This is a genomic window from Gemmatimonadota bacterium (genome assembly GCA_009841265.1).
GTDB lineage: Bacteria > JAAXHH01 > JAAXHH01 > JAAXHH01 > JAAXHH01 > JAAXHH01.
Genome location: VXMB01000009.1, coordinates 1,153,427 through 1,268,769, shown reverse-complemented (window position 1 = coordinate 1,268,769; position 115,343 = coordinate 1,153,427). Strand labels below are relative to the sequence as shown.

General features: G+C 62.8%; 98 protein-coding genes (2 of these 98 running past the window's edge). 79 read left to right on the top strand and 19 right to left on the bottom strand.

Translation table 11 applies throughout. The features are described from left to right. Both F4X08_10365 and F4X08_10360 read left to right on the top strand, forming a co-directional pair. Window positions 1–867, top strand: partial view of a glycosyltransferase gene (locus F4X08_10365; GenBank protein ID MYD26205.1) — the 3' portion only. It extends 9 nt beyond the left edge of the window; only the last 867 of its 876 coding nucleotides appear in the window; its start codon lies beyond the left edge, outside the window; its stop codon occupies window positions 865–867. A 149-nt stretch (window positions 868–1,016) separates the two neighbouring features. Then, window positions 1,017–3,725: a TonB-dependent receptor gene (locus tag F4X08_10360; protein MYD26204.1), complete on the top strand. Its 2,709-nt coding sequence runs from the start codon at window positions 1,017–1,019 to the stop codon at window positions 3,723–3,725. A 10-nt stretch (window positions 3,726–3,735) separates the two neighbouring features. Here F4X08_10360 and F4X08_10355 read toward each other — a convergent pair whose 3' ends face one another. Then, window positions 3,736–4,143, bottom strand: a complete 408-nt coding sequence (locus F4X08_10355; GenBank protein MYD26203.1) for a VOC family protein — start codon at window positions 4,141–4,143, stop codon at window positions 3,736–3,738. 12 nt (window positions 4,144–4,155) lie between these two features. Further along, entirely contained in the window at window positions 4,156–6,258 is a 2,103-nt protein-coding gene (locus F4X08_10350; GenBank protein MYD26202.1) for an RNB domain-containing ribonuclease, read from the bottom strand. Between the two features lie 113 nt (window positions 6,259–6,371). On the opposite strand from F4X08_10350, the gene F4X08_10345 reads away from it, so the two are divergent. Next, complete coding sequence (locus F4X08_10345) at window positions 6,372–7,010, top strand: MBL fold metallo-hydrolase (protein MYD26201.1); 639 nt, start codon at window positions 6,372–6,374, stop codon at window positions 7,008–7,010. Between the two features lie 53 nt (window positions 7,011–7,063). Here F4X08_10345 and F4X08_10340 read toward each other — a convergent pair whose 3' ends face one another. The 3 genes from F4X08_10340 to F4X08_10330 form a co-directional block, all read right to left on the bottom strand. Beyond that, window positions 7,064–8,296, bottom strand: coding sequence for a DegT/DnrJ/EryC1/StrS family aminotransferase (locus F4X08_10340; protein MYD26200.1), 1,233 nt, complete (start codon window positions 8,294–8,296; stop codon window positions 7,064–7,066). A gap of 3 nt (window positions 8,297–8,299) precedes the next feature. Beyond that, the gene (locus F4X08_10335) at window positions 8,300–8,833 is read right to left on the bottom strand and encodes a GNAT family N-acetyltransferase (GenBank protein MYD26199.1); all 534 of its coding nucleotides are present in this window, start codon (window positions 8,831–8,833) and stop codon (window positions 8,300–8,302) included. A 65-nt stretch (window positions 8,834–8,898) separates the two neighbouring features. Next, window positions 8,899–10,341, bottom strand: a complete 1,443-nt coding sequence (locus F4X08_10330; GenBank protein ID MYD26198.1) for an adenosylhomocysteinase — start codon at window positions 10,339–10,341, stop codon at window positions 8,899–8,901. A gap of 342 nt (window positions 10,342–10,683) precedes the next feature. On the opposite strand from F4X08_10330, the gene F4X08_10325 reads away from it, so the two are divergent. Together F4X08_10325 and F4X08_10320 are read left to right on the top strand one after the other, a co-directional pair. After that, window positions 10,684–10,950 (top strand): hypothetical protein, encoded by a 267-nt coding sequence (locus F4X08_10325; protein ID MYD26197.1) that lies wholly within the window; start codon window positions 10,684–10,686, stop codon window positions 10,948–10,950. 58 nt (window positions 10,951–11,008) lie between these two features. Then, window positions 11,009–12,364 (top strand): divalent metal cation transporter, encoded by a 1,356-nt coding sequence (locus F4X08_10320; protein MYD26196.1) that lies wholly within the window; start codon window positions 11,009–11,011, stop codon window positions 12,362–12,364. Between the two features lie 68 nt (window positions 12,365–12,432). On the opposite strand, the gene F4X08_10315 is transcribed toward F4X08_10320, so the two are convergent. Continuing rightward, window positions 12,433–16,365 (bottom strand): hypothetical protein, encoded by a 3,933-nt coding sequence (locus tag F4X08_10315; GenBank protein MYD26195.1) that lies wholly within the window; start codon window positions 16,363–16,365, stop codon window positions 12,433–12,435. A 131-nt stretch (window positions 16,366–16,496) separates the two neighbouring features. On the opposite strand from F4X08_10315, the gene F4X08_10310 reads away from it, so the two are divergent. Then, window positions 16,497–17,084, top strand: a complete 588-nt coding sequence (locus F4X08_10310; protein MYD26194.1) for a carbonic anhydrase — start codon at window positions 16,497–16,499, stop codon at window positions 17,082–17,084. Between the two features lie 65 nt (window positions 17,085–17,149). Here the strand turns inward: F4X08_10310 and F4X08_10305 are convergent, their stop codons facing one another. From F4X08_10305 to hisH, 3 genes are read right to left on the bottom strand one after another with little or no spacing between them, the layout of a single operon-like run. Next, window positions 17,150–18,847: a D-aminoacylase gene (locus tag F4X08_10305; protein ID MYD26193.1), complete on the bottom strand. Its 1,698-nt coding sequence runs from the start codon at window positions 18,845–18,847 to the stop codon at window positions 17,150–17,152. 16 nt (window positions 18,848–18,863) lie between these two features. Next, on the bottom strand, window positions 18,864–19,640 hold the full coding sequence (hisF, locus tag F4X08_10300; protein ID MYD26192.1) for an imidazole glycerol phosphate synthase subunit HisF: 777 nt from the start codon (window positions 19,638–19,640) through the stop codon (window positions 18,864–18,866). Further along, complete coding sequence (gene hisH / locus F4X08_10295; protein ID MYD26191.1) at window positions 19,634–20,254, bottom strand: imidazole glycerol phosphate synthase subunit HisH; 621 nt, start codon at window positions 20,252–20,254, stop codon at window positions 19,634–19,636. Before hisH ends, hisF begins: the two co-directional genes overlap by 7 nt. Window positions 20,255–20,550: 296 nt before the next feature. Between hisH and F4X08_10290 the strand changes: the two genes are divergently transcribed. The 6 genes from F4X08_10290 (at window position 20,551) to F4X08_10265 (ending at window position 28,002) form a co-directional block, all read left to right on the top strand. Beyond that, complete coding sequence (locus tag F4X08_10290) at window positions 20,551–21,813, top strand: aminopeptidase P family protein (GenBank protein ID MYD26190.1); 1,263 nt, start codon at window positions 20,551–20,553, stop codon at window positions 21,811–21,813. Window positions 21,814–21,841: 28 nt separating this feature from the next. After that, window positions 21,842–22,870 (top strand): hypothetical protein, encoded by a 1,029-nt coding sequence (locus F4X08_10285; GenBank protein ID MYD26189.1) that lies wholly within the window; start codon window positions 21,842–21,844, stop codon window positions 22,868–22,870. 69 nt (window positions 22,871–22,939) lie between these two features. Next, entirely contained in the window at window positions 22,940–24,130 is a 1,191-nt protein-coding gene (locus tag F4X08_10280) for a hypothetical protein (protein ID MYD26188.1), read from the top strand. A 185-nt stretch (window positions 24,131–24,315) separates the two neighbouring features. Continuing rightward, the gene (locus tag F4X08_10275; GenBank protein ID MYD26187.1) at window positions 24,316–25,302 is read left to right on the top strand and encodes a Gfo/Idh/MocA family oxidoreductase; all 987 of its coding nucleotides are present in this window, start codon (window positions 24,316–24,318) and stop codon (window positions 25,300–25,302) included. Window positions 25,303–25,346: 44 nt separating this feature from the next. Beyond that, window positions 25,347–26,324, top strand: a complete 978-nt coding sequence (locus F4X08_10270) for an aldo/keto reductase (protein MYD26186.1) — start codon at window positions 25,347–25,349, stop codon at window positions 26,322–26,324. 16 nt (window positions 26,325–26,340) lie between these two features. Next, window positions 26,341–28,002 carry a peptide ABC transporter substrate-binding protein gene (locus F4X08_10265; protein MYD26185.1) on the top strand — a complete coding sequence of 554 codons (1,662 nt, stop codon included), beginning with the start codon at window positions 26,341–26,343 and terminating at the stop codon, window positions 28,000–28,002. A 48-nt stretch (window positions 28,003–28,050) separates the two neighbouring features. On the opposite strand, the gene aroA is transcribed toward F4X08_10265, so the two are convergent. From aroA to F4X08_10250, 3 genes are read right to left on the bottom strand one after another with little or no spacing between them, the layout of a single operon-like run. Continuing rightward, window positions 28,051–29,340: a 3-phosphoshikimate 1-carboxyvinyltransferase gene (aroA, locus tag F4X08_10260; GenBank protein ID MYD26184.1), complete on the bottom strand. Its 1,290-nt coding sequence runs from the start codon at window positions 29,338–29,340 to the stop codon at window positions 28,051–28,053. A 21-nt stretch (window positions 29,341–29,361) separates the two neighbouring features. Further along, window positions 29,362–30,126 carry a phytanoyl-CoA dioxygenase family protein gene (locus tag F4X08_10255; GenBank protein MYD26183.1) on the bottom strand — a complete coding sequence of 255 codons (765 nt, stop codon included), beginning with the start codon at window positions 30,124–30,126 and terminating at the stop codon, window positions 29,362–29,364. Window positions 30,127–30,138: 12 nt separating this feature from the next. Further along, window positions 30,139–30,738, bottom strand: a complete 600-nt coding sequence (locus F4X08_10250) for a lipase (GenBank protein ID MYD26182.1) — start codon at window positions 30,736–30,738, stop codon at window positions 30,139–30,141. Between the two features lie 317 nt (window positions 30,739–31,055). Here F4X08_10250 and F4X08_10245 point away from each other — a divergent pair, with 317 nt between their 5' ends. After that, on the top strand, window positions 31,056–32,063 hold the full coding sequence (locus tag F4X08_10245) for an NAD(P)-dependent alcohol dehydrogenase (GenBank protein ID MYD26181.1): 1,008 nt from the start codon (window positions 31,056–31,058) through the stop codon (window positions 32,061–32,063). Between the two features lie 16 nt (window positions 32,064–32,079). Here F4X08_10245 and selD read toward each other — a convergent pair whose 3' ends face one another. Continuing rightward, on the bottom strand, window positions 32,080–34,539 hold the full coding sequence (gene selD / locus F4X08_10240) for a selenide, water dikinase SelD (GenBank protein ID MYD26180.1): 2,460 nt from the start codon (window positions 34,537–34,539) through the stop codon (window positions 32,080–32,082). A 166-nt stretch (window positions 34,540–34,705) separates the two neighbouring features. Between selD and F4X08_10235 the strand changes: the two genes are divergently transcribed. The 9 genes from F4X08_10235 to F4X08_10195 all read left to right on the top strand — a co-directional run bounded on the left by F4X08_10235 (window position 34,706) and on the right by F4X08_10195 (window position 46,191). Continuing rightward, window positions 34,706–35,239 (top strand): hypothetical protein, encoded by a 534-nt coding sequence (locus tag F4X08_10235; protein ID MYD26179.1) that lies wholly within the window; start codon window positions 34,706–34,708, stop codon window positions 35,237–35,239. A gap of 237 nt (window positions 35,240–35,476) precedes the next feature. Beyond that, the gene (locus tag F4X08_10230) at window positions 35,477–36,211 is read left to right on the top strand and encodes an RraA family protein (GenBank protein ID MYD26178.1); all 735 of its coding nucleotides are present in this window, start codon (window positions 35,477–35,479) and stop codon (window positions 36,209–36,211) included. Beyond that, the gene (locus tag F4X08_10225; GenBank protein MYD26177.1) at window positions 36,211–37,692 is read left to right on the top strand and encodes a sulfatase; all 1,482 of its coding nucleotides are present in this window, start codon (window positions 36,211–36,213) and stop codon (window positions 37,690–37,692) included. The genes F4X08_10230 and F4X08_10225 overlap by 1 nt, the downstream gene beginning before the upstream one ends. 41 nt (window positions 37,693–37,733) lie before the next feature. Then, entirely contained in the window at window positions 37,734–39,530 is a 1,797-nt protein-coding gene (locus tag F4X08_10220) for a peptide ABC transporter substrate-binding protein (protein ID MYD26176.1), read from the top strand. Between the two features lie 14 nt (window positions 39,531–39,544). After that, window positions 39,545–40,402 (top strand): phytanoyl-CoA dioxygenase family protein, encoded by an 858-nt coding sequence (locus F4X08_10215; protein ID MYD26175.1) that lies wholly within the window; start codon window positions 39,545–39,547, stop codon window positions 40,400–40,402. A gap of 8 nt (window positions 40,403–40,410) precedes the next feature. Next, window positions 40,411–41,760, top strand: a complete 1,350-nt coding sequence (locus F4X08_10210) for a sulfatase-like hydrolase/transferase (protein MYD26174.1) — start codon at window positions 40,411–40,413, stop codon at window positions 41,758–41,760. Window positions 41,761–41,867: 107 nt separating this feature from the next. Continuing rightward, complete coding sequence (locus F4X08_10205) at window positions 41,868–43,283, top strand: hypothetical protein (protein ID MYD26173.1); 1,416 nt, start codon at window positions 41,868–41,870, stop codon at window positions 43,281–43,283. Beyond that, the gene (locus tag F4X08_10200) at window positions 43,280–44,848 is read left to right on the top strand and encodes a sulfatase-like hydrolase/transferase (GenBank protein MYD26172.1); all 1,569 of its coding nucleotides are present in this window, start codon (window positions 43,280–43,282) and stop codon (window positions 44,846–44,848) included. Before F4X08_10205 ends, F4X08_10200 begins: the two co-directional genes overlap by 4 nt. A 38-nt stretch (window positions 44,849–44,886) precedes the next feature. Further along, window positions 44,887–46,191 (top strand): anaerobic sulfatase maturase, encoded by a 1,305-nt coding sequence (locus F4X08_10195; GenBank protein MYD26171.1) that lies wholly within the window; start codon window positions 44,887–44,889, stop codon window positions 46,189–46,191. 38 nt (window positions 46,192–46,229) lie between these two features. On the opposite strand, the gene F4X08_10190 is transcribed toward F4X08_10195, so the two are convergent. Further along, window positions 46,230–46,883 (bottom strand): GPP34 family phosphoprotein, encoded by a 654-nt coding sequence (locus tag F4X08_10190; GenBank protein ID MYD26170.1) that lies wholly within the window; start codon window positions 46,881–46,883, stop codon window positions 46,230–46,232. Window positions 46,884–47,067: 184 nt separating this feature from the next. Further along, complete coding sequence (locus F4X08_10185; protein MYD26169.1) at window positions 47,068–49,476, bottom strand: TonB-dependent receptor; 2,409 nt, start codon at window positions 49,474–49,476, stop codon at window positions 47,068–47,070. A 281-nt stretch (window positions 49,477–49,757) separates the two neighbouring features. Between F4X08_10185 and F4X08_10180 the strand changes: the two genes are divergently transcribed. Further along, window positions 49,758–50,708 (top strand): hypothetical protein, encoded by a 951-nt coding sequence (locus F4X08_10180; GenBank protein MYD26168.1) that lies wholly within the window; start codon window positions 49,758–49,760, stop codon window positions 50,706–50,708. A gap of 164 nt (window positions 50,709–50,872) precedes the next feature. Here F4X08_10180 and F4X08_10175 read toward each other — a convergent pair whose 3' ends face one another. Further along, a complete protein-coding gene (locus F4X08_10175; GenBank protein ID MYD26167.1) occupies window positions 50,873–51,073 on the bottom strand; it encodes a cold shock domain-containing protein in 201 nt (66 codons plus the stop codon). A 256-nt stretch (window positions 51,074–51,329) separates the two neighbouring features. Then, a complete protein-coding gene (locus F4X08_10170; GenBank protein ID MYD26166.1) occupies window positions 51,330–53,051 on the bottom strand; it encodes a M1 family peptidase in 1,722 nt (573 codons plus the stop codon). Between the two features lie 38 nt (window positions 53,052–53,089). Here F4X08_10170 and F4X08_10165 point away from each other — a divergent pair, with 38 nt between their 5' ends. Beyond that, window positions 53,090–53,875 carry a phytanoyl-CoA dioxygenase family protein gene (locus F4X08_10165; GenBank protein ID MYD26165.1) on the top strand — a complete coding sequence of 262 codons (786 nt, stop codon included), beginning with the start codon at window positions 53,090–53,092 and terminating at the stop codon, window positions 53,873–53,875. Window positions 53,876–53,879: 4 nt separating this feature from the next. On the opposite strand, the gene mtnP is transcribed toward F4X08_10165, so the two are convergent. Continuing rightward, on the bottom strand, window positions 53,880–54,743 hold the full coding sequence (mtnP, locus tag F4X08_10160; GenBank protein ID MYD26164.1) for an S-methyl-5'-thioadenosine phosphorylase: 864 nt from the start codon (window positions 54,741–54,743) through the stop codon (window positions 53,880–53,882). 233 nt (window positions 54,744–54,976) lie between these two features. Here mtnP and F4X08_10155 point away from each other — a divergent pair, with 233 nt between their 5' ends. The 33 genes from F4X08_10155 to F4X08_09995 all read left to right on the top strand — a co-directional run bounded on the left by F4X08_10155 (window position 54,977) and on the right by F4X08_09995 (window position 88,865). Next, a complete protein-coding gene (locus F4X08_10155; protein MYD26163.1) occupies window positions 54,977–55,327 on the top strand; it encodes an NADH-quinone oxidoreductase subunit A in 351 nt (116 codons plus the stop codon). Further along, window positions 55,318–55,788, top strand: coding sequence for an NADH-quinone oxidoreductase subunit B (locus F4X08_10150; protein ID MYD26162.1), 471 nt, complete (start codon window positions 55,318–55,320; stop codon window positions 55,786–55,788). The genes F4X08_10155 and F4X08_10150 overlap by 10 nt, the downstream gene beginning before the upstream one ends. Then, window positions 55,788–56,429, top strand: a complete 642-nt coding sequence (pyrE, locus tag F4X08_10145) for an orotate phosphoribosyltransferase (GenBank protein MYD26161.1) — start codon at window positions 55,788–55,790, stop codon at window positions 56,427–56,429. The genes F4X08_10150 and pyrE overlap by 1 nt, the downstream gene beginning before the upstream one ends. After that, entirely contained in the window at window positions 56,430–56,978 is a 549-nt protein-coding gene (locus F4X08_10140; GenBank protein MYD26160.1) for an NADH-quinone oxidoreductase subunit C, read from the top strand. It begins immediately after the preceding gene. A gap of 193 nt (window positions 56,979–57,171) precedes the next feature. Beyond that, the gene (gene nuoD / locus F4X08_10135; GenBank protein MYD26159.1) at window positions 57,172–58,347 is read left to right on the top strand and encodes an NADH dehydrogenase (quinone) subunit D; all 1,176 of its coding nucleotides are present in this window, start codon (window positions 57,172–57,174) and stop codon (window positions 58,345–58,347) included. Window position 58,348: 1 nt separating this feature from the next. Next, window positions 58,349–58,840, top strand: coding sequence for an NAD(P)H-dependent oxidoreductase subunit E (locus F4X08_10130; GenBank protein MYD26158.1), 492 nt, complete (start codon window positions 58,349–58,351; stop codon window positions 58,838–58,840). A gap of 4 nt (window positions 58,841–58,844) precedes the next feature. Beyond that, window positions 58,845–60,221 (top strand): NADH-quinone oxidoreductase subunit NuoF, encoded by a 1,377-nt coding sequence (gene nuoF / locus F4X08_10125; GenBank protein MYD26157.1) that lies wholly within the window; start codon window positions 58,845–58,847, stop codon window positions 60,219–60,221. Next, complete coding sequence (locus F4X08_10120) at window positions 60,208–61,839, top strand: molybdopterin-dependent oxidoreductase (protein MYD26156.1); 1,632 nt, start codon at window positions 60,208–60,210, stop codon at window positions 61,837–61,839. Before nuoF ends, F4X08_10120 begins: the two co-directional genes overlap by 14 nt. Before the next feature lie 10 nt (window positions 61,840–61,849). Further along, a complete protein-coding gene (gene nuoH, locus F4X08_10115) occupies window positions 61,850–62,902 on the top strand; it encodes an NADH-quinone oxidoreductase subunit NuoH (GenBank protein MYD26155.1) in 1,053 nt (350 codons plus the stop codon). 16 nt (window positions 62,903–62,918) lie between these two features. After that, a complete protein-coding gene (locus F4X08_10110; GenBank protein ID MYD26154.1) occupies window positions 62,919–63,488 on the top strand; it encodes an NADH-quinone oxidoreductase subunit I in 570 nt (189 codons plus the stop codon). Window positions 63,489–63,528: 40 nt separating this feature from the next. Next, a complete protein-coding gene (locus F4X08_10105; GenBank protein ID MYD26153.1) occupies window positions 63,529–64,044 on the top strand; it encodes an NADH-quinone oxidoreductase subunit J in 516 nt (171 codons plus the stop codon). A gap of 30 nt (window positions 64,045–64,074) precedes the next feature. Continuing rightward, on the top strand, window positions 64,075–64,377 hold the full coding sequence (nuoK, locus tag F4X08_10100) for an NADH-quinone oxidoreductase subunit NuoK (GenBank protein ID MYD26152.1): 303 nt from the start codon (window positions 64,075–64,077) through the stop codon (window positions 64,375–64,377). A gap of 39 nt (window positions 64,378–64,416) precedes the next feature. Continuing rightward, window positions 64,417–66,342 carry an NADH-quinone oxidoreductase subunit L gene (nuoL, locus tag F4X08_10095; protein ID MYD26151.1) on the top strand — a complete coding sequence of 642 codons (1,926 nt, stop codon included), beginning with the start codon at window positions 64,417–64,419 and terminating at the stop codon, window positions 66,340–66,342. A 38-nt stretch (window positions 66,343–66,380) separates the two neighbouring features. Continuing rightward, window positions 66,381–67,982, top strand: coding sequence for an NADH-quinone oxidoreductase subunit M (locus tag F4X08_10090; GenBank protein MYD26150.1), 1,602 nt, complete (start codon window positions 66,381–66,383; stop codon window positions 67,980–67,982). Then, the gene (locus F4X08_10085; GenBank protein MYD26149.1) at window positions 67,979–69,445 is read left to right on the top strand and encodes an NADH-quinone oxidoreductase subunit N; all 1,467 of its coding nucleotides are present in this window, start codon (window positions 67,979–67,981) and stop codon (window positions 69,443–69,445) included. Before F4X08_10090 ends, F4X08_10085 begins: the two co-directional genes overlap by 4 nt. Before the next feature lie 78 nt (window positions 69,446–69,523). Further along, a complete protein-coding gene (locus F4X08_10080) occupies window positions 69,524–70,543 on the top strand; it encodes a polyprenyl synthetase family protein (GenBank protein ID MYD26148.1) in 1,020 nt (339 codons plus the stop codon). Window positions 70,544–70,550: 7 nt separating this feature from the next. After that, window positions 70,551–71,426, top strand: coding sequence for a glycosyltransferase family 2 protein (locus tag F4X08_10075; protein MYD26147.1), 876 nt, complete (start codon window positions 70,551–70,553; stop codon window positions 71,424–71,426). Window positions 71,427–71,432: 6 nt separating this feature from the next. After that, on the top strand, window positions 71,433–72,419 hold the full coding sequence (locus F4X08_10070) for a radical SAM protein (GenBank protein MYD26146.1): 987 nt from the start codon (window positions 71,433–71,435) through the stop codon (window positions 72,417–72,419). A gap of 94 nt (window positions 72,420–72,513) precedes the next feature. Next, window positions 72,514–73,659 (top strand): glycosyltransferase family 4 protein, encoded by a 1,146-nt coding sequence (locus F4X08_10065; GenBank protein ID MYD26145.1) that lies wholly within the window; start codon window positions 72,514–72,516, stop codon window positions 73,657–73,659. Between the two features lie 18 nt (window positions 73,660–73,677). Next, a complete protein-coding gene (locus F4X08_10060; GenBank protein ID MYD26144.1) occupies window positions 73,678–75,603 on the top strand; it encodes an ATP-binding cassette domain-containing protein in 1,926 nt (641 codons plus the stop codon). A gap of 10 nt (window positions 75,604–75,613) precedes the next feature. Then, window positions 75,614–76,759: a glycosyltransferase family 9 protein gene (locus F4X08_10055; protein ID MYD26143.1), complete on the top strand. Its 1,146-nt coding sequence runs from the start codon at window positions 75,614–75,616 to the stop codon at window positions 76,757–76,759. 26 nt (window positions 76,760–76,785) lie between these two features. Further along, window positions 76,786–77,361: a class I SAM-dependent methyltransferase gene (locus tag F4X08_10050; GenBank protein ID MYD26142.1), complete on the top strand. Its 576-nt coding sequence runs from the start codon at window positions 76,786–76,788 to the stop codon at window positions 77,359–77,361. Window positions 77,362–77,389: 28 nt separating this feature from the next. Further along, window positions 77,390–77,701: a DUF4212 domain-containing protein gene (locus F4X08_10045; GenBank protein MYD26141.1), complete on the top strand. Its 312-nt coding sequence runs from the start codon at window positions 77,390–77,392 to the stop codon at window positions 77,699–77,701. 9 nt (window positions 77,702–77,710) lie between these two features. Then, window positions 77,711–79,564, top strand: coding sequence for a cation acetate symporter (locus F4X08_10040; protein ID MYD26140.1), 1,854 nt, complete (start codon window positions 77,711–77,713; stop codon window positions 79,562–79,564). A gap of 18 nt (window positions 79,565–79,582) precedes the next feature. Next, window positions 79,583–80,368, top strand: a complete 786-nt coding sequence (locus tag F4X08_10035; protein MYD26139.1) for a glycosyltransferase family 2 protein — start codon at window positions 79,583–79,585, stop codon at window positions 80,366–80,368. Window positions 80,369–80,393: 25 nt separating this feature from the next. Then, a complete protein-coding gene (locus tag F4X08_10030) occupies window positions 80,394–81,182 on the top strand; it encodes a glycosyltransferase family 2 protein (protein MYD26138.1) in 789 nt (262 codons plus the stop codon). Window positions 81,183–81,202: 20 nt separating this feature from the next. Then, window positions 81,203–82,156: a glycosyltransferase gene (locus F4X08_10025; protein MYD26137.1), complete on the top strand. Its 954-nt coding sequence runs from the start codon at window positions 81,203–81,205 to the stop codon at window positions 82,154–82,156. 7 nt (window positions 82,157–82,163) lie between these two features. Then, window positions 82,164–83,273 carry a glycosyltransferase family 9 protein gene (locus F4X08_10020; protein MYD26136.1) on the top strand — a complete coding sequence of 370 codons (1,110 nt, stop codon included), beginning with the start codon at window positions 82,164–82,166 and terminating at the stop codon, window positions 83,271–83,273. Window positions 83,274–83,277: 4 nt separating this feature from the next. Then, window positions 83,278–84,327 carry a glycosyltransferase family 9 protein gene (locus tag F4X08_10015; protein MYD26135.1) on the top strand — a complete coding sequence of 350 codons (1,050 nt, stop codon included), beginning with the start codon at window positions 83,278–83,280 and terminating at the stop codon, window positions 84,325–84,327. Between the two features lie 85 nt (window positions 84,328–84,412). Continuing rightward, window positions 84,413–85,948 (top strand): Rne/Rng family ribonuclease, encoded by a 1,536-nt coding sequence (locus F4X08_10010; protein ID MYD26134.1) that lies wholly within the window; start codon window positions 84,413–84,415, stop codon window positions 85,946–85,948. Between the two features lie 38 nt (window positions 85,949–85,986). Continuing rightward, window positions 85,987–86,313, top strand: a complete 327-nt coding sequence (gene rplU / locus F4X08_10005; GenBank protein ID MYD26133.1) for a 50S ribosomal protein L21 — start codon at window positions 85,987–85,989, stop codon at window positions 86,311–86,313. A gap of 19 nt (window positions 86,314–86,332) precedes the next feature. Next, window positions 86,333–86,587, top strand: a complete 255-nt coding sequence (locus F4X08_10000; GenBank protein ID MYD26132.1) for a 50S ribosomal protein L27 — start codon at window positions 86,333–86,335, stop codon at window positions 86,585–86,587. 4 nt (window positions 86,588–86,591) lie between these two features. Next, window positions 86,592–88,865: a hypothetical protein gene (locus F4X08_09995; GenBank protein ID MYD26131.1), complete on the top strand. Its 2,274-nt coding sequence runs from the start codon at window positions 86,592–86,594 to the stop codon at window positions 88,863–88,865. Window positions 88,866–88,869: 4 nt separating this feature from the next. Here the strand turns inward: F4X08_09995 and F4X08_09990 are convergent, their stop codons facing one another. Next, a complete protein-coding gene (locus tag F4X08_09990) occupies window positions 88,870–90,699 on the bottom strand; it encodes a hypothetical protein (protein ID MYD26130.1) in 1,830 nt (609 codons plus the stop codon). Between the two features lie 249 nt (window positions 90,700–90,948). Here F4X08_09990 and rpmE point away from each other — a divergent pair, with 249 nt between their 5' ends. The 22 genes from rpmE to mrdA all read left to right on the top strand — a co-directional run. After that, on the top strand, window positions 90,949–91,152 hold the full coding sequence (gene rpmE / locus F4X08_09985) for a 50S ribosomal protein L31 (GenBank protein ID MYD26129.1): 204 nt from the start codon (window positions 90,949–90,951) through the stop codon (window positions 91,150–91,152). A 95-nt stretch (window positions 91,153–91,247) separates the two neighbouring features. Then, window positions 91,248–92,330, top strand: coding sequence for a peptide chain release factor 1 (gene prfA / locus F4X08_09980; GenBank protein ID MYD26128.1), 1,083 nt, complete (start codon window positions 91,248–91,250; stop codon window positions 92,328–92,330). 22 nt (window positions 92,331–92,352) lie between these two features. After that, window positions 92,353–93,285, top strand: coding sequence for a peptide chain release factor N(5)-glutamine methyltransferase (gene prmC / locus F4X08_09975; protein MYD26127.1), 933 nt, complete (start codon window positions 92,353–92,355; stop codon window positions 93,283–93,285). A gap of 29 nt (window positions 93,286–93,314) precedes the next feature. Continuing rightward, entirely contained in the window at window positions 93,315–94,133 is an 819-nt protein-coding gene (proC, locus tag F4X08_09970) for a pyrroline-5-carboxylate reductase (GenBank protein ID MYD26126.1), read from the top strand. A gap of 432 nt (window positions 94,134–94,565) precedes the next feature. Then, on the top strand, window positions 94,566–95,006 hold the full coding sequence (gene mraZ / locus F4X08_09965) for a division/cell wall cluster transcriptional repressor MraZ (protein ID MYD26125.1): 441 nt from the start codon (window positions 94,566–94,568) through the stop codon (window positions 95,004–95,006). A gap of 13 nt (window positions 95,007–95,019) precedes the next feature. After that, complete coding sequence (gene rsmH, locus F4X08_09960) at window positions 95,020–96,009, top strand: 16S rRNA (cytosine(1402)-N(4))-methyltransferase RsmH (protein MYD26124.1); 990 nt, start codon at window positions 95,020–95,022, stop codon at window positions 96,007–96,009. Between the two features lie 35 nt (window positions 96,010–96,044). Next, window positions 96,045–96,467, top strand: a complete 423-nt coding sequence (locus F4X08_09955; GenBank protein ID MYD26123.1) for a hypothetical protein — start codon at window positions 96,045–96,047, stop codon at window positions 96,465–96,467. A 12-nt stretch (window positions 96,468–96,479) separates the two neighbouring features. Next, complete coding sequence (locus F4X08_09950) at window positions 96,480–98,558, top strand: transpeptidase family protein (protein ID MYD26122.1); 2,079 nt, start codon at window positions 96,480–96,482, stop codon at window positions 98,556–98,558. After that, the gene (locus tag F4X08_09945) at window positions 98,515–100,143 is read left to right on the top strand and encodes a UDP-N-acetylmuramoyl-L-alanyl-D-glutamate--2,6-diaminopimelate ligase (protein MYD26121.1); all 1,629 of its coding nucleotides are present in this window, start codon (window positions 98,515–98,517) and stop codon (window positions 100,141–100,143) included. The genes F4X08_09950 and F4X08_09945 overlap by 44 nt, the downstream gene beginning before the upstream one ends. Further along, a complete protein-coding gene (locus F4X08_09940; GenBank protein ID MYD26120.1) occupies window positions 100,136–101,557 on the top strand; it encodes a UDP-N-acetylmuramoyl-tripeptide--D-alanyl-D-alanine ligase in 1,422 nt (473 codons plus the stop codon). The genes F4X08_09945 and F4X08_09940 overlap by 8 nt, the downstream gene beginning before the upstream one ends. Window positions 101,558–101,564: 7 nt before the next feature. After that, window positions 101,565–102,704, top strand: coding sequence for a putative lipid II flippase FtsW (ftsW, locus tag F4X08_09935; GenBank protein ID MYD26119.1), 1,140 nt, complete (start codon window positions 101,565–101,567; stop codon window positions 102,702–102,704). After that, a complete protein-coding gene (locus tag F4X08_09930; GenBank protein MYD26118.1) occupies window positions 102,697–104,169 on the top strand; it encodes a UDP-N-acetylmuramate--L-alanine ligase in 1,473 nt (490 codons plus the stop codon). The genes ftsW and F4X08_09930 overlap by 8 nt, the downstream gene beginning before the upstream one ends. Further along, window positions 104,156–105,082, top strand: coding sequence for a UDP-N-acetylmuramate dehydrogenase (gene murB, locus F4X08_09925; GenBank protein ID MYD26117.1), 927 nt, complete (start codon window positions 104,156–104,158; stop codon window positions 105,080–105,082). Before F4X08_09930 ends, murB begins: the two co-directional genes overlap by 14 nt. Next, entirely contained in the window at window positions 105,079–105,921 is an 843-nt protein-coding gene (locus F4X08_09920; protein ID MYD26116.1) for an FtsQ-type POTRA domain-containing protein, read from the top strand. Before murB ends, F4X08_09920 begins: the two co-directional genes overlap by 4 nt. A gap of 18 nt (window positions 105,922–105,939) precedes the next feature. Beyond that, on the top strand, window positions 105,940–107,160 hold the full coding sequence (gene ftsA / locus F4X08_09915) for a cell division protein FtsA (GenBank protein MYD26115.1): 1,221 nt from the start codon (window positions 105,940–105,942) through the stop codon (window positions 107,158–107,160). A 77-nt stretch (window positions 107,161–107,237) separates the two neighbouring features. Further along, on the top strand, window positions 107,238–108,410 hold the full coding sequence (ftsZ, locus tag F4X08_09910) for a cell division protein FtsZ (protein MYD26114.1): 1,173 nt from the start codon (window positions 107,238–107,240) through the stop codon (window positions 108,408–108,410). 238 nt (window positions 108,411–108,648) lie between these two features. Then, window positions 108,649–111,348 carry a valine--tRNA ligase gene (locus F4X08_09905; GenBank protein MYD26113.1) on the top strand — a complete coding sequence of 900 codons (2,700 nt, stop codon included), beginning with the start codon at window positions 108,649–108,651 and terminating at the stop codon, window positions 111,346–111,348. Next, window positions 111,345–112,202, top strand: coding sequence for a PHP domain-containing protein (locus F4X08_09900; GenBank protein MYD26112.1), 858 nt, complete (start codon window positions 111,345–111,347; stop codon window positions 112,200–112,202). The genes F4X08_09905 and F4X08_09900 overlap by 4 nt, the downstream gene beginning before the upstream one ends. A 60-nt stretch (window positions 112,203–112,262) precedes the next feature. Then, the gene (locus F4X08_09895; protein MYD26111.1) at window positions 112,263–113,297 is read left to right on the top strand and encodes a rod shape-determining protein; all 1,035 of its coding nucleotides are present in this window, start codon (window positions 112,263–112,265) and stop codon (window positions 113,295–113,297) included. Between the two features lies 1 nt (window position 113,298). Further along, complete coding sequence (mreC, locus tag F4X08_09890) at window positions 113,299–114,114, top strand: rod shape-determining protein MreC (protein ID MYD26110.1); 816 nt, start codon at window positions 113,299–113,301, stop codon at window positions 114,112–114,114. A gap of 40 nt (window positions 114,115–114,154) precedes the next feature. After that, entirely contained in the window at window positions 114,155–114,655 is a 501-nt protein-coding gene (mreD, locus tag F4X08_09885; GenBank protein MYD26109.1) for a rod shape-determining protein MreD, read from the top strand. Continuing rightward, window positions 114,630–115,343: the 5' portion of a penicillin-binding protein 2 gene (mrdA, locus tag F4X08_09880; protein ID MYD26108.1), read on the top strand. The gene runs 1,107 nt beyond the window's last position; the window shows 714 of its 1,821 coding nt (coding positions 1–714); its start codon is at window positions 114,630–114,632; the stop codon falls past the right edge of the window. The genes mreD and mrdA overlap by 26 nt, the downstream gene beginning before the upstream one ends.

Genomic DNA, 115,343 nt, shown 5'->3' with positions numbered 1-115,343 from the left:
ACAATCCTTCCCGTCTCCGTCGTGATTCCCACCTACAACCGGGAAGACCGGCTGCCGTCGGCGATCCGGTCCGTCCTGGAACAGACCGCGCCACCAGCCGAGATCATCGTGGTCGACGACGGTTCGACGGACGGTACCCCCGCCCTCGTCCGCACTTTTCCCGGCGTGCGGTTCCGTCGCCAGGAAAACCAGGGGGTGAGCGCGGCCAGAAATCACGGCATCAGCGCGGCGAAACACGATTGGATCGCCTTGCTCGATTCCGACGACGAATGGCTTCCCCGCAAGTTGGAAAGACAGTGGAGCGCGCTTGAACGGGATCCGCGGTTCAGGTTCTGCCACACCGATGAGATCTGGATCCGCAAGGGCAGGCGGGTCAATCCCATGAAGAAACACGCCAAGCACGGCGGTCACATCTTCCATCATTGTCTGCCCCTGTGCGTCATCTCCCCTTCTTCCGCGCTGATACATCGTGATCTGTTCGAGCGCTTCGGCATGTTCGACCCGGAGCTGCCGGTCTGCGAAGACTACGATCTGTGGCTGCGGATCTGCGCGCGGGAACCCGTGCTCTACGTGGACGAACCCCTGCTGCTGAAGTACGGCGGCCACGAGGACCAGTTGTCGCGCGCGTACTGGGGCATGGACCGTTTCCGCATACGCGCGCTGGAGAAGCTGATTCAAAGCGGCGCGGTGGAAGGCGAGGCCCTGACCGCCGCCCTGGATACCCTGTACCTGAAAATCGACATATACGCCGCCGGCGCGGAAAAGCGGAGAAGGTTCGAGGAGGCCGATCGCTACCGGGACAAGAAACGGCGTTACGCGGTCACCCTGGCCAGCCTGGCCGGCTACGCTGGGTCAGCGGGCGACTGAGCCTATGCAAAGGGCTGCTGAACCTGTGCAAATCCTTTCACATCGTTCCGAAAGGGATTTCCGGTTCACGCCCGCATTCCGCGCAGAATCCCCGCTTCCTGGGCGTTTTTATCCCGGAATTCCACGATTTTGAACGTTTCCGGCAGAAAATGAACGCCCTGTACGCCCGTCGGCATATTATTTGCGACCTGTCAATAACGGATGATTGTATCGAACTCGAGAGAAACTGGATGTCTATGAAGCGCATCGCTTTGCTGATCATTCTTTTGTGCGGACTCGTCCCGGGTTCCGCCCTGGCCGTCACCTCCGGCAAGATCACGGGGTTTGTACGGGACGCGGCTACCGGTGATCCGCTGGCCGGCGTCACGGTACGCGTAGAGGGTACCGAATCACGGGCCGTTTCCGGCTTGAACGGGGAGTATTTCATCCTCAACGTCCCCGTAGGCGCGTACCGGCTTGAAGTACAGATGATCGGCTACCTGCCCGTCCGCACCCAGGTGCTTACCGTCAACAGCGACCGCACCACGAGGATCGACTTCGAGCTGGAAACGACCATGCTCGACCTGGCAGAACCCGTTACCATCACCGCGCGGAGGACGTCCGTCCGGTCGGACCTGACCGCTTCGAGTGAATTGATCGTCCCCCGGGAAATCGAGTCCTTGCCCGTAACGGACCTGTCGGACCTGATCTTTCTCCAGAACGGGGTGGTCCGCGACGCCGAGGGCGGTCTGCACGTGCGGGGCGGCCGGGCGAACGAGATCTCCTACTACGTGGACGGCGCCACCCTGGAGGATCCCCTGCTGGGCGGCATGGGTACGCATATACCCCTGGCTTCGGTCGAGGAACTGGTCGTCAACCGGGGCGGCTTCAACGCGCAGTACGGGGAGGCCATGTCGGGTGTCGTCAATATCGTGACCCGTGAGGGAAGCGGTCCCCTGTCGGGTACCTTCAGGGTCGCGACGACGCTGCAGTCCCAGTACGACCTGGAAGCGGGGAGTTACGACGAAACCGCGGCGGGACGGGGAGGGCGCCTGGAGGGGACGCTCAGTGGCGCGCTGCCCTGGTTCGGGAACCGTGGCGGCTATTTCCTTTCAGGCCAGGTCCTGAGCGACGGGCACCATATCCCCCACAACAGCCGTTCGCTGGCCACGGTGGCGGGAAACCTGGTGTTCAAGCCCTATCCCCTCATGAAGCTGAAGATCAGCGGTCACTACTTCCGCCAGCGCCATTTCCAGTATGACCATCGCAATCAGAACGGGCTTTCCTACGATTTCAATCCGGACGGACTTCCGGAAAGACAGGCCGGCAGCCAGGCGCTCAACCTGTCGGTCAGCCAGAACATCAGTCCGCGACTCTTCTATACCGCACGGTTTTACAGATATGCCACCAACAGCATCCTGTTTCCCACCATGCTGGCGGACAGATACTGGTCGGAGTGGCCGGGCTATTCGGTGGACGATCATGGTCAATACAACGGATCGATCTACGAGTCCACCCAGTTGCCGTCCGATCGATACGAGGGACTGCCGTTCACGGAAGGCAACGACTTCTTCCCGCTGTACCGGGACGCCCGGGCAACCTATTACGGCGTAAGGGCGGACCTGAGCGGGCAGGCTACCTACTGGAACCAGGTCCGGGCGGGCGTCGAAGCGCAGTGGTACCGGCTGGACTGGAACGAGCGGTCGTTCCTGCAGGCCGTACCGCAGGGGCAGCGATACATCGTCAATCCCGTGGAAGGCGCCCTGTACTTTCAGAACAGGGTGGAGTTGAGCCGGTTGATCGTGGACGCCGGGCTCCGGATGGATTACCTGGACACGAGCCAGCGGTTTTTCGTCGATCTACCGTCGGGCCAGGCCGCGCAACGGGACAACTCGACCAAGTTACGGCTTAGCCCGCGTCTGGGCGTTTCCCATTCCTTCACGCCGCGTAGCCTGCTCCGGTTCAATTACGGATACTTCTACCAGCCGCCGGAGTTCCGGCATGCCTATACGAACCTGCGGCGCGACTTCAGCGGCGAATCCCCGCGCCTGGGGAATCCCGACCTGGCCCCCCAGAAGACCGTGGCCTATGAGTTCGGCCTCGAGCATATGCTGTCCGGGGACGTCCGCGTCGGGTTCACGGCATCCTACAAGACCATCTCCAACCTGACGTCGACGGCGCAGGTCCAGTATCCCGGCGGGATGTATTACATCTTCAACAACGCGGACTTCGGTTCCGTGCGCAGCGTGGAACTGATCGTGAAACGGGACGTGACGCGCATGGTTTCCGGGTCCTTCAACTACACCTACTCCATCGCCCGGGGAAGCGCGTCCACGCCCCAGGAGCACGCGGAGCAGGCCAGGCCGACCGGCTCCGCCGATCCCGCGGAGAGAGGCTATTTCCCGCTCGCCTTCGACCAGCGTCATACCATGAAAGCCGTGGTGAACGTGCTCGCGCCCGAAACCGTGCAGAAGCGCATACTGGGCGTACCGCTGAGGGGATGGGGGATGTCCCTGGTCGGTTATTTCGGCAGCGGCCTGCCCTACACGCCGACCAACGCCCTGCGCGAACGGACGGAAATCGAGCGGAACCAGGCGCGCCTGCCGGCCTTCGCCAACCTCGACTTGCGCCTGAGGAAGCGCTTCAGGGCCGGCCGGCTCGCCTACACGGTGTTCTCGGAAGTCCGGAACGTGTTCGACCGCCGGAACGTCGTCAGCGTTTACGCCAACACGGGCCGTCCGGGGGACGATGGATATACCCTGGAGTCGTTTACGGGCCGGTCGAATGAGTTTGTCCGGCTGCGGCGCCTTTTGAGCCTGGATCCCCAGCAGTACGCCCCGCCCCGGGAAATCCGGTTCGGTTTCGAAATCGGTTTCTGAAGTCTCGGCCTCAGAGCGGCTTCGCCCGTTGCACCAGTTGCAGCGGCGCGCCTTCCGGATCGCGGAAGAAGAGCAGGATGTTCTGCCCGGCCCGGACCGGCGGACCTTCCAGCTTAACCCCCTTCGATTCCAGCACGGAAACAGCTTCGTCCATGTCATCCACGTTGAAGGCGATATGCACGTGGGCGGTCCGGATGTCGGCGAGTTGCGTGTCATCTCCTTCGGGCATGGAAATGATCTCGATGAAACAGGTGCCGGCGGGATCGCGAACGAAGTAGAAATTCGCGTCGTTCCCCGGGTTGTTGAACTTGAGCGCGATTTCGAAGCCCAGCACGTCGCAGTACCATTTCGCCGCGGCGTCCGTGTCCCGGTAGGCCACGGCTACATGCTCCAGTGAACGTATCTTTACCAAGGAAATGCTCCTTCCTGTTCAGGATTGATCTGTAATCTGCCGCAATCTCAGCGTTCCCGACCACGGGTCGATTGCGACGGGACTCAACATGATTTCTTCACCCGGTGAAGGCCTGCCCTCCACCTTGACCGCCATCCTCGTTCCGAAATCCGGAAATTCGACCAGGATGTTCCGTTCCCGCGTCTCGAGGACGATCGCCCTGATGTGGACGTCTTTCTGTTGCTCTAGGTGCTTGAGCAACCAGTACCATTCCCGCCTGGCCTGGATCTTGTTAAGTATCCTGCTGCGTTCGAGGGCGGACAGTTCATCCATCATTTCATCGGCGTCGTAGGCCGGGGGGCCTTCCGCCAGGGCCGTCCGCAACTGCCGCTGAAGGACCAGGTCGGCGTACCGCCGGATCGGCGACGTGATCTGGCAGTAGGTGTCTACGCCCAGCGTGGCGTGCGGACGGGACTTCAGGCTGAGTTCGAGAGGCTTCATTCTTCTCAGTACCAGGAAGCGCCAGACTGCGTCGTGCTCGGCCTGCTCCAGGTCGCCCAGGTCGGTCTCGGCCTGGGTACGGTAGATCGCGGGTATGTCGCGGCCGGCCAGGTACGCCGCGGCGGTCCGGTTGGCGAGGATCATCAGTTCCGACACGATGTGTTCGGACCTTGTGGAAGTGTCCCGAAGCACGATCCGGATACGCTTCTCGCCGTCCACCTTGATCGAGACTACGCTGCGTTCCAGGTCGACCGCGCCCTGGTCGATGCGACGCTGGTAGAAGACGTCCACCGCCTGGTTCAGGATCTGCAGCACTTCGGCGTAGGGTTGCTCGATCGTACCCAGCAGCCGGTTGGCTTCGTCGTAGGACAGCCTCGCCCGGTTGACGATCAGGGACGGCATGATCAGGGAGTCCAGCAGCTCGAAGTCCGAAGACAGCGTGAAGAAGAAACTGATGGCACAGCGCCGTTCGCCCTCGAGCAACGCACAGTGGTCCTGGGAGAGGTTGGCGGGCAGCATGGGTATGTGCCGGTCCGGCAGGTAGACGGACGACATCCTTTCCCGCGCCGCGAGGTCCAGGACCGAATCCCGGGGCACGAGGTCCGCCACGTCGGTGATATGCACGCCGATCCGGTAGCCGTCCTCGGTCCGTTCCGCGGAGAGAGCGTCGTCTATATCCTGGGTGGATGCATCGTCAATCGACAGGATCGGCAACCCGGTCAGGTCTTCCCGGCCGGATTCGGAGGATCGGCAGGCCGCGGCGTATTCGAGGACCTCGTCGGAAAACTCGGTCGGAATCTCGTAACGCAGCAGATCGAGATTTTCGTCTTCGTCCCAGAACCCCTTTCGTACCATGACTTCGAAAACCGATCGCTGCGGATCGCCGCCGGCCAGGGTGGGCATTTCCTTCAGCAGGCTGCGCACCTGGTCGATCGCGGCATATTCGTCGCCCTGAATGACGTAATCCCGGAGGTGGGACAACCAGCGCTTCTGGCGGTTCGTCAGGGACTGAAGGTCCTGTTGCGTTTCGTCCGCGAGCCAGCGGTCGAACCCTTCCCGCTCAGTGCTCACGGCGCGCTGGCGGGCCTCTTTGTCCAGGATGCTTCTGACCTGGTCGGTCGTGCGGGACGTGAAGCCGTTGTCCCGTTCGCAGAAGTACAGGCACTGGCGGCTCAGGTGCAGCTGCATGGCCGCCCGCTGCTCGGGCGAACCGGGTTCGCCCCAGTACAATTCACCGATGTCTTCCGAAGTGAATACGGTGGGATCGTCCTTGAGGATGTCCCAGACCTCTTCAAGGTCTAAGGAAAGGGCCTGGTCCTCGATTTCCCGCCGGACGGCCAGCATTTCCGGAAGGTCGCGGACCCGGATATCGGTATACCGCACGATGGGGTCCGTGGAGATGTCCATGACCCGGTTAGCGGAGGTCGCCACCTTGAGTTTCTTCCTGGAAACCGCCTGGAGCATACCGATCTGAATGTCCCCGCGATGACGGAAGATGATCAGGTCGCCGATATGCACGGAGTGCTCTTTCCTTTCGGATTCAAGCCGTTTGAACACGCGTGTTTTCATACATTTATCCTGTGCCCGGGCCGGGTCGAAGTCAAGCGAATTCACGGCCGGCGGGTAACCGGTTGACTTCATCCCGCCGATGGGATATCATGCGGGAGGCCGAGTTGCAACGGCTCGGGGCGCAGGCGATTTATAACGGACAGTGGCGATAATCGAGGGACATGGTCGATTCGAAAGGGACGAGGATGATATTCGAACAGATCGAGAACGGGGGCGACCGGAACTTCGGTTACCTGGTGGCCGACGAGAAAACCCGGAAGGCGGCGGCGGTCGACCCCTCCTACCGGCCCGAATACTACATACACCGCGCGGGCGAGCTGGACGTGGAGCTGGCCTGCATCATCTGCACGCATTCCCACCATGACCACGTGAACGGCAACGACCACCTGATCGAGGAACTGGGCCTCGACGTGGTGATGTACCGGGACGCGGAGTATTTCTACGATATCGAAGTCACGGATGGGGAGATCTTCAGGCTGGGTGAACTAGAGCTGGCCGTGATCCACACCCCCGGCCACTGCGAGGACGGCATGTGCCTCCTAACGGAAGACAAGCTGATTACCGGGGACACGCTCTTCGTGGGCAAGGTGGGAGGCACGGCCACCGAAGAAGAAGCGCGGAAGGAATACGACAGCCTGCGGCGCCTGATGGAACTGGACGACGAAATTGGGGTCTACCCGGGTCATGACTTCGGTGTAAAGCCTACTTCGACCATCGGTTACGAACGAAACCACAATCCGTTCATCCTGCAGCCCACCTTCGCGGATTTCCTGCATCTCAAGGAAAACTGGCTCGCCTACAAGGTGCAGCACAACATCCCGTAGATCACCGCGAGATCCGATCATCGCTCGATCCGGGTCGCCCCGTGAGATCCGGATCAACGCACCTGTTCCAGCGCCGATGCGACCTTTCGCACCGCGCCGGCCACGTCGTCGATATCCCCGTCGGTATATTGTTCGTTGAAGGAGAGCATCACGAGTTGTCCGAGCAATTCGCGGGTCCTCGGACACAGTTCGTCCGCATGCTCGAAGGTGCGGTCCGTGTACGGGCTGTAGAAGGGGAAACGAGAGTCTCCGTAGGTCCGGTGGTCCGCGAGCGCCGCCGAACACTGGAAAATCGGATCGCCGATGTACCCGGCGCTCGCCCCGATTCCTTCGGCGTTCAACGCCCTGGCAAAAGTCTCATTCGAATACCCGGTGACCCGCATCGGGTAGGACCAGTAACTGTGCGTTGCGCCCGGTGTTACCGGCGCCGGCACGATGCCGTCGAGATGCTGGATCCCCTCTGACAGCCGGCCTCCAAGCCGGTTCCTCGATGCAACGACCCGGTCGACTTTTTCCAGCTGGGCCAGTCCCACCGCGGAATGAAGTTCCGTGATTCGGAAATTCATGCCCAGCGGTCCGTACATGCGCGATCCCGCCCGATCCCGGTCGTAGTGCTTGTCCGCGAAGCTCCGCATGCACCGGCTCAGGGCGTCGTCGTCCGTGATGGTCATGCCGCCGTCCCCGGTGGTCATGTGCTTCGACTGCTGGAAACTGAAGCAGCCGATGTCCCCGAAGGTGCCCAGCAGCCGTCCCCGGTAACGCGTCAGGTGAGCCTGGCAGCAGTCCTCGATGAGCGTGATCCCCTTGCGGCGCGAGATCTCCGCCAGGGCCTCCATCCGGCAGGCGTTGCCGAAGAGGTGTATGGCGATGATCGCCCGCGTCCGGGGGGTGATGAGCCGTTCGACGTCCTCAGGGTCCACGGTAAGCGTCTCCGGATCCGTGTCCGCGAAGACCGGCACGGCGTTCTGGTACAGGATCGGGATGATCGTACCCAGGTCGGTGATCGCGCTCGTGATGATCTCGTCCCCGGGTTCCGGGTTTACCGCGCCGATGGCGACATGCAGGGCTGCGGTCCCCGACGTGGATCCGGTGGCGTGCTTCGCACCGTAGGTTTCGGCGAAACGGCTTTCGAACAGCGGAGTGAGTTCGCCGCCCCACCGAAAGAGGTTCTGGGACCGCAGCGCCTTCGTGACGAGTCGTACTTCTTCGTCACCGAACGGCGTCCGGGCGGGAAAGGGGCGGGACTCCGTATCCCGGTAGGGCGATCCGCCGTGGAGGGCTAACATGGGCTAAAGATCCACCCGGTACCGGCACTTCCACTTCGTGTCCCACCGGTAGAGCGGATCGCTCGGGGGAATCGGGACGGTCTCCACCAGCGTGGAACCGATGATCTCGCAGGTCCTTCTGGACGCTGCGTTCTCCGGATTGCAGGTGATCCAGAGCGGGTTGATCCCGTGTGCCAGGGCGAGCGGCAGGATGAGCAGGCAGCTGCGGGCCGCCAGCCGCCGGCCTCGATAGGGCGGGTCCACGGAGTATCCGATATGGCCGGCGTACTTTTCGATGTGCTCCGTGTTGCCTATGCGCAAGGTCAGCCTTCCCATCACGGTGGCCGGGTGGTCCGGTTTGTCCGGGCTGTCCGCACGCACCATGTCGAAGATGTACTCGGGAACGATGCCGCGCCGCGCGTCGCCCTGCAGCGTCCCGTGGAGCCGCAACCGCAGATCCCCGTCCACAAGCACGCCCGGGTTGCGAAATTGAAACGGGACGTCCTCGACCTTGAATCGATTCCTGAGAGTGGCAAAAAACAAACTGAAGTTTTTCATCGAGAACGGTGGACATCCCCCGCGACTTCACGGGGAAGGCTGATGGTCCACGCCCCCCTTGCCCGTCAGTATCGGTAATGTTCGGGTTTGTAGGGGCCTTCGATGGGGACGCCGATGTAATCCGCCTGGTTCCGGGACAACCGGGTCAGCTTCACGCCCAGTTTCTGCAGGTGCAGCCTGGCCACCTCCTCGTCCAGGTGTTTCGGCAAGGTCGTCACGCCGGTTTCGTGTTCGTTGAGCCGCAGCTCGATCTGCGCAATCACCTGGTTGGTGAAGGAACTGGACATGACAAAGGAAGGGTGACCCGTGGCGCATCCCAGGTTCACCAGTCTCCCCTCCGCGAGCAGGAAAACGGCGCGGCCGTCGGGGAATACATACTTGTCCACCTGGGGCTTGATGGCCTGCTTCACGATACCCGGAAATTCGTTCAGCGCGTCCACCTGGATTTCGTTGTCGAAGTGCCCGATGTTGCAGACGATGGCCTGGTCCTGCATGTGCTCCATGTGTTCGACGCGGATGATGTCCCGGTTCCCCGTAGTCGTAACGAAGATCTGGCCCTGGTCCAGCACGTCCTCGATGGTGGTCACCTCGTAGCCTTCCATGGCGGCCTGAAGCGCGCAGATGGGATCGATCTCCGTGATCACCACGCGCGCGCCGAATCCCCGCATCGACTGGGCGCATCCCTTGCCCACGTCGCCGTATCCGCAGACGACGACCGTCTTCCCGGCGACCATGACGTCCAGGGCGCGCTTGAGACCGTCCGCGAGCGATTCACGGCAGCCGTAGAGATTGTCGAACTTGGACTTGGTCACCGAATCGTTGACGTTGATGGCCGGGAACAGGAGCTTGCCATCCTCCATCATCTGGTACAGCCTGTGGACGCCCGTGGTCGTCTCTTCGGAGACGCCGCGTATGTTCGCGCTCATATCGTGCCAGAATCGCGGGTTGCGGTCCAACTGCCGCCGGAGTATTTCGTTAATGATCTGCAGTTCCCGGTTGTCCGTGGGTTCATCCAGGATGGAGGGGTCGTCCTCCGCCTCCACGCCGCGGTGTATGAGGAGCGTGGCATCGCCGCCGTCGTCAACGATCTGCGTGGGGCCGGTCTCGCCTTCGAAGGTCAGTGCCTGCAGCGTGCAGGCCCAGTATTCCTCCAGGCTTTCTCCTTTCCACGCGAAGACGGGAACGCCGTCGTCCGCGATGGCGGCCGCCGCGTGGTCCTGGGTCGAGAAGATGTTGCAGGAAGCCCACCGAATCTCGGCGCCGAGGGACCTGAGTGTCTGGATGAGCACGGCGGTCTGGATCGTCATGTGTAGGGAACCCATGATCCGCGTGTCCCGCAACGGCTGTTCGCGGGCGTATTTCTCGCGGACGGCCATCAGCCCGGGCATCTCCTGTTCGGCGATGGCGATTTCACGGTGTCCCAGTTCCGCCTCAGACAGGTCGGCCACCTTGTAAGGCAGGCCGGAATAGTCGGGCAATTCGATGGTGGTCGGCAATTCCTGCGCCATGTATGTACTCCTTGGATTCCGTTAAAGGGCTGCGGTCGTAAAAACTCGTTCTGAAAATCGCACATATTATACGAGATAATCGCCTTGAACGCAACAACCACATTGACCGCTGCCGGCCGGTTCCGGCGTTCGTCCAGGACGGCCCGTTCCGGCCCGCACCGTGGCCGGTCCGGCCTTACTGGCAATCGGCGTCGCCTGAGAAATCGCTTGATCGCGCTTCCCGCGCGTCTTATAGTCTGTCCCGACCACAACATTCAGACACGCGGGACGCCAAAGGACAATCGACGCGGCGGCACAGGGCATCGGACGCGGCGGCACAAGGCATCGGACGCGGAGGGAAGCATGATCGACCAGGATTTGCTGGACATACTGGCCTGCCCGGAAACCAAGGAAGAGGTCCGTCTCGCATCCGATTCAGAAGTCGCAACCATCAATGAGATGATCAAGGCGGGCAATCTCGTCAACCGGGGAGGCGAGAAGGTGACGGAGCCCATCGACGGCGGGTTGATACGGGCCGACGGCAAATACCTCTATCCCATCCGGGAAGAGATCCCCATCATGCTGATCGACGAAGCGATTCCCCTTTCCACCGAGGCGGACGCATCCTGAACGGCACCGCGCGGCGCCGAACCGCCAGTCTCATCTAACACCCCGCACAGGCATCCGCATGTCCCGTGAATACGACCCTTACGCGCTGCTCCCCGAACATGTGAGAAAACCGCCCACCGACCGCTGGTCGACGATCCGCCAGTTGGGGCCGGGCCTGCTGTTGACCGGTTCCATCGTGGGATCCGGCGAACTCATCGCCACTACGCGGCTCGGCGCCGAGGTCGGATTCGTGGTGCTCTGGCTCATTCTCCTGAGCTGTGCCGTCAAGGTGCCGGTGCAGAGCGAACTCGGCCGCCATGCCATCGCCACGGGCCAGACCACTTTCGTCGCATTCAACAAAGTGCCGGGACCGCGCCTGCGGGTTTCATGGCTCGTGTGGGGAAGCCTGTTCCTCCTGCTCTGGAGCACGATGCAGGTCGGGGGCATTTTCGGTACGATGAGCCTGTCGCTGGACCTGATCTTTCCGGTTTTCGGAAACACGTCCTGGCTGATCATACTCACCCTGGTCGGCATGGGGCTCGGTCTCGTCGGCCAGTACATGACGCTGGAACGTATTACCACCATCCTGGTCGCTCTCTTTACCTTCACCACGCTGGCCAGCGCGCTGCTCTTGTTCTGGACTCCTTATGCCGTATCGCCCGGCGTGATCCTGGACGGACTGCGTTTCGCCCTGCCGTCGGACGGGGCCGTTACGGCCTTCGCCGTCTTCGGCATCACCGGCGTCGGCGCTTCCGAACTCCTGCTCTACCCGTACTGGTGCGTGGAAAAGGGATATGCCCGGTCGGCCGGGCCCCGGGACGACAGTCCGGACTGGCGGGCGCGCGCCCTGGGATGGATCGGCGTGATGAAGAAGGACGTGTGGCTGTGCATGGTTATCTACACGCTGGCCACGCTCGCCTTCTTCTTTCTCGGTGCGGCCGTGCTCCACGCCCAGGGGATGGTGCCCGAGGGATTCGGCACCGTGCAGATCCTCTCCGGGATGTACACCGAGACGCTGGGCAACTGGGCGTTCTACCTGTTCGGCGTAGGCGCCTTCGTGGTCCTCTTTTCGACCTATTTCGTCACCATCGTGGGACAATCGCGCATGCTGGCGGACGCCCTTTCGGTGCTCGGCCTGGTGACCTATGCGCGACCGAACGACCGGCAGCGCGTCGTGCGTATCATCGGCGTCCTGCTGCCCCTGGTGTACCTCGTCCTCTACGTCCTGTGGTCCGCGCCGGTCACCATGGTGATCATTGGCGCGCTGATGCAGACGATCCTCTTGCCGGCCATCGGGTGGGCGGCGCTGTACTTCAGCCGGACGACGGCGAAGGAAGCGGGCGTTCCCCCGTCTCGCCTCCTGATGGTGGCGCTGACGGCCGCCACGCTGATCATGGCGGCTTTCGCGATCTATGCGGTGTGGGTAAGGTTCTAGGCCGGGCGCCTGTCAGTCCAGGCCGGAATCCTGATCGCGGGCGTGGCCCGTGCGGGAGCGTGGCCCGATCAATCCAGACCCGATTCCCGGTCGCGTGAACGGCTGTCGGGGTCCCGCGATCCGGGCGGTCCGTAGCCACCTCCGCCGGCGGACAGGGCGATGATGCGGTCTCCGGGGAGAATGGGCACTTCGGTTTCCTTCGATTTCAGCATCCGCTCTTTGCCGTTGGACATCACCTTGTACCGGTGCGGCAGACCCGGCGCACCGCCAAAGAGCCCGAAGGGCGGGTTGACGACGCCGTCGCCCGCCATGTTCAGTTTCGCCGGCTCGTCCCCCTCGTAGACCATTTCGAACACGGCGCCCAGTCCGCCCCGCCACGTGCCGTCGCCGCCCGAGCCCGGCCGCAGGTCGTTCCGTACGATCTTGAAGGGGAAGCGTTCCTCGGTGATCTCCACGCTGGGGCTGCGGATCGCCCCGGCCACGTTGACTTCGCCCACGCAGGACCAGCCGTCGTACCCCCGGGAGGCGCCCCCACCGCCCCGCCCGAAGAAGAAATGCCATATGAACCGGTTCCCCGTGCGCGGATTGCGTCCGGTAATCGCGAATCGAAGCCTCCGGGAGAACCCGGCGTTCACGGCATCCGGCGCTACCGGGGCCAGCGCCTTGAAGACGGCCTCGACGATCTCCTCCCCGCAGTGGTTGGTGCTCATGCACACCGGCGCCGGCGGGTTCGGATTCACGATCAGGCCCCTGGGCGCGATGACCTTCACCGGCCGCATGGATCCCTCGTTCTTGGGTACGTCGGACGGCGCCATGTACATGATGGCGACGTGGGCCAGCGAGCGCGTGTTGGCATAGGCGCTGTTGATGAACCCGGTGACCTGGGGACTCGATTCGCTCAGATCAATGATCATTTGGTCGTCCTGGACGGTGACCTTTGCCCGGATGGGGATCGACTCGGCGTCGAACCCGTCGTCGTCCAGCAGTGTCTCCCCGAAGTATACGCCGTCCTTCCAGCCGCCGATGAGTTGCCGGATCCGCCGTTCCGCGCTGTCCAGGATGGCTTCGACGGACGCCATCAGGCCATCGGCGCCGTAATCATCGAGCAGCGCCTGCAGCCGGCGCGCGGCGATCTGTACCGATCCGATCTGGGCGTGCAGGTCGCCGGTGAAGTTCTCCGCGTGGCGCACGTTGACTGCCAGCATGTGCAGCAGGTCCTCTCTGGGCCGGCCCGCTTCATAGAGCCGCACGGGCGGAATGCGAAGGCCTTCGTGGTACAATTCGCTGGCCGAGGGGTTGTAGCCGCCGTGGGTTCCTCCGCCGATGTCGCTGTGATGGGCCCGGTTTACGGCGAAGAAGCGCAGGTCCCCGTCGCGGAACACGGGGTAGATCGCCGTGATGTCCGGCAGATGGCTGCCGCCGAAATAGGGGTCGTTCAGAATGAACAGGTCACCCTCATTGATGTCGTCGCCGAAGTATTCGCGCACTGCTTCGACCGACGGCGGCAGTGCGCTGATATGCACCGGAATGCCTTCGCCCTGCGCCACGAGTTGCCCCGTTGCGTCGAGGATCGTGGTGGAGAAGTCCCGGCTGGAGTTCAGGATCTGCGACATGGACGTGCGGATCATGACATCCGCCATCTCGCGGGCGATCGATTCCAGGCGGTGGGCGACGACCGAATGAGTGATCGGATCCGATCTGGCCAAGTCCGCGTCGGGCGTGTCGGGCGCTTCCGGAGCGTCCAGCGCATCCAGCGCATCCGACGAATCCGACACTAGCGCATCCGACGCTTCACGCGCGTCGAGCGCCGCCGGCGAAACGGCCAGGACCATCCCGCCGTAGGGATCGACTTCGAGGCGGTCGCCTTCCTCGACGAGCACGGTGGTGAAATCGGACTCGACGATGGCCGGTCCATCGATCGCGGTGCCGGGCGCGAGGTCGTCCGCCGCGTAGACGTCGGCTTCGGTCCAGGTTCCGGTATAGACCCGCCGCGTGCCCTTTCGGGTGTTCCCGGTCCCGTCGATCCGTTCCTTAACGGGCAGGTCGACAGACGGCAGTTTCCCGGTTACCGTGGCGCGCAGCGTGACCAGGCGGATCTCCTGGTCGAGCTGATGGTAGGAATACAGGGTCTGGTACCGTTCGTGAAAGAGCGAAGCCCACGCACGTCGTATCGCACCGTCGTCCATCGCAAGGTCCGGGACGGTCACGTTCACCTCGTAGATCTGGTCCAGGTAGCGCATGTCCGCCGTGAACCGGGTGGCGATGTCCTCGTCCGCCAGTCCCTGGTTCCTGAGCCGGGCGATGCCCTGGCCGGCCATCCGGTCCGTCAGGCGTCTTACTTTGTCGAGATCGACCACGTCCAGGCTGTCCGTGAATGACTGGGCGAAGTCGTACCGGAGGTCGGACGCGAGCATGCCGTAGGCCGACAGCACTGGGGCTGCCGAGGGCAGGTAGACTTTGCCGATACCCGTCTTCCGGGCGACCTGACCCACGTGTAAACCGGCCGCTCCGCCGAAGGCCAGCAGGGAATAATGCCGGGGATCTCCACCCCGGCGCACGGTCAATAGTCGGATGCCTTCGGCCATGGCCGTGGTCACCACGTCGAGGATGCCGAGGGCCGCGTCCACCGTGGACAGCCCGAGTGGTTCGGCAACGGAGTGCTGTACCGCCCGTTCAGACAGATCGGGAAACAGGGGGTTCCGTCCGCCCAGGAAATTCCCGGGATCGAGGTAGCCCAGGACCAGGTTCGCGTCCGTAACCGTGGGCTGATCGCCGCCCCGGCCGTAACAGGCCGGACCGGGATCGGCCCCGGCGCTCTGGGGTCCGACGTGCAGGGTTCCTCCGTCGTCCACCCGCGCGATGCTCCCGCCGCCCGCGCCCAGCGTATGGAGATCGATCATCGGCACGGCGATCTTCCATCCCCCTTCGTAGTGTTCCCCGGAGACCTGGGGATCGCCGGCTTCGATCACCGAGATATCCGTGCTCGTTCCGCCCATGTCGAATCCGATGAGATCGCCTTCGCCGATCAGTCGGCCGTAGGCGACGGCCCCGCTGACCCCTCCGGCCGGTCCGGAGAGTATAGCCTGCACGGCCTGCCTCGCCGCGACGTCCAGCGGCGTTACCCCTCCGTTGGATGTCATCGTGAGGATGTCGCTCGCGAGACCCAAACCGGACGCTTCCTCCTTCATGCGTTCGAGATACCTGGCGTAGACCGGACCCACGTAGGCGTTCACGGCCGTGGTACTCAGGCGGTCGTATTCCTTGATCTGGGGCAGGATCTCGGAGGAGAGCGAGAGGTACAGTTCCGGGTGCCGCTGCCGGATACGTTCGCCGATGAGCCGTTCGTGCATCGGGTTCAGGTAGGAGAAAACCAGGCAGACGGCGACGGATTCCACGCCGGCCCGCGCGAGTTCATCCAGTATCCCGTCCAGCGCCTCATTATCCACAGGCGCTTCGACGGTACCGTCGGAGCGGATTCGTTCCGCCAACGTATGCCGCAGGGGCCGCGGAACCAGGGGCTCGACAGGGGTCATCCTCAGATTGTACCGGTCTTCTTTCAGCCCTTCCCGGAGCGCCAGCAGGTCCCGGAAACCCTCGGTGGTGATCAGTCCGACCCGGGCGCCCTTGCGCTCCAGGAGCGTGTTGGTCGCGACGGTGGTGCCGTGAATGAACAGCCGGGTCCGGGACATCAGTTCGGCCGCGGAGAGGCCGTGGGATTCGGCGATGTCGCCGAGTCCGTTCATCACCGCATTGGACGGCGCCTGGGGCGTCGACGCCGTCTTGAAGTAGCGCGGCGCGGAATCGCCTTCCACCACGACAAAATCCGTAAACGTCCCGCCGACGTCGATGCCTATGGAGAAGGGTGGTTTCGAGGCGTCCGGTGAATCGGCGTCCGGTGAATCGGCGTCCGGTCTCGTGTCGTCGGGACTCGCGGCGTCGCTGGCGTGTTCGTTCATTTCGAATCTCCGGACCGGTCCGTGTTGACGCAACATGATCGGCATACTATACTGTGCTATACCATTTCAAGCGCTAAGCACGGTCTAAGGAGGTCCTGGCTACGATGGCGAGGACCACTTTTCATACGAAACCGGAAAACGCACTTTCTCCTACCAGGAATCCCACGGCCAAGTCCATGAATCCGGCCCGCATTTTCGAACAGAACGAGCACTGGATCAAAAGAAGGCTGGGTTCCGATCCCGGCTATCTCGACCGGCTGTCGCGGCCGCAGCAGCCGGGTATTCTCTACATCGGATGCGCGGACAGCCGGGTGATGCCCGAAGCCTTCATGGGCGCCGGACCGGGTGAGGTCTTCGTCCACCGCAACGTGGGCAACCTGGTCGCCCCCGGGGACCCGAACACGGGTTCCGCCGTCATCTACGGGGTCGAGCATCTCAAAGTCGGACATGTCGTGGTGTGCGGCCACTACGACTGCGGCGCAGTAAAGGCGGTGCTGCAGTCGGAAGACCTCGGCTCGCTCGAGCCCTGGCTTGAGAACCTGAGAGCGGTTTCCCGGCGCCATCAGTCGGAACTGGAAGCCCTCCCCGATGCGACGGACCGCTGCGACCGCCTGGTCGAACACAGCGTCCGCGCGCAGTGCGCGAACATCCTTGAGTTTCCCGAAGTGCAGGCGTCGATCCGCGAGACCGGCCTGCAGGTGCATGGCTGGGTCTTCGACCTGCGTAGCGGCAGGATCGTGGACCTGAACGTAGATCGCGGATGATGCCGTTTTCTTCGGACACCGATTAAGCCGAACGAATGGCGGACGGGCATCCCCGCCGCAGGCACTCAGACCGATCCCGCCTGCTTCCGCAATACCTTGCCCGGCAGCGCGCCGGTGTGTTCCCCACCATCAATGACAACCGCGCCGTTTACCAGGACGCTTTCGATGCCCTGCGCGTACTGATGGGGGTTCATGAAGTCGGCCCGGTCGATGACCGTGTCCGGATCGAACACCACGAGATCGGCGACCAGGCCTACGTCGATCCTGCCACGGTCGGCGAGTCCCAACCGCTGGGCCGGCTGTCCGGTCATCTTGTGCACGGCGGTGGGCAGGTCGAACAGTCCCTCATCGCGGCAGTACTTGCCGAGCACCCTGGGAAAAGTCCCGTAGTACCGGGGATGGGGCGTGGTTTCGCTCAACGGGCCGGAGACGGCTGCGGCCCCGCCGTCCGAGGCGACCATGACCAGCGGATGGGTCAGTACGGAAGTGATCTCCTCCTCGCTCATGCCGAACCCGACCATGCCCACGCTCCCGTTCTCCGCGATGAGCAGTTCCCGCACGAACTCGAAGGGATCCTGACCGCTTCGCGCGACGATCTCCGATACCCGCCGGCCCACGTAGTCCTGGTTTTCCGCCCTGCCGACCGAGGTGATCATGACGGCGCTCCAGTCCCCCAGCATGTCGACCTTGTCGACGGCCGCCCGTCTCATGGCGGGCAGGACGTCCGGTGACTGGAGTCGGTTGACGAACGCCTCGGCGCCGCCCGCGCGGAAGCGGGTCGGAAACAGGTTCTGCAGCGTCGTGGCGTAGGCGATGTAGGGATACCTGTCGAGGGTGATGTCCATCCCCTCGCCGATCGCCTGTTCAATCATGTCGAAGCATACCGCGACCTTGTCACGGTTCCGCCTGCCCGAAGCCTTGAAGTGGGCGATCTGGAGCGCGATCTCGGCTTTCCGCGCGGTGCTGATCGCTTCGCGCACGGCTTCCACGAGGAAATCGTCCTCGTTGCGCATGTGGGTCGCGTAGAATCTGCTGTAGCCCGCCGCCACCCGGCCGAGTTCGGAAATCTCATCCTCATCGGCAAAACTGCCGGGCGTGTATTCGAGTCCGGACGAAAGGCCCCAGGCCCCTTCCGACATGGCCTGGTCCACGAGGTCCTTCATCGCATCGACCTGGCGCGCGCTGGCCGGCACGTTCTCGTACCCCACGACGTATCCGCGTATGGTGCCCTGGCCCGCGAGCGAGATGAAATTGAGACCGATGCCCTGCTGTTCGAGGGTATTGAAAAGCCCCGTGAAATCCGTCCATCCTATGTCCACGCCGTAACGCCGTCCATAGCCGTCCTGCATCGACCTGAGCCGCGCGTCCGTCAGCGGGGCCAGCGAAGAACCGTCCTGGCCGGCCACCTCCGTGGTCACGCCCTGCCGGATCTTGCTTTCGGCCCTGGGATCGACCAGGAGCGATAGGTCAGTGTGGGAATGGATATCGATGAATCCAGGGCAGACGATCTTGCCGGTGGCGTCTATCGTATTCCTGCTGGAACCCTGGACCGGACCGATCTGGACGATCCGGTCTCCCTCGATGGCTATATCGGCGACCACGGGTGCTGCGCCCGTCCCGTCGATGACCTGTCCCCCTCGGATGATCACGTCGTAACGCTGGGCGATCGCACAGCCGTCCAGTATCGTGGACAGGCCGCCGACGGCCGCGCCGGCGCCCGCCAGGCTTGTTCTCCTGAGAAAGTTGCGTCTGGACCAATCCATGATTGCGCTCTTTTCGTTAGTTGGTCATCCGGATCTTCAGACCCTGATCGTGAAGATGCTGCTTAATGGAATCCACCGTATAGTGGCCGTAGTGCAGCATGGAGGCCACCAGGGCCGCGTCGGCCCCGCCTTCCGTAAGGGCGTCGTACAGGTGTTCCGGCCGGCCGCCGCCGCCCGAGGCGATGACCGGGATGCCCACGTTGTCAGCGATCATCCGCGTGAGTTTCAACTCGTAGCCTTCGAGCGTGCCGTCCGCGTCGATGGAATTGACGACGATCTCGCCGGCGCCGAGGACCTCGCCGCGGCGCGCCCATTCGAGGGCGTCCATGCCGGTGACGCGCCGGCCTCCGTGGGTCACAATCTCGTAGCCGGACGGCAGGGATCCGGAACCGGCCGCCCTGATGTCCATGGACAGCACCACGGCCTGGACCCCGAAGGCGTCGGCCGCCTCGGAGATGACCCCGGGATTGCCGACGGCCGCCGTATTCAGATTGACCTTTTCCGCGCCGGCTTCCAGTACCTTTCGGCAGTCTTCGACCGACCGGAGTCCGCCGCCCACCGAGAAGGGGATGAACACCTGCCGGGCAACCTCCTCCACCACGTCGAGCATGATGGCGCGCTGGTCGCTGGATGCCGTGATGTCGTAGAAGACGAGTTCGTCCAGGCCGGCTTCGTAGTACCGCCGCGCCGCGGAGACCGGATCGCCGATGTCCTTCGTGTTGACGAACCGGACGCTTTTGACCAGCCGGCCGTCGCGCACGTCCAGGCAGGAAATGAGCCGCTTGCTCAGCATGGATTCCCGTCCCAGCGCGCGAATTCGCCCAGCATCTTCAAGCCCACGGGACCGCTTTTCTCCACGTGAAACTGGGCCGCCACGATATTGCGCCGGCCGATGACGGCCGCGAACTCCACGCCGTACCGGCTCCTCGCCAGCACGTCCCGCTCATCGTCGGGAGCGGGGTAGAAGGAATGTACGAAATAGACTTCGTCGCCCGGCCTAACGTGACGGAGCACGGGGTGCGCGCGGTCGACCCTTAGTGCGTTCCACCCCATGTGCGGTACCTTCAGGGCGTCGTCGTCCGGCCGGAACCTGAGGCACCGGCCGCCGATCAGGTCCAGGCACGGCAGATCGGTTTCCTCGGAACCCGACAGCAGGATCTGGCAGCCCACGCAGATCCCCAGGATTGGCGTCCCCCGATCGGCGGCCGATATGAGCGCTTCGTCGAGCCCCCGTTTACGCAGCGTCTCGAGGGCGGAATGGGCATGCCCCACCCCGGGAAAGACGATACGCTCCGCCCGGACCAGTTCCTCTGAATCCGACGTGATGACCGAAGCCACGCCCAGGTGATCCAGCGCTCTTTTCACCGAGGTCTGATTCCCGGCGTCGTAGTCAACGATGTGAATCATTAAATGTGGATCATTTGAACGTACATTCTACGGGGTGGTCAGGTGGGACGGAATACGATCCTGGCGCATGTTGGCCGCATGTCCCTAGTAATCCGATTGCGCCTGTTTTGTCAAGGGAAAGATAGCTTTGCGGGCACGCCGGGGACGGCCCTGGAAGAGGATTCGGTCGTTGACATCGCCGGGTGGCGTTTCTATACTGGCTTGGTGCTTTTTCACAACGCCGCCGCCGCGCCTGACCGAAGGCGCAAACGGCGGATCCATCGCACCGAAATCCATCCTGCGGAATCGAGACCAAGATGCTCTTCAATGCCACGCGGGCCAGGGCATACATGCGGGATCGCGGACTCGACGGACTGATCGCGACTTCGCCCGTGAATATCACCTATTTCACGGACTACTTCATCTGGATCGACGGGCTCATGAAGTCGTACATGGTCCGGCCCGGCGCATCGGCGGATCTGTCGCAGGGGTACGCCCTGTTTCCCCTCGAGGGCGATCCCGCGCTGGCGGTGACCGGCGCGATGCTGGCCGTCAACGGCGTAGACCTGTGGGTGAAGGACCTGCGGATCAGCGGCGATTCCGGGCTCGACTGGTCCCTACCGCCGAGGCCGTTGTCCGACCGGATGGACCGTATTTACCACCTCCTGCAGGGCACACCGGACTACACTACGACCACCAAGGCCCTCGTAGGAGCTCTGAGCGACCGGGGACTTGCCACGGGCACGCTGGGCGTGGAGACCGACGGCCTGACCGCCGACCGGTACCGGCAGCTGAAGGAAGCCCTTCCCGATGCCCGGCTGCTGGACTGCTCCAACCTCATCCGGCTGATTCGCATGGTCAAGACCCGGGACGAGATCGACCGGCTCACACGGGCGGCCGAGATCAGCGAAACGGCGGCCATGACGGCCATGGAGCAGGCGAGGCCGGGAGACAACGTGCAGGAAGTCGTCCACCGGTTCAGGGCGGAACTGGGTGCCCGGGGGGCGGATCTGGACCACTTCGCCTTCGGGGTCCACGGACTCGGCATCGCGACGGAGCCGGACTTCATCCTCGGCGAGTCCGACGTGGAATACGTGGATTGGGGATGCCGGTACCGGTCCTGCTATTCGGATACCGGGACCACCTTTGCCATGCGGCCGCTGTCGGTCGACATGCAGGCCCGGTTCGACACGCTCCGCGCGTCCATGGACGCCGGCCTGGCCGCGATTCGGCCCGGTGTTAAATCCTCGACGGTACAGGCGGCCATGCAGGAGGTCGTCGACGAAGCGGGTTTTGCCATGTACCCCCATGGCCACGGGGTCGGCATGGAAGTGCGGGACTATCCCGTCCTGTCGCTGGACACCGGCCTGAGGATCTCGGACGACTGCGTAGACGTCCCTTCCGATCTGCCCATCGAAGAAGACATGGTGCTCAACGTGGAAGCGCCGCTGAGCCTGGCCGGGGTCGGATCCCTGCACCTGGAACAGTCTGTCGTCGTGACGGCAAGCGGATCACGTCCTCTCACGGAGCAGCGGCGGGACGGACCGGTGTTTCCCCTGGACGCGTCGGGGCAGGAGTAGGGCGGAACAGAATCGGCGGCAATCTCCCATGAAAATCACTAAAATCTCGTTGCATCAGCCCGCGGGCCTGCTTCGACTGGTGACCGGCGAAGGGATCGAAGGTCACTGTTCCGGGATCACCGCCTCGGGTATCGACGTTGATCTCGTAGCGCCCATCCTGGTGGGATCGAACCCCCTTGACCGTGAACGGACCTGGCGGGCCATGCAGGAACCGGACAAAGGATTGCCGCCAGCTCTTCGCGCCGGGATCGACGTCGCCCTCTGGGACCTCTCCGCGAAGATCGCCGGACGGCAGCTCTTCCGACACCTGGGCGGGTTCAGGGACCAGGTTCCGGTCTGCTGGGTTGGCACCGGAGGAGACACGTCACGCGCTGCGGGTATCTCCGGACCAGAGATCGTCACGGAAGCGAAAGACGCGCAGCGGGCCGGGTTCAAAGCCTACCGATTCGGCGTGATGACGGATGAAAACGCCCTCGTCCACCTGGTGCGCGAGGTGCGTGCGGCCGTGGGACCGGATTTCCCACTGATCCTCGACGGCCGGGCCCGGTGCGTGATCGACGAGGCCATGCGGATCGGCCGAGTGCTTGACGAGGCGGACTATTTTTACTTCGACCGCCCCCGTCCCCGAAACGATCACTCCGGCGGTAAGCAGGTGGCCGGCGAGATCGATACGCCGACCAGCGCGGTAGTGTGCAGTCCCATCGAGGCGTCCCAGGTCATGACGGTCCAGTCCGCCGACCATATCCGAACCAGCGTGCAAAGCGCCGGCGGGATCACGGATGTGGTGAAATCGGCCCGTTGCGCCGAAGCGTTCGGAGCGTACTGTCACCTTGAGGGTGCCGGGATCAGCGACGGCTTCGCCCATATCCATCTCGCAGGCGCACTCAGGAATATGCCTTTTCTCGAAATGACGGGTCATGAGGTCGCGCCGTCGTTCGTCCGGAACCCGGTGCAGATCGAAGACGGCTTCGTCCATCTGCCCGATCTTCCGGGCCTCGGCATGGAAATCGATTTGGATGCGGCCGGGGATATGATCACGGAACTGATCGAAGCCTGAAACGGTATGGCCAGCCGGTAATCTGTGCTTCCGTCCGAAAAAACCCGGCCACCAGAACAGGGAAATCCCATGCAGATCCGGGACGTCAAATGCTACGTGCTGAAGGATGAACCCGAAATCCGACGGGAGAGCAGTGCGGACCGGGGCAGCATGGCGCCTGTGCCGCCGGGCATCTCCGGGCTGTTCACCCATGACCAGGGATTCGGCGCCGGCGAACCCGACGGTTACACGTTCACCGGAGAAGGACCGGAACCGAAGTACCGTCTGGTGATCCGCCTCGTGACGGACGGCGATCTGGACGCCTATGCCGACTACGGCACGGGTTTCGACCCCAGGGAACTGGAATGGCAGGGCCGGCAGTTCCTGGCCCGGTACGCCCACATGCTCATCGGCGTGGACGCCTTCTACCGGGAATACGTGTGGCAGCGGTTCTGGATGGCCCAACGCTTCATGTACACGGGAAGAGGCTTGCTGGATACAATCGACCGGATGTTGTGGGACCTGGCGAGCCGGAGCGCTGGCCTGCCGATCTACAAGCTACTCGGCGCATGCCGGGAAAGCGTGCCCGCCTACTGCAACGTGGGCGGCCGCACCATCGACGACCTGGTGGCCCACGCGGTGCAGCGCGTGGAAGGAGAGGGATTTATCGGCTGCAAGGATCATTCCTACCGGGGCGTGAAAGCCAACGGGGAAATGGCCGTCAAGTTGCGCGAGGCCCTCGGCGACGAAATCATGCTCTTTCACGATCCCGTAGAGTCGTACACCTACGAAGAAGCCGTGAAAATCGGGCGCATCATGGAAAAGTGCCGGTACCGGTGGATCGAGGAGCCCCTGCAGGACTACGACATCCTGGGGCTGAAAAAGTTATGCGCCACCCTCGACCTCCCGGTCCTGACCCTGGAGTGGATCGGCGCCATCGGCGGTCAGCCGTACAACACGGCGCCGTACCTGGCCATGCAGGCCGCCGATATCGTCCGGCAACGGGGTATCGGCATTACCGGGCAGATTAAGCAGGCCCAGTTGGCCGAAAGCTTCGGCGTGGAGGTGCACGGCGGGGATCCCCACGTCATCCTGGCCATCGGGAACGACCCCGTCTTCGAAGCCTTCATGGGACTGCAGCCGCGTCCGCCCGAGGAGGAGCTCGACTGCCGGGGCACCCTCGTCGTGGAAGACGGCGCCATGTCCATCGCCTGGAGCGACCGTCCAGCGCCGGAACCGGACTGGGACGAGACGGCGCGGAGCGCGGTTGCGGTTATCTGAAGTTGACAAGCTCAAGCTGTAGATTGAAATTCGGGAAGGCAGGAAGTCGACGAGTACGAAGGACCAAGCCGTATGCGCCGAAATGAGATATGATGATGGAAGCAACGTGAACGATAAAAACAAGCGCCTCATCGGAGTCAGTTTTAGCGGAAGGCCAATCAAACACGTCAAAATGTGGAGCGAACATGTCTGAAACCATACGATGGGGTATTCTTGGAACCGGGAAGATCGCTCACAAGTTCGCCGAAGCGCTCGCGGTGGTGGCGGATGCCGAGCTTTCGGCCGTCGGGTCCCGGGCACAGGGGACGGCAGACGCCTTCGGCGACGAGTTCGATGTGCCCCGGAGACACCCGTCCTACGCGTCCCTGGCGGAAGACCCGGAGATCGACGTGATCTACGTGTCTACCCCCCATCCCATGCACTGCCGGGATACGCTGCTCTGCCTGAACGCGGACAAGCCTGTGCTCTGCGAGAAACCTTTTGCCCTCAACGCATCGGAAGCGGAAGCCATGATCCGGTGCGCGCGGCAGCGGGGGCTTTTCCTCATGGAGGCCATGTGGACGCGGTTCCTGCCGGCCATCGTGCAGGTACGCCAATGGCTCACCGATGGTACCGTCGGCGAAGTGCGCAATATGATGGCCGACTTCGGATTCCGTGCGGAATTCAACCCGGAGGGCCGCCTGCTGAATCCCGAACTGGGCGGGGGCGCCCTCCTGGATATCGGTGTATACATTGTATCTATGGCTTCGATGGTCTACGGGCAACAGCCGGACCGGGTCGCGGCGCTGGCGGACATCGGCGCAACGGGGGTCGATGAGCAGACCACCATGGCCTTCCGTTACGACTCGGGCGCCATGGCCGCGCTGACCTGCGCCGTCCGGACCAGCACGCCCGGCGCCGTGTCCATCCACGGGACGCAGGGGAATATCCGCATTCCGTCTGCATTCTATGACACCTATACCGCAACGCTGAACGCGGACGGCGAGGAACCGGTAACGGTTGAGCCGTCGCGCGTGGAGAACGGATTCAAGTACGAGATCGAGGAAGCGGGACGTTGCCTCCGGGAAGGACTGCTCGAGACTCCGGCGCTCCCGCTGGACGAGACGCTGGCCATCATGAAGACGCTGGACGCCGTCCGGACCGAGATCGGGTTGAAGTACCCGATGGAATGATGGTTCCGGATAACACCGTATTTAGCGAGTTTCAAGGAGCACCCATGGAGTACGGCAACATTGCGAATGTCGACAAGCCCGTATCGCGTCTGGTACAGGGCACCATCATGCTGAGTTTCGCCGAAGAGGAATACAGCTTCGACCTGCTGGACCAGGTGTACGACGCCGGGATAAATACCTTCGACAGCGCCCACCTGTACGGCGGCGGCGAATGCGAACGCGTGCTGGGCCGCTGGATCGAAGACCGGGGCCTGCGCCAGGAAATCGTCATTCTCACCAAGTGCTGCCACATGAATGCCGACCGGGCCCGCGTGACGCCCTATGATATCTCTTCGGACCTCCACGACTCCCTGGCCCGCCTGAATACGGACTACGTGGATCTCTACCTCCTGCATCGCGACGACGTAAGGGTTCCCGTCGCCCCCATCATGGATACGCTCAATCAGTACATCAGCGCGGGCAACCTGGGCGTGATCGGTGGATCCAACTGGACCCATGACCGCATCGAAAGGGCGAACCTGTACGCCGCCACCAGCGGACAACAGCCCTTCACCGTGAGCAGTCCGAATTTCAGCCTGGCCGAACAGGCCGAACCGCCCTGGAGAGGATGTATCAGCATCAGCGGGAAGGACGGAGCCGACGCGCGGTCGTGGTACCTGGAAAACCAGATGCCGCTGTTTACCTGGTCCAGCATCGCCAGCGGGTTCTTCTCCGGTCGGGTGAATCGCGACAATTACGAAACGCTGGCCGAGCAGGGCCTCTTCGACGAAAGTTCCGTTCGGGCTTACTGCACGGACGATAACTTCGACCGGCTGGACCGGGTCGAAGAACTGGCGAACGAAAAGGGCCTGTCCATACCCCAAGTCGCCCTGGCTTACGTACTCAGCCAGCCGCTCAACATCTACACCCTGGTCGGCGCCCGAAACGGCGATGAGATCAGGGCCAACCTGCAGGCGCTTCAAACGAAGCTGACGGCCGAAGAAATGGCGTGGCTGAACCTGGAACGGGCGGCGCGATCCTGACGCGAGGAATACCGCTATGAGACCTGCAGCTTTATTGACCACAGTGCTGGGCCTTGCTGTGCTCGGACTTGCGATATACACCGGAATCCCGGACGCCCAGGTGCGCAACGCCGTCGGCCGAATCATGCCCGCGGACGCGGCGCCGCTCGAGCGGCAAGTCTTCCGCTTTCTGAACGACGAGCCGACCAACCTGGACATCGGCGTGGCCATCTACGAGGTGGGGGGCATCGTCTTCCTCTTCGAGCGCCTCACCATGCTGGATCACAACAACCGCGTGATCCCGGGCGCGGCCTCGAGTTGGACGGCTAACGAGGACCAGACGAAGTGGACCTTCCACATGCGGCCCAGCGCCCGGTGGAGCGACGGCCGGCCGGTCACCGCCCACGACTTCGAATACAGTTACAGGCGCATGCTGGATCCCGCGTCGGGCAGCGGCTACGCCTTCTTCTACTACAACATCAAGGGCGCGCGGGCGTTCAATACCGGGCAGACCGACGATCCGGACGCGGTCGGCGTGTACGCGGTGGACGATATGACCCTCGTGATCGAAACCGACGGGCCCTGTCCGTACCTGCCCATGATCGCCGCATTCTTCACGTCGATCCCGGTCCCCCGCTGGCAGGTCGAGCGGTTCGGCCCCCGCTGGGCGTCGGACGAGAATGTCGTCAGCAATTCGTCCTACAAAGTGGAGAACTGGCGCATCGGCGAGCGCCTTACGATGACTCTCGATCCCTACTATAACGGCCCGATCAAGGGCTATTTGTCCGAGATCCATTCCATGTTCAGGAGCCGGATAAGCACCGGACTGCTTTCCTACGAGAACGACGAGCTGGACCTGGTGCAGATCGACGTGCGCGACCTCAGCCGGATCGAGGGGGACCCGGTGCTGAACGGGCAGTTGCACAAGTACATGGACTTCAACGCGCTCTACTTATTCTTCCGAACGCGCGAAGGCGTATTCAGCGACCACCGGGTGCGAAAGGCCATCAGCCACGCCATCGATCGTGACGCCCTGTGCAACATCGTGCTCCGGGGTACAGCCCTGCCCGCGTACACCATGCTGCCGCCGGGCTTTCCGGGTTACTCGGGCGACGAACTTAAAGACGTCCAGCGGTACGATCCCGATCTGGCGCGCAGTATCCTGGCCGAGGCCGGATATCCGGGCGGCCGGGGCTTTCCTTCCGTGGACATCTGGCTTCGCAACGATCCCAACCGCATCATGGCGGCCGAAGCGATATCGGGCATGCTGTCCAATAACCTGGGCCTCAGGGTGGGCGTGCGGAACATGGAGCCCCGGGTCTACAGCGAGGCCATGGCCCAGTACCGGATCGACCTCAGCCTGATCCCCTTCCAATACGATTTCCCCGATCCCCATAACCTACTCGGCATGGTCTGGCACTCCCAGCCCGTGGGCGCGGGACGCCACGACTGGATGAACGCGGAGTTCGACCGGCTGGTCGACGACGCGGCAAGGGAGACCAACGAGGAACGACGGTTCGAGATGTACAACGAGGCCGAACGGATCCTGGTCGAGGACGTGGGCGGCGTCTTCCTCTACCACGACTACTTCCTGCAGCTCCGCAAACCCTGGCTGGCGGGCTGGAAAAAGGACTCCACGGGCCAGGAACCCTTCTTCATCGACAATTCCACGATTACGGATCTGTATATACGGCGGTAAGGGACCTGAGCGCTGACGGCGGAGATCCAGGGAGAGTATACTGCTGGGCTACCGAATCCGCGCCAGGTCTTCCCAGAAGCGCGGATAGGTCTTCCCCACCACCTCCGGATCGAGGATATTCAGGCTCCCCAGGCGGGTGCCCAGCACGGCGAAACTCATGGCCATGCGGTGGTCGTGGTAGGTTTCGATATCAACATCTTCGGTGGTGTTCAAGGCGCCTGACAGCAGCTCCCCTACCTCGATGAAGTCCGGCCCCGTCTTCACTGCCACGCCGATCTTACGCAACTCCGCCGCGGGGCATTCGATCCGGTCGCACTCCTTGTGCTTCAACGTGCCGATCCCCGTTATCCGGGTCGTACCCGGAATCAACGGTGATAGGGCGATCAGGGTCAGCGCGGCGTCCGGAATATCCCCGCATTCGATTACGCCCTTCATGGGCCGTACGCGGCAACCTTCCGGTCCTTCAATGACCGTCTTTTTCTCGTCCATTTTCACACGGGCGCCCAGGCTTTCGCAGATGGACAGGAAACGGATATCCCCTTGCCGGGATTCGGATCCGAGGTTCTCAATGACCATCTTCCCACCGTGAATCAGGGCGAGCGCCGCGAAATAGGAGCCGGCGGAAGCATCGCCTTCCACCGACCGGGGTCCCGAACGGTACCGCTGTGGAGCGACCCGGAACCTGCGGTAGTTGTCGTTCTCCACGTCTACACCGAACGTCCGCATTTCGTTCAGTGTAATGTCGATGTAAGGCTTGCTGACGAGTTCGCCTTCGACCTGAATCTCAAGGCCGTCGGGCAGTACCGGTGCGATTTGCAGCAGGGCGGAGAAGAACTGGCTGGACACATCGCCTTTCATCCGGACCGAGCGCCTGAACTTATCAGGTCCCCGTATGGTAACAGGGAGGCAACCGCCATTGGTCGACTCGGCTACTCCCCCCATTTGTTGCACGGCATTGAGCAGCGGAGAGTTCGGCCTTTCGTTCAGGCTGCCCCGTCCGGCCAGTCGCGTTTCGTCGGTCCTTAGGGCCGACAGGGCGATCAGGAAACGGGCGGAAGTACCGCTGAGTCCAAGGTTAAGGATTACCGGTCCTTCTGCGAACCGCCCTCCTCTTCCTTCCACGGTCATCCGTCGATAGTCGTCACTCGCCTGGATCTCGATCCCGAGTTCACCCAGGCATTCCACCATTTCCCGGGTGTCGTCGCAGTCGCAGGGCGCGTCGATTTCGGTCGTTCCCTCGGCCAGCGACGCGAGCACCAGGATTCTCAGCGTAATCGACTTGCTTCCTGGCAGTGCGATGTTATGATTTAAGGTATTACGAATCGTATTGATTATCATTGTATTAATACGAATATCAGCCTATACGCATCCTTCATAAGCCCGACCGGACACCAGGTCGTACTCCGGCATGGCGCCGTTTCCGATGTACTTCGAATGGGCGTCCATGTAGGCGACGGTCAGGCCGATGCGCCGGTCATCGCTGGTATTGGCGTCGGTGCGGTGAAGCGCGAGACTGTGATGGAACGAGCAACTTCCAGCCTTCAGCGGAACGGCGACCTCCCGTTCATAGCCGACGCGGGCGTCCTCGACGCGAAAGTCCTCGAGGTGCTTGTGCTCGATTACGCCGGCCTTATGGGAACCGGAAATGAACCGCATGCAACCATTGTTCTCGGTGGCGTCGTTCAGGGCGATCCAGCAGATCACGAGATCGGGCGGATCGATGCTCGTCCAGTAGGCCGAGTCCTGGTGAGGCGGTTTCGCCGAACCCACCCGGGGCGGCTTGCAGAGCGTCTGGTCCACGTAGATCTTGAGATCGGGGCCGATCAGGCTCCGAACCACGCCGAGGATCTTTGGGTGCCGGGCTAGTTCCTTGAAAACCGGATCGTGCTTCGTCAGGTTCCAGATCTTGCGCACGTTGTTGAAACGGACCGGATCGGCCTGCGTGTCACCGAGTTCCACGCGCGGTTCGATCTGTACGTATTCGTCCGGAAAATCGACCCGTTCGTTGCCGATATCTTCAAGCCGCTGGTGCAGCGCTTTGACCTCCAGCGGCGTCAGCAGTTCCTCGTAAGGGAGAAATCCCTGTTCGTTGAACTGGTCGATTTGTGCCTGGGTCAACGACACCGTTTACCTCCTTTAAGGTGCACTGGAAATTTCACTAAACCACCACGCAGGCCAGGCGAGCACCAGTTCCGCCAGCGCGGAGTAACCGCCATCGGCCGGATGAACGCGGTCGCCAAGAACCGCTTCGCTCTGCCAGACACCGCCGGCATGCAGTTCGTGGATCACTTCGAGATAGGGCACGCCGACCCTTCCGGCGATTTCGCCGACGAGCGAGGAAATCTCCACTCTTCGGCTGTGTTCGTCTGCGTCGATCCCGGGTGGCGGTCCGACCATCAACGTGGGAAACAGGGACTGTGCGCGTTGCAGAACCTCCTCGGTATTGCGAATGGTATCGGCGCGGTCCACGCGCGTCTTCCCGTCCACGATCCAGCAGTCGTTCGCGCCGAATCCGAATACCACCCGGCCGTCGTGAGGTATCAGACGCCGGGCCTCCACATCCCGTTCCCAGCGCCGGAGCACGTCGGTGCTCGTATCGCCGCGTATGCCCAGGTTGTAACAGGTGATGGCGTTCTCTTCTGACCTCGACGCGGCACAGGCCCGGCCCGGCCAGCCGAGATAGGCCGGATCGCCAGTACCGTTCACATAGGAATCACCGATAAAGTAAATGCGAATGTCGTTCAATGCTGTTCGGTCCTCTCTGCCTGTCCGGAGTTCGGTCCAATATATCGGACCGCCATTCCATCTGGTCTCATGGGAAACTTCCTCTGCAGGCCGGTTTGTTTTACACGCCGATCGAAGGCGTGTGCGTCGCCTTAAGCATACGAATTCACGGGGTATTTATCAATTGCCATTTTCGCGGTCGCGTGGAAAATTGATTATGGTACGATGTGTTGAAAAGGCCGTCAATTATCGCGATAGGTCAATAATCGCGATAGGTCAACAACCACGATTGAAGGGTATAGTGAAGGAATAGATGAAGGATTGCACCCATGCGCGCATACGTGATTGACCACAACCAGCTTCGCCTGGCCGATCTGGCGGAACCGGAGGAACCCGGACCCGGAGAGGTACTGGTCAGGGTCCGGTCCGTATCGCTCAACTACCGGGACCTCATGGTCGCCCGGGGCCGGTACGGCAAACCATTCGAGGGGTGGTTCGTCGCCGGGTCCGACATGGCGGGCGACGTGTTGAAAACGGGGCCTGGCGTCTCGACGATACGATCGGGCGACCGGGTCGTGAACGCGCCGTTCCTTCGCTGGCCCGCCGGTAGACTTACGCCCGATGGGATGAAGACCCTGGTGGGCGCGGGCGGCGTGGACGGCGTACTGTGCGAGCAAGTGGTGTATCCCGCGGACGCCCTGGTTGCGATGCCGTCCCACTTCTCCTACCACGAAGGCGCGACGTTGCCCATCGCCGGACTGACCGCCTGGGCTTCGGTCGTATCTCAGGGTCGATTGCAGGCCGGGGAATGGGTCCTGCTTCACGGCACCGGCGGGGTATCCGTGTTCGCCGCACAACTCTCGGAACTTACTGGGGCGCAAGCGTTATTGACCACGTCATCCGAAGAGAAAGCCCGCCGGATGAAGGAAGAGTTCGGCGTGCTGGAGACCTTCGACTACCGGGACGAAGGCTGGCCGGACCAGGTACGTATCTTCACCGGCGGCGGCGGGGTCGACCTGATCGTGGACGTGGCGGGCGGTCAGACCTTCGCGAAGTCCCTGAAAGCCTGCGCGCTGCACGCCCGGATATCTCTCGTCGGCATCCTGGACGGATTCGAAACCCGCCTCAACCCCTTCGATATCATCGGCCGGCAAATTCAGATACGAGGGATCTACACTTCCTCCACCGAAGACCTGCGCGATCTGTCAAGAGCCTGCGAAGCGTCGGGACTCAGGCCCTGCATCGACCGCGTGTTTTCCTTCGATGAAGTGCCCGCGGCCTACGACTACCTCGAATCACAACGGCATATCGGCAAGATCGTGTGTGACCTGCCCTGACGGGGCCGCTGAGGGCTCAGCGGATCTTCAGGTGCCGTTTCCGGTCGGTCACCCGTCCGATGCAGGCTGCCTGCACGTAACCGGCGTCCCGTAGTCTCATAACTACCTCGTCGATACGGGAGGGAGGCACGCCGGCCAGCAGACCGCCCGATGTCTGGGGGTCGAAGAGGAGGGCGTCCCGCCTGTCGAATACACCAGGCTCCGCAGTGTCCGCCGTGCCAGGTCGCGACTCCACCTGCCATCTCTTTTGCAAATGTTCCCTGTTGGACGGCGCCAGGGTACTTTCCACACCGGCGGCCACACAATCCGCCGCGCCGGCATAGAGCGGTATACCAGCGATCTCGATCTCCGCGCCCGTGCCGCTGGCCTCGAGCATTTCGACCAGGTGCCCCGCCAGGCCGAAGCCGGTCACGTCGGTGACGGAAGGAATGCCGGCCAGGGCGAGGATCCTCGCCGCCTCCGCGTTGGACCGCAGCATGCCCTCGAAGACTTCGTCGACCCAGCTTCCCCTGGCCTTGAGGTGCATGTCGGCCGCCAGGATGACGCCCGTGCCGACGGGCTTGGCCAGCACGAGTCCGTCGCCTGGACGCATCCCGCCCTTCCTGAATACGGCTTCGCTGTCGATCAGGCCGTTCATGGTTACGCTGACCGCCGTCTCCGTCCCTTCGCTTGTATGCCCGCCGAGGAGGGTGACCCCGAGGCGCCGGGCTTCTTCCGCGATGCCGCCCATGAGCTGTCTCAGGTCGTTCGCCACGAGGGGTTTTTCCGCGTAGGGCAGCGTGACCGCAACCAGTGCGGAATGGGGTTCGGCTCCCATGGCGTACAGATCGGACGCGGCATGGACCAAAGCGATGCGTCCGAAGAGGTGCAGGTCGCCGGTAAAGGCCCGGAAGCCATCCACCGTCTGCACCAGCGACCGGCCGGGAGGGATCTCCAGCAACGCCGCGTCGTCGGCGTCGTGCAGGCCGATTCGCACGTCCTCGCGGTGGAATACTTCTAGTTCGTCGAGCACCCCGGTCAACACGGACGAACCGACCTTGGCACCGCACCCGGCGCAGCGCATGGCCGACACTTCAGGTACTCCGCCGGCTTCTTCACCGACGGGCGGGGTATCGCTGGTGGACGGCGCCTCGCGGGTGGGCGGCGCACCGCCGGACGGGTCCATGGGCGGCAGCAGGGCGGGGTCGAATTTCCGCATCCAGCGCCGATCGATCCAGTTCTTCAGCCGCCACACCCAGTGGCCGTGGAAGGAGGCGTGGCGCCGGCTCGCGACGGCGTTCCGCGTCCCGGTCATGAGCAGCGCGAGCGCGAAACCCTGGGGTCTGTAGGGAACCAGGGATCGGTGCTCGAGCCAGGCATGGATGTTTCGGGCCAGGACCGGTCCCTCCCGGACCGCGTAGACCCCCGATTTGGGCAGGGAACGGGAAGGAAATTCGATACAGTCGCCCGCCGCGAATACGTTGTCGTAACCCATGGCCTGCAGGGTGGGCCGGACGCGGATGAACCCGGCGCCGCTGGTCTCCAGGTTTGTATCCTTCAACAGACCGGGCGGCGCTCCGCCCGTTGCCCAGAGCAGGAAGTCGCAGGGCAGGGACGGATGATCTTCGAAATGGACGCCCGTTTTATCCACGCCCATGACCCGCAGGCCGGTCAGGCAGGCGATCCCCTTTTCTTCGAGGTACCGCCCGATGATCGCAGCGACACGGGGGCGGTGCCCGGTCAGCAAAGTCGTCTGCGAATCCACGAGAGTGATCCGGACGGGCGCGAATCTCGCTCCCCATCTCGAGTGCATGGCGAAGGCCAGTTCCACCCCCGCCGCGCCGCCTCCCGCGATGACGATCCGTAATGGCCCGCCGTCGCTCCGGTGGTTTTCCTCGAACTCGTGAACCCGCTTCAGCAGCAGGCCGAGCGGCCTCGTGGGCACGGCGTGTTCCCGCACCCCCGGGGTGTCCATGCCCCGTGGAATGGAACCGACGTTGATCGAAAGGGCATCGTAGGCAAGGGGTGGTCGGCCGTTGTCGAAGTAAACCTGCTGGAGGTCCGGATCGAGGCCGGCTACCCGGGCCCGGACGAACCGGATGCCCGCCCAGGTGCATAGCGGCCTCAATTCCATTTCCATCTCGTCGGGCCGGTACAGGCCGGCCAGGCAACCGGGCAGCATGCCGGAATAGCAGACGGTGGACTCGTCCGAGATGAGCGTGACGCGGATGCCGCCCAGGGCCTTTTTCATGGCCAGCATGCGGATGACCTGTACGTGTGAATGGCCGCCGCCGACCAGCAAGAGGTCCTTTTTAAAAGGGATGGACTGGTTCATGATGATTTCTACTTTGTATCGACACCGAACCCACGGTCGCATGACATCGCACGCCTGCGAGACCCGTGGAATCCATCGACCGCGAGGGATTGGAATATACATGGCGAGACCGAGCAGCCAAAGACCATAATGAGTCGCGAGATCGTATAGACCAAAGACCATAATGACCTCGACAATTGACCGAAACTGCCCGTTTTTCGGAGTCGATATCGAAACCTGATCGACCTTGACACGCGCAGTAGATTATCCTGACGATGCTGCCTTCCCTTAACACGGTGAACCGCATGCGAGAGATCCTGAGAAACCTGAACTTACAAAAGGAGTATCAATGGCCTTCAACATCAAAAAGCGCGGCAAGCTGACCTACTATTACCACGGCGAAAACCCGGTGCTGTCGGCCCTGGTTACGGAAGCACAGCCGGATGGGGACCTGAAGATCTACTTCGCCGGTCTCACGGGCGGCTATTCCGCCAAGGGTGTGCTGGAGCGGGATGAACTGATCTCGATGGAACCGGACCAGGAGATCCCCCTGGTCTTTCAGAGCTGGGAGAAATGGCTGATTGACGCCGGCCTGTGCAACTCGCTGCAGGAAATCGACTTCATCGAAGTGCACGCCTTCGGGTGCCAGCCCAAGTCGCCGAATCCCCTCGTGGACCCGGTGGGATACGCCGCCGAGCAGGATCGGCTGAAGGAAGCGTACGCCCGGGCGTATAGCAGCTTCTTCAGGGACTACCTGCCGGACAACGGAGTGCCGTGCCGCTTTACGGTCCATCTCGTCGATGTCCCCGACAAGGCCGCGTCATACGAGTTCTACTCAACGGCCCTGTGGCAGCGGTCTCTCCAGACCGGATCGTCCGAATGACGCGTGTGGATCCGGCCGCCGGGCTTATTATGTCATTCGACCGACCGGGGGCCGGCTGCCGGCTGGACAACCGACTGGATACGCAGTCGAACCACCGCGCCCGACGGGACCGATTACCGGCTTGACACCCTGTCGAATCAGGACCATATTCACCGGGTTCATTCCACCGATTTGACGGACCGATTTGACAGTTCGATTTCCTACCTTTCTCCGCACGCACCCCGGAAGGAGCGATGCATGCCCACGCGGTCCCCGCAGGAGACGCTGGAGGCACTGAAACAGTTCGACACCCCTACGATCACCAACGTGGTGGCCACCTATCCCACCCATCCCCTCTGCCTCGGTCTCTACAACCCGTGGGCGGTGAACTGGTATACGGACCAATCCATAAAGTGCATGTATCCCGAACTCGGGCGCACCGTGGGCTACGCCGTCACCTGCGTCTTCGGCCTGCCCGAGCCGGGTTTCAAGAACCTCTCCTTCATCGATGTCATCGACGCCCTGGACGAATCTCCCGGGCCGACGATTCTCGTGATCCGGCAGAATTTCCCCGAGGAGATCGCCGGAAAAGTGGGATTGGCGGGCGGAAACATGACGGCTTCCGCAAAGGCCGTGGGCTGCGTGGGCGTGGTATCCAACGGACCGTCGCGGGACATACACGAGATCCGGCCGATGAAGGTCCAGTACCTGCTCAGCGGCGTTACGCCGGGCCACGGAGACCAGGCCGTGCACGCGGTGAACGTCCCCGTATCCGTGGGCGGCATGGACGTGGCGCCGGGCGAGATCATCCACATGGACGAGAACGGCGCGTGCAAGTTTCCCGCCGACAGGATGGACGCGGTGCTCGAGAACGCCACGGCGCTGGCGGAGGAGGAAGAAGCACGCATCGATGCCTTCGAACGCGCCCGGTCCGCCGACGACATCAAGGCGATCCTGGGCGGACATAGTTACGGCAAGAAAGAAGACGAATAATGAAATGCGTATTTATCGTGCTTGATACCGTTCGCCGGGATTACCTTTCGACCTACGGTAACGACTGGGTGCATACGCCCGCACTGGACCGCCTGGCCGAACGGGGTGTCGTTTTCGACAACCACTGGGTTGGATCGCTGCCCTGCATGCCCGCGCGGCGAGAGTTCATGACCGGGCGGTACAACTTCATCTACCGGGGCTGGGGCCCCATCGAACCCTACGACGATACGCTGCCGGGCGAGTTGCGGAAGCATGACGTCTTCACCCACCTGCTGACCGATCATTACCACTACTTCGAACTCGGGGGCGAGAACTATCACACGGCGTTCAACACCTGGGACTTCTTCCGCGGCCAGGAGAACGACTGGTGGGCGTCCCACGTGGACCGCATGGCGCTGCCCGACCACCTGGGGCAACTCAGCCAGCAGAATTACGGCAACCGCAAACTGCAGCAGCGCGAAGAGGATTTTTCCGGTCCGAAGACCGCGCAGGCGGCCATCGATTGGCTGAAGACGAACCGGGCGTCCGACGACTGGTTCCTGCAGGTCGAGATCTTCGATCCTCACGAACCCTTCTACTGCACCGAGAAATACCGGGCCATGTACGGCGACGACTACGACGGACCGTTCTACGACTGGCCCAGCTACGACGAGGTCCACGAATCCCCTGAGGCGGTCGAACACATCCGGAAGTGCTACGCCGGGCTGCTCACGATGACGGACCACTGGGTGGGCAGGATATTCGACACGCTCGACGACCTGGGACTGTGGGACGACACGCTGGTCGTGTTCACCACGGACCACGGGACCATGCTGGCGGAGCATGACTTCTGGATGAAGAACATCATGCCCCTGTACAACGAGATCGTCCGGATACCGCTGATCGCGAGCCTGCCCGGCAACGAGCGGGCCGGCACGCGCACCGGAGCGCTCACGCAGACCATCGACCTGATGCCGACCTTTCTCGACTATTTCGATACCCCGGCGCCGCCCCACGTCCAGGGTCGGTCCCTGCGAAAGGTGCTGGACGGCGACGGCGTCCGGGAGGACGGGATCTTCGGTTATTTCGGAATGGCCATGAACTTAACGGACGGGAAGTTCGTGTACATGCGCAACCCGGTCAACGAAGACGCGGGACCGCTGTACGCGTACACGGCCATGCCCACGGGCGGTTTGAACCGCTGGTATCCCAGGGAGGTGTACGACCGGGTCGAAACGGGCCGGTACTTCGGCCACACCTACAACCTCCCGTTGTACAAGATCCCCATCGACGGGAAGGTCCCGCGGCACCACCCCGACGAAGCGTCCTACGCGGGGCGGAACCAGCTTTTCGACGTGGTGGAGGACCCCGCGCAGCAGCACCCCATAGAAGATCCGGCGCTGGAAGCCCGGTTCACAGAACGGATCGCCCGGCATCTGCAGGCCTGCGAGGCCATGCCGGAACAGTTCACCCGCCTGGGGATCGATCCGCCCGGCGCATAGGCAGACGTAACCATCCGCCCGAAGCTTAGGATGGAAAGATCATGAAGAAGACGCTAGTCCTGCGACGTTTCCCGGCGACGCTCCTGTTCGCCTTCGCACTGTGGTCAGTGAACTGCGGCGGCCAGCCGGCACCGGACGATGTCGACGATAGCGCTCCCGCGCTGTTCTTCGGCCAGACCGCGGAAATGAAGGAGGCGGCCCACGCCGCGCTGATGGAGCGCCTGCCCGATGACGCCGCGCCCCTCGAGTACCAGGTGTTCCGGTACATGGCCGCGGAACCCAAGAGCATGGACCAGGGCGTCTCGATCTACGTGGCGGGCGGAAGCGAATTCCACTTCGAGCGGCTCGTCATGTTCGGACTGAACGGGGAGCTGATTCCCGGCGCCGCTCAGTCGTGGGAACCCTCCGAGGACGGCAAGACCTGGACCTTTCACCTGCGCCGGGACGGCCGGTGGAGCGATGGCCGGCCCGTCACGGCCCACGATTTCGAATACACCTTCAAGCGGTTTCTCCATCCCAACGCCGGCAACGTCTATGCCTTTCTCTATTACGACATCAAGGGCGCCCGGGCCTACAACCAGCGGGAAACGGACGACGTAGACACCGTGGGCGTCCGGGCCCTGGATGACTACACCCTGGTCATCGAGACGGAGCAGTCCTGCGCCTTCCTGCCCCATATCACCGCCTACCTTACTTCCGCGCCCGTCCCGCCCTGGCAGGTGGAGAAATACGGGGATCAGTGGGCGCTTGCCGGCACCTGCCTGACCAACGGCCCCTTCCAGCTCGAGACGTGGAAAACGGGCCAGTACATGACTTTCGGCCTGAACCCTCATTACACGGGCTCCAATCCCGGACATCTCCGCCAGATCGTCCGCATATTCAACGCCATGGTCGGATCGGCCAGCGCGGCGAACGACATGGGCCTGCTGCCCTATGAAAACGACGAGATCGACGTGATCGACGTCAGTCCCATGGTCTACGGCGGCCTGCGCGACGACCCGGAGTGGAGCGAACCGGCGTGGTCCTACGACCAGTTTACGACGATCTACCTGTTCTTCCGGACGCGTGAGCCCCCTTTCGACAACCTCAAGGTCCGCCAGGCCTTCGCCCACGCCATCGACCAGGTGTCGCTGAACGAGACGATTCTCCAGGGCATGATGATCCCCGCCTACACCATGCTGCCGCTTCATTTCCCCGGCTACGTGGGTGACAAGTACAGGGACCACCAGCGGTTCGACGTGGACCTCGCCCGCCAGCTGCTCGCCGAAGCCGGCTATCCGGACGGCAGGGGTTTCCCGCGGATGGATCTCTGGCTCGCCGACGCCACCCCCGCTTCCGCCATCAGCCAGGCGTCCCAGGCGATCCAGGAGATGCTCAAGGAGAACCTGAATATCCAGATCGATATCCGGAACACGGAAGGCGCGGCGTACCGGTCGGCTATGTACAACTGGGAGTTTCCCATGAGCATAATCGGGTTCAACTACGACTTCCCCGATCCCCACAGCATGCTGGGCATCATCTGGCGTTCACAGCCCAAAGGTTACACGCGCCACGACTGGCTGAATCCGGAATTCGACCGTCTGATCGACGCGGCCGCCGGAGACCTGAACCACGAGGCACGCCTGGCGATGTACGACGAGGCCGAGGGGATACTCGCCTCCGAGGCTGCGGCCGTCTTCCTGTGGCATGTCAAGACCTACCAGTTACGCAAGCCTTGGCTGAAGGGTTTCCGTGAAGACCGGTGGGGCAACTTCCCCAATTACCGGAACGCGAACACGTACTACGACCTTTACATCGGCCAGGAGGCCGTGGACAGCGGCCGGCGCATCGACTACTGAGACGCCCCGGCGATATGCACGCTGAGACCGGAGGATCGATTACTGACATGGATAACAGGCACCAGTACACCGTGATAACCGACGAACAGCGGGACCACTTCGACCAGTACGGCTACCTGGTCATCGAAGACGCCCTTCCTTCCACTGTCGTCGCGGAATTGAACGAAGCCGTCGATGAAGTGTACGACCGGCACCGGAAAGAAGGCACGCTGGGGAAAAACGGCGATCTGAACATTCGAAATTGCATTATTACCCACGACGCCTTCCTGCAACTGCTCGACTGGCCATCGACCGTCCCTCTGGCCTGGGGCGCGCTCAGCTGGAACATCCAGATGATCACCTCCCAGCTCATCGTCCTGCCGTCGGGGGAGGAGCCGTCGGAGGATTCCAAGCGCGGGCACGGCATGCACCGGGACGGCGGCCGGTCCTTCGTCGAAATGCAGGAACCTCATCCCCGCATTCTGCTCAAGATCGCCTACGTGCTGAGCGACCAGACGGACCCCGCCTCCGGCGCTACGGCGCTGGTGCCCGGCAGCAACCGGATCACCGGCGAGCCGCCCAGGGACCCGGCCACGGGCTGGCCCTACGGCGCCATCCAGATGACCCTGCCCGCGGGCAGCGCTTTCATGTTCGAACAGCGTACCTTCCACAGCATCGGGCATAACTGGTGCGGGCACGACCGGCGGACCGTCTTCATGGGGTACGCCTACCGCTGGGTCAAGCCCATGGATTACATCCAGATGCCGAAGTCCCTCGTGGACCGCTGCTCGCCGTTGCAAAAACAGCTTATCGGCGAGGTGGGAGACGCCCTCAGCTACTATCTTCCGGAAGACGAAGACGTGCCCCTGAAGGCTTTCCTCGACGGGAAGTAGGGTCCTTCATGGCCAATGTCCTCCTGCTCATCTCCGACGAGCACAATCCGTTTTATTCCTCGGTCTACGGTCATCCGTACGTTCAGACCCCCGCCATGAACCGGCTGGCGGCGAACGGCGTCACCTACGAGAATGCGTACTGCCCCTCCCCACTGTGCACGCCCAGCAGATCGGCCTTCATGTCGGGGCGAAGGGTCCATGAGATCCAGACCTACTCCAACTGCACGATCGGCGTCGATCCGGATATCCCCACCTACGGCCGGGCGCTGGCGGAACAGGGTGTGCATTCCGTGCACGCAGGCAAGACGCACGTCTACGCGCCGAGCGGCGACCTGGGCTTCCGGGAAACGCTGCGCGCCTCGGAGAAAACGGGCGCCGGGGACCCGGAAATCGGCCGCCGGCCTTTCCGGATTCGACAGGCCGCCGCGGAACGGGCCGCGCAGTTCGGGGTGAAGGAAACGCATCTCAACCTCGATCTTGAACGCGTCGACGCCGCCATTGACTGGCTGACGAATGTCGCGCCTTCGCTGGGAATGCCCTGGACGCTCACGGTAAACATCATCCATCCCCATTTCCCCCACTACACCTCGCAGGAGCTGTGGGATCTCTATCCCCAGGGCGGCGATCTTCCGGTATTTGGGGTCGAAGAGGAAACGGCCGCCCACCCCCGGGCCCTTGAAGTGCGCGAACATTTCCAGACGGACCGGTTCACCGAGGACCAGGTACGGGGCCAGCGGAGGGGTTATCTTGCCTGCGTGACCTTCGTGGACCGGCAACTGGCGCGGCTGGTCGAGGCGCTGCAGGCAGCGGGGCTGTACGATGACACCAATGTGATCTACACGTCCGACCATGGGGAGATGCTCGGAAAGTTCGGAATGTGGTGGAAATGCTCCCTCTACGAAGACGCGAGCCGAGTCCCCTGCATCGCGGCGGGACCCGATTTCCCAACCGGGCTGAGGGCGTCGACGCCCGTGGACCTCCACGACGTCCAGGCGAGCCTCTTCGCGTCTACCGGCGCCGAACGGCCGGCAGACTGGGCGGGTACTCCGCTGCAACACCTGCCCGCGGTTGATGAACAGCGCGCGGTGTTCTCGGAATACCATGGCCACGGGGCGAGGCACAGCGCCTTCATGATCCGCAGGGGCAAGTGGAAATACATCCATCACGTCGGTGCGCCCCACCAGTTGTTCGACCTGGAACACGATCCGGATGAATTGAACAACGTGTACGAAGCCTACCCGGCGGTCGCTGCCGATCTGGATAGGGAACTCCGCACGATCTGCGATCCCGAGGCTGAGGACGACCGGGCGGACCGATTCGTCGAGTCGCAGCTCGAGTCCATGGCGTCAAACGGCTGAATGACGACCGCCGACTGAAGGGCATCCGACATCCGAAAGACGTCCGACGACTGAATGCCGATCGGCGATCCAACCATGACAGATGAATGCCGACCCACCGGTGAAATATGAACGAAAAGCGACTGCTGGGCATCACCGTCCTGGCCGATTTCATCCTGAACGAAGGGGTGGAGGCCGTGCTGGACAACCTGGTGGACCGGGCGGGCGCCACGGCCGTAGCGGTGAATCCCACGGTGACCGCGCCGTCCGAGGAAGGTGTCGGTTCCTTCCAGCCGCCCAGCGACGCCGGCAGCAGTCCACGCCTCTTCGACCGGCCGCTCTGGGGCCGGCGTTCGCTCTGGGTCCGGAGCGCACCGAGCTACCGGCCCCGCCTGTCGTACTATGGCGATGCCCCGTACAAGCCCCGAAAACCCAACGAACTGACGGACGCCCACGGCGACCTGATCGAACGGTTCATCGACGCGGCGCTGGACCGCGGGCTCAAGGTCTATCTGCAACTGAGCGGTGCGACGCCGCCGGGACTGTCGGATGAGGACCGGCCGCGGAGGCCGGACGGGCAACTGCCGGATCGCATGGCCGACACGGGTTGCCTGGCCAGCGAAGCGATCCGGGCTTACATCGATGCCTACGTGCGGGACCTGCTCGAACAGTATCCCCGCGTAACCGGCTTTCGGCCGGACTGGCCCGAATACCCCTGTTACAAGCTGGACGAGGCGTTCCAGGATTTCAATCCCCAGGTGGCGCGATGGGCCTCGGAAAACCAGTTCGACTACGAGGTTATCCATCGGGACGTACTTGCGGCCTACGACTACCTGCACGGACGGCTCGAAAACCGGGACCTGCTCGACTTCAGCGGACCCGGCCGGGGTGCGTCGACGTTGCCCGCCATCTTCCGGTCCTTCCCCGGATTCGTGGAGTGGCTGCGCCTTAAATCCGCCCTGTCAGGCGACCTGTTGCTGCACTGGAGGTCCGTAATCACGACGCACGGCGGTCCGGAAATGGAGCTTTCGGCCAACGCCTTCATGACGCCCCTCACCCTGTGGACCGGTTTCGATTTCCGCGTGGCGCCGGAGACCTGCGACGCCGTTTCCCCCAAGCTGTATACCATGCACTGGTCGGTGATGGTGGAGTTCTGGGGAAAGGTGCTGCTGGAACACAATCCCGGTCTGGACGAACGGCTCCTGGTGCGCGCGCTCGCCCATCTCTTCGACCTCGGAGACGAAATCACGGCCACCCGGATCGACGATTACGGGTATCCCGGTCCCGACGAGCCCCATCCGATCCCCGATAACGCCCAGCGGCGGCGGATCAAGCAGGTCTGCGCAGAGGTGAACGGGCGCGCGCTCGTCACGCCGCTCATGCATGGTTACGGTCCCCACCACGATTTCGTCCGGCGTTTCCGGGTGGTGGCGGAGAGTCCGGCCGACGGCGTGTGGATCAACCGGTACGGGTACCTGAGCGACGAGAAGCTGGACGCGGTTGGCCGCATCTGGCGGCAGGCCCGTCAGGAGGAAATCCGATGACCCGTCCCAACATACTCTTCATCATGACGGACCAGCAGCGTTTCGATACGATCGCCGCACTGGGTAACGAGCGTATTTACACCCCCAACATGGACCGCCTCGTACGGCGCGGCGTGTCGTTTACCCAGGGCTACTCGACCTGTCCCGTGTGCGTGGCGGCGCGGACGACCATCCGAACGGGATGCGATCCGCCCACGACCCGCGTATTCAGCAACGGCCGGTCCGCGCCCGTGCCCGGCCAGGCCGATACGCTCGAGGGCCGGTGCGGGGACTATCTCGCCCGTACCCTATCGGCCGCGGGCTACCGGACCTTCGGCGTGGGGAAGTTCCACACCTTCCCGTGGAACGAGGACGTGGGTTATGCGTCCCAGCTCCACAGCGAGGAACTCTATGGAAGCGAGGAGCAGCGGCGCGGAGACACCTACGCGGGCTGGATCGCCCGCGAGCATCCGGATTTCGACTATATCGAGGCGCTCATGGGGGAGCGGACCGAGATGTACTACATGCCCCAGGCAAGCCCGCTGCCCGCCCACCTGACCGTGGAGTCCTGGGCCGCTGACCGCGCGATTGAGGCGCTGAGCGCGTCCGATGACCGGCCGTATTTCGGTTTCGTGTCCTTCATTGGTCCCCATCCGCCCTTCGCGCCGCCCGTGCCCTTCAACCGGATCTACGACCCCGACCGCATGCCGGGACCCGTGTGCGGCGACCAGGACGTGGACCACCTGGACGAGCAGATTCCCTTCATGAACCGGATCATCTGGGCGGATGAAATCAACGATGCGCTGACCCGCGTGCTCAAGGCCCGTTACTACGGAGAGATCACCTATATCGACGATTGCCTGGGAAGGATCCTGGACGCCGTCGAGGCCCGCGAGGACGCCGACAACACGATCATCTGCTTCTTCTCGGACCACGGCGACCACCTCGGGGATCATACCGCGTGGCAGAAGGAGAGTTTCTTCGACGTCTCGGCACGCGTGCCCTTCCTGGTAAGCTGGCCGGACCGCCTGCCGAGGGACGTTCGGCGAGACGACCTCGTTTGTCTGACCGATCTCTTCGCCATTGCCACCCACGCCGCCGGCTGGACCCAGGTTCGCGACGGGGTGGACGTGCTCGGCGTGCTGGATGGAGGCGCCGCGCCGAGGGAAACCCTCTTCGGGTATTACGGCGAACCGGGGACGGACCGGTTCAAAATCATGGTACGAAGCGGCGAATGGAAGTATATTTACCTTGCTAACGGCGCCAGGGTACAGCTGTTCAACACCGCCGAAGACCCGGCCGAAGTAACGAACCGGGCCGCGTCCGACCGGGACGTCGCCGACGATCTGTACCGGCGGGGCGTGCAGGCTTGCGGTCATCCTGGCGCCACCGACGCCCTGGATGGTGACCGCCTGCGGTCCTTTCCCTACACAAAGTGGAAGGCCTCCCGTATCTACCAGTTCGACCGGTCGCGGGGCGTGCGGGGGTTTCCCGTTCATCCGCGTGACGTACTGGATCCGTGGATCCGGCGCGGCCGGCGACAGGTCCGTATCCGCAGGAACGAAAAGGCCCAGGAAACACCGTGAACCCAGTCGACGCAACCACCGCGGTCCCGGCATCGTCCATGCCCTCGGCCGGAGGAGATCCGGTCCCGGTCCCGGCGTTTCACGTGATGATGAAACCCCGGGGGGCCATCTGCAACCTCGACTGCAAGTACTGCTACTTCCTCGCCAAGGAGGATCTGTATCCCGGCAGCGGGTTCCGCATGTCCGACGACCTGCTCGAGGAATACACCAGGCAGTATATCGAAGCCCAGCAGGTGCCGGAAGTCACCTTCGCCTGGCAGGGCGGAGAGCCCACCCTCATGGGCCTCGAGTTCTTCCGAAAGGCCGTCGAGTTCCAGAAGAAGTTCCAGAAACCCGACACGCGTATCTACAACTCCCTGCAAACCAACGGCACGCTCCTCGACGCGGACTGGTGCCGTTTCTTCCACGAAAACGACTTCCTGATCGGCCTGAGCCTCGACGGCCCCAAAGCGCTACACGACGCCTACCGGGTCGACAAGGGCGGCAAGCCGACCTTCGACGCGGTGATGGGCGCGGCGGAGATGATGCAGGTCCATGAGGTCGAGTTCAACATCCTGACCACGGTGCACGCGGCGAACGCGGAACATCCCGTCGAAGTCTATCGCTTCATGCGGGACGTGGTGAAGACGCGGTTCCTGCAGTTCATCCCCATCGTGGAGCGGGACAATGAGACCGGGTACCAGGAAGGCACCGAGGTTACGAAGCGGTCGGTGACGGGGAAGCAGTACGGCCGGTTCCTGATCCGGATTTTCGACGAATGGGTGCGCCGGGACGTGGGGAAAATGTACGTGCAGATCTTCGACGTGTCGCTCGCCGCCTGGTCCGGCCAGAGCCCGGGGCTGTGCATTTTCATGGAGACCTGCGGCGATGCCCTGGCCCTGGAGCACAACGGGGATCTCTACGCCTGCGACCACTACGTCGAACCGGATTACTTGCTGGGCAACATCACCGAGATTCCCATGATGGAGATGGTCCAGTCCGAGCAGCAACGGGCCTTCGGGCAGGCCAAGCTGGACACGCTGCCGCAGTACTGCCTGTCATGCGACGTGCGGTTCATCTGCAACGGAGGATGTCCGAAGAACCGCATCATCACGACGCCCGACGGCGAACCGGGCCTGAACTACCTTTGCGAGGGGTACAAGGCCTTCTTCCACCACATCGACGGCCCCATGCGGTTCATGGCCAACGAACTGCGCCACAGGCGGGCCCCCGCCAACGTGATGACGTACATCCGCCGGCAGGAAGTCGAGCTCAGAAGGCAGAAGGCATTCAAATCGGTGGGGAGAAACGACCCCTGTCCGTGCGGAAGCGGCCTGAAGTACAAGCGGTGCCACGGCAGGTAGTCCGGTGACCGGCCCGTCGCGCACAATACCTTCGTTCCTCACATATAGTAGCCGCGTTCCACCGCGAGGGTGAGGGACAGTTCGATGTCCGAGATCGCCCTGGACATGGCCTGGCCGATGAGGTCCAGCTTGCGCACCTGATCGATGCGATCGGAGGCCTGGGCGAGTTCCCGCGCAGACAGGATCTCTTTGAAGAGGTTGCACGCGTGGGCGAGGTTGATGATCACGACGTCGCGCGGACTGGGTATCATATCGCTGAACAGCACTTCCATGATACGTAGCTTGACTTCACGCTCGGCCGTTCCATCGATGATCGGATAGCGCCGCGACCGGAATACCCACAGGAACTGGCCTTCTTCCTTTTTCAGGATTCCCCGTTCGACGAGCCGGTCGATGGCCGTCTCCCGGATGTCTTCGGCGCGGTCGACGACGTGCTCGATCCAGTACCGCGCCCCGTGCGTTTCGGATGACGCCGCGATATCCGCCAGCACGGGGTCGAGAAGATTGTCTCCCAGGGGTTTCGAGTCCACGAGGACCAGCTTGTCGACATCGGTATCGATACGGTTTTCGAGAGCGAGGTCCATCAACACGCCACCGGCGAGACCGTATCGTAACAGACGGTCGGGCACGCCCACGAATTTCCCGTCGTCGTCGAGCATGAGCAGCATGATCTCTTCCGCGAATCTTAACATCGTCTCTCCCCGGTCGTTGTTCGGATTTCGTGTGTGCCGCTGGTGTCCCTGTCATCCCTGAGGGATTTATCTGAAACCATAATAACCAGCCAACATTTATTTAACAATATGGAACTTTAATACGTGTCCGATTTCGTGTCCGGTGTCAAGGGAATAAAGCGTCCCCGGAACCCGAGGGATCGCTTCAGAAATGGCGCGCAAGTTCCACGCCCCAGTAAGGCGGTTCGTTGACGAAACCGGTCAGGTTGTTGAAATCGATGCCGCCGGTGAGCGATACGTCATCGAAGACGTTTCGGCCGACCAGGGAGATCTCCGTCCCGCTGTTCCCCACCAGATAGGAAAGGCGCACGCCGCATTCCAGCAGCCGGTCGTCCTGGAATTCCACGGATTCGTAGAGAAAGAAGCGCACCGCGCTGCGGTAGGCCAGGTCGGCGGAGGCTATGAGAAAGGACCCGCCCGGCAGGGCCACCGGATAGCGCAGGGCCGCGTCCGCGATCCATCGAGGCGCCTGGGGTAGCCCGTTGCCGTCGATCAGGACCGTACCGGGCTCCGGACCCGGTGGATCGAGCACGGTGCACGGCGCGCCGCAGGGCTGCACGGCGAGTTTCTTGTCGTCTATTCGGGTATGATTGTAACTCAGGCCGCCCGTGATCTGTATCCCGCCCGGCGGCGCAAGGGCCACCTCCGCCTCGAAACCCCGTCCCAGAGTTCTGTCCGCGTTGACCAGCCGGTTGAAGTTGGTCTCGCCGCCCACGGCGGTGAGTTGCTGGTTCCACAGCCGGTAGTGGAACGCAGACAGGTCGAGGTGGAGCCGCCCGTCCCACAGGCGCATTTTGGCCCCGCCTTCGATGGAGTGTATCGTTTCCGTCCCGGCTATGGAAACCTCGTCACCGAAGAGCAGGCGGCCCTGGATGCTGGGAGCGCGGAAACCCCGGGCGGCGCGCAGGTAGGTCTGGACCCGGGGCGACGCGGTAAAACGCATGCTCAGGTCGCCGCTCCAGGCGTTGTCGGTCGGATTGCGGCGGATGGGTCCGATCGTGCCGGCGCCGGTGACCGCGGGCGCTTCGTCCCGCCACGCCGAGTAGTCCTTCGCGTCGTGGGAGAACCGGAGCCCCCCGGCGACCTCCAACGCGTCTCCCAGGTGCAGGGTGGATGCAAGGAACGCGGCCCACGCCTCGGCCTCCTGGTGCTGCCGGGTGAATCCGTCGGAGGTCCCGCCGGAGAGTGTATCGTAGTTGTAATCCTCGATGTCCACCGACTCGTTCAGGTAGTACAGGCCGACCTGGTAGTCCAGGGGCCGGTGTTCCTGGCTCACCAGGCGTACTTCCTGGCTGATCTGGCGCAGGAAGGGGATTCCCCCCGATGTTTCGGAGGGGAAGGGAATTACCCCCGGTCCGCTCGGTGGGCTGAATACGGCGCCGAAGCCGCCGTCAACATCACCGCGGGCGAAGCTTTCGAGCCGTTCCATGCCGGTCAGGGACACGAGTTGAAGCCCGCCCATCAGGTACCGCAACTCGACGGACATGCCGTGGGCGCGCAGTTCCTGGCTGTTGCGACCGTCGATTGCGATACGGTCCCGGGAGAAGCCGCTCACCAGCCCGCCTCGGCCGGGTGCGATGGCGTTGGCGCGGAACGCCCGCGCGGAGCCGTCCAGGTCGCGGGCATGGAGCTTGACCAGCGACTCGAAATCCGGCGAGGGTTTCCAGCTCAACTGGAGGCGTCCGGCCAGTTCCCGGTATCCGGCAATGGCTTCATTCGGACCTTCGTATTCGTTTTCCACCCAATCGTCCCGCCGCTGCAGCAGCACCGAGAGACGTGCCGTGAGCCCGGAGGTTCCGAGCGGTCCCGAAACCGCTCCCTCGAAAACGGCGCTGTTGAAGCGTCCGTAACCCAGGCGGCCGAAACCCTCAGGCGCTTCGGTCGGCCGCGCCGATTCCAGCTTGATGATTCCCGCCGGCGTGTTCCGGCCGAACAGGGTCCCCTGGGGGCCGCGCAACACCTCGATCCGGTCCAGGTCGAAGGCGGGATAGCCCTTCAGCATGACGTTTTCCAGCACGATGCCGTCATAGACCACGGAAACGGGTTGCGAGGCGTTCAGGTCGAAGTCCGTGTTGCCGAGGCCCCTTATGTAGATGCGCGGAAAAACCCGGCCGTAGGAGGACTCCAGCTGCAGGCTGGGCACCCGGTTCGAAAGGAATCGAAGGTCCATGCCGGAAGCGCGAAGTGCGGTGGACTTCGCTTCCTGTATCGTGGACAGAGACAGCGGAACCTCGAAGGCGGGCTGCGCACGCTTGCGCGCCGTAACCACGACTTCCTCCATCACGATGGCGGGCTCGTCGGGCGGTCTCGTGCTTTCTGTGCCTGCCTGTTCGGACTGTCCGGGAGATTCGGACGGGCCCTGTTGTGCCAGTTCATCGGACTCGGCGGACCGGGCAGGATCCTCGAGCGCCGGTCGGTAATCCTGCGCGACTGACGCTCCGGCGGTGAAGACGAAGACCAGGCACAGAAACGTTCGCAGAACAGTGGAAACGACCGCATCCGATGCAAGCGGCAGCATAGCGTTAAGGGAAGGGTACAAGATGCCGGTTTTCATCTGTCATCGCCCCGGGGTTGTACAGGTTAAATAAGGATGCACCGATGCCGGATACGGCTGCCCAGAAATCAGGCGAATCATCCGGCGCGCACAAGGATGTCGGAATGAAAAACTGGCTGGATCGATACGTCCTGTCAAGCCCAACGTCACCGAATGGCGAGAGGTCATACCGCGCACCCAGATGATCGGGGACTTCCCTTCGAAACCGCTTGTTGCCGGAAGTGGACTCTGCTATTTTTCGGCACAACATAACCACCCTGTTACCAGGAGATCGCATAAACATGAAGACAACCCGCGCCATACCGGCCCTTTGCATATGCATGCTGGCGTTCCTGTCTTTCCCGGTCGAATCGGCCGCACAGGACCAGGAAGACGAAAGCCGCCGGGGATTCTATTTCGGCATGCAGGCCGGCGTATCCGTGCCTGGAGAATACGAATCCACGAGAACAAACACCAGGAGCGTTCCCACCAACTGCGATCAGTGGCTTCCCGGAGAGATCCTGAACGACGGAACCCCGGTTCCCCTTCCGCTGTCCGAGTGTTCGCCGCGCCTGTTTCCCGGGAGTCCCAACGGATTCGAACTGGGAGAGGGTATCCTGGCCGGTGTCCAGGCCGGGTATGTCCTGAAGGCCCTGCGTATCGAGGTCGAGTATTTTCGCAGAGGCCAGAGCGGGGCTTTCCTGCCGCTGGTCATTCCAGGCGACGCGAAACAGGCCGAGTTCGTGGAACGCAGCGAGAAGATCAGCGATTTCCGGACGGACAACCTCTTCGCGAATCTCTATTACGACTTCCGTGGCATGCTCTCACCCTACGCAACGCCTTACCTTGGCGTAGGCGCCGGGTTGGCGCAACAGAAACTGTTCTACTCGGCAGTTTCCGTCCGAACCAACGACCGGGACAGAATGCGTCAACTGGGACGCAACAGCCATGCCGCCGGGCTGGCATCGCTCGCCGATGCGAAGCTCTTTGACAGAATTTTCAGTTTCCAGTTACTTGCCGGCGTAGACTACGCGGTGGACAAACGGTTCTCGGCCGGCATGAAATTACGGTACGGCAGCGTCGGCGAATTCCTGGATGGTGAAAACCCCTGGAGGTTGCTGCGAGGACACGAATCCACCGTGGGGCCGACTTCGGGAACCGGCTACGATATGCCCGTTCAGTACGAGATCAAGGGAAGCCCCACGCATTTCTGGGGGATATCGCTGGGGTTGCGATATCGAATCGGAGGATAGTGGCGAACGGACGCTGTGCCCGTCTGGATCGGACAGGTGTGTCGCTGGCCGGCGTTCGCTGTGACCGGCGTTAGCTTCGGTAAACTTGCTTAACCCGAAAAAAAACAGGCGCCGGAACAGTTTGCTCCGGCGCCCGTGTCGTTTCGTCTGGGATCGTTACCGCTTTACTGCTTTACGACGTTTGCGGCCTGGAATCCCTTGGGCCCTTCCGTGATATCGAACTCTACCGCATCACCTTCCGAAAGGGACTTGAAACCCTCTCCCTGGATCGCGGAGTAGTGTACGAAGACGTCATCGCCACCATCGTGTTCGATAAAACCGTAGCCCTTGTGGTCGTTGAACCACTTTACTTTACCGACTGCCAATATTGCTCACCACCTTTCAGGCATGTATAGATACATCTACAACGAAGTCCCTGTTCGACTTTCACCCGCATATAGAAAAACGGCAGGACCGTTAGTTCTGATCCGTGCCGCATCGTCTTTTGTATTATACGATCATGCAGGAGACAGAGACAAATCCTGATAAACAATAAACCGTTACTTCTGGAAAAGTCAACACTTTTTTATTGTCACACAGATTGTAGCGACGGATCGATCCCCCTCCAGCTCGTCTGCGCGCTTAGCCATCCCCCCGCCTTACCCGAGACTCCACCAGCAGCCAGGCATCGGGGTCGACCACGACTTCTCCGGGTGCTTCGTCCAGTTTGAAGCGAAATTCGTGCGACCGCTCACGAAGCTCGATCTGCCGGCGTTGCTGCCGGTCTCCCACCACGAAGGCGAGGGTTACGGGCAGCCTGTAGGGCTCCTGGGGCTGCGTCTGACGCAGGCGTACCGATACCTCGCCGCGCTGTTCGTCCCAGGACCAGGTCACCTCGACCACGGGATGGCCCGCACGGTAGATCCACTGGTCGAAGAACCACCCGAGGTCTTCGCCGAACCGGGTTTCCATGACGGACTGGAAATCCCGGGTCAGCACGGTCTGGTCACGGAACCTGGTGTAGAAATCTCGTATGCCCTCGAAGAAGACCTCGTCGCCCATCAGGCCCCTGAGCATGTGGAGCACCAGCCCGCCCTTGCTGTAGTTGTAGGCGTTCAGCAGGTCGAACAGGTCGGTGATGCCCGGATTGAAGATGGGCGCCGGCGCGCGGCGGTCCGCGTCGAAAACCCGGGACCGGCTTCGGGCCAGCATTTCGTGAAAACGCTCGTCGCCGTCGGCTTCTTCGAAGAACACGGCGCCGAAGTAGGTGGCGAACCCTTCGCTGAGCCACAGGTGGTGCCAGTCGGACTCGGTCACCGAGTCGCCGAACCACTGGTGGACGATCTCGTGGGCGACCACGGCTTCGTTCCGTTTGGTGCCCGTTATGCTATGTTCCGAGAAAAAGATGGCGCTGGCGTTCTCCATGCCGCCGAACCGGGTGGAAGACTGCACCAGCGCGAGTTTCGCATAGGGATAGGGTCCGATCAGGTCGGTGTAGAAGGCCAGCATTTCCGTGGAACGGTCAAAATCCGTCGTTCCCGCGTCCCGGTCGCCGGGAAACAGGTAGTACGAAACGGGGATCCCCCGCCAGGACCCCGGCCGGACGATGGAAAAGCGGGCCGCTCCGACCACCATGCAGTAGGTGGGGATAGGCACGTCGGTCTTCCAGTGCGTCCGCTTGCGTTCCGGCGAGACGGCCGTCGTTTCCAGCAACCGGCCGTTGGCCACGACGTCGTAGGCCGCGGGCGCGGTGACGATGTACTCGACCGTGGCCTTGTCATAGGGGTGGTCCACCCCGGGGAACCAGTGCCGTGCCCTGTTCGGCCAGTTGTCCGCGAAAACCGACCGGTCGCCGAACTTGTTCGGCTGAATGAACAGCCCGTCTACGGGTTCTCCGCCATACGAGACGATCACCGTGACCGTGTCGCCCTCCGCGTAGCTGTCCTCAATGGTTATATTCAACCGGTGGTCGCTGTGCGCAAAAGCCGCGTTTCTTCCGCCGACCGTAACCCGGTCCACGGTGAGCGGGCCCAGGTCGAGAGGCAGGACCTCCCGGCCGACGGCCAGCATCTCCGCCAGGATCGTGGTCTCACCCTGGATGGTTCGACCTGTTTCGCCGATCGCCAGTTGGATCCGGTAATGGAGGATATCCACGTCATCCATGCGGGGGTAGCCGTCGTTGGCCAGGGCCGCGCCGGTGGTCAGTCCCAGGCCAAGCAGCATAGCCTTCGGTGTGTGGCCGAAGACGAGCAGCGCAACCTTCGGAGTTCGGCCGAATACGAGCAGCGCCGCCGCGACGGTCCACTTGCTGATCCACTTCTTCACGTGGTGTTCCTCCTTGACACGTTCCTCGGTTCGTCCCATATATTCTCCGCACAAACCCACCCAAACCGACAGGATGGATGGTCATGGTCCGGCTGACCGACGACGACATCCGGTTTTTCGTACGCGAAGGCTACCTGGTCAAGCGCGGCGTCCTTGATCCCGATCTGATGGCCCGGGGCAGGGAACGCATGTGGTGCAACCTTCCGCCGCCCCTCAAGCGCGAAAATCCGGAAACCTGGATCGGCCCTTTCCCGGAGCCGGTGGACGACGGTTCGTCCCATCGCCATCAGTACATGTGGAAGTACCGCCAGCCGGGCGATGAGGAATGGATGGTACGCCTCCTCGCCACCGATCCTTCCGTGATGGGCATGGCGGAACAGATGCTCGGTGAGGGCAAGCTGGTCGTACCTGACCGGATCCGCGGTATTTACTGCGTCCTGCCCGAAGGCGATGCACCGCCCCGTCCCATGGGTTGCCACGTGGACGCCCATCCCTTTCACCTCGGCGTCGTGGGTTACATCGACGACGTGGATCCCGGAGGCGGCGGATTCACCGTCTGGCCGGGCAGCCACCGGATTTTCTACCGGGATTTCACCCGGCGCTACGTCTTCGACAAAACGCCCGAATACCTGGCCCACAAGGACGAGGTGAGCGGAATGCCCCCCATGGACTGTCACGGCAAGGCCGGCGACATCGTGTTCTGGCACCACCGTATGGGCCATTCCGTCGGCCACAACCGGACCGGCCGGATCCGCCAGGCGGTCCTTTACGACTACAAGCGGGCGGACCTGGACGAGAACGCGCCGCCTGGCGACGACATGTGGGCAGACTGGCCCGGCGTCCGTGCGTTACACCTCTCCTGATCCTCTACTCGAAATAACGGCCCACGATCGGCCTCAGCTTCTCCAGCGTGCCGGCGGGCACCGCGTCGCGGTCGGACACGATGGCGTTGGCCAGCGCGTTGTGACAGCGGCACGTGCTGTCCAGCGGAATGGCCGGCACGACGTGGCGGATGACCTGGCGCGCCTGTTCCACGTTCGCGTGCAGATTCTCGATAATCATGTCGACGGTGACGGAATCGTGTTCCTCGTGCCAGCAGTCGTAGTCGGTCGAGCACGCGATGGCGGCGTAGCAGATCTCTGCCTCCCGGGCGAGCTTGGCCTCCGGGGCCGCTGTCATCCCGATGACCGAAAATCCCCAGCCCCGGTAGACGTTCGACTCCGCTTTGGTCGAGAACTGCGGCCCTTCCATGCAGAGATAGGTGCCGCCGTCGTGCACGGTCAGGCCGGTCGATTCGGCGCCGTCGACAAGCAACCGTCGCAGCGGTCCGCAGAACGGTTCGCCGAGGCCCACGTGCACCACGAGCCCGCCGCCGAAGAAGCTCGTCGCGCGGTGCCGGGTATGGTCGTATAACTGGTCCGGTATGACGAAGTCCCGTGGCCGGATGTCCTCCTGGAGGCTGCCCACGGCGCTTACCGAGAGAATCCACCGGACCCCCAGTGTCTTCAGCGCGAAGATGTTCGCCCGCACGTTTATCTCGGACGGACTCAGGCGATGGCCCCGGCCATGGCGGGCCAGGAAGGCCACGCGCCGGCCCTCGAGTGTGCCGATCACGATGGCGTCGCTGGGGTCGCCGAAAGGGGTGTCGGGCCGGACCTCCTCGAGATCCGTAAGCCCCTCCATCCCGTAGAACCCCGTGCCCCCGATGACCGCGATCTGTGCTTCCGGCATACTGCAACGCTCCGGCTGGTTTGAGAAGTCGATTTTAGTCCTTGGAATGCGCGTGAAATCGTACCGGAATAGACATATAACGAGCCCGCCTTTTTATATCAATAAATAAAAACGATTAGTCCTTGACAACGCACCCCGGCGGTTTATCTTGATCGGCGAGTTCAAGGATAGATGTACCAGGAAGCCGCGTTTCGTCGACCGATCTGTTCTGTACATCACTGAAATTCGGTTCAATGTCATACCTTCCCCTGATCCTGCTCGTAGTCTTCGTACTGATCGTCGCGGCCGTAATCGTTACCCTTTCCTCTTTCATCGGCAAAAAAAAGACCAGCGCATCCAAGCTCGCCTCGTACGAATGCGGCGTTCCGCTGAAGGATTCCGCACGGAAGAACTTTTCCGTCAAGTTCTACCTGATCGCCATTCTTTTCATCCTTTTCGACGTGGAGATCATTTACCTCTACCCATGGGCCGTCGTTTATGGCGATCTTCAGTTATACGGCGCCGCAGCCATGGGGGTGTTCTTCCTCCTGCTCGTCATCGGATTCCTGTACGAATGGAAACGGGGTGCCCTGGAATGGGATTAGAAGACCAGTTGCAGGAAAACGTCATGACCACCAAGGTCGACGAGATGGTGGGCTGGGCCCGGAAGAACTCGCTCTGGCCGATGCCCTTCGGCACCGCGTGCTGCGCCATCGAGCTCATGGCGACCCTGGCGTCCCGCTTCGACCTGGCCCGGTTCGGTGCCGAAGCCATCCGGTTTTCACCACGGCAGTCCGACCTGCTGATCGTTTCGGGGCGGGTATCCATCAAGATGATGCCCGTACTGAAGAAGATCTACGACCAGATGCCGGAGCCCAAGTGGGTCATCTCCATGGGGGCCTGCGCCTCCTCCGGCGGCGTATTCAATACCTACACCCTGGTGCAGGGCGTGGACCAGTACATTCCGGTGGACGTGTATATCCCCGGCTGTCCGCCCAGACCCGAAAACGTGATCCAGGCGTTGATGAAGATCCAGGAGAAAGTAGCCCAGGCTAAAGCGAACTGATGAACAGAAAAACCATCGCAGAGCTTCTGCTCGACATTAAAGCCGTCACCATCAACGTCGAAGCACCCTACCATTACAGTTCCGGTATCATCTCCCCGATATATTGCGATAACAGGCTGATCATATCCTGCCTGGAAGAGCGCAAGGTGATCGTCGATACGTTTCTCGAGATCATCGATACCCTCGACACTGCCCCGGACGTCATCGCGGGCACGGCGACAGCCGCCATTCCCTTCGCCGCATGGGTTTCCAGCCGGCTGGACCTGCCGATGGTCTACGCACGGTCGGGCCAGAAGGGATATGGCAAGGAACACCGGGTCGAAGGCACCCTGACAGCCGGGCAGAAAGTGCTGTTCACCGAGGACCTGGTCACCACGGGGGGAGGCGTCCTGAAGGCCGTCGAAGACGTGATCAAGTTCGACGTGGACGTAATCGGCGTGGTCACCATATTCGAATACGGCCTGCCCGCCGCCACCGAGGGATTCGGGAAAGCCGACCTGCCGAAATGGAGCATGGCGGACTTCGTGACCGTGCTGGACGTCATGAGCGAGCGGGGCGAGCTTTCGGACGACGACAGGGAGATCGCCATGGACTGGCAGTCGGACCCGCGCGCCTGGGGCGGCAAGATGGGGTTCGAATAAATGGGGTCAGCAATGGAAAACCAGGAGGAACGCGAAACCGAAAGCGTTGGCCGGCCTGAATCTGAGCCGGGCGCCGTGACGAAGCGCATCCGGGCCCGGTTCGGCGACGCGTCTGTTGGCACCGGCAACGCGGTGGGTTGCGAGAGCGTCATCGCGGAGCGGGATGCGCTCCTTCCGTTCATGACCTTCCTTAGAGACGATCCGGAACTGTCCTTCGACTATCTCGTCGACGTGACCGCCGTGGACCGCCTGCGGCTGGACGAGGAAATCCGGTTCGCCGTGGTGTACCAGCTTTATTCCTACAAACACAACCGCCGTTTCAGCGTCAGTGTGCCCGTTTCGGAAGCGGACTCCCGGATCAGTTCGGTGGTGTCCGTCTGGCCGGGCGCGAACTGGCTGGAGCGGGAAGTGTACGACATGTACGGGATCGTCTTCGAAGGCCATCCCGACCTGCGCCGGATCCTGATGCCCGATGACTTCGGTTCCTTCCCCTTGAGAAAGGACTATCCCCTGCACGGCAAGGGGGAACGGGACAATTTCGTTTTCTAGTAATTCCTATTAACGCAGGTCATGCCGGACTGCCTGGCCCGCCTGGTCCGCCCGGCCCGCCTGAACTGCCTGGACCGGATAACCCGATCCACTGGAAGCACGCACCGTGAATACCACACCGATCGACAAGCTCGCAGAGTCGGACCTCGAGGAAATCCGCAACGAACGGGTGTCTTTCGAGCGTACGCCGGACATGCCGACCGAGCACATGATCCTCAATTTCGGTCCCCAGCACCCGGCGACCCACGGGACGCTGCACATGGTGCTGGAACTGGACGGAGAAAAGGTCGCGGGCGCCACGCCTCATCTCGGCTACCTGCACACCGGTTTCGAAAAACTGGGCGAGTACCGGAGTTACAACCAGTTCGTCACGCTGACCGACCGGATGAACTACCTGTCGCCCCTGTGTAACAACATCGGCTATACCCACGCGGTCGAGAAGCTGATGGACATCGAGATCACGCCGCGGTGCCGGAATATCCGGGTCGCTCTGGCCGAACTCTCCCGCCTCGCCGACCACCTGCTGTGCGTAGGCACGGCCGCCCTCGATATCGGGGCCTTTACCGCCTTCCTGTACGGGTTCCGGGCCCGGGAAGTCCTGTACGACCTGTTCGAGGCGGTTTGCGGCACGCGGCTGACCACCAGTTACACGCGCGTGGGGGGGCTCCTGCGCGACGTGCCGGAGAACTTCGCGGAAATGGCCCGGGAGTCCGTGGAAGAGACCCTGCGGGCCACCTCTGAAATCGACCGGCTCCTGACCCACAACCGCATCTGGCGCGACCGCACAGAGGGCGTCGGCGTCCTCTCGGCGGAAGACGCCGTGGCCTGGGGTGCCACGGGGCCGGTGCTCAGGGCTTCCGGCGTAGACTGGGACATTCGGAAGAACGAACCCTATCTCGGCTACGAAGCCTACGATTTCGACATCCCCATCGGCCGAAACGGGGACGTGTACGACCGCTACCTCGTGCGGATGGAGGAGATCAGGCAGAGCGCGAAGATCGTTCGACAGGCCGTGGAGGACCTGCCTTCCGGGCCCGTGAACGCCGACGAGGAGCATGCGGTGCTGCCCGAGAAATCGGAAGTGTACGAATCCATGGAGTCGCTGATCTATCATTTCAAGATGACCATGGAAGGACACGGACCGACGCCGCCAGTGGGCGAGGTGTACGCCGCCACCGAGGCGCCGAACGGAGAACTCGGGTTTTTCATCGTCAGCGACGGCAGCCGGGAACCTTACCGGATCCGCGTGCGTCCACCGTCTTTCGTGAACTTTTCCTTGTTCCCCATGTTGATCAGGGGGCATATGCTATCGGACGTGGTGGCGATTCTGGGCAGCCTGAACGTCATCGCCGGAGAACTGGACCGCTAGATTGGCGACACCGCTCGAATTCACGGACGCGGCGCGGGAGCGCGCGGCAAAGATCCTTGACCGCTATCCCGCGGAATACAGGAAATCGGCCGTCGTGCCGCTCCTCCATCTCGCGCAGGAAGAATGGGGGTACGTCTCGCCCGAGGCCATGGCCTGCGTGGCCGGTCTGATCGGCTGCTCGCCCGTCAAGGTCGCGGAGATCGCGACGTTCTACCCCATGTTCAACAAGGAACCCGTGGGCGAGCACGTGCTGGCGGTATGCCATACGCTGCCCTGTGCGCTGACCGGCTGCGGGAGCGTTTTCGATCACCTCTCGGAAAAACTCGGCATCGGGCTGGGCGAGACCACGGAGGACGGCCGGTTCACGCTGAGGAAATCGGAATGCCTCGCGGCTTGCGACCGGGGCCCCGTGCTCCTGGTCAACCGGCGCCTGCACACCCACGTTTCCCCCGAGAAGGTCGACGAAATCCTCGCGGAACTCGATAAAGGTTAAGGCAATGGCCGCACCGATCGAAATCCTGACGGCACCCCTCCCGGCGGAAACCGATCCCGGCGACATCGACGCTTACCTGGCCGGCGGCGGTTACGGCGCGGTACGGAAGGCGCTGAAGTCCATGAGCCAGGCCGAACTGATCGAGGAGATCAACGCCTCGGGGATAAAGGGCCGTGGCGGGGCCGGGTTCTCGACGGGCATGAAGTGGAACCTGTGCGCCGACCGGTTTCCCCGGTATCTGTGCGCCAACGCGGACGAAAGCGAACCCGGCAGCTTCAAGGACCGGCTCCTGCTGGAGTCGAAGCCCCACCAGATTATCGAAGGCATGATCATCACCAGCTACGCCCTGGGGATCAACCTGGGCTACATCTATATCCGGGGCGAGTTCTTCCAGATCATCGACCAGATGGAAGCCGCGCTGGCGGACGCCCGGAAACACGGCTTCCTCGGTTCCGATATCCTGGACACGGGCTACGACCTCGAGTTGTACGTCCATCCGGGCGCGGGGGCCTACATCTGCGGAGAAGAGACGGGCCTGATCGAGTCCCTCGAGGGCAACCGGCCCTACCCCCGGCTGAAGCCGCCCTATTTCCCCGCCGCCATCGGGCTCTGGGGCCAGCCCACGATCGTCAACAACGTGGAGACCATGGCCCAGATCACGACCATCGTAGACATCGGCGCGGAGGCCTACAAGCAAATCGGTTCGGAGGAGGATACGACCGGCCCCCGGCTGTTCGGCCTGTGCGGCCACGTGAACAAACCCGGTATCTACGAGTACGATTCCGATGTCACGCTGCGGGAGCTGATCTACGACGCAGCGGGCGGCATCCGGGACGGCAACCGGCTGAAGGGTGTCATTCCGGGCGGCATCTCGGCGCCGATCCTGACGCCGGAAGAGATCGACACGCCCATGGGCTTCGGTGCCCTGGGCAAGCTGGGGTCCATGGGCGGTACCGGCGGGATCATTGTGATGGACGAGACCACCAGCATGGTGGATGCCCTGCTCAACGCGTCCTCCTTCGCCGCCCACGAGTCCTGCGGCCAGTGCACGCCCTGCCGCGAGGGGGTGCCCTGGATGAACGACATCCTGCGGCGTATCCGCAACGGCCAGGGCAGGGAAGAGGACCTGGACCTGCTGCTCGACATCTGCAAGCAGATCCACGGCCACACCGTCTGCGTCTTCGGCCAGGCGCCGGGCGTCTGGCCCGTGCGCACCATTCTCGTCAAGTACTGGCCCGAGTTCAGGGCCTGCATCGAACGGAAGGAACTGGTCGTCCTGCCCCTGGAGGAATCCTATCTGCGGCCCGATCAGTATGAGCACATTCCCCCCGTACCCGGCAATTTCCGGCTGAAGACCGAAGAAGCCGATGCCGCCGGATGAGCAGACCATGGCAACCATTACCATAGATGAAAAGCAATACACCGTGGAGGAAGGCCGCAATCTGATCGACGCGGCGGCGGATCTGGGCATCGACATCCCCCATTTCTGCTATCATCCCGGCCTGGCGCCGGACGGCAACTGCCGGATGTGCCTGACCGAAATGGAGATCCGGCCCGGGCAGTTCGGCATTGTCACCTCGTGCACGATACGGATCAAGGATGGGATGAACTTCCGGTTCAATTCCCCGGCGGTGCTGGACAACCGGAAGGGGATCATGGAGTTCCTGCTCATCAACCACCCCCTTGACTGTCCCTGGTGCGACCAGGCCGGGGAGTGCAAGCTGCAGGACCATTCCTTCGACCACGGCCGGGGCCACAGCCGGTTCGTCGAGACCAAGCGCGTCCCGCCGAAGAAGGACCTCGGGCCGCACATCACGCTGTACACGACGCGCTGCATCCTGTGCCAGCGCTGCACGCGCTTCTGCGACGAGATCACCGGAACTTCGGAACTCGGCGTCGTCCAGATGGGCAGCAAGTCCGAGATCGCGACCTTCGAAGACGTTCCCCTGGACAACAAGATGTCGGCGAACGTGGCGGACATCTGTCCCGTGGGCGCCCTGGTCACCAAGGACTTCCTCTACAAACCCCGCATCTGGCATTACGACAAGGTGGATACCCTCTGCCCGGGATGCGCCACGGGATGCAACACCACGCTGGAAGTCATGCACCAGAAGATCTACCGGACCAAACCTCGTCACAACGAGGAGGTAAACGGGTACTGGATGTGCGACGAAGGGCGGTTCTGCTACCACGGCTGGCAGGACGCGGACCGGCTGACGGCGCCGCTGATGCGGGTGGACGGTGAACTCGCGCAGGCCACGTGGCCCGATGCCATGGACGCGGCCGTCAGCGGTATCCGGGCCGTCCTGGACGGTGAAGGGGATTCCGCCATGGGGGTGGTCGGATCGTCCATGGCGACCAACGAGGAGAACTACCTGCTGCGCAAACTGGGCGCGGAGGCCTTCGGATCGCCTCGGACCGGCCTCGCCCGCAAGCCCGACGGAGAAGCGTGGACGTCGAAAAGCGGATTCCACATCGACGCGGACAAGTCCCCCAATACCCGGGGCGCCCGCGACATGCTCGGCGCCGGTTCGCTGGATGATATCCTGCGGGGAATCGGTGACGGCTCGATCCGGGGGCTCTACATACTGGGCGGCGACATCGGCCGTACCCTTACTCCTGAAGAGACCGACGCCTTCCGCAAGCTCGAATTCCTGGTGGTGCACGACGTGCATCGTTCCGACCTCGCCGAACTGGCCGACGTGGTCTTCCCCGGGGCGATTCCCTTCGAGAAGAACGGGACCATGACCAATGCGCAGGGCCGCGTGCAGCGGCTGGGTCCCGCCTTTCCTCCACCCGGCGGTGCCCGGGAGGACGGCGCGATTCTCCGGTACGTGGGACAGCGCATGGGCGTCGACCTGGGCGGGACGGACCCCGCCGGCGTCCTGGAGGAAATCGCCGGAAACGTGGATGGATACGCGGGACTCACCTATGACCTGATCGGCGATCAGGGCGCCATGACGGGCGGCGAAGGGCCGTCCGAGGCCGCGGGAGGTTAGTGGATTGGTCGTGGATCCCATGATCCTGGAAGGCGCGATCGCCCTGGTCAAAATCGGCATCCTGCTGGGGGTGGTGTTCACCACCGTCGCCTACCTCACCTTCATGGAACGCCGGGTAAGCGCCCTGATCCAGGACCGGCTCGGTCCCAACCGCGTCGGTCCCATGGGCCTGCTGCAGCCGCTGGCCGACGGCATCAAGTTCATGTGGAAGGAAGAGTTCATCCCGGCAAGCGCCGACCGGAAGCTCTTCGCCATCGCGCCGGCCCTGATCCTCGTGCCGGCCCTGCTGATCTTCGCCGTGATCCCCGTGGGCGGCGAAGTGACCATCCCCGCCTTCACCCTCTTCGGACTGCAGATACAGGAGACGACGACGACGCTGCAGATCATCGATCTGAACGTCGGCATCCTGTACATCCTGGGCATGACCTCCATCGCGGTATACGGAATCGCCCTGGGCGGATGGAGCGCCAACAACAAGTTCACCCTGCTGGGCGGGATCCGGTCGTCGGCGCAGATGATCAGCTACGAACTGTCGCTGGGCTTGTCCATCGTCGGCATCCTCATGCTTACGGGGTCGCTCCAGATGAGCAAGATCGTCGCAGCCCAGGACGGGTTCCTCGACTGGTTCATCTTCCGCCAGCCGCTTGCCTTCGTCATCTTCGTCATCGCGGCCTTCGCCGAAAACAACCGCCTGCCTTTCGACCTGGTGGAGTGCGAGCAGGAACTCGTCGGCGGCTACCATACGGAATACAGCAGCATGCGATTTTCCATGTTCATGATTTCGGAGTACGCCAGCATGATCGCGGCCTCCGCCCTGATGGCGACCCTCTTCTTCGGCGGGTGGCACATGCCCTTCGAGGACCAGGTCGGCCCGGGACTGGTAACCCTGTATCAGGTGGCCGGGTTCCTGCTCAAGACGGGATTCTTCCTCTTCCTCTATATCTGGGTGAGGTGGTCGCTGCCCCGTTTCCGGTACGACCAGCTGATGGCGATCGGATGGAAGGTGCTGCTGCCGCTGGCCCTGTTGAACGTCGTTGTCACCGGAATCTGGATGCTGGTCTGAAACGGGAGTGTGATCCATGGCAATCATCGTTGAAGCGCGCAAGATGACCCTGGCGGAGCGGCTGTACCTTCCCGCGGTGATCAAGGGCATGCTCCTGACCCTCGCGCACCTCTTCAAAAAGAAGGTCACCATGCAGTACCCGGAGGTGCAGAAGATCCTGCCGCCCGGATACCGCGGCGCCCACCGGCTCAACAAGGACGAGCAGGACCGGATCAAGTGCGTGGCCTGCGAGATGTGCGCCGTGGCCTGTCCCGCCGACTGCATCACTATCGAGGGCGTGGAAACGGAATGGAACGACCGGGAGAAGATCCCCCGCACGTTCCAGATCGACATGCTCCGGTGTATTTTTTGCGGCATGTGCGTGGAGGCCTGTCCCGAAGACGCCATCGACATGACGGACGACATCGAACTCGTGGCCACGTCGCGGGAAGAGATGATCTGGGACCGGGAGCGTCTGCTGAAGAACTACGATGAAACCAAAGACCAGGAGGGCACGCTGGGCCAGGTCCTTCGAAAGAGCCGGGAGGCCTTCACGCGCCCCCGGGGAGATCAGCTTCCCGACCCGGGTAGCCCGGGTAGTCATTGAGCGGCCGGGAGAACCGGACGGACGGACCCGACGAGATTCCATGGAAATCTACTTCTTCCTCTTTTTCGCCATCGTAGCCGTCGCGAGCAGCGTGGCCATGATACTGCAGCGCAACCCGATCTACTGCGTGCTACTGCTCATCATGGTCATGATATCCATCGCCGGCCTGTACTTGATGCTGGACGCCCAGTTCGTCGCGATCATACAGATCGTCGTGTATGCCGGCGCCATCATGGTCCTCTTCCTCTTTGTCATCATGCTGCTGAACCTGAGCCGCGAGGAGGGCGGGGTGTTCCGGATTCAGAAACCGCTGGCCGTTCTCCTGGCCGCGCTGCTGTTCCTGCCGGTGGCGGCCATGATCATGTCCTATGCAGGCGGCGGAACGACCCCTCCGGCCGATGGCGGCGGAGCCGGTTTCGGCGAAGTGGAACAGATCGGAACGCTGTTGTTCACGAAATACCTGCTGCCCGTGGAGATCGCGGCCGTGCTCCTGCTGATCGCCATCGTGGGCGCCGTGGTGCTGACGCGCAAGGGCACCGTTTCCGTGGGCGAGTGAGGGGCTGACCTTGCCGGAGTCGACGAACCCATGATCCCTGTCACCTATTACCTGGTCCTGAGTGCCGTGCTCTTCCTGGTCGGCGCCACCGGCGTGCTGGTACGGCGGAACGCCATCATCGTGCTGATGGGCATCGAGTTGATGCTCAACGGGGCCAATCTCTCTTTCGTGGCCTTCGCCCGGCAGTTCGGCATGGCCGACGGCCACATCTACGTGTTCCTGGTGATTACCGTGGCGGCCGCCGAGGTGGCGATCGGCCTGGCCCTGGTGATCCTGCTGTTCCGCAACCGCGGAACGGTCAACATCGACGAGGTCCGGTCCCTGCGCTGGTAGCCGGCCCGGCCGGCCAGCCCTGGACCCTGCGTTAACCCCATGACCGAATCCTTCAGTTACGTCTGGCTGATCCCCTTTCTGCCCCTCCTTGGGGCCTTCATCAATGTATTCATCAACCGGAACCCCCGCGTATCCGGGATGATCGCCTGCGCCACGGTGGCCTTGTCCTTCCTGCTCGTGCTGGGGGTCTTCTTCCAGCTCATCGGACTGCCGGCAGGGGAACGCAGCGTCGACGTGGTCGTCTACTCGTGGATCACTTCGGGCACCTTCGCGGTGGACGTGGCCTTCCTGATCGATCCGCTTTCGACGGTCATGATGCTGGTGGTAACGGGGGTCGGCCTGCTGATCCACGTCTATTCCATAGGCTACATGGGCAAGGACGTCTGCTGCGTCCGGTATTTCTCCTATCTGAACCTGTTCATGTTCGCCATGCTCATCCTCGTGATGGGCAACAACTTCCTGCTGATGTTCGTCGGCTGGGAAGGGGTCGGGCTCTGTTCCTACCTGCTGATCGGGTTCTGGTGCGAAAGGCAGTCCGCCGCGAGCGCGGGCATGAAGGCCTTCGTGGTGAACCGCGTCGGCGATTTCGCCTTCATCCTGGGCCTGCTCCTGATCTTCCTGTACGCCGGCTCGCTCACCTATGCCGACGTGTTCGCGGCGGACCCGGCCGTGCTCGCCCCGGTCATCACGGCCGTCACCCTGCTGCTCTTCATCGGGGCCATGGGCAAGTCCGCCCAGGTGCCCCTCCACGTCTGGCTGCCGGACGCCATGGAAGGCCCCACGCCCGTCAGCGCGCTGATCCACGCGGCCACCATGGTGACCGCGGGCGTGTACATGGTCGCCCGGTGCCACGCGCTCTTCGCGCAGTCCGCCACGGCCATGACCGTCGTGGCCGTCGTCGGCGCGGTCACGGCCATCTTCGCCGCGTACATCGCCCTGACCCAGTACGACATCAAGCGCGTCCTGGCCTACTCCACCGTGAGCCAGCTGGGGTACATGTTCCTGGCCTGCGGCGTCGGCTACTTCACCGCGGGGATCTTCCACCTGGTCACCCACGCGTTCTTCAAGGCCCTGCTTTTCATGGGCGCGGGGAGCGTCATACACGCGCTGGAACACGCCCTGGAAAAGGGCAGGGACCCCCAGGACCTCCGCAACATGGGCGGGCTCCGCGATCTCATGCCGGTGACCTACAAATCCATGCTGCTGGCGACCCTGGCCATCGCGGGGGTCGCGCCGTTCGCGGGTTTCTTCAGCAAGGACCTGATCCTGCTGGGTGCCTTCGTCAACGCCCCCGTGCTGTGGGTGGTCGGCCTGGCCACCGGGGCTATGACCGCCTTTTACATGTTCCGGCTGCTTTTCATGACCTTCGGCGGTGAGACCAAGCTGAGCCGGGACGAGACCGAAAAGGTCCGCGAGTCGTCCCGCGTCATGACCATACCGCTGGTCCTGCTGGCCGTTCTTTCCACCGTGGGCGGATTCATCGGCATCCCCCACGTGTTCGCGGCGGGTATGGACCGGTTCGGCGGATTCCTTGCGCCGGTGTTCTCCGGTCTGCCGGAGGCGCAGGTTCCCTCCGCAAGCGTCGAGCTGGCCCTGATGGTCCTGGCCCTACTGGTGGCCGCGGCAGGTATCTGGGGTGCCTACACCGTATACATACGCGGCAACAGGGTTTTCGACCGCCTGGTGCCGAGAGCGCTGTATACGCTATCGCTGGAGAAGTTCTACGTGGATGAAATCTACGACGCCTTCATCGTGGGACCGGTGAGGAAGATCGCCCGGGGATGCTGGCGCATCCTGGATTCCGCGATCATCGACGGGGGACTGACCCTGGCCGCGCTGACGGTGCGCAGCATGGGGAACGCGATCCGGTATACGCAGACGGGGGTCGTTCAGAACTACGCGCTGATCATGGTCATCGGCGCGCTCGTCGTGTTCGCCTATATCACCGGTTACCTGGGACCGTAACCTGGGACCGTAACCCAAAGGATCCGAAGGTACTGTACATGACGGAACTGCCTTACCTGTCCCTCATCATCTGGCTGCCTGTCTTGGGCGCCGTCCTGCTCCTCTTCGTCAAAGGGGACACGGCCGCCCGTTGGGTGGGATTCGGCGTTTCGGCCCTGGTACTCGTCCTCTTCGCGGTCTGCTTCGGCGCCTTCAAGGCGCACCTGGGCGAACCGCAGTTCGTGGAGCAAATGCCCTGGATCGAGTCCCTGGGGGTGTCCTATCACGTCGGGGCGGACGGGATCAGCATCCTCCTCGCCGGGATCACCGCGCTCATGTGGCCCCTGGCCCTGCTCGGCACCTGGACGATCGTGAGCGAGCGGGTCCGGGCCTACCAGGTATTCATGCTGCTGATGGAAACCACCCTGATGGGCGTGTTCTTCTCCCTCGACCTGTTCCTGTTCTTCCTTTTCTGGGAAGGCATGTTGATCCCCATGTACTTCCTGATCGGCATCTGGGGTTATGAAAACAGCGCCCGGGCGGCCCTGAAATTCTTCCTGTTTGCCGTGTTCGGCAGCCTGCTCATGCTGGCCGCGGTCATCACGCTGGCCTTTCTCCACCACCAGGCCCACGACGTCCTCACCTTCGAGATGGCGGCGCTTTACCAGCTGTCCATACCGCCGGAGGTACAGTTCTGGCTCGCCCTCGCTTTCATCGCCGCCTTCGCGGTGAAGGTGCCCATGGTGCCCTTTCACACGTGGCTGCCCGATGCCATCGTCCTCGCCGTGGTGCTCGTCAAGATGGCGGCCTACGGGTTCATACGCCTGACCCTTCCGCTGTTCCCCGATGCCCTCACCGAGCTGGCGCCCCTGATGTGCGCCGTAGCGGCGGCCGGTATCGTCTACGGCGCACTGATCGCCCTGGCGCAATCGGATATCCGGCGGATGATCGCCTATTCGACGATCAGTCACGCGGGATTCGTCGTGCTGGGCGTATTCGCCTTGAACCAGCACGGCATACAGGGCGCGGTCGTCCACATCGTCAGCCTGGCGCTGTCCACGGGCGGACTGTTCCTGGCCGCCATGATGCTCGTGCAGCGCCGGAACACCTGGGACATGGAAGCGTACGGCGGGTTGTGGCACACGATTCCGGTGTTCTCCGCTTTCCTGCTCGTGTTTACCCTGGCCTCCGTGGGCCTGCCGGGCCTGAGCAGTTTCGTCGGAGAGTTTCTCATACTGGTCGGCGTGTTTCAGCAGAACATCCTGATCGCGGCCGTCGCGGCCACCGGGATAATCCTGGCGGCCGTCTACATGCTCAGGATGTACCGCAAGGTAGTCTTCGGTCCACTGACGAAGGAGGAGAACAGGGGAATCAGGGACCTGTCGTTCCGGGAGACGGCCGTGCTTGCCTGCATGACCCTCTTCATCATCTGGATCGGCGTGTATCCTAATCCTTTCTTGAGGACCATGGAGGCTTCGGTGCAGAAGTTGCTGGTCCAGACCCACCGTCTCGCCGAGACGCCACCGGCCGGGATGGTCCCTTCGTCCATCGAATCGCTGCCGGCTGGTCCGGTTGGACTGTCCGGTCCGGGTGGACTGTCCGGCCCTGCGGAGCCGGCCGGCCCTGATGCCACCCCTGAAACCAGCCAGGATACGCGATGAATACGGCCCTGCCCGCCATAAACCTCTTCGCCGTGATGCCGCAGATCATGCTCGTGTCCGCCGCGACCGTGGTCCTGATCGTCGGCCTGTTCGAACGGTTTCGCAAGGGGATCCCCTATCTTTCCCTGCTGCTCCTGGCGGTATCCGGCGTCATTGCCGTGAACCAGCTGGGCCGGGGACCCGTCGCCTTCTCGGACGTATCGCCCATGATGGTGATGGACGACTTCAGCCTGGTGGCCACCCTGGTGTTCATCGCCGGCGCCGTTTTGACCGTACTGATCTCCATCTCCTACGCCGAAGCCCGTTCCATCGACCGCGGGGAGTACTACGCACTGCTCATCTACGCCGTGTCCGGCATGAGCATGATGGCGGCGAGCACCGACCTTTTCACCTTTTTCCTGGGCCTGGAAGTACTCTCCATTTCGCTTTACGTGCTGATCGGCTTCGAACAGCGGGACGCCGGCTCGAACGAGGGTGCGCTCAAGTACTTCCTGCTGGGTGCCTTCGCCAGCGGTTTCATTCTTTACGGCATGGCCCTGCTTTATGGCGCGAGCGGCAGCACGGAGTACGAAGCCATCGCGCGCACGCTGGGCGAGGAGCGCAGCGACGCCGTGAATCTCCTGCTGCTCGGCGGATTGGGCCTGCTCCTGGTCGGGATCGGTTTCAAGATCTCCATGGTCCCGTTCCACGCCTGGACGCCGGACGTATACCAGGGCGCGCCGACGCCCGTCGCGGCCTTCCTGTCCACCGGTTCCAAGGCGGCCGCCTTCGTGGTGTTGATCCGGCTGCTCGGTTCGGTTTTTCCCGGCCTTCAGATGGAATGGATCCCGCTGATCTCGGTGCTGGCGGTCCTCACGATCGGCGTTGGCAACGTCGTGGCGCTGGTTCAGACGAACCTGAAGAGACTACTGGCCTACTCGAGCATCGCCCATGCCGGCTACATGCTGCTGCCGCTCATGGCCGACAGCCAGGACGGCAGCGCGAGCATCGTCTTCTACCTGATCGTGTACACGGCGATGAACCTGGGGGCCTTCGGGGTACTGGCCGTGCTTTCCGCCCGCGGGATTCCCTGCGCGACCATGGACGACCTGGCCGGCCTTGGAAGCCGCCGTCCGCTCGTCGCCGCGGTCATGGCCGTGGTCATGTTTTCCCTGGCCGGCATTCCGCCCACGGCCGGGTTCATGGCCAAGTTCTATCTCTTCAGTGCGCTGGTGTACGGAGGATACGTGGAATTGGCCGTGATCGGCCTGCTTTTCAGCGGCGTGTCGTTGTACTACTACCTCCGCGTCGTGGTTTGGATGTACATGCGGCCCGCGGCCGAAGCGCCGGCCGAAGCCGCCGGCCGCCTGTCCTACAGCGGCATGACCGCGCTTTGCCTCTCCGCCCTGGCCATCCTGGCCGTGGGCGTTTTCCCCTCCGAATTGCTTCAACTGGCCGAGCGGGCGGTCATGACGCTGCCGTAAGCCTGGCCGTTCCGCCGTTTCCGCCCATGGGCCGGCATCGGCGAATTGGGTTGACTTCCGGACGGTTTCACGCCATATATTCAGGTATTTCAGCGGGCGCCAACGCCAGCCAACCGGAGGGCATTCATAGACTTCCGAACCATCAGCGCGCCGGTCCAGGTCCATCTCGACCAGTTTGAGCAGAAGATCAGCGAGATCTCCCAGTCCGACGTGGAGGTCATCAATCAGATCTGGGCCCACCTGGTTCGCACCAAGGGCAAACGGCTGAGACCCGCGCTGGTATTCCTTTCGGCCTCGGCATACGGTACGCCGTGCCGGGAGACCATGCTGGCGGCGTTCATCATCGAGCTCTGCCACACCGCGACGCTGATTCACGACGACGTGGTGGACCGTGCGACCACGCGCCGCGGTCTGCCCACACTGAATTCCAAATGGGACAACCACGTCTCGGTGCTGATGGGCGACAACGTGATCGCCAGGGTGTTGACGCTGATCGCGAAACTCGACTGTTCGCGGATCACGGCGAAGATCGCGGCATGCGTGGAACGGCTGACCGAGGGCGAGTTGCACCAGGCCATCCGCCGGTTCAACATCCGGACGACCGAGGCGGAGTACTATCGCATCATCAGCAACAAGACGTCCTCGCTCATCGCGTGCGGGTGCGATTCCGGCGCATATCTCTCAAGCCGTTCGGCCGAGACGGCCTGCCGGTTCGGCGATTTCGGCGAGAAGCTCGGCATGGCTTTCCAGATCACGGATGACATCCTCAATTACACGGGAGACGAAGACATCATCGGAAAACCGAGGGGAAACGACTTCCGGGAAGGGACGGTCACCCTGCCGCTGATCCACGCCCTCCGGAACGCTACCACCGACGGTAACCGGCGCGTGGAGCAGTTAATGAAGGAGGAATGGAGCGACCGGGTCTGCGACGAGATCGTCGAGTTCGTCCACGTCCACGACGGCATCCGCTACGCGAAAGGCAAAGCGCTGGCCTACGCGGAGGAGGCCAAGCGGATCCTCGGCGACGAGCCGGAGAACCGGGCGAAGGACGCGCTTCTGAACATGGTCGACTACGCTATAGAACGGGATCGATGACGCAGGTATGGATACGATATCCGTAATCGTCATTACCTATAACGAAGAACCGCATATCGATACCTGTCTGCGAAGCGTGTACTGGGTGGACGAAATCGTGGTGGTGGACTGCGGAAGCACCGATCGGACGGTCGAGATCTGCAACGGCCACGACAAGGTCCGGTTGTATCAGGAAGACCGGCACGGCAGCGGACAGCAGAAGCAGCAGGCGCTGGACCGGGCGGTTTCCGAATGGGTGTTGAACCTGGACGCGGACGAGCGGCTCAGCGAGCCGCTTGAGTCGGAGATCCGAAGCCTTCTCGCGTCACCCGCATCCTGCGACGGTTATCATATGCCCAGGGAGAATTACTTCCTCTCCCGGCACATCCGCCATGCGGCCGGCTGGGGAGACGACCGGCCGCTCCGGCTGTTCCGCCGGTGCAAGACGAAGGTCACACGGACCCAGGTCCATGAGACCTTCGTCGTCGACGGGTCTACCGGCTGCCTCGATGCACCGCTTGTACACGATGCCTATACCAGCCTGTACCAGTATATCGAGAAGTTGAACGAGTACACGTCGATCGAGGTGAGGAACCGGCTGAAAGCGCGGCCGGACCGTAAGATAACCTGGGTGCACATCGCCCTCGCTCCCCTGGGCGCGTTCTGGAAGTTGTACGTGATGAAAAGAGGGTATCTGGATGGGATGCAAGGACTTCTGCTATGCCTTCTCTCATCGGTTTCGGTCATGTCCGGGTACGCGAAGACCTGGGAATACAGGATGTACAGGAAGCGGGGCGGCCGGATGTTCCCGCCCATACGAACCGAAGAGGTACGGACCCGCCAGCCGGGCTACAACCGGCTGATCCGGGGTGGCGACGACGAATTCAACTGGAAGGACGACTGACAACCGATGGGCTTTAAAGACTCCCTTTACAAGACGGCGTCCCGGTACGAGCCGGTTCAGCGGGTTCTGCGCAATGCCATCGTTGCGCGGAAACTGCGGTTTCCGGAAGTGATCAGTATCGAGGGGTCGAGTTACTGCAACGCCGACTGCATCATGTGCCCGCGTGAACTGTTGAGCCGCAAGAAGGGCAACATGCCCATGGACCTGTACCGCAAGATCATCGACGAATGTGCCGAAAACGCCCGGTACATCCGGCTCATACAACCCTTCATGTTCGGAGAGTCCTTCATCAACAAGAAACTCGTCGACATGATCGCGTATACGAAGCAAAAGCTGCCCCGCGTGCCGGTCAGCGTGAGCACCAACGGTTCCCTCATCACACCGCAGAAGGCGCAGGAGCTCATCGATTGTGGGCTGGACAAGATCAACATCGACATCGACGGGGCGACGGCGGAGACCTTCGAGGCGGTGCGCGTCGGGCTCGACTACGAACAGGTGGTGGAGAACGCGCGGTACTTGATGGAACTGAAGCGGTCCGTCCGCAGCAAGACGCCGGAAATCACGGTGACCATCATCAACATGGCCGAGACCCAGCACGAGATCGACGCGTTCAGGGACCTCTGGAAGCCCATCGCCGACCACGTGGTGGTGCAAAGCTACACCACCTGGACGGGCAGCGTGGAAGACAAGAACGTGGGCGACCAGGCCGAGGCGTCGGCCACCGGCGGTTTCACCTTCCCCTGCAAGCATCCCTGGGAGGAGTTCGTTATCGCGAACGACGGCCGGGTGTCCATCTGCTGTCTCGATTTCGACTTCAGGGTGGAAGTGGGCGACGTCTCGAAGCAGTCGATCAGGGAAGTCTGGAACGGTGCGCCGATCCAGGAGATCCGCCAGAAGATGATCGAGAACCGGTACGACGAACTCGAGATCTGCAGCCAGTGCAACAACTACATCTTCCAGACGGAATGCGCCTGGCACCAGGTGTGGAAGTGATGCCGGCGTAAGTGATACCGGCGGGCCCGCCTGTATATCCGTAAGCGTCCCCGATCCGATCCCGATCCCCGATTCCATCGATTAGAGGATTGCCATGGCCGGCATAGCGCCCGCGCGCATCCTGCAGGTATGCTCCTCCCTGGCCTGGGGCGGTACGGAGATGCACGTTCCGATCCTGTCGGGAAAACTCCGGGACCGCGGTCACGACGTGCGCCTGGTGCTTCATCCAAAGGGATCGATTGCCGGCGAGGCCCGTGAACAGGGCTTCACGGTGGAAACCGTCCCCATCGGCGGTTACGTGAACCCCCTTTCGACGTGCGCGCTGCGGCGCTACATCCGCCGCTTCCGGCCCGCCGTCCTCCATCTCCACCTGTCCCGCGACCTCTGGCAAGCCGTGCCGGCCGCGCGGCTGGCGGGGTTCGGGGGACCGCTACTGCTTACCAAGCACGTCGGTTCCTACGTAACGAAGAAGGACCCGCTGCACCGCTGGCTGTACCGGCGCGTTTCCCGCGTCATCACGGTATCGGAGACGCTGAACAGGAACGTGCGGGAGACCTGTCCCGTCCCGCCGGACCGCGTGGTGACGGTGCATCCGGCCCTGGACCTGGAACGGTTCGATCCGTCCCTCTACGACCGGGAAGACACGAGAAGATCGCTCGGAATCGTCTCCGAAGCCATGTTGGTGGGGACCGTGGGCCGAGTGTCTCCTGGCAAGGGCTACGAGGAGTTCCTGCAGGCCGCCCGGATGCTCCGGGACCGCCATCCGGAGATGTCCCTGCGGTTCGTCGTGGTGGGCGAGGCAAGTTACGGCGAGGAAGCGTACCACGTCGGAATCGTTCAACGTGCCCGGGAACTCGGCCTCGGTGAGTCCGTGCTGTTCACGGGCTTCAGGCGTGACATTCCCGCCTTGCTGAACGCCATGGACGTTTTTATATTCCCCTCCAGAGCAGAGGGTTTCGGCGCGACGGTCATCGAGGCGATGGCCATGGGCGTGGCCTGTGTATCGACCCGGTCGGACGGTACGCTGGACACCGTGGAGGAAGGCGAAACGGGCCTGGTCTTCCAGGGAGGCGACGCGGAGGGGCTTGCACAGTCGGTCGAATCGCTGCTGATGGACGAGCGTCTGCGCGAGCGTATCGCGGAGACCGGCCGTGCACGGGCCAGGGCACGCTTCAATCTCGACACCATGACCGACCGGGTGGAAGCGCTCTACGCCGCCTCAATGGCTCCTCCCGCCTGACCCTCTAATCGACCCCCCATGAATCTGTATCTCCGAGTACTTTCATACGTAAAACCCTACTGGTATTTCATGGCCGGCGCCATGGTATGCATGGCCTGTTTCGCGCTGACCAGCAGCGCCACGGTCTGGGTGGCCCTGCCCTTTCTGCAGACCCTCTTCAGTCAGGAAACCGTACAGACGGTGCAGGGCGGGCAGCCTGGCCAAGCCGGGCAGGGCGGACAACCCGGGCAGGGCGGGCAGCTCGACATGGCGCAGGATTCGGCGAACCGGCTGGAACAGCGCACCGGGATGACGGGCCTGCGCGAGACGTTGAAGGAACGCACCAACGACCTGATCAGGAGGCCGACCAAGCAGGCAACCCTCGAGCGCCTCTGCCTGATCATCCTGTTCATCCTCCTGCTCAAGAACATCAGCAGTTACCTGCAGGCCTACCTGATGGCCTACGCCGAGAACGGGGTCATCAAAGACCTCAGGAACCACCTGTATATCCATCTGCACCGCCTTTCCCTGTCCTATTTCCACCGGGAACGTACGGGAGAGCTCATCTCCCGCGTGTCCTACGACGTCATGAAGATCAACGGCACCATCTCGGCCGCCTTCGGCACGCTGGTCAAGGAACCCATGCTGGTCGTGGTCTTCCTCGCGATCCTCCTGATCCTCAGCTGGCAGTTGACGCTGGTCTCGCTGGTGCTGCTTCCCCTGAGCGTCCTCGTCATTACCACGGTAGGCAGGCGCCTTCGGCGGAGCAGCACGGCTTCCCAGGAGGCCATGGCCGACATGACCTCGACGATCCAGGAGACCGTGGCCGGCGTGCGGGTGGTCAAGGCCTTCAACATGGAGTCCTTCGAAATCGGCAAGTTCAAGCGGCAGACGCAACACTACTTCCGCACGCTGCTCCGCCTGACTCACATGCACAACCTGGCCAGCCCCATTACGGAGATCCTGGGCAGCGCCGTGGGCCTGGCGATCCTCTGGTACGGCGGGCGGCAGGTGCTGGAAGGCGGCCTGCTGGCGCCCGAGGACTTCCTGACCTTCTTCCTGGCCCTCTTTTCGATGATGAAACCGGTCAAGGAACTCGGCCAGGTGCACAACCGGATCCAGGAAGGGATCGCCGCCGCCGACCGCGTGTTTTCAGTGCTGGACACGGCCCCGGAGATCACGGACGCTCCAGGTGCGGTCCCGCTGCCCGACCTGCGGCGGGAGATCCGGCTCGATCGCGTTACTTTCCGGTACGATACGGTCTCCGATCCCGCCCTGGAAGAGATCGACCTGGTGGTCCGATCAGGCGAGACCGTGGCGCTCGTGGGACCCAGCGGCGGCGGCAAGTCCACCCTGGTGGATCTCGTTGCGCGGTTCTACGATCCGACCGGGGGGCGCATCGAAATCGACGGGAAAGAACTGCGTACGGTCACTGTGGCCTCCCTCCGGGAGAAGATGGGCATCGTGACCCAGGACGTGATCCTCTTCAACGACACGGTCCGCAACAACATCGCCTACGGCGTGGCCGACATGCCCCTGGACCGGATACAGTCCGCCGCGGCCGCCGCGAACGCGGACGCCTTCATCGAGCAGTTGCCCGATGGGTACGATACGTTTCTCGGGGAGCGGGGCGTGCGGCTTTCCGGGGGGCAGCGCCAGCGCATCGCCATCGCACGGGCCATCCTGAAGGATCCCCAGATCCTCATATTCGACGAGGCCACGTCCAGCCTGGACACCGAGTCCGAGCTGCTGGTCCAGGAGGCCATCGACCGGCTGATGAAGGGCAGGACGGCCCTGGTCATCGCCCATCGCCTTTCGACGGTGCAGAAGGCGGACCGGGTGGTCGTAGTCGACCGCGGCCGGATCGTGCAGGCCGGCGTCCACGGGTCGCTGATCCAGGAAGACGGCCTGTACCGGAAGCTCTACAACCTGCAGTTCCGGGACCAGGAACCGGTGGCGGAATAACGGACGGGCGATGATGTGGTATCCTATCGAAAAGCGGCTCAAGACCCGGGTGCTCAAATGGCTGGCCAGACATCCCCTGGGCAAACGCCGCGCGCCGCCCGGCGAGGTCGATACGGATCGCATCAACCGGATTTTGATTATCCGGCAACACGATCAGTTCGGCGATTTCCTGCTGACCACCCCCGCGATCCACGCGCTGCGGGCGCGGTTTCCCAACGCGCACATCACCCTGGTAGTCCGCGCGTACCTGTACCCCGTGGCCCGAAACAATCCGGACGTGGACGAGGTCCTGCTATTCCACGAATCCGGTTTCCGCTGGCGGCCCCGGGACATCCGGTCTTTCGTCGATCTCATGCGAAACCCCGTCGACCTCGCCGTCGTGTTCAACACGGTTTCCCATTCCCTGTCCAGCGACCTCATCGCCTGGCTTTCGGGCGCTTCCGTGGTCATGGGACCCGAAACACCCACCTTCGACCACCTCGACCACAATCCCTTCTACACGATCAATGTACCCGTGAATCCGGAACCCAGGCACCAGATCCAGTGGAACCTGGACGTGGTGCGGCACGTGGGCGCCGATACGGACGACCTGTCCTACCGTTACGCCATGACCGCGGAAGAACGGGCGGCCGGCCGGGCGGTGATCGATGGCCTGGACGGGGATCCCGGGAAGCCCGGAGGCCCCGTGGTTGCCGTCCACTTCGGCACCGGGGACGCGAGGAAGCGGTACCCCGTGGAGCAGCTGGCCAGCGTCTGCGATGAGTTGGCCGCCCGGCGTTCCGCCCGGATCCTGGTCATCCCGGCACCGGGAGAAGAAGGACTGCTGCGCGCACTGCGCGATGCGGCATCCGCTCAGTTGCACAGCGCGCCGCCCCTGTCGCTGCGGGAGGTCGCCGGCGTGATCCGCGCCGCGGACCTGCTCGTATGCAACGACACCGGGGTCCTCCACCTGGCCGCCGCCGTGGAGACGCCGACCCTGTCCTTCCACGCCACCAGCGATCCGGCCTTCTGGAAGCCGCCCGGTCGAAGGCACCGCGCCTTCTACGCCGCCAGTCAACGGATCGAGGAGATCCCGCCGGACCGCGTGTGCCGCGAAATCACCGCCATGCTCGACGATTCCGGCAGCGGCGAAACGGGCGAGATCATCCGGGTCTGAACCCGGTCCGGGACGGCCTAATTCACTTGACACGACCCCTGCCCGTCCATACCATGTTGCCCGCTCAGGCGAACGCCTCCATGGCACGGGAACGGGTGAACATGGCGACCAAACTCGATCTGGGCTGCGGACCTTTCGGGAAGCTGGAAGGGGCCGTCGGCCTGGACATCAACGATGCGGCGCACGTGGACGTCGTGCACAGCCTGGACGACTACCCCTATCCCTTCGACGACGCACAGTTCGATCACGTCGAGATGTCACATATCCTGGAGCACATCCTCCAGCCGGCCAGGGCCATGGACGAAGTGTACCGCATCGCGCGGCCCGGGGCTTCGATCCGCATCGTCACGCCCCACTACTCGTCGCAGCTGTCCTATGGCGACCTGACGCACTATCATCACTTCGGCTACGTGACCATTACCCAGATGTGCAGGGACGGGCGGTTTCGAATGGACGAATGCAGGCTGATCTTCAGCGACGTCTACCGGGTGCTGGGCATCAGCCTGATCGCCAACTGGTTTCCCCGCAGATGGGAGAAATACCTCGCGTTCATCTTCCCCGGCATGTACGTGGAGGCGAAACTGACCGTGGTCAAGCCCTGAACGGAAAGGGATGAACCGGAGGACCGACATGTCTGATTCGACGAAAGCCGCCGGCAGCAGGGCCGCCGCGGCGCTCAGCCGTTACTGGCGGGCGAACATACGGATCATGGCCGTGCTGCTCGCGCTGTGGGCCCTGGCCGGACTGGGGGCCGGCATTCTGTTCGCGGACACGCTCAACGCGTACCGCATATCCGGCACCGGCTTTCCCCTGGGGTTCTGGTTCGCCCACCAGGGCAGCATCATCGTCTTCGTGCTGCTCATACTGGCCTACTGCCTGTACATGAACCGCCTGGACAATCGGCACCGCCGGGAACTCGAAACCACCAGACAGGAAGGGTAGACGCGGCCGATGTCGGTACAGGCTTGGACCTATTTCTTCGTAGCCCTCTCATTCGGTCTCTACCTCTTTATCGCGTGGCGGACCCGGGTCCGGGACACCCGGGGCTTCTATGTCGCCGGACGGGGCGTGCCCGCGGCGGCCAACGGCATGGCCACGGCCGCCGACTGGATGAGCGCGGCGTCCTTCATTTCCATGGCCGGGCTGATTTCCACGATGGGATACGCCGGCGGCGTCTATCTCATGGGCTGGACGGGCGGTTACGTCCTGCTGGCGCTGCTGCTCGCGCCGTACCTCCGGAAATTCGGCCACTATACCGTGCCGGACTTCGTGGGAGACCGCTTCGCGTCGGACCTCGCGCGCGTGGTGGCCGTCTCGTGCGCAATTTTCATCAGCTTTACCTACGTGGCGGGGCAGATGCGCGGCGTGGGCGTCGTCTTCAGCCGGTTCCTCGAGGTGGACATCCATATCGGCGTCATCATCGGGATGGCCATTGTCTTCATCTACGCCACGCTCGGAGGGATGAAGGGCATCACGTGGACCCAGGTCGCCCAGTACTGGGTGCTCATCACCGCCTTTCTCATCCCCGCCATCGCCATCAGCATCAAGCTCACGGGTAGTCCCCTGCCGCAGGCGGGCCTCGGCAGCACGCTGGAGCCTTCGATCGCGGGCGAGACGGGCGTATACCTGCTGGAGAAGCTCAACCAGATACAGGCCGACCTGGGGTTCAGCAGCTACACGGCCACCTTCGTGGGGGGGTGGGACAAGGTCAACGTATTCTGCGTAGCCCTTGCCCTCATGGTGGGCACGGCGGGCCTGCCCCACGTGCTCGTCCGGTTCTATACCGTCAAGTCGGTCAAGGCGGCGCGCTGGAGCGCCTTCTGGGCGCTGCTGTTCATCTCCCTGCTCTACCTTACGGCGCCCGCGACCGCTGCCTTCGCGCGGTACTACATGATCGACAGTCTGAACGGGAAGACCGTGCAGGAACTGCCTTCGTGGTTCGAGAACTGGGAGAAGACCGGCCTGATCCTGTGGATGGACGACGGAGACGGCGTCATGCGGTATTCGGCCGGTGACGACAACGAGATTTTTCGCGGCGGGTCCCTGTCGCACACGGAACTGTCCTCCATACAGGTCGACCACCGGGCCTGGCTCGATTCGGACGGCGCCGCGGGGGCGGATGGGCGCACGGCCCTCAGGGCCCGGGGGCTTTCCGGTCCGGACCGTGACATTATCGTGTTGGCGACGCCGGAAATGGCCGAACTGGCCAGCTGGATCATCGCGCTCGTCGCGGCTGGCGGTCTGGCGGCGGCCCTGTCCACGGCCAGCGGGCTGCTGCTCGTTATTTCGTCCAGTGTTTCCCACGACCTGTACTACCGCGTACTGCGCCCGAACGCGAGCGAGAGCCAGCGTCTTTCCGTGGGCCGTAGCGTGATCGGCGTAGCCGTGATCGTGGCCGGTGTATTCGGTATCTACCCGCCGGGTTTCGTCAGCCAGGTGGTAGCCTTCGCCTTCGGCCTCGCCGCCGCGAGCTTCTTCCCCGCCATCGTACTGGGCATTTTCAGCAAGCGCGTGGGTACGATACCCGCCGTGTGCGGAATCCTGGCCGGTATCGGCTTTACGGCTTTCTACATCATCGCGTGCGTGTTCTTCGGCATGGAAACCTGGACCTTCGGACTGTTCGCCAACGGCATCAGTCCCCAGGGGATCGGGACGATCGGCATGCTGATCAACTTCGCCGTGACCCTGGGGCTCACGTCGCTTTTCCCCAGGCCCGGCAAGGAAATCGAGGCCATGGTCGACTCGGTCAGGGAACCGGAAGACGCGGGACCCGCGGTGATGATCGAATCGGCCCCGGAACATTGATCCCCGGGAGCCGGCGCCATGTCCCTTTCCGTCATTATCATCGCCCGGAACGAAGCTCCACGGATCGAAGCCTGCCTGCAGAGCGCGCGGTTCGCCGACGAGATCGTGCTCGTGGATTCGGGGAGCGACGATGATACCGTCGCCATCGCGCGGGAGTACGCCGACCGTGTCGTCGAATCGGAGTGGCTGGGCTACGGGCCGACCAAGCAGCTGGCCCTGGAGCACGCCACGGGCGACTGGGTGCTCTGGCTGGATGCCGACGAGCGCGTTCCACCGGACCTGCGGGATGAAATCCTCGCCGTCGCGGCAAAGGATGATCGCGCCGGTTACCGGATCGCGAGGAAGACGCTTTTCCTGGGACACTGGATCCGGCATTGCGGATGGTACCCCGACTACGTGCTTCGCCTTTTCCGGCGCGGGGCCGATCCCCGGTTCACCGACGACGAGGTGCACGAGACGCTGCGTATCCAGGGACCGGTCGGCGATCTGAAGCACCCCATGATCCACGATACCGATCCCACCCTCCACCACTACCTGGACAAGTTCAACAGCTTCACCAGCCTCGGCGCCCGCCAGCTCTACCGGTCGGGCAGGCGTTTCCGTTTGACAGATCTGGTTTTCCGTCCGATTTTTACCCTGTTCAAAATGTACGTATTGCGTAGAGGTTTTCTGGACGGCCTGCCGGGCTTCATCCTGTGCGGCCTTTCCGCCTGTTACGTTTTCACCAAGTACGCCAAGCTCTGGCACCTTCATCTCCGGGGCTCCGCCGACGCCGAGTCGGGCGCGGGGGGCCGATCCTCCTGAAACCGCGCATCCACCGGCGTCTCCCATGCAATCGCTGTCCGTCGTCGTAATCACGTACAATGAGGAGTGCAAGCTCCGGCGCTGCCTGGACCCGGTTTCCTGGGCCGATGAGATCATCGTGGTGGACAGTGGCAGCACCGACGGCACGGTGGAAATCGCGGAATCCTGCGGGGGACGCGTGTATCAGCGGCCGTGGCCCGGTTTTGCCGGCCAGCGGAACTTCGGCATGGAGCAGGCCCGGGGGGACTGGATCCTCTTTCTCGACGCGGATGAATACGTCACGGAAGGGCTCGAAGCGCGTATCCGCGATCTGCTGCGGTCCGGCGGGGATTTCGACGGGTACAAGATCCACCGCCAGGAACACTTTCTCCGGTTTCCCATCCGGCACGGAACGCTCAACCCGAGCTACCAGCCCCGACTCCTCAAAAACGGCAAGGGGTACTGGACCGGCGGTGCGCACGCCCACATCGAGATAAACGGCCACGGCGAGCTTGGACTGATCCACGAAGATCTCTACCACGATTCGCACAACACGCTCTCTGATTTCATCGCCCGCATCGACCAGTACACCTCCGTGGACGCGGAGGAGCGGATCAAGGCGGGACAGCGCGTGGGACGGCTGCGCCTGGTGTTTTCCCCCCTCGGCATGGCTTGGAAGTGCTACATTGTGAAAAGGGGGTACCGGGACGGATTTCCCGGTCTCCTCTTCAGCCTGAGCATGGGGATTTACTCGTTCCTGAGGCTGGTCAAGGTCTGGCAGGGAGAAAACGGGGCGGAGGGGCGCGCGGAAGGTCCGGCAAAGCCCTCCGCGTGACGGCCGATTCGGATGGAGTCATGGCACAGTGCGAACGATGCAGTATCGTGATCCCGACGTGGAATGCAGGCTATCTGGTCGAACGGTGCCTGCGTTCAATGAAAGACCACGGGACAGCGGACCAGGCGGAGATCGTGGTGGTGGACGACGGCAGCACGGCCGACACGGCTGAAAGGACGTGGGCAGCCTGTCCGGACGCGGTCCTGGTCAGGCACGACGGGAACAGGGGGTTCGCCGCAGCCTGCAACACGGGGGTGTCGCGGGCTTCGCACGAGGTCGTGGTCCTGCTCAACAACGACGTCGTCGCCACCGGCCCTTTCCTGGATCCCCTACTTTCCCATTTCCGTGATGATCGGGTGTTCGCCGTCAATCCACGGGTCTACCAGGCCGGGGACGGGCGTCCCGGCGGCGGTCTCGTGCGGGGCGCCATGCACTGCGGACTGCTGCGGCTGAGGTGGGCGGAACGTGAGTCCCTGCGGGAAGGCCGTACACTCACCCTATACGCCAACGGGGCCGCCATGGCGGTATCTCGGTCGAAGTACCTGGCACTGGGCGGGTTCGATACGTTGTACGCCCCGTTCTACTCGGAAGATCTGGACCTGTCCTACCGCGCGTATCAGCGGGGTTGGACCGTGCTTTACGAACCGGAAAGCCGGCTCACCCACGAACACGGCGCGACGATCGCCACGCGGCACGACCGGGCCTTCATCGACCGCGTCAGCGCGAGAAACCGGATTCTCTTCGTGTGGCGCAACATGCGGGACCTCAGGTATCTGGTGTCGCATGTCTTCTGGATGATGGCTCGTTTCCTCGGCGCGGTGCTGAAGGGCGACCTGACCTTCCCGCGTGCGCTGATGGACGCGGCGCGCCTCGTTGATGCGGTGAGGACGCGGCGGCGATCCGACCCGGATCCCGTAGCAACCGACCGCGAGATCCTGGGGTCGACGTCCGGGTGGGCGGGCCGCGAAAGTTGAGCACGCGATGCGGCCTGATCGGCGTGTCGCCCGAACCAAAAAAAACGCTCGAGGTCTTATGGACGTCCCGAAGGCAAGACGGATCCTCATTTCCCGTTTGCGCTTCATCGGCGACGTGGTGCTTACCACGCCGGTGATCAGGGCGTTGAAGCGGCACTACGCGGAAGCGGAACTCTTCTACCTCGCGGAGTCGGGACCCGCGGCGGTCCTCGCCCGGAACCCTTACCTGGAAGAGGTGATCGCGCTACCTGACGAACTCCTGCCTGGCCGGTCCGTGCTGACCCGCTGCGGGGAACAGCTGCGCTTCCTCCGTGCCCTGCGAAAGCGCCGTTTCGACCTGGTGATCGATCTCTTCGGCAATCCGCGCAGCGCGCTGCTGACCCTGGCCACGGGCGCCCGGATGCGGGTCGGTTATGACGTGCGGGGAAGGGGCGCGGCGTACAATGTCAAGATCAGGCGGTCGGATTCTCTCCGGGTAGTGGATGCCTACCTGGATGCGGTCCGTACGATCGGCGTTCCCGCGGATGACGACCGCACCGAGGTCCATTTCTCCGCCGAAGACGCGGCATGGGCCGATTCCTGGCTCGCGAAGCGGGGCGTGGACGGCGACCGCCTGATCGCCGCGCTGAACCCCGGCGCAAGCTGGCCGGCCAAGACGTGGAGCGCGGGCCGATTCGCCGAACTGGCCCGACGGATGATCGAAGCGCTGGACCTGCGTGTACTGGTGGTCGCGGGACCGGGGCAGCGGGAGGCTATGGACGGGTTGGCCGGCATGGCGGGCGTCGCCTGTCCCGTCGTGGAAACCGGTTCACTCGCCCGGCTGGCCGCGTTGATCCGGCGGTGCGACCTGTTCGTTTCCAATGACTGCGGGCCGATGCATATCGCCGCGGCCGTGGGAACGCCAACGATCGGCCTATTCGGTCCGAGCAACCCGCGGATCTGGTTTCCCTATTCACAGGCCGAAGGGCACTTCGCCCTGGAAGCCGGTGTGGACGACTGTTGCGGCCGCGATTTCTGCGTCCGGCCGACACCATGTATCGAATCGATATCGCCGTGCCAGGTCCTGGAGGCCACGGAGTCCGTCCTGCGCGGGATTTCCAACCGTCCGGCGGAGTAGGCCTATGCCCGAAGATCCCAGGCGCATACTGGTCATTAAACTGCGGGCCACCGGGGACGTCGTCCTGGCGACGCCCGTCATCGAGAACCTGAATCGGCGCTTCCCGCGGGCCCGCCTCTCCTTCCTGACGGAGGAGGCTTCCGCCGACGTCCTGCGGTGGAATCCCTTGCTGGACGAGCTCATCGTGCTGCCCCTGCGCCGGTGGGGAAGCCTGGGCATCCGCGTTTCCTGGCGCGAACAGGCGCGGTTCTATCGCAATCTGCGCCAGAGACGCTTCGATCTCGTATTCGACCTCTTCGGAAATCCCCGCAGCGCCTTGTTGACCTGGCTGACCGGGGCGCCGGACCGGGTCGGTTTCGCTTTCCGGGGGCGCCGCCACGCCTACACCACCGTAGTCACGCCCTCCTGCCGGCCAGGGCACGAGGTCCAGTTCCACCTGGAAGCCCTGGCGGCGCTGGACATCCCGGTGGCCGCCGACTGGCCGCATGTCGCCATACCAGGGTCGGCCCACCATAAAGCAGACGCATGGCTGCGGGAGCACGTCCCGGACGGCCGTGCGATCATCGGCCTGAATCCAGGCGGTGGTTGGGCCATCAAGCGTTGGCCGCCGGGGTTTTTCGGCCGCCTGGCCGACGCCCTGATCGATGAATACGGCGTGGACGTGCTGATCCTGTGGGGTCCGGGCGAGGAAGGGCTCGTCGCGCGGGTAACCGGCGCCATGCGCAACCGTCCCCTCGTGCTCCCGGAGACGACGCTCGCCGAACTCGGCGCATTCCTTCAGCGCTGCAGCCTGCTGGTCAGCAACGACAGCGCGCCGATGCACATAGCCGCGGCGCTGAACGTTCCCACTGTCGGCATCTTCGGTCCCACCGACCCCCGCGCCCAGGGCCCCTGGGGCGACGGTCACGGCGTGGTGCGGAAGGAAAGCGTCGACTGTCTCGGCTGCAACCTGATCAAGTGTCCGATCGGCAATATATGCATGACGACGCTGGAACCCGGGGAGCTGCTGGAAAAGATTCGCGCGTATATTCCGGTCGGAATAGTCGGAACTTGACACCACGCCATCCGAATGTTATATTTAACTACTTTGGAACATTTACGTTAACCGGCGCTTAAGGGACCATACAGAAGGTTGATATTTGCGGAAAGACATCATAGTTGAGACGGCCACGCACGAAACGCGCATCGCGATGCTCGAGGATAACCATCTCGTCGAGTTGCTGGTCGAACGCCCGGAACACGAGCGCGTGGTCGGGAACATCTGCAAGGGCGTGGTGACGGCGGTCATACCGAGCATTCAGGCGGCCTTTGTGGATATCGGCCTGGACAAGGCGGCCTTCCTGCAGGCATCGGACGTAACCAGTGGGGCCGACTGGATCGATTTCGACGACGACGACGAGAAGCAGGATTCCGGATCCGGACGTAGCAGGGACCGGGAATACCAGATCCAGGAGATGGTCAAGGAAGGCCAGGAGATCGTTGTCCAGATCACGAAGGAGTCCATCGGCACCAAGGGACCGCGGGTCACCTCGCAGATTTCCCTGCCGGGCAGGTTCCTCGTGCTGGTGCCCCATGCCAACTACGTCGGCGTTTCCCGGCGTATCGACGACTGGAGTGAGAAGCGCAGGCTGAGGGACCTGGCCAGGAAACTCAAGGACGACGACTTCGGGGTCATCGTGCGGACCGCCGCCCTGGGCAAATCGGACTCCGAGTTGAAGAACGACCTCAAGGCGCTGACCAGGATATGGCGGACTATAGAGAAGGAGGTCGGGAAGACGCCGGCACCCGCCATGATCCACAAGGACGTCGAAATGACGTCCGGGATGATACGCGACCTGTTCACGCCCGACATCGACAGCGTGATCATCGACTCGAAGGCGGTATACAAGGAGATCCTGGCCTATCTCAAGGGCGTGGCCCCCCAGCTTCGCGAGCGCGTCCACATGTACGATGGGACGGCGCCGGTGTTCGACGCCTACGGGATCGAGAACGAGATCGGCAAGGCGCTCCACCGGAAGGTATGGCTGAAGAACGGCGGCTACATCCTCATCGAACCCACCGAAGCGCTGGTGACGATCGACGTGAATTCAGGACGATACGCGGGGTCAAGGGGACACGAGGAAACCGTGTTCCAGACCAATCTGGAAGCTTGCGCGGAAGTGGCGCGGCAGCTCAGGCTCAGGGATATCGGGGGGATCATCGTCATCGATTTCATTGACATGGAAGACCGCGGGAACCGGCGCCAGGTGCACCAGGAAATGGAGAAGGCCATGTCGCACGACCGCGCGCGGACACGCATGTCCAAGGAGATCAGCGAATTCGGGCTGATCGAGATGACCCGACAGCGGATTCGCCCCAGCCTGCTGTTCACCTTCAGCGAGGCGTGCCCGGTGTGCGACGGGACCGGCCGTATCATGTCGCGCATCACCATGGTCACCCAGATCGGCCGATGGCTGAAGCGGGCCAAGCCCGGCCTGAGAGAACGAAAGCTCAAGCTCAAGGTGCATCCCACCGTGGCGTTGAGTCTGCATGAGAACGGACGGGAGAAACTGGTGAACCTGCAGGACGAGTACAAGATGCAACTTCAAGTCGAGGAAGACCCGTTCCTGCACGTGGAAGAGTTCCGCGTGTTTTCGGGCAAACGGGACCTGGACGTGACCGACGAGTTCAAGTAAGCGGACCAAACGGACCAAACGGACAAGGAGCGAGATAGATGTACGCTGTGATCAGATCGGGCGATCAGCAGTTCAGTGTCAACGAGGGAGATACGATCCAGGTCGAGAAGATCGCCGCCGAAGTGGGAGACGAGATCACCATCGACCAGGTGCTCCTCCTGGGCGGCGGAGAGACGCTGGTCGGCACGCCGACGGTAGCCGGGGCCACCGTGACGGCCAAGGTTACGGAGCAGGGCCGCCATCCCAAGATCGTGGTGTTCAAGATGAAACGCCGTAAAAACTACCGCCGGAAGAGAGGGCACAGGCAGCCATATACCGCGCTCGAAATTACCGGCATCAATTACGACCCAAGCGCAACCAACTGATCGGAAAGGATTTTCGCAGATGGCCCACAAGAAAGGTGTAGGAAGTTCTCGCAACGGGAGAGACAGCAACCCCAAGTTTCTCGGCGTCAAGACCGGAGACGGCATGCGCGTCCGGGCCGGCAACATCATCGTCCGGCAGCGGGGAACGCGGATTCTGCCCGGAGAAAACGTTGGGCGCGGCAACGACGACACCCTCTTCGCCTTGACGGACGGCATCGTCCAGTTCCGCCGGTACGGGAAGAAGCGCACGCAGGTCCATATCGCCGACGGGTGATCCCATGGCGATCGACGCCGACGCCGTCGTTCGGAAGGCGAAAGCCGGAATCTCCGGTTTCCTCGAAGAGCAGTTCCGCCGCGGGCTGATCGACGAAGGTCTCTACGAACAGGCCCGTCTGAACGTGCTTCCGAATCTTCGCCGCTGGTTGACCGACCCTCACATCAGCCGGTTGTCCCCACGGCTCGGCGAAGGACTGAGAAGCGCGGTCGAAGCGGCCAGGTGGGACGAACTGGTCGAAGCCTACGTGGACGAGATCAAGTTCGGCACGGCGGGCATACGCGGCAAAGCCGCCATGTCGGACGAAGAACTGCTGATCCTCGCCCGGGACGGCATGGACGCCCCCATCCTCAAGGGGCCGAATACCCTCAACAACATCGTTCTCCTGCTGAAGTCCACGGGCGTCGCGAAGTACGCGACCGACCATGGACTCCGGTCCATCGTCATCGGCTATGACAGCCGGGTGGCGGGCCAGGATTTCGCCCGGCTGGTATCCGGGGTTTTCCTCGCGGAGGGGCTGAAAGTCTACCTCTTCGACGAAGCCTGTCCGTACCCGGAAATGACCTTCGCCATACCTACGCTGGGTGCCGATATGGGCATCCTGATCTCGGCGAGCCATAACGACCGTAGATACAACGGCTACAAGCTCTCCGCCGGGACGGGATCGCAGTTTTCTCCCCGGGAACGATCGGTCATCTACAACGACTACATCCGGAAAACGACCCCGGTCCAGGTCGCCCTCCTGGACTTCGATGACGCCGGGGTCGATCCGGAGCACCCCGAAGACCCACACCGTGACGGCAACCAGCTCGTGTTCCTGGGCGGCGCCGCGCCGCTGGCAGGTTTCGACTATCTCGGCCGTCCCCTCGTCGATATCCACAGGATGTACCAGGACCAGATCCGGGGATTCATTTCCGACGCCGCGATGATGAAGTCGTGGGCGCCCTCCATTGGGATCGGGTACTGCGCGTTTCACGGGGCCGGACGCAAGGCCGTGCCCCGGCTGTTGAGTGATTTCGGTTTCACCCGGGTGGACACGGTAACCCGCCACCGGTTGAACGAGCTCAACGGGCTCTTCCCGGCCTTCCAGGACCATCCCGAACAACAACCGGACCCGGGTGATCCCACGGCGTCCGAGATCGCCGTCGACGCCTTCGTCGAACAATACGGCGCTGAGGCCATGGAAGCGCTCGACCTGATGATCGGGACCGACCCGGACGCCGACCGGGCGGGGCTCGTGGTCAAGGTCCCCCGGGCCTACCGGAAATACCACGACAACCGGTCCCATGTGCTGCTGTCGGCTGACGACGCATGGTCTCTGCTGCTCTGGTACCGCCTGACGCAGGGTGCCGGGAGCACGCGGGACGGGAGCACGCGGGGGCTGGGCGGGAACGCGCGGGGCGCTGAAGACTCGCGGGCGTTTCACCCGCGGCCGGAAGAGTCGTTCATCGTGCTTTCCCACATCACGACCGACGCACTGGTCCGGCTCGCACGGAAACACGGCGTCGGCGTCGTAAAGACCTGGGTCGGGTTCGGCCTGATCGCCAACGCGGTGGAACGGGTCTGGTCGGGCGACGACCTGTCGGACCCCCGGTTCAAAGATATCGTCTATCAGGCCTTGGACATGGAGGGTATGCCCCGACGCTGCAACGTGGGCTGCCTGGAGCAGAGCAACGGGTTCAGTATCCTGGGAGGACCGCCCGCCACGGACGCGGCCATGGGAAGCAACGGCCACGTGCGCGACAAGGACGGTGTCTTCGCCGCGATCCTGCTCGCCGAAGTGGCGGCCTATGCCGCGTCCCACGGGACGACGGTCTACGAACTGATCGACGAACAGATTTACCTGGATCCCGATATCGGGTATTTCGCCACCGACGTCGTTCCGGTCCCGCGTTGGGGAGAATTCAAGGGATTGGAAGGGCTGACGCGGAAGATCGGCATCCTGAGACGATGCGCAGAGTTGGGACAACGCGTGCGGGACGGAGAGACCCTTACGCTGGACGGTCTCCCGGTGCGGTCATCGGAAACCTTCGTGGCGGGCAAGTACGCGGATGCGCACCAGTGGCCGGGATTTCCCGATGAGGGCATTCGATTCTATTTCGACGAGGAAAGACTCAACTACCTGACCGTGCGGCCGTCGGGTACGTCGCAGTGCTTCAGGTTCCACATCCAGTTGAAAGCGGAGAACCTTTCGCGAAGCGGTCTGGCGCGGCAGAAGTACGAGACCAGGATGCGCGCCCGGAGGATCATCTACGCGATGCGCGACCTGATCATGTAGCGTGCTATATGGCGAAGAAATCCCTCAGGTTGTTCTCGATTACGGCGTCTTCACGCAGCCTGGTAAGCCACTCCTGGTAAAGTTGATTCTGCTTCTGGATCAGCAACTGCCGTTTCAGGGTCTCCCTCACCATCTCGTAGGTCGTTTCATCAACCGGTTCCCTTTCCACCAACTGGATGAGGTAGTAGCCCCGTTCCCCTTCGACGACTTCGCTGAGCTCGCCGGTCTCCGACAACTGGAAGGCCCCCCTGATGAAATTCAGATCCTGCCCGATTCGAGGGATGAAGGCCTGCTGCCGCGTTATGGGATCCGTGGTGGCGACCCGGTCTGCCATTTCACCGCTTAACGCATCCAGGTTGCCGCCGGCGAGGCCCGCCCGGACCTCTTCGCCGCGGAGCCTGGCCTGTTCCATTTTCCCGTTCCGCACGAGGATCGATCGGATGCGCAGTTCCACTTCCTCGAGGGGCAGCACGCCCGCCGGTTTTTCACCTGCGTTTTCCAGGACGTAGAAACCGCTGGTGCTCTCCAGTACCTCTCCGATTTCACCGGGCTCGGATGCGAAGGCGAAAGACGACGCGCCGACCAGGTACCCGATGCCGGGGATGAACCCGTCGGGGCGGTCGGCGAAAAACCCGGTGGATTCGACCTGGAAGGAATCCGGCATGGCGCCGGCCGAACGGACCGCTTCCTCCAGACCGCTTTCGACGGCCCGGGCCTGAAGCTGTCTCGCCAAATCGTTCAGCGCGCCCAGGGTCTGCTGTCCGGTCATGGTCCTCAGGAGTATATGGCGCGCGAGGACCTGTTCCTCGCCGTCCCGGACCGCGGTCTCTTCCACCTTGATGATGTGCCAGCCATACTCCGTCTTCACGGGATTCGAAATGGAGCCGGGCGGCGTTTCAAAGGCGGCCGTTTCGAATGCCGGGACCATGTCGTTTCGGCCGAAGAAGCCCAGGTTTCCTCCCTCGGAAGCGTTGGAGGTGTCCTCGGAGAAGTCCCTGGCCAGGGTTTCGAAATCGGCGCCGTCGACAAGCTGGTCGTAAAGCTCGTCGATCTGTCGTTCGACACGCTGGGAGTCGGCCACGCTCGGTTGCTTCGGAATCATGACGTAGGAGAGTGAAACCCGGTCGTCCTCAAGGAACGCTTCGGGATGCTCCGAATAGTACGCGGCGATATCTTCATCGGTGATCGATTCCGGTTCCACGGCCTGGTCTTCCGGATCGAACAGGAGGTATCTGGCCGTAAGCCGCTCGTTCTGGTTCACGAAGGCCTGCCTGACTTCCAGGTCCGTTACGCGGGCGCCAGATACCACGCGGCTGACGAGCTTCTGCCTGGGCAGCAGCATGCGGTACTGGTCTTCGAGAAACGTCCAGCCTTCGACCGCCGGATCGTTCAGCGCCTGGAGGTACTTGGTCTGGTCGAATTCGCCGTCCGTCTGGAACATTTCCTCCTGCCTGATGTACTCCGGCGGATTCGTGCGGATCGCCTCCAGAATTTCGGCGTCGGTTACGCTGATGTCCTGCTGACCGATGCGCTGTTGGAGCAACGTGAGGTTTACCCGCCGGTCCCATACTTCGTTGATGATTTCGCGGCGCCGGAATTCGTCCACGCTGCCGCCCTGCTGCTGGCGGTCGATTTCCTGCTGGCGTTCCACTTCAAACCGCATTTCCTCGTAGGATACCGATTCTCCGTTAATCGAACCCACGGCATTCTGCCCGCCCGGGCCACGGCCGGTCATGTCTGCGCCCCATTCCAGGCCGATCAGTCCCACAAACGCGATCACCAGGATGATCATGACGACGTGGGTTCGTTCTCTCAACAGTTTCATCAAGGCCATCTTGCAAGTGCTCCTTACGGACTTGCGGCGTCCAAGCCGGCCGCATGATTCCGGACGATGCTGAAAAAGACACGTAAATATAAAGGACCGGCCATTCGTCGGCAACTCCTTTGTCCCGAGGCGGGCCGGCTGGGGGGCAAAAGAAGCTTGACAGTCCTTGCCGCTTCGCCTATTATTGCCTGCGCGCTTCGACCGACAAGCGGACCGGCTGTGCTGTTTTCATAGCGATGACCTCAAGGAGTAAGCCCGATGAAGAGCGGTATTCACCCGGAATACAAAGAAATCACGGTATCCTGCGCCTGTGGCAATACGTTCCAGACACGATCGACGATCGACACGATCCACGTGGAGATCTGTTCGGCGTGCCATCCCTTCTATACCGGGAAGCAGAAGATGGTCGACAGTGCGGGCCGCGTGGAACGCTTCAACAGGAAGTACGGAATAAACGAGTAATCCTCAGGCCGAAGTCGCCCGTTCCTTCCAGGCGCGATGGCCCGGCTTGCCACGTCCTTCGGTTGTGCCGCTCCCCTTTCCTATTCCATGCCTCCATGTTACTCCATCAACTCGAAAACATCGTCAGGCGCTTCGAGTCGCTCGACCGTCAACTGGCGGACCCTTCCGTAACCACCAATCCGCAGAAAATGCGCGAAATCGGGCGGGCGTACCGGGAACTGACCCCGGTCGTCGACCGGTACCGCGTGTACCGGAAAGTCCTGGACGACCTCGAATCGGCCCGGTCGGTGCTGCAGGAGTCCGCGGCCGATCCCGACATGGCCGAACTTGCCCGGGACGAAGTGGAAAGCCTCGACCGGGAACGGACGGCCATGGAGGAGGAGCTCACGCGGATGATCGTGCCCAGGGATCCCGAAGACGAACGCAATATCATCTGCGAGATCCGAGCGGGTACGGGAGGCGACGAAGCGGCGATCTTCGCCGGAGAGTTGTTCCGCATGTACAGCCGGTACGCGGTCAGCCGCGGATGGAAGACGGAAACACTGAATTCCAACGGCGCGGAGAGGGGCGGCGTCAAGGAGGTCTTCTTCCAGATCGAGGGCAAGGGGGTCTACGGCAGACTGAAAAACGAAAGCGGCGTCCATCGCGTGCAGCGGGTCCCCGTAACGGAAACACAGGGGCGGGTGCACACCTCCGCCGCCTCGGTGGTCATTCTGCCCGAAGCGGAGGAAGTCGATGTGGAAATCGACGAGAAGAAAGACCTGGTCTTCGATGTTTTCCGATCCTCCGGCCCGGGCGGCCAGAGCGTGAATACGACCGATTCGGCGGTGCGCATTACCCATGTGCCGACCGGCCTGGTCGTCTCGTGCCAGGACGAGAAGTCGCAGCACAAGAACAAGGCCAAGGCCATGAAGGTGTTGCGCGCCCGCCTGCTGGACATGGCCCGGCAGGAACAGGAAGCGGAGATGGCGAGTAGCCGCCGGTCCCAGGTGAGATCGGGAGACCGGAGCGAGAAGATCCGGACCTACAACTTCCCGCAGGGAAGGGTCACGGACCATCGTATCGGTCTGACGCTGTACAAGATCGACCAGATCCTCGAAGGGGACATCGACGAGATCGTGGAGTCCCTGGCGGAAGCGGACCGGGCGGAGAAAATGGCCCAGTTGACGTCTGCATGACGCAGGCCACCGGATGTGAACCATGAACGAATTCGAATGTCCCACCGCGACGACCGTGCTCCAGGCGGTTGACTGGGCGACCCGGAAGCTGGACGGACGGCCGGGTCACGTCAGCCCGGTGGGTCACGTCAGCCGTGTCGAATCGGAACTGCTGCTCGGCGAGGTTTGTGCGTCGAGCCGACTCGAGCTGTACCTGGATCACGACCGGCGGCTCGACCCGCTGGAATCTTCGCGGTTTTCGGCGCTGGTCGACCGGAGAATGCGCGGGGAGCCGGTCCAGTATCTCACGGGCCGTACGGAATTCTACGGTCGCGAGTTCGAGGTTTCGCCCGCCGTGCTGATCCCCCGGCCCGAGACCGAACGGCTCGTCGACCACGTGCGCCCCTGCCTGGATGGGGTGCACCGCGAACGGGCCGGAAGTCCGGACGTGCGATTCGCGGACATCGGCACGGGCTCGGGCGTCCTGGCGGTCACGCTCGCCCTGGAATGCCCGTTCGCACAGGGATACGCTACGGATGTTTCCCCGGGGGCCCTGGAGGTCGCGCGCAGGAATGCCGACCATCTCCTGGGGGACCGCCACAGACGGATCACCTTTATGCACGGTTCGATGCTGTCGCCGCTCGATGCGCGTGGACCGCACGCCCTGGACCTGATCGTGGCCAATCCGCCCTACGTCGCTTCCCGGGAAATGGACGGCCTGCCGGAGGAGGTTCGCGGGTACGAACCCCGGCTGGCGCTTCACGGCGGCGAAGGCGGTCTGGATTACCATCGCGAACTCATCGATCAGGCCCCGTGTTATCTGAACGCAGGCGGGATGATCGCCCTGGAGATCGGCGCGGAGCAGTCCGCCGCGGTGGCCCGCTTGATGGCGGAACGCCGCGCCTATGGAAACGTGGAGATCGTGAAGGATTACAATGGCCTGGACCGCATCGTGTCCGCCATATACGTCGGATAACCCCGGCATCACCGACCGGAAGGTGCAAAATGCTCAATAACCATCGCCTCATGATACTCGGAACAGGAAACATGGGATCCTGCCTGCTTGGCGGCATACGCAGAGCGAATCTCGTTCCCCCGGACCAGATCGTGATTACCGGTCTGCGGTCCGACTATCTGAAGGACCTGGCGGATCAGTGGGAAGTACGGTGGACCACCGACAACCGGGAAGCGGTACTTGAAGCGGATATCGTCATGATCTGCCTCAAGCCGCAGGCCATCGAGCGCGTGGCGGACCAGGTGCGTGACCTTCTGCGTCCCGACCAGCTGCTGATCACGATCGCGGCGGGGGTGACGACTTCCGGCATCACCGAAATGATACGCACCGAGAATCCCGTCGTGCGCGTGATGCCGAACATCGCCTCGCTGGTGGACGAAGGAGCCGCCGCCATTTCACCGGGCAGGTTCGCCGGAGAAGAACACAAGCAGATGGCCGCCCGGATCTTCCAGGCCGTGGGACGGGTCGTGTTCGTGAACGAACATCTGCTGGACGCCGTAACCGGGCTCAGCGGCAGCGGCCCCGCCTACATCTATATGGTCATCGAAGCGCTGTCCGACGGCGGCGTGAAAATGGGCCTGCCCAGGGACGTCGCCCTGGATCTCGCGGCCCAGACCGTGCTCGGCGCCGCGCGGCTGATCCAGGAGACCGGCAAGCATCCCGCGGTGCTGCGCGACCAGGTCCTGACGCCGGGCGGCACCACCATCGCGGCGGTCCACGACCTGGAAATCCGCGGATTGCGCAGCATGCTGATCAGCGCGGTCGAAACCGCCACCCAGCGATCGCGGGAACTCCGGGACGGTAAGTAGCCCACCTGCCGTACAACGCACCGATTCAGTAAGCCCTCCGGTTTTTTTTCAACTTTTTTCAACGTACAGGATTGCGTAACCCGCGCAGCGGCCGGTATATCCGAGCCGCTACGCCCTTTCTGCGTTTCTGGCGCCATGTAGTGTCATTTCGAAGGTATTTCGTGGCATATGGTGTCAACATATGATGTGTATCAACATATATATAGTCTTTTGTGCACATGGAGTTACGGAGTTTTCCTTATCCAAAGGTAAAGAAAACCGATGTAAGTCCGATTTTTTTTTGACAATATGGGGGGCACAATGTAGTATAGTGGGTAAAAGTGGGACAAAGTGGGTCACCGAACATCTTAACTGCCAAACACTTGTATAGTGTTCTTAAATGATCACCTCACGTTAGGGTGTTTACTCCTTTGTATTTCAAGGAGATGACGGATGGTCAACTTCCTGGGATCATACACGCACACCGTGGATCACAAAGGACGGGTGAATGTCCCTGTGAAGTTTCGGAAGCATATCCGGACCGACGAGGACGATACGCTGATCATCACGCGGGGACTCGACGGATGCCTTTTCGTATATCCGATCGACGAGTGGGAACAGATCGACACCCGACTGCGCGAACTGCCCATCACGCGGCAGAACACGCGGGTGTTCATCAGGATGCTCTCGTCGGAGGCCGTGGCGGTATCCATGGACAAGCAGGGGCGCATCGCGCTTCCCCGGCAACTGATCGAACGCGCCGGCATCGAAACCGAAGTGCTGATCGTCGGTACGCTCGACCACTTTGAAATCTGGAGTCCGAAGGAATACAAGAAGGTGATGGACGAATCGGGACACACCTACGAAGAAATCGCGGAATCCCTGTTCGTCTGATCATTTGAAGCCCATGGGCAAACGCAGCAGCGGAATAGTCATGGGTCTGGCAGATTCGTACATCCATGTTCCCGTTCTTGCCGGGGAAATAGCCGATATGATCGTCTGGAACAGTTCGGGCACATACGTGGACGGAACCATAGGAGGAGGCGGTCACGCGCGCGCAATCATGGACAGGCTTGATGAATCCGGCCGGCTGATCGGGCTGGACAAAGACCTCGAAGCGGTCCACGTGTCCAGGGCCAGGCTTGCGGGCGGCGGAACCCCTCGCGTGGAAATCATGCATCGTGACTTTACGGAACTGGCGTCCGTGCTGGAAGCGAAACGCATCTCGCGGGTGGACGGACTGTTGCTGGACCTGGGCGTGTCTTCGTACCAGATCGATACGCCCGGCCGCGGTTTCTCCTTCCAGTCCGAAGGTCCGCTCGATATGCGCATGGACCGGGGCGGGGCGCTGACGGCAGCCGATATCGTCAACGGGGGTTCCCGGGACGAAATCGAACGGATCATCGGGGAGTACGGCGAGGAACGTCAGGCCCGCAGCGTCGCGAACGCGATTGTCAGGAACCGCGCGAAGTCACCGCTGACCTCCACCACCGGGCTGGCAGAGACGATCAGGTCGGCGGTCCGCAGCAGATGGGCGGTCAAGTCCTGCGCCCGGGTGTTCCAGGCACTGCGCATCGCCGTGAACCAGGAGCTGGACAGATTGAGAACGGCATTGGACAACCTGCTGCCGCTGTTGAGCGGCCGGGGTCGTTTCGGAGTCATATCCTATCATTCGTTAGAGGACCGCATGGTCAAGCGTACGTTCGAAACCTGGGCTTCGGATTGCATCTGCCCGCCGGGTATTCCGCAATGCGTGTGCCGGCACGAGCGCGTCGCCGTGCTGCACACCAGGCGGGCCGTCGTGGCTTCACGGGAAGAGGTCACGACAAACCCGCGGGCCCGAAGCGCCAGGTTTCGTATGATCGAACGCTTGCCCGACGATCAAACCGCACGCTGAAATACGCACCACCTATTTCGACCGGAGAAGCCGACATGAAATCCGCTTTCAGATTCTGCAGCGACCATCCGTACATGGGACAGTTGTTCAGCTGGATCGGTATGATCGCGCTCGTCACGTCGCTGAGCATGTTCTACATCTGGCACCAGGATGTAACCAGGACGCTGAAGCGGGAGATCCTTCAACTGGAGCACCAGAAGGAGGCGATGGAAAAGAAAAGCGCCTACCTGCACGTGCGGATCGTTCGGCTCGCGGAACATCTCCGGAACGAAACCGTGGCCATGCATCGTTTCGAACTGGAACACGCGGCGGTCGGACAGGTCGTGGTCATGGACGCGGTGGACACGGCCGTGGTATTGGCCGGCACCGAGCCCGATGTAAGGGCGATCGCGGGAGCACCTTCGGAAGACGCATTGATCCTCGCCTCGTTCCGAACGGCTCGAGTGGTTTCCCGATGAGGAACACCCGATATGGTCGCGAAATCCTGTATGCGCAGACTGACCCTCCTCTTCGCGATCGGTATGTTGCTGTGTGCAGGTCTTGGATATCGAATCGCCCTGATACAGATTCGCGACGGCGAGACCTACAGGCAGCGAGCGCGTGATCAGCAGCACAGGGTCGTCACCATCGATCCCCGCCGGGGCCGTATCTTCGATCGAAACGGGAACACGCTGGCGCTGAGCGTCGAGTTCGACTCCTTCGGCATCCAGGATCTTGACAGGGACCGGCTCAATAGCGCCGACGTCGGCAACCTGGCCGTACAACTCTCCCAGATCACCGGCGAAGATCCCCGGCATATCGTGGACCGGATTTCCGGATCCTCCGACTTCCGGTACCTGGTACGATGGGTGAATCCGGAGACCAGCGAACGGATCAGGGGGCTGTCCACCTACCCCCGTTTCGAACCCTATATCCGCACGGAAAAGGAGGCGCGGCGGGTCTATCCCTACCGGACCGCCGCCGGCCAGGTCCTGGGTTTCAGCGTCGACGGTTCCGGACAGGCCGGATTCGAAATGGAACATAACCGGTTGCTGTCCGGTATAGAAGGGTACAGCGTAGTCCAGATCGATGCCCAGCGGCGGGCCTATACGTGGCTGGATGACTACCAGAAGTCGGCGGAGAATGGCGCCGACGTCGTCCTGACGATCGATATAGCGGCCCAGGTCGCCGCGGAATCGGTGCTCGAAGAGGCGATAGCAAGGCACGAAGCACTTGGCGGCATGGTCATCATGTTGGATCCGGGGAACGGCGACATACTGGCCATGGCCAGTTCGCCGGACTTCGATCCCAACACGCCGGGCCGATTCCCATTCGAAGCCCAGAAGATCAGATCCGTTGTAGACACCTACGAGCCCGGTTCGACGTTCAAGATCGTCGCCGCGACCGCGGCCCTGGAGACCGGCGCGTTCTCGCTCGAAGACCGGATCGATACGAGCGGAGGGCGGATCGAAATAGGTACCCAGACGATTTCGGACCACGACGTCTTCAATGAGCTGTCCGTGAGGGAGGTCTTCGAGCATTCCAGTAACGTCGGTACCGTGAAAATCGCCCTGGAGCTCGGCGAGAAGACCTTTTATGAATACACCCGGTCATTCGGTTTCGGCATGAAGACGGGCGTTGCGCTGCCGGGCGAGGTCAATGGGATCCTGCACAAACCGGCCAGGTGGTCCAGGTCGACGCTGCCCACCATGTCCATCGGCTACGGGGTTTCCGTTACCGGGGTGCAATTGGCGGCCGCCTATTGCGCGGTGGCCAACGGGGGGCAGCTCCTGCAACCCCGGATCATCAGGTCCATCACGCGAAACGACGGTACAGTGGTGTCCGTTCCGAAATCCGTCGTTCGCAGAGTGATGAAGCCGCAGACCGCGGAAATCCTGCTGGACGTATTCACCGGAGTGGTGGACCGGGGCACGGGGACGAAGGCCGCGGTTCCCGGATTCAAGGTCGCCGGGAAGACCGGCACGGCCTGGAAGGCGCGTGAGGACGGCAGGGGATACACCCGGAACTACCGGTCGTCGTTCGTCGGCATGTTTCCCGCGTCGGATCCGGAAATCGTCGTACTGGTCATGATCGACGAACCGAAGAAGCGCGGTTTCTACGGTGGATCAGTGGCCGCGCCCGTCTTTAACAAGTTCGTTCGCCGTCTCGTCCATATGCCGGACGGCCCGGTGGAGTCGATTCCCGAATCCGACGATGGCCTTCCGTTGCACCTGGCCTCCATCGAACCGAATACCGCTTCGGACCGTCAACCCGAAATATCCGACTGGTCCGGTCCGGGCTTCAGAGGACGGATGCCCCGGGACCCGCTTCCGCTCGACGGCCGTTGGGAAATCGAGCGCCCCGGTACCCTCACCGGGGCGGAACGGCCCCGGGTCGCGCTGCCGTCCGTGATCGGCATGAGCGTACGGGAAGCGGTCAAGACCCTGGCCGAAATGGGCATCGAAGCAACCATCGTCGGCACGGGCTACGTCCGGCGCCAGATTCCGGCACCGGGCCACTGGGTCAATTCCGGTGAACGATGCATCATCGAATGCGGCCCATTCAATTAGCCGTCCGTTCGCTCGCCTCGAGCGGTTGACGGCACTGAGGGTCAAGACCTTGATACAGCTTTCCACACTACTGGACGCGCTGCCTCGCAAAGAGGTGATCCGCCCGCCGGGTCGGGCCGGCCGTACCGGCCAGGCGGACCGGGCGGACCGGGCGGACCGGGCGGACCGGGCGGACCGTGAGATCGGCGGGATCGTCCATGATTCGAGGTCCGTTAAGCCCGGCGATGTTTTCGTCGCGCTGCGCGAGCCGTCGGGCCGCGACGGTCATCGGTACGTCCGCGACGCGATGGCACGGGGCGCCTCGGTCGTGGTCCAGGAAAACGAAGAACGTCTCGATGACGCGACTACGGTAATCGTTCAGGACACCTCCAGGGCATACGGCCTGATGGCTGCCGCGTATTACGGCCGGCCTGCGGACGACCTCTGCCTGGTCGGCGTCACGGGGACCAACGGCAAGACGACGGTGTCGCTGCTGGTCGAGGCCATCCTCCGGGAGCGCGGCCGGTCTGTGGGTGGCATCGGCACGCTGGGCAGCCGGTACATGGGCGAGATGCTCGAATGGAAGCTGAGTCACACCACGCCTTACCCGATGGAGCTTCACCGCACCTTAAGTGAGATCAGGGACCGGGGAGGTGAATGCGTCGTCATGGAAGTATCCTCCCACAGCCTGGCCTGGCAGCGACTGTCCGGCCTGCGGTTCACCACGGGCGTCTTTACCAATCTGTCCCGTGAACACCTGGACGACCACAAGACCTTCGACGCATACCGGGAAGCCAAGACGCTGCTATTCTCCGAACTGCTCGACGAAGAGGGCACCGCTGTCCTCAACATGGACGATCCCGCCTTCGTGCATTTCAAGAACGCCTCGCGCGCGCGCGTCCTTACCTATGGATTGGACAAGAGAGCAGACGTCCACAGGGCGGGTCCGATCGGATACCACGCGGACCGGACCACCCTTGCGGTGCAGGTGCGTTCCGATCCGCCGTTCAACGTGACCCTGCCGCTCCTGGGTCGATTCAACGCATATAATGCCCTGGCGGCGATTTCCGTGGGGCTGGAGTTCGGCATAGACAGCGCGCTGATGAACCGGGCCGTATCCGGGATAAAGGTGCCCGGCCGGCTGGAACGCGTCGATGCCGGACAGCCGTTCAACGTGCTCGTGGATTTCGCCCATACGCCCGATGCGCTCGGCGCCGTGCTGTCGACCTGCCGAGAATGGACGCGGGGAAACCTGACCGTCGTGTTCGGCTGCGGTGGGGACCGGGACCCGGGCAAGCGGCCCCTCATGGGCCGGGCGGCGTCCACGCACGCCGACGTCGTCATCGTGACGACCGACAACCCCAGAACGGAACCACCCGACCGTATCATACGGGATATCGAGCCGGGCCTCCTGCCCCACGTCCGCTCCCATATCGTCCAGGACCGTGGCGAAGCGATTCGGAAGGCCCTGCGCGATGCGGGCGAAGGCGACACCGTGCTGATTGCCGGAAGGGGAGACACGGTCTACCAGGTCGTGGGCGATTCGCAGATCGAGTTCGACGACCGGATCAAGGCCCGGGAATGCCTCGAGGCGCACTATGGATAATCACAACGGTACGGAGGAGCCCACACTGATGGAGATAGCCGGAATCATGGGCGGCAGCCTGCACGTTCCGTCCCCGGCGCTTCGCCGCAGCCGGATCACGGGCGTCTGTTCGGACACCCGGCGAATCGAGGCAGGCAATCTGTTCGTCGCGATTGCCGGTGAGCGATTCGACGGTCACGATTTCGTACCCGATGCCATGCGCGCGGGTGCGTGTGCCTCCCTCGTCACAGACGACTGGCACGCGCGCCGGCCGGACCGGGAAGCCCCGGACGCCGCGCGGATCGTCGTACCCGCAGTACTTCCGGCGCTGCAGGCTTTCGCGGGCTGGCACCGAAGGCGTTTCGACCTGCCCGTAGTCGCGGTTACGGGCTCCAGCGGAAAGACCACCACCAAGAACATGATCGCCGCCGTGCTGGGAGAACGCTACCGGGTGTTCAAGACCCCCGGGAACCTGAACAGCCAGCTGGGCGTCTCCGAAGCCCTGTTTACCCTGCATGGAGATCACGGCGCAGCGGTGCTCGAACTGGGCATGAACCATGCGGGCGAACTGGACCGGCTGTCCCGGATGACCCGTCCATCCATCGGCGTGATAACCAACGTAGGGCCCGCGCATATCGAGTTCTTCGAGTCCATCGAAGGCATTGCCCGGGCCAAGGGCGAGATCCTCGACCACTTGCCGGAAGGCGGGAGCGCGGTGTTGAACGCCGACGACCCCCTCGTCATGAAGCAGGCCGGCCGCAGCCAGGCGCGGGTGGTCACCTTCGGCTGCAGCGCGGGGGCCGACGTCAGGCTGTCACGCGTAAGGACCGAGTTGTCCGGATCGGCCTTCACATTGTCGGACGGGGCTTCCTTTCGAATAAATTTGATGGGGGAGCACCAGGTCATGAACGCTGCGGCCGCCGTGGCGGTGGGCAGGCTCACGGGAGTCGCCGACCAGGCCATCGCCCGCGCGCTGCGGAGCGTCGAGCCCACGCCCATGCGCATGGAGTACAGGAAGGCGGGCGCCGTTCACCTGATAAACGACACGTACAACGCCAATCCGTCGTCCATGAAGGCGGCCCTGGACGCGCTGGCGACGGCCGGAGGACGTAAACTGGTCGTCCTCGGAGACATGCTGGAACTGGGCGACCTGGGCAGGGCGGCGCACCGGGAAATCGGAAGGCGTGCCGCGGAGGTGGCGGAGCGGATCATCACGGTGGGAGAACTGGCCCGCGAAATCGCCGCAGCCGCGGTGGACGACGGCCTCCCAGCGTCTCGCGTCGTGTCCTGCAGCTGCAACGACGAGGCCGCCGCCGCGGTACTGGCGGAAGTCGAAGACGGCGACGTGGTACTCGTCAAGGGATCGCGCGGCATGCGAATGGAATCCGTCGTGGAATACCTGGAGAAGTCGCTCGGCCACGGCGAAATGGGGTAAGCACGTGTTGCATCAACGTATTGATCTTCCACTGCTGGTCTCGTCGCTGCTCCTGCTCTGCGTGGGGTCGGTCATGGTTTACAGTGCGAGCCCGGCCGTTGCCGCGGAGATGTTCTCCGGGGACAGCGGGTTCTTCGTGAAACGTTACCTGGTGCGGTTGATCCTCGGAATCGTCATCCTGATCCTCTTCGCCAGCCTGAATTACCAGAAACTGCAGAAGTGGTCCCCGATCCTGATCGTCATCGGCATGGGGTTTCTGGCCCTCGTATTCGTTCCCGGTATCGGGATGACCATCCGCGGAGCGACGCGCACGTTGAACCTGTTCTCCATGACGATTCAGCCCGCGGAGGGGGTCAAGATCGCCCTGGTGATCTTCCTGGCCTACTGGCTGGCCAGGCGCCAGCACGTCATGGAACGGTTTTTCACCGGTTTTCTTCCCGTGCTGGCGGTGATCGGAGCCACCTGCCTGCTGATCGGCCTGCAGCCGGACTACGGCACTGCCATCGTGCTGGCCGCGACCGCCTTCGCGGTGCTTTACGTCGGCCGAGCCCGGTTGCTGCACCTGGCAGGCGCCGTGGGGATCTTGATCCCGGCCCTCGTCTACAAACTGTACTCGTCCGCGCACAGCCGGGGCCGGCTCATGACCTACTTCGAACGGTTTTTCGGCAATTCCGCCGATCAGGCCCACAATTTTCAGGGGGCGGACTATCAGTTGCAACAGGCACTGATCGGCCTGGGCACGGGAGGCATGTTCGGGAACGGACTGGGGCAGAGCCGGCAGAAGTTCCTTTTTCTACCCGATCCCCATACGGATTTCGTGTTCGCGGTGATCGGTGAGGAGCTCGGGTTCCTGGGGTCGGTGGCGGTACTGGGCCTCTTTGTCGTCTTCGCCTGGCGAGGGGTCCGCATCGCCCGCATGGCGCCGGACGCCTTCGGGTTTTTCCTGGCATCGGGGCTGACCCTGCTCATCACGCTGCACGTGCTGGTGAACATCGGGGTGGTGACGGGCTTGCTGCCCACTACGGGCCTGCCGCTGCCTTTTCTGAGCTACGGAGGGTCCTGGCTGCTCGTCTGCATGATGAGTATCGGGATCCTGCTGAACATATCCAGAATGACCTATCGCCGTCAGAGACTGCAGTATGACTGATCGGACAGACGATACCGAACAGACCGAAGGGGCCGGACAGACCGTGGGTACCGGCCGGCAAGGACCGGAAATGACTTGCCGCCACGCGCATTTCATCGGAATAGGCGGAATCGGCATGAGCGCACTGGCTGAACTGATGCTCGGATATGGATACAAAGTCAGCGGGTCGGACCTGCGGGGTACGCCGTTGACCGACCGGTTACACGGTCTCGGAGCGTCCGTCTTCCAGGGCCACGACCCGGCCAACGCGGAGGATGCGGACCTGATCGTGTACTCCTCCGCCATCCCCGGGGACAATTCCGAACTCGCGGCGGCCCGCCGGCTGGGCCGGCGCACCGTCACCCGCGCCGAACTGCTCGGTATGCTGACGCGCGGGACGCAGGGCATCGCCGTGGCGGGCACCCACGGAAAGACCTCCACGTCGGCCATGATCGTCAAGGTACTGGCGGCCGCGGGGCTGGACCCGACGGCCGTCATCGGCGGGGTCATGACGGAAAACGGATCCAACGTCCGCCGTGGAAACGGTCCCTGGATGGTCGTGGAAGCCGATGAATACGATCGTTCGTTCCATGCGCTTACGCCTGCGGCTGCCGTAATCACTTCAGTGGACGCCGACCACATGGAATACTACGGTTCGCAGGAAGCCATCGATGAAGCCTTTACCGTCTTCGCCCATCTCGTACCCGAGGACGGGTCCCTGATCGTGTGCGCGGACGACCCGGGCATCGGCAGAATCCGGTCCGGCCTGCGTCGCCGCCTGGTGACCTACGGGCTTTCGGCGCAAGCCCGCATCCGGGCGGACCGGGTGGAATCGAAAGGCTGGAGCATTTCCGCCGAGGTTTACGTGCGGGACGTTCCGGCCGGCCGGCTGGTGCTGCCGCAGCCGGGCGAGTGCAACCTGTCCAACGCACTGGCCGCCATCGCCGTGGCCGATGATCTCGAGCTGCCCGTCGATCGGACCATGGCGGCCCTGGCGGAATACCGGGGGCTGAGAAGGCGATTCGAAGTGCTGGGCAGCATCGGCGGCGTCACGGTGGTGGACGACTACGCCCACCATCCCGTCGAAATCGAGGCCGCGCTGCGCGCGGTGTCGAATGCGGGCGCCCGGCGCATGTTCGTGGTGTTCCAGCCACACCTTTACAGCCGGACGCGGAATCTGCGCCGAGAATTCGGACGCGTGCTCGGGCGGTTTCCCTCATACCGGACGATCGTTACGGACGTATACGCGTCCAGGGAAACGCCCCGGGACGGGGTGACGGGTGAGATGATCGTCCACGACGCGAGCGCATTCGGCGGAAACGTCGCGTATATCCCGGACAAGGACCGGGTAGCGGCCGCGCTGGTGGACGATCTCGAGCGTGGAGACCTGGTGCTTACCCTCGGCGCGGGGGACGTCGGCGAGGTGGGAAGCCAGGTTTGCGAACTGCTGCGGAAAAGCGGAGTCCGGTCTCATGGGAATGTCTGAAATCTTCAGCGGATTGGTGCCTGCCGGGCGGCTTCGGCTGAACGAGGGCCTCGACCGGCATACCACCTACCGGGTGGGGGGACCGGCCGACGTGTTGTGTTTGCCTGAAACCCGATCGGAGCTGCTCGAAATCGTCACCGCGGCCAGGGTGCACGAGGTCCCCTGGCTGGTGCTGGGGAACGGGAGCAACATCCTCTTTTCGGATGACGGGTTCAGGGGGCTGGTCATCAAGATACGCGGATCGACCCCGGCGGAGGGGACGCTGTGGCATTTGAAGCAGGAAGGCGAATACCTCCGGGCCGGCGCCGGAGTCAGCCTGCCCCGGCTCGCATGGTCGGCGGCGGCCACGGGACTGGGCGGACTGGAGTTCTGCACCGGGATCCCCGGCGTGGTCGGCGGGTCCATCCGTGGCAACGCGGGCGCCCACGGGAGCGATCTGGGTGGCGTGCTGGAGTCGATTGAGCTGATACAGCCTTCCGGCGACATCGAGACGATCCCGGCCGGCGAAGCGGGGTTTTCCTACCGGGAGAGCGGTATCGATCCGGGTGGCATCGTTACCGGGGCCGTGTTCAGGCTGACGCCGGACGAACCGGAAAACGTGTATGAACGCATACGGGATTTCACCGAATACCGGAAGCGCACACAGCCGTCCGCGGACCAGAGCGCCGGATGCATGTTCAAGAACCCCGAGGACGGCACGGCGGGGAGGCTGATCGACGCGGCCGGTTGCAAGGGCCTGCAGGTCGGGGGAGCGAGGGTGTCCGACCTCCACGGAAATTTCGTAATCAACCAGGGCGGGGCGACGGCTTCGGACGCGTTGCGGCTGATCGACATGGTTCGCGAGCGGGTCTTCGAACAAACCGGCGTAGCCCTTGAACTCGAGGTACGCGTGATGAAATCGGGGGTCGTATGAAGCTGAACAGGATGCATCCCGCGGTCAGGCTGATGCTTGGACTCGCGGCCGGCCTGCTCGTCTCGGGCGCGGTGGCGGGACTGGCCATGGGCGGCCTGGCGCTGTCCGAGTGGACGAAGACCTCGCCGGCGTTCAAACTGAACACCATCGACGTCGCGGGGAACCGCTTCGTCGGCAAAGAAGATATCATCGCGGTTGCCGGTCTCGAGCGTGGACGGAACATCTGGTCGGCCGACCTCTCGGAGACCGAAAGGCGCCTTTTGCTGGACCGGCGGTTCGAACAGGTCGCGGTCACCAGGAGACTGCCCGGTACCGTCGTGGTCCGCGTGGAGGAACTGAAACCGATCGCTTTCGTACAGCTGGACCGGCTCTACGGCGTCTCGGAACGCGGCGAGCTGATCCCCCTGACGCCCGGCAACGGGCTGCCGGATCTTCCCGTAATCACCGTCGACGCTTCAAGCTACCGGCAGGCGCCGGGTGCAGCGGAGTCGGAGGACCGCAGTTTCGAAACGCTGAGAGACGCCATGTTGGCCAATCCGGAGATGGCCCGCGCGCTCTACCTGATGCGGGTGCTCAGGTCGATGTCTCCGGGGATGTATGACGAGTTGTCCGAGATACACGTGTCCAGTCCCGATGACCCGATCGCCTACATGGTCGAAGGCGGTCTGGCCATACGGTTCGGGACGGGTAACTATCCGAGGAAGATCGAGATGTTGAAAAGGACGGTGGAACAGCTGGAAGCCGATGCCATCCGTACCCGCCTGATCGACCTGCGGTTCAAGGACCAGGTTATCGTCCGGCCGATCGTATCCAACCGGTCCGGGGGCGGGAGATCGTAGTGGTAAAAGGAGTTGAACATGGCTCGTGAATGTATCGCCGCGCTCGATCTGGGTACCACCAGAACGGTCGTGCTGATCGGTGAGATTGCAGACGACGGACTGCGGATCCTGGGCAGGGGCGCGAGCAGGTCCCGGGGCCTCAGACGAGGTGTCGTGGTCAACATGGACGAGGCCGCCCGTTCGATCGAGGAGGCGCTCCGGACCGCGGAACGAGATGCGGGCGCCAGGGTAAACGAGGTATTCGTCGGGTTTTCCGGCGAGCACATCGAAAGCGTCAACAGCAGCGGCGCCGTGGCCATCGCGACCGACGTCGGCCGGGGCGTGACGCGGGAGGACGTATTCCGCGCCCGCGAAGCGGCGACGGCCCTGAAAATACCCTCGGACCGCCAGGTCATCCACGTGCTCACCCAGGACCACATCGTGGACGACCAGTGCAGGATCCCCGACCCGTGCGGCATGTCGGGCGTCCGGCTCGAAGTGCTCGTGCACATCATAACGGGCGCGGTCACCCCGTTGCGGAATGTACGCAACTGCATCGAGCAATCCGGAATTCGGGTCAGGGAACTCGTCCTGGATACGATCGCCGTGGGCGAGTCGGCGCTCACGTCCGACGAGAAGGAACTGGGCGTCGTGCTGCTCGACCTGGGCGGGGGCACGACGAAGGTCGCGCTGTTCCACCAGGGGAGCATTCGGCATTCGGCGGTCATACCGGCCGGGGGCAACAACCTTACGAACGACATCGCCATCGGCCTCCGCACGCCCCATGAGGACGCCGAACGGATCAAGTGCTGCTACGCCAGTGCGGTATATGTCCGGCCGGACCGGGACAACCTGATCGAAGTCCCCGGGGTCGGCGGCCGCGAGCCGCGGGAGGTGACGCGGGAGGAACTGGCCTACGTGGTCGGACCGCGGATCAAGGAGCTTCTGTTCCTCGCGCGGGAGGAGATCCGTGGCAACGGTTTCGAACACCTGGTGGGCACCGGGGTCGTCATCACCGGCGGCGGTGCGCTGATTCCAGGTATCGCGAAACAGACGGAACAGGTCTTCGGCATGTCCGCGAAAATCGGCGCGCCGGAAGAACTACCCGGACTGGAAAACGACGAATTCGCGCCGACGTACGCCACAAGTGTCGGCTTGTTGCACTACGCCATGAACAACCTTTCGGAAAAGGAGCGGCTCAATGGTACGGAAGGAGGATTGCTGGACCGTGTGTTAAGCCGGATCGCGGCCCTGATGTAGAAACCGCCGCGCCCATTCGTACAGATTCGAGCAAAACCGGCAGATTGCTGCCTCAAACCCACAGAAGGAGGCTGTAAATGTCTACTTTCGACTTCGATGCGGAACCGGGACTGTTCGCTCGCATGAAGATCATCGGCGTGGGCGGCGCCGGAAAGAATGCCGTGAACCACATGGTTGAAATCGGCGTCCCGGGCGTCGATTTTCTGGTCGCCAACACGGACGCGCAGGACCTGGCGAGTTCCAATGTAAAGTACAAGATACAGCTGGGACACGAGATCACCCGTGGACTCGGCGCCGGCGCGAATCCGGACGTAGGTCGCAAGGCCGCGGAGGAAAGCCGGGACGTAATCGCGGAACACCTGACCGATATCGATATGGTCTTCATCACCGCGGGCATGGGGGGCGGCACGGGAACCGGCGCCGCGCCGGTGATCGCGCAGATCGCCAAGGAGCTGGGCGTCCTGGCCGTCGGCGTCGTGACCAAGCCCTTTGCCTTCGAGGGACCCAAGCGGGCGGCGAACGCCGAAACTGGGCTCGCCGCGTTGAAGGAGCATGTGGATACGGTCGTCATCATCCCCAACCAGAAGCTGAAGGAGGCCGTGAGCCACACCACGACTTTCAAAGACGCCCTCAAGGTGGCCGACGAGGTTCTGCTGCAGGCCACGCGCGGCATTTCGGACCTGGTCACCCTGCCCGGGCTGATCAATGTCGATTACGCCGATATCAGGACGACCATGGAGAACAAGGGCGAAGCCCTCATGGGCACCGGCGAGTCCGAGGGAGACAAGCGTGCGCTGGAAGCGGCGGAACGGGCCATGAATCACCCGCTGCTGGCGGACATGGACATCGACGGGGCCAAGGACATTCTGCTGAATATCTCGGGCGGCCAGGATATGACCCTCTTCGAAGTGGAAGAAGTGATGACCACGGTCCAGGCGGCCGCGGGACACACCAACATCATCATGGGTACGGTCCTCGACGAGAGCCTTGAAGGCAAAATCCGGGTGACGTTGATCGCCACGGGACTGGACGAGGCGATGTCTTCTCCGGATGAAATGCTGACCCGGAACATCCTGAAGTTCCAGCCGGACCGTCCTGAAGAGATCGAGACCCCGGCTTTTCAACGGGTCAAGCGTAACGGGTTCGAGACGGAGGAAGTGGCCGTGGGCGACCCGTCCGACGACGCGGTCGACAACAACGGACTGGACGTGCCGACCTACATGCGCCGTCGCAGGGCTTTCGGTTCGTAGCATCCCGGATCATTCCACGTCCGAACGGGTGATTCAGGCACAGGCCAAACCGGTCAAATTCGATTGACAGGTCCACGGCGGGACGGTATTTTGAGGCTGGCGATTTTGCGGTGCTGGTTTCAAGATACCATCCCGTCGGAGGGCGTAGTCTTTCCTGTCCGGTAACCGGTCTGATTACGGCCGTTCCATATCCTGGTCTATTCTGCAACTTCCGATACGACAGGGAGATACATCCGATATGGCCGAGGGATTGCCCCCTCAGTACGACCCCGGAACCGTTGAACGGAAGTGGTACGCTTTCTGGGAAGAGCACCAGTTCTTCCACGCCGATCCGGCTTCCGGCAAGCCCCCCTATTCCATCGTCATACCCCCACCCAACATCACCGGCATACTCCATCTCGGCCACGTGCTGAACAACACGATCCAGGACGTGCTCATCCGGTTCAAGCGCATGCAGGGATTCGAGACCCTCTGGATGCCGGGAACGGATCACGCCGGTATCGCCACGCACGTGGTCGTGGAACGGATGCTGGCGGAACGGGGCATCGACCGGGAGGAAATCGGCCGCGAGCGATTCGTGGAGGAAGTGTGGCGATGGCGCGAGCAGTATGGCGGCACGATCGTCCGCCAGTTGAAGGAACTGGGTTGCTCCTGTGACTGGAAGCGCGAGCGTTTCACCATGGACGAAGGGCTTTCCAGGGCGGTTCTCACGGTATTCATCGCGCTTTTCGAGAAGAAGATGATCTACCGGGGCAATCGCATCATCCACTGGTGTCCCCGTTGCAATACCGCCCTGTCCAACGAGGAGTCCGTTCCCCGGGATGAGCAGGGATCGCTGTGGCGGATCCGGTATCCCCTGGCAGACGGCACGGGCGGGATCAGCATCGCCACGACGAGACCGGAGACCATGCTCGGCGACGTGGCGGTTGCCGTCCACCCGGAGGACGAGCGGCACGCGCACCTGGTGGGCAAACGGGTCAGCCTGCCGCTGACGGACCGGTCCGTACCGATCATCGCGGACGCGGAGCTGGTTGACCAGACATTCGGCACGGGCGCCGTCAAGGTGACGCCGGCCCACGATTTCAACGATTTCATCCTCGGCAACAAGCACGACTTGCCCCAGATCGTAATCATGGACGAGGATGGCACGATGAACGAAGCCGCCGGTCCCGCCTACCGCGGACTGGACCGGTTCGAGTGCCGTCGCAGGGTCGTGAAGGACCTCGAAGACCTCGGCCTCCTCGAAGGAATCGAAGGTCACGTCCATGCCGTCCGCCACTGCCAGCGTTGCGACTCGGTCCTCGAGCCCCGGCTTTCCCGCCAGTGGTTCCTGAAGACCCGGCCGCTTGCCCGCCGTCTCCTGCGCGCCCTGGAAGAAGACCGGATACCGGGCATTACCCCGGAACACTGGGAGAAGACGTACCGCCACTGGCTGGAAAACATCGAGGACTGGTGCCTTTCCCGCCAGTTGTGGTGGGGTCACCGCATTCCGGTATGGTACTGCGCGTCGTGCGGAAGCGCGCACGCGGGCATCGAAGCGCCCGGGCAGTGCGGCCGTTGCGGCCACGGCGTGCTGCACCAGGACGAAGACGTGCTCGACACCTGGTTCTCATCGGCCCTGTGGCCCTTTTCGACCATGGGCTGGCCGGAACGCACGGCGGAGCTCCGGACCTTCTATCCCACCTCCACGCTGGTCACCGGCCACGATATCCTGTTCTTCTGGGTCGTTCGCATGATGATGATGGGCTACGAATTCATGGACGACCGGCCCTTCGACGACGTCTATCTCACGAGCCTGGTGCGCGACATCAAGGGACGGAAACTGAGCAAATCGCTGGGCAATTCGCCCGATCCCCTGGAAGTCATGGATACCTACGGCGCCGACGCGCTGAGGTACGCCATGATGCTGATCGCGCCGCACGGACAGGATTTGCTGTATTCAAACGAACAGGTCGAAGTGGGGCGCAATTTCGCGAACAAGATGTGGAATGCCGCACGGCTGGTACTCATGCACCAGAAGCCGCCGGAATCCGGCCTTCCGGCATCCGGCCTCCCGGTATCCGGCCTTCCGGTATCCGAGAACCTGTGGGACCGCTGGATCCTGTCCCGCCTGGACCGTACCGTCGAACAGGCGACGCGGTCCCTGGAGCAATATGCCTTCCACGAGACGGCGCTGCTGCTCTACGACTTCTTCTGGCACGACTTCTGCGATTGGTATCTCGAAGCGATCAAGCAACGGCTCTACGACGAGACGGACGCCGCGTCCGCGGATCACGCGCGTCGCACGGCCCTGCTCGTGCTCGAACAGACGCTCCGCCTGTTTCACCCGTTCATGCCGTTCATCACCGAGGAAATCTGGCAGCATCTCAGACCCTACCTGGATGACCGGGACGCGGAACCGGCCGGCATCGTCGTCGCGCCCTGGCCGGAATCGCGTCCGGACCGGGTTCGAGCGGATGCCGAAGAGGACATACGATACGTCCAGGAACTGATCGGGGCCATCCGGGGCGTCCGCGCCGACTTCAGAGTCCATCTTACCCAGGAAATGGCGGTGCACTGCCGGGTCGCGGACCCCCGCCTGATCGAAGTACTCTCCGGGCAGGCTCAGGCCGTCCAGTCGCTTGCCCGGTGCACGCTGGCCTTCGTCGACGGCGACGAGGCCCGGCCCGCCGGTTGCGCGTCCGGCGTGTTGCGGGACATGGAGTTTTACATCCCGCTCAGCGGCCTGATCGACCTGGAAATCGAAACGGATCGCCTTTCCCGGGAGCGGAGCCGGGTCGAGCAGGAGTTGGAAAAGGTCCGCAAGCGCCTGTCGAACGGCCAGTTCGTGCAAAAGGCGCCCGCGGATGTCGTCGAGAAGGAAAAGGACAAGCAGAACAACTACGAGGACATGATCGGCCGGCTGAATCGGAATCTCGAAATGATTTGTGCAGGATGAGCGTCGAGTGCTATATTGATTTGCACGCCCACAGCGACTGTTCCGATGGTGTCGATACCCCGGAAGAGCTCGTGTCGAAAGCCCGTGCAGCGGGGCTGTGCGCACTGGCGATTACGGACCACGACGCGGTGGACGGCGTGGAGCGGGCCCGGCGCGAATCGGCCCGGCGCGAATCGGCCCGGCGCGAATCGGCCCGGGACCTGGAGATCGTACCCGGTGTGGAGCTCAGTGCGCGGGATGGCGCTTCCGACGTGCATATCCTGGGTTACTTCTTCGATCCCGGCAACCGGTCGTTGCTTTCGTACCTGGAAACCTTCAGGTCGCAGCGGTTGCACCGGGCGAAAGGCATCGTCCGGAAGCTGAACGATCTGGGCGTACCGCTTGAACTGGAATCGGTCATCGCCCATGCGCAGGACGGCAAGACCAGCGTCGGCAGGCCGCATATCGCCCGCGCGCTGGTGGAAAGCAACCAGGCCGATTCGATACAGGACGCCTTTACACGGTACCTGGGCAACCACGCCCCCGCGTACCTGCCCAAGGTCTTTTTCGCCGTCGAGGATGCGATTCAGGTGATCCACGAAGCCGGCGGCGCGGCCGTGCTTGCCCACCCGGGATCCCTACGAAGGGACGAATTGATTCCCGGTTTCGTAAAGTCGGGCCTGGACGGCCTGGAGGTCATCCATCCGGACCACTCCGGGACGGCCCGGCGCTACTACGGGCAACTGGCTGCAAAGCACGGACTGGTGGCAACCGGCGGATCGGATTATCACGGTCCCCGGGCGGACCGTTGCGGCCTCGGCGGCATGAAGGTACCTCTGCATCATCTGACTGAACTGAAACGGATAGTGGCTTGATGTAAAGCCGGTTGCCTTAGCGTACGTTCGATGTTTCTGCAGGAATCAAGGAGACGAAAAATGCGTTTTACCCTGCCGGATTTCTTTTCCAATGATATCGGCATCGATCTGGGTACGGCAAATACGCTCGTTTACGTACGCGGCAGAGGCATCGTCATCAACGAACCTTCCGTCGTGGCGGTCAATACCAAGACCGGTAAAGTCGTTGCCGTCGGTGCCGAGGCCAAGGTCATGCTCGGCAGGGAACCACCCGATCTCAAGGCGCACCGGCCGTTGCGCGACGGGGTGATCGCCGACTTCGAGTATACGGAAGCCATGATCCGGTACTTCATCCGCAAGGTGCTCAAGAATTCTTTCTTCATACGGCCGCGCGTCGTGGCGTGTATCCCCTCGGGGGTGACCGACGTCGAGATGAGGGCGGTCCGGGATTCGGCGGAGCGGGCCGGCGCCAAGGAAGTGATGCTGATCTCCGAACCCATGGCGGCCGCCATCGGCTGTTCCCTGCCCGTGGAAGAGCCGGTGGGGAGCATGATCATCGACATCGGCGGCGGGACCTCGGAGATCGCCGTGATCTCACTCGGCGGCATCGTGACCGCAAAGTCGGTACGCATCGGCGGCGATGAGATGGACGAGGCCATCATCAACCACATGAAGAACGACTGCAACCTTCAAATCGGTTTCAACATGGCCGAACAGATCAAGTGGAAACTCGGTTCGGCCTATCCCGTGTTCGACAGGGAACTGGAAATGACGGTGAAGGGGCTCGACCTGATCGACCGGATTCCACGTTCGGTCGTGGTCGATTCCCTGGCGATCCGCAGGGTACTTTCGCAACCGCTCGACGGCGTGATCATGGCGGTGAGGCAAACCCTGGAATTGACGCCGGCGGAACTCGCGGCCGATATCATCGATCGCGGGATCATCATCAGCGGCGGCGGGTCCCGGCTGCCTGGCCTGGACAGGCAAATCACGAAGGAGACGAAGCTGCCGGTAAGGCTCGACGACGAGCCCATGACCTCGGTCGTCCGGGGAGCGGGGAAGATCATCGAGAATTTCGCCGCCTTCGAGACGATGCTGAGCGTCCTGAAAGACTAGCATGTTCCGGTTCTTCTACATTCTCTACCACCATCGCCAGTACACCGCTTTCGCCCTCGCCATGATCATCTCGATCCTGCTGCTGACGGCGGCTCCGCAGCGGCAGGTCGGTATCACGCGTACCGTCTGGCTGATGGTACTGACGCCGTTCCAGGAAGCGTTCGCCTTCATCCCATCCTATTTCAATCTCAAATCCGAAAACCAGCTTCTGCGCCAGAAACTCGTCCAGTGGCAGTTACAGTCGGCCGACCTCGAGGAACGTAGATACGAAAACCAGCGGCTTCGCAGGTTGCTCAGCCTGAAGGAGAAAGACAGGTACACCTATGTTCCCGCCGAAGTCATCGGCTGGAACACGGACCAGAGATTGAACACCATCGTCATCGATGTGGGCCGTTCCGAGCAGATTCGGAAGTACATGACCGTAGTCATGGAGGACGGCGTTCTCGGAAGAATCATCGAAGTCGGTCTGACTTCGTCCTACGTTCAGCTGCTGACCGACAGGAACTGCCGTATAAGCGGTCTGGTCCAGCGAAGCCGGGAACATGGGATCATCCGGTATGTAAATGACGCGTTGTACATGGAGTTGCCCCTTCGGGCCGATGTCCGCATTGGCGACCGCGTGGTGACGTCGGGACTGGGGGAGACCTTTCCGTCCGGATTGCCTGTAGGCAGCATCGGCCAGATCACGCTGGACGGCCGGCAACTGTTCAAACAGGTTTCGATTACGCCCGCGGTGGAACTCAATCGCCTGGAGGAGGTGTTCGTGATCGCGGGTGAAGAAACGCCTGCCGCGGTAGATTCGCTTCTGGCCCAGTGACTTCGGCAAATCCAGGCCGGTTACATGATCCGGTTTTTCCATGCGTCTAAAACACGTTATCCTGCTGTTCCTGGCGTTTGTCGTCGACAGCACCTGGGGACACGAGATCGCCATTTGGGGAATCCGGCCCGATTTCGTAATGATCATGCTGATCTATGGCGCGATGGAATCGGGGGCCTTCGCGGGGACCATCCTGGGCTTCAGCGTCGGGTTGCTGGAGGATTTCAACGGCTCGCCTGAACACCTGGGACTCAACGCCCTGTGCAATACGCTGGTCGCATACGGTGTGGGCATCGCCGGAAACACGCTCTACCGGGACAGCCTCTCCACCCTGCTGCTCACGCTGCTGGCCGCCGGCTTTGTCCATTCCGCCATTTACTGGCTGGTGTTTACCCGGTTGCAACTGGCCGAATCGGTGTACATGCTGGGAACGGTTTCGCTGCCCACGATGCTCTACACGATCTCCATGGCGCTTTTGCTGATCGTCGGGTTGACCTTTCGACAGGGACAGTTCAATGTCCGTTGGCTTTTCCCAGAATGACAGCCCCACCCACAGGGGCCAGCTGTACCTGTTCATCGGTATCGTGACCGCGCTCTTTCTCCTGCTCGCCGTTCGCCTGTTTTATTTCCAGGTTATTTCGGGCGAGGAGTACCGGGCGCATTCGGAACGGAACCGGATACGGCCCGTCGTGATCGAGGCGTTGCGTGGCCTGATCATGGACCGCAACGGAGTCGTCCTGGCGGAAAACAGGCCGTCCTACACCATCGCCGCCACCCCGTTCGAGACTTCCGACGAGACCGTGGACTACCTGGGGGAACTCACCGAACGGGAAGCCCGGGCCATTCGAATGCGTATCCGCGATCCGTCGGTGAACAGGTTCAATCCCCTGCCGGTCCAGCGGAACGTGTCCTATGAAATCGCGTGCCGGGTCGAAGAACATCTTCCGGACCTGCCCGGCGTACTCGTTCAGATCACCCCCGGACGGATGTACGGCACGGGCACGCTGGCAAGCCACGTGCTGGGTTACGTTTCCGAGATCAACCAACAGGAACTGGAGGAACTGGGCGAAGAAGGCTATCGATCCGGGGACATCATCGGGAAAATGGGGGTGGAAAAGGCCTTCGAGCATCACCTCCGCGGCCAGAACGGCCTTGAGTTCATGGAAGTGAACGCACGCGGCCAGGAACTCGGACCGTTGCCCGGCATGCCGGCCCTTCTGCCGGAATCG

Excerpts from the sequence above, each read along its gene's own strand:
- F4X08_10360 (MYD26204.1), top strand. The coding sequence starts at position 1,017 with ATGAACGCCCTGTACGCCCGTCGGCATATTATTTGCGACCTGTCAATA.
- F4X08_10350 (MYD26202.1), bottom strand. The coding sequence starts at position 6,258 with ATGAAGTCAACCGGTTACCCGCCGGCCGTGAATTCGCTTGACTTCGAC.
- F4X08_10345 (MYD26201.1), top strand. The coding sequence starts at position 6,372 with ATGATATTCGAACAGATCGAGAACGGGGGCGACCGGAACTTCGGTTAC.
- F4X08_10340 (MYD26200.1), bottom strand. The coding sequence starts at position 8,296 with ATGTTAGCCCTCCACGGCGGATCGCCCTACCGGGATACGGAGTCCCGC.
- F4X08_10335 (MYD26199.1), bottom strand. The coding sequence starts at position 8,833 with ATGAAAAACTTCAGTTTGTTTTTTGCCACTCTCAGGAATCGATTCAAG.
- F4X08_10330 (MYD26198.1), bottom strand. The coding sequence starts at position 10,341 with ATGGCGCAGGAATTGCCGACCACCATCGAATTGCCCGACTATTCCGGC.
- F4X08_10325 (MYD26197.1), top strand. The coding sequence starts at position 10,684 with ATGATCGACCAGGATTTGCTGGACATACTGGCCTGCCCGGAAACCAAG.
- F4X08_10320 (MYD26196.1), top strand. The coding sequence starts at position 11,009 with ATGTCCCGTGAATACGACCCTTACGCGCTGCTCCCCGAACATGTGAGA.
- F4X08_10315 (MYD26195.1), bottom strand. The coding sequence starts at position 16,365 with ATGCCGATCATGTTGCGTCAACACGGACCGGTCCGGAGATTCGAAATG.
- F4X08_10310 (MYD26194.1), top strand. The coding sequence starts at position 16,497 with ATGAATCCGGCCCGCATTTTCGAACAGAACGAGCACTGGATCAAAAGA.
- F4X08_10305 (MYD26193.1), bottom strand. The coding sequence starts at position 18,847 with ATGGATTGGTCCAGACGCAACTTTCTCAGGAGAACAAGCCTGGCGGGC.
- hisF (MYD26192.1), bottom strand. The coding sequence starts at position 19,640 with ATGCTGAGCAAGCGGCTCATTTCCTGCCTGGACGTGCGCGACGGCCGG.
- hisH (MYD26191.1), bottom strand. The coding sequence starts at position 20,254 with ATGATTCACATCGTTGACTACGACGCCGGGAATCAGACCTCGGTGAAA.
- F4X08_10290 (MYD26190.1), top strand. The coding sequence starts at position 20,551 with ATGCTCTTCAATGCCACGCGGGCCAGGGCATACATGCGGGATCGCGGA.
- F4X08_10285 (MYD26189.1), top strand. The coding sequence starts at position 21,842 with ATGAAAATCACTAAAATCTCGTTGCATCAGCCCGCGGGCCTGCTTCGA.
- F4X08_10280 (MYD26188.1), top strand. The coding sequence starts at position 22,940 with ATGCAGATCCGGGACGTCAAATGCTACGTGCTGAAGGATGAACCCGAA.
- F4X08_10275 (MYD26187.1), top strand. The coding sequence starts at position 24,316 with ATGTCTGAAACCATACGATGGGGTATTCTTGGAACCGGGAAGATCGCT.
- F4X08_10270 (MYD26186.1), top strand. The coding sequence starts at position 25,347 with ATGGAGTACGGCAACATTGCGAATGTCGACAAGCCCGTATCGCGTCTG.
- F4X08_10265 (MYD26185.1), top strand. The coding sequence starts at position 26,341 with ATGAGACCTGCAGCTTTATTGACCACAGTGCTGGGCCTTGCTGTGCTC.
- aroA (MYD26184.1), bottom strand. The coding sequence starts at position 29,340 with ATGATAATCAATACGATTCGTAATACCTTAAATCATAACATCGCACTG.
- F4X08_10245 (MYD26181.1), top strand. The coding sequence starts at position 31,056 with ATGCGCGCATACGTGATTGACCACAACCAGCTTCGCCTGGCCGATCTG.
- selD (MYD26180.1), bottom strand. The coding sequence starts at position 34,539 with ATGGTCTTTGGTCTATACGATCTCGCGACTCATTATGGTCTTTGGCTG.
- F4X08_10235 (MYD26179.1), top strand. The coding sequence starts at position 34,706 with ATGGCCTTCAACATCAAAAAGCGCGGCAAGCTGACCTACTATTACCAC.
- F4X08_10230 (MYD26178.1), top strand. The coding sequence starts at position 35,477 with ATGCCCACGCGGTCCCCGCAGGAGACGCTGGAGGCACTGAAACAGTTC.
- F4X08_10225 (MYD26177.1), top strand. The coding sequence starts at position 36,211 with ATGAAATGCGTATTTATCGTGCTTGATACCGTTCGCCGGGATTACCTT.
- F4X08_10220 (MYD26176.1), top strand. The coding sequence starts at position 37,734 with ATGAAGAAGACGCTAGTCCTGCGACGTTTCCCGGCGACGCTCCTGTTC.
- F4X08_10215 (MYD26175.1), top strand. The coding sequence starts at position 39,545 with ATGCACGCTGAGACCGGAGGATCGATTACTGACATGGATAACAGGCAC.
- F4X08_10210 (MYD26174.1), top strand. The coding sequence starts at position 40,411 with ATGGCCAATGTCCTCCTGCTCATCTCCGACGAGCACAATCCGTTTTAT.
- F4X08_10205 (MYD26173.1), top strand. The coding sequence starts at position 41,868 with ATGAACGAAAAGCGACTGCTGGGCATCACCGTCCTGGCCGATTTCATC.
- F4X08_10200 (MYD26172.1), top strand. The coding sequence starts at position 43,280 with ATGACCCGTCCCAACATACTCTTCATCATGACGGACCAGCAGCGTTTC.
- F4X08_10195 (MYD26171.1), top strand. The coding sequence starts at position 44,887 with ATGCCCTCGGCCGGAGGAGATCCGGTCCCGGTCCCGGCGTTTCACGTG.
- F4X08_10190 (MYD26170.1), bottom strand. The coding sequence starts at position 46,883 with ATGTTAAGATTCGCGGAAGAGATCATGCTGCTCATGCTCGACGACGAC.
- F4X08_10185 (MYD26169.1), bottom strand. The coding sequence starts at position 49,476 with ATGAAAACCGGCATCTTGTACCCTTCCCTTAACGCTATGCTGCCGCTT.
- F4X08_10180 (MYD26168.1), top strand. The coding sequence starts at position 49,758 with ATGAAGACAACCCGCGCCATACCGGCCCTTTGCATATGCATGCTGGCG.
- F4X08_10170 (MYD26166.1), bottom strand. The coding sequence starts at position 53,051 with ATGGGACGAACCGAGGAACGTGTCAAGGAGGAACACCACGTGAAGAAG.
- F4X08_10165 (MYD26165.1), top strand. The coding sequence starts at position 53,090 with ATGGTCATGGTCCGGCTGACCGACGACGACATCCGGTTTTTCGTACGC.
- mtnP (MYD26164.1), bottom strand. The coding sequence starts at position 54,743 with ATGCCGGAAGCACAGATCGCGGTCATCGGGGGCACGGGGTTCTACGGG.
- F4X08_10155 (MYD26163.1), top strand. The coding sequence starts at position 54,977 with ATGTCATACCTTCCCCTGATCCTGCTCGTAGTCTTCGTACTGATCGTC.
- F4X08_10150 (MYD26162.1), top strand. The coding sequence starts at position 55,318 with ATGGGATTAGAAGACCAGTTGCAGGAAAACGTCATGACCACCAAGGTC.
- pyrE (MYD26161.1), top strand. The coding sequence starts at position 55,788 with ATGAACAGAAAAACCATCGCAGAGCTTCTGCTCGACATTAAAGCCGTC.
- F4X08_10140 (MYD26160.1), top strand. The coding sequence starts at position 56,430 with ATGGGGTCAGCAATGGAAAACCAGGAGGAACGCGAAACCGAAAGCGTT.
- nuoD (MYD26159.1), top strand. The coding sequence starts at position 57,172 with ATGCCGACCGAGCACATGATCCTCAATTTCGGTCCCCAGCACCCGGCG.
- nuoF (MYD26157.1), top strand. The coding sequence starts at position 58,845 with ATGGCCGCACCGATCGAAATCCTGACGGCACCCCTCCCGGCGGAAACC.
- F4X08_10120 (MYD26156.1), top strand. The coding sequence starts at position 60,208 with ATGCCGCCGGATGAGCAGACCATGGCAACCATTACCATAGATGAAAAG.
- F4X08_10110 (MYD26154.1), top strand. The coding sequence starts at position 62,919 with ATGGCAATCATCGTTGAAGCGCGCAAGATGACCCTGGCGGAGCGGCTG.
- F4X08_10105 (MYD26153.1), top strand. The coding sequence starts at position 63,529 with ATGGAAATCTACTTCTTCCTCTTTTTCGCCATCGTAGCCGTCGCGAGC.
- nuoK (MYD26152.1), top strand. The coding sequence starts at position 64,075 with ATGATCCCTGTCACCTATTACCTGGTCCTGAGTGCCGTGCTCTTCCTG.
- nuoL (MYD26151.1), top strand. The coding sequence starts at position 64,417 with ATGACCGAATCCTTCAGTTACGTCTGGCTGATCCCCTTTCTGCCCCTC.
- F4X08_10090 (MYD26150.1), top strand. The coding sequence starts at position 66,381 with ATGACGGAACTGCCTTACCTGTCCCTCATCATCTGGCTGCCTGTCTTG.
- F4X08_10085 (MYD26149.1), top strand. The coding sequence starts at position 67,979 with ATGAATACGGCCCTGCCCGCCATAAACCTCTTCGCCGTGATGCCGCAG.
- F4X08_10075 (MYD26147.1), top strand. The coding sequence starts at position 70,551 with ATGGATACGATATCCGTAATCGTCATTACCTATAACGAAGAACCGCAT.
- F4X08_10070 (MYD26146.1), top strand. The coding sequence starts at position 71,433 with ATGGGCTTTAAAGACTCCCTTTACAAGACGGCGTCCCGGTACGAGCCG.
- F4X08_10065 (MYD26145.1), top strand. The coding sequence starts at position 72,514 with ATGGCCGGCATAGCGCCCGCGCGCATCCTGCAGGTATGCTCCTCCCTG.
- F4X08_10060 (MYD26144.1), top strand. The coding sequence starts at position 73,678 with ATGAATCTGTATCTCCGAGTACTTTCATACGTAAAACCCTACTGGTAT.
- F4X08_10055 (MYD26143.1), top strand. The coding sequence starts at position 75,614 with ATGATGTGGTATCCTATCGAAAAGCGGCTCAAGACCCGGGTGCTCAAA.
- F4X08_10045 (MYD26141.1), top strand. The coding sequence starts at position 77,390 with ATGTCTGATTCGACGAAAGCCGCCGGCAGCAGGGCCGCCGCGGCGCTC.
- F4X08_10040 (MYD26140.1), top strand. The coding sequence starts at position 77,711 with ATGTCGGTACAGGCTTGGACCTATTTCTTCGTAGCCCTCTCATTCGGT.
- F4X08_10035 (MYD26139.1), top strand. The coding sequence starts at position 79,583 with ATGTCCCTTTCCGTCATTATCATCGCCCGGAACGAAGCTCCACGGATC.
- F4X08_10030 (MYD26138.1), top strand. The coding sequence starts at position 80,394 with ATGCAATCGCTGTCCGTCGTCGTAATCACGTACAATGAGGAGTGCAAG.
- F4X08_10025 (MYD26137.1), top strand. The coding sequence starts at position 81,203 with ATGGCACAGTGCGAACGATGCAGTATCGTGATCCCGACGTGGAATGCA.
- F4X08_10020 (MYD26136.1), top strand. The coding sequence starts at position 82,164 with ATGCGGCCTGATCGGCGTGTCGCCCGAACCAAAAAAAACGCTCGAGGT.
- F4X08_10015 (MYD26135.1), top strand. The coding sequence starts at position 83,278 with ATGCCCGAAGATCCCAGGCGCATACTGGTCATTAAACTGCGGGCCACC.
- rplU (MYD26133.1), top strand. The coding sequence starts at position 85,987 with ATGTACGCTGTGATCAGATCGGGCGATCAGCAGTTCAGTGTCAACGAG.
- F4X08_10000 (MYD26132.1), top strand. The coding sequence starts at position 86,333 with ATGGCCCACAAGAAAGGTGTAGGAAGTTCTCGCAACGGGAGAGACAGC.
- F4X08_09995 (MYD26131.1), top strand. The coding sequence starts at position 86,592 with ATGGCGATCGACGCCGACGCCGTCGTTCGGAAGGCGAAAGCCGGAATC.
- F4X08_09990 (MYD26130.1), bottom strand. The coding sequence starts at position 90,699 with ATGGCCTTGATGAAACTGTTGAGAGAACGAACCCACGTCGTCATGATC.
- rpmE (MYD26129.1), top strand. The coding sequence starts at position 90,949 with ATGAAGAGCGGTATTCACCCGGAATACAAAGAAATCACGGTATCCTGC.
- prfA (MYD26128.1), top strand. The coding sequence starts at position 91,248 with ATGTTACTCCATCAACTCGAAAACATCGTCAGGCGCTTCGAGTCGCTC.
- prmC (MYD26127.1), top strand. The coding sequence starts at position 92,353 with ATGAACGAATTCGAATGTCCCACCGCGACGACCGTGCTCCAGGCGGTT.
- proC (MYD26126.1), top strand. The coding sequence starts at position 93,315 with ATGCTCAATAACCATCGCCTCATGATACTCGGAACAGGAAACATGGGA.
- mraZ (MYD26125.1), top strand. The coding sequence starts at position 94,566 with ATGGTCAACTTCCTGGGATCATACACGCACACCGTGGATCACAAAGGA.
- rsmH (MYD26124.1), top strand. The coding sequence starts at position 95,020 with ATGGGCAAACGCAGCAGCGGAATAGTCATGGGTCTGGCAGATTCGTAC.
- F4X08_09955 (MYD26123.1), top strand. The coding sequence starts at position 96,045 with ATGAAATCCGCTTTCAGATTCTGCAGCGACCATCCGTACATGGGACAG.
- F4X08_09950 (MYD26122.1), top strand. The coding sequence starts at position 96,480 with ATGGTCGCGAAATCCTGTATGCGCAGACTGACCCTCCTCTTCGCGATC.
- F4X08_09940 (MYD26120.1), top strand. The coding sequence starts at position 100,136 with ATGGATAATCACAACGGTACGGAGGAGCCCACACTGATGGAGATAGCC.
- F4X08_09930 (MYD26118.1), top strand. The coding sequence starts at position 102,697 with ATGACTGATCGGACAGACGATACCGAACAGACCGAAGGGGCCGGACAG.
- murB (MYD26117.1), top strand. The coding sequence starts at position 104,156 with ATGGGAATGTCTGAAATCTTCAGCGGATTGGTGCCTGCCGGGCGGCTT.
- F4X08_09920 (MYD26116.1), top strand. The coding sequence starts at position 105,079 with ATGAAGCTGAACAGGATGCATCCCGCGGTCAGGCTGATGCTTGGACTC.
- ftsA (MYD26115.1), top strand. The coding sequence starts at position 105,940 with ATGGCTCGTGAATGTATCGCCGCGCTCGATCTGGGTACCACCAGAACG.
- ftsZ (MYD26114.1), top strand. The coding sequence starts at position 107,238 with ATGTCTACTTTCGACTTCGATGCGGAACCGGGACTGTTCGCTCGCATG.
- F4X08_09905 (MYD26113.1), top strand. The coding sequence starts at position 108,649 with ATGGCCGAGGGATTGCCCCCTCAGTACGACCCCGGAACCGTTGAACGG.
- F4X08_09900 (MYD26112.1), top strand. The coding sequence starts at position 111,345 with ATGAGCGTCGAGTGCTATATTGATTTGCACGCCCACAGCGACTGTTCC.
- F4X08_09895 (MYD26111.1), top strand. The coding sequence starts at position 112,263 with ATGCGTTTTACCCTGCCGGATTTCTTTTCCAATGATATCGGCATCGAT.
- mreC (MYD26110.1), top strand. The coding sequence starts at position 113,299 with ATGTTCCGGTTCTTCTACATTCTCTACCACCATCGCCAGTACACCGCT.
- mreD (MYD26109.1), top strand. The coding sequence starts at position 114,155 with ATGCGTCTAAAACACGTTATCCTGCTGTTCCTGGCGTTTGTCGTCGAC.